This window comes from Heyndrickxia faecalis (genome assembly GCF_040267745.1).
Lineage (GTDB): Bacteria > Bacillota > Bacilli > Bacillales > Bacillaceae_C > Weizmannia > Weizmannia faecalis.
In genome coordinates this window covers 692,060-807,402 of sequence record NZ_CP158453.1, presented here as the reverse complement: position 1 = coordinate 807,402, position 115,343 = coordinate 692,060, and the positions used below count along the sequence as shown (strand labels likewise).

The following is a 115,343-nucleotide window of genomic DNA, read 5'->3' as shown; positions in this document are numbered from 1 at the left end:
GCATTCAGTTCACCGCCAAAAATGAGGATGATGCCGCTAATATAAAACCAAAGCATCATGATGATCATTCCGCCGAGGCTGCCGTATGTGGCATTATAATTTCCAAAATGGCTGACGTAAAACGATAAGGCGAGTGACGCCACAATCCAGCCGACTGTTGCAAAAATGGCTCCGGGGACAACCGTGAGGCAGCCAAATTTTTCGTTCGGCGCAAAAAAGTATAACAAGGAAAACACGATAAACAGCAGTACCGGCGTAAGCGCCCATCTTAAAATATTGATCAAATTTTTCAAATCATTCGGCAGCCCGAAGTAAGAAAACACATAATGGATGAGCTGCTGGCCGAACACAGGAATTAAAATAACGGCTATAAACACGATAATCATCCCGAGTGTCAGCATCACCGACATGAGCCGTTGCATGACAGGCGGGCGTGATTCCTCTACTTTATAAGCCCTGTTTAATGCTTTAATGACCGCGTTCATCCCGTTGGAAGCAGACCACAAAGTCGCGATCATCCCGAAAGAAAGCAGGCCGCCGTGCCGATTGGTCAGCACTTCTTTCAAGGTGGTTTCGATCAGCTTGAACGACTGGCTTGGCGCAAAATGCCTGACCATATTTAACACATCATCCGTTTTAATCGGCAAATAAGGAAGCAAGGTAAACAAAAAGATCAATAGCGGAAATAGAGATAAAAGAAAAAAGTAGGATAACTGTGCAGCCATCCCGGTAATATCGTTCCGTTTTGAGTTCTCTAACAAAGCCGCAATGGTTGAACGTTTTTTTTCTGCCTGGAGTGCAATTTTATCCAATTTTCATCACCCTCTGTCCGTCCGGTTTACCATTATATTTCCCTCTCCATTCCGTATGAAACGTTTCGGGTGAAACGTTTCGGGATCGGTAGTCATGCGGTATAATAAAACAAGAAAAACACGAAAAGGGTGAAAATGTTGGATCTCTCAGAAAAATCAGCGCAAAATATGGCTTATATGGTGCAGGCAATTACAGCGAAATTAAAAATGGTCAATACGGCGGCACTGCAGTCTTCCCAGTTTAGCATTGACCGTTATGACGATTTGTTTGACTTGTACGAAATGGTGATGAAAAAAAATACATTCAGCCCGAATGAAATGCAAGCTATTGTGGAAGAGCTCGGCAGCCTGAAAAAAGATTGATGCCGGTTGGTTTCAGAATGTAAAAAAGCTGGGAGCTTTATTGCCTCCCAGCTTTTTTAGGTTTCCGGCGCTGTGCAGCACTTTTAGCCGGAGCTTTAGTTTCAGTGAGCATTAATCGTCCTGATCGGTAATGATCACAATGCCGTCTTTTGTAATCGCAATGGTATGTTCATACTGTGCGGAAAGGGATCCGTCCATGGTTCGGGCTGTCCAGCCGTTGTCATCCATCTTCGTTTCATAGCTGCCGATATTCACCATCGGCTCGATCGTGATGACCATCCCTTCTTTGATGCGCGGCCCTTTATGCGGCAGCCCGTAGTGCGGCACTTCCGGTTTTTCGTGGATCGTCGGGCCGATGCCATGGCCGATAAAATTGCGGACAACCGAGAATCCCTGTGCTTCCACATACGTCTGAATGGCGTGGCCGATGTCGCCGATCCGGTTGCCCGGTTTGGCCTGTTCAATTCCTTTATAAAGCGCTTCTTTTGTAACATCAAGCAGTTTTTGCGTCTGTTCACTTACTTTTCCGACCGGATAACTCCAGGCGGAATCAGCCAGTGCGCCGTTCAGGTTGACGACCATATCAATCGTGACGATATCTCCTTCCTTTAACGGCGTTTTCCGCGGAAACCCATGGCAAATTTCATCATTGATGCTTGCACATGTCGCATACTGATAGCCTTGGTACCCCTTTTGTTCAGGGGTTGCCCCGTGCTCCCTTAAATAACGGTCAACAAATTCCTCAATTTCCCATGTTGTGATCCCCGGCTTGATCATTTTTGCAATTTTTTTATGCGTATCAGCAAGCAGTTTGCCTGCTTTTTTCATCATGTCAATTTCTCTTTGCGATTTCAGTGTAATCATCTTCTACTTCCTTTCGTTATGGCAACATTATTCTATGTAAAAGTTCATTTTCTGTTTCCCCGCTCCATTTATCATATCCCTAATTTGCATTGTGCGCAAAGTAAAAAAACTGCTGCCCGGAAAGAGGCAGCAGTTTTTTACATACAAGCTCATCCGTTCAGGAGTTTCAGCGATTCCCTGTTAAATGCAGGGATGTCATCCGGAGTACGGCTTGTGACAAGTTGGTTTTGGCATACGACAACTTCTTCATCGCGGAAGTTCGCACCGGCATATTCCATGTCAACACGGATCGATTTGTAACCTGTAGCAGACCGGCCTTCTAATGCTTTTGCTGTAATCAAAAGCTGCGGGCCGTGGCAGATTGCAAACACCGGTTTTTTCGAATCCATAAACTGTTTTACAAATTGGACAAAGCGATCGTCGGCGCGGAGCTGGTCCGGAGAAAAGCCACCCGGAATCAGAAGGGCATCAAAATCACCCACGCTGACATCATCGATGCCTTTGTCAATATGGATTTCGGTGCCGTGTTTCCCTTTTACCGTTTTTCCGGCTTCCATTTCAATATTGACAATTTCATGGCCGGCTTCCTTATATGCTTTCACCGGTTCGGTGTACTCTGAATCTTCCACTTCATTGGTGACAAGTACAGCGATCTTTTTAGCCAATCGAACCATCTCCTTTTCTAATCTTTGGGACGTTTATATTTTACCTCGTTTGTGCGGTTTCAAACAAACAGTTTGCTTCACGGAACGATGGGGCGATTGGAAATACGGATCCGGGCGCTCTTTTTGCCTGGTTTTACCGGTCGCTTCCTTCCTCATTTTTCGGGAGAATGAGTACTTCCACCCGCCGGTTTTTTGCCCGGCCATTCGGCGTATCATTCGATGCAATCGGATGGTATTCCCCATATCCTTTTGCCGAAAAATATTTCGGATTTAAATTTTTGTTTTCTAAAATGATCTTTAAAAAATTGGTTGCGCGCATCACGCTTAAGTCCCAGTTTGATTGAAAGACGGAGTTGTGGATCGGCACATTATCCGTATGGCCGCTCACGATAATGCTTCTTGGCGGGTCCATTACGAGCAAATTGGAAAGGGCTTTGGCTGTTTTGATATCTTCTTTCCGGACCTCCGCTTTTCCCGAATCAAACAGGACATTGTCTCGGATCGTAATCAAAAGCCCTTCGCCTGTCAAAGACGTTTCAAACTTTCCTTCCAATTTATTGTGCGCTATGTACGTGTTGATTTTTTGCTGGGTTTCTTTTAATTGGGCGTCCCCTTGCCCATTTGATGCATTTGTTGTGCTGTTGCTTTTTGAACCATTTGTTGTGCTGTCCCCATTCTTTTGTGCATCATTTTTCTTTTGCTCGATAAATTTTTCTGTGTCGGATGTGCCGTTATCATCTCCGGATGTCTGCTTCGTATAATCGAAAAAACTCGTCCCGCCAACAAACACCCCGTTTAAGACTTTAGAAAATCTTTGAAACTTCTGGGCATCGATGGAACTCATTGCAAACAGAACGATAAACAGTGCAAGAAGCAATGTCAAAAGGTCGGAATAAGGCAGGAGCCATGCCTCGCTGTTTTCCTCTTCTTCTTGTTTTTTCTTCCTCTTTTTACTCATTTGTTGCCACGCTGCCTTCTGTAATCTCTTCCATCAGTTGTATGCGTTCTTCATTTGGCAAATAAGACGCCAGTTTCTGTTCGATCACGCGCGGGGATTCTCCTGCCAGAATGGAGAGAATCCCTTCCAGCATCATTTCCTTGTTTTTTGCTTCGTTTTTGGACTTCCGTTTTAATTTATTGGCAAACGGATGCCACAATACGTAGCCGGTAAAAATTCCGAGCAGTGTGGCCACGAATGCGGCTGAAATGGCATGCCCGAGCACTTCTGTGTCCGACATATTTCCGAGGGCAGCGATCAGCCCCAATACAGCACCGAGCACCCCGAGTGTCGGGGCATACGTGCCTGCCTGTGAAAAAATGGCAGCCCCCATCTGATGCCTTTCTTCCATTGCTTCAATTTCTTCGCTCAGCACATCGCGGATATATTCGGCGCTCTGCCCGTCAATCGCAAGGCTCAGGCCGTTTTTCAAAAAAGCGTCATCGACTTCATCCAGCCTTGCTTCAAGCGCCAGCAGCCCTTCTCTCCGAGCAGTCTGGGCCCAGTCGGAAAAAAAGCGGATCATTTCTTCCGTGCTCATCAGTTTTTGTTCCGTAAAAATAATCTTCAACAGTTTCGGAACTTTTTTCAATTCACTCATTGGGAAACCGATAATGACGGTCGCAGCCGTTCCCGCCAGTATAATCAAAAGGGCAGCCGGGTTGACGAGGACAGCCGGGCTTACCCCTTTTAACACCATGCCGGTACCAATTGCCACAACACCCAGAATTACGCCGATAATTGATGATTTATCCATTTTTTTCACCTGAATATCATAATGTCTTCTTTCATTATATCGGATGGATGGCGGCAATTTATAGTAAAAAAAGCGGGAAAAATGATGCGGTTTTTAAACGCCCTTGTAAATGGGACAGCTGATTTCAGTTCCCTAGTCTTTAGTAAGCGATTACAATTCAACAGCACCCTGTACCATATCCAGGACGCCGCCCATTTTCTAACGGGCTGCCTGAAACGGAACCGCTTCACTTCCGGTCGTGTTCGCGGCGTCCCTTAATCAAACAGCTTTTTTTCAATTTTATCCTGATAATTTTTAAAAATGGCGCTGTTTGTTTTGATCCGTTTTTTGGAGAGCATTTGGTTATACGCCAGCAGTTTCTCGCTCAGTTTCTTTTGTAATCCTTCTTTTTCTATTTCATTTTCAGATTGTTTGATTAAATCTTCAATGGAAAGCAGTTCTTTCTTTAAATTGGCTTCTTCCGGGGAAAAACCGGCGTTCTGTAAAATCCGGTAAGCCATCCGCAAATCTTCCGGCACGCCGGAAAGCGGGTCTTTCGGAAGTGGCTTTCCGTACCCCGGCAGATTTTCAAATTGCCCTTCTTCATACGCTTTCCGGATTTTATCTTCCGTCATTCTGATGAAATCCACAGGTCGGCACCCCTTTCGCTTTTTTACTATTATACCGTATTCGGGTACATATTTCCTTTTGTTTAAGGGACGCTATAGGCAGGAAGGGGGAACGATGATGGGACGCGGAGAAATGTTCGACCATAAAAGAAAAGGCCATCCGGGTCGTTTTCCGAAAGACCAGATGACCGATGAAAAGCAGCACAAAGACAGCAACTATGACGAAGAGCAAATCATTCCGCACGAAGCGTTTAAAAACCGTATGCACAACCCATAATAACAGGCGCCGCAGCGTATGCGGCGCCTTTCGATTATGCCCGTCCTTCGAGGTATTCTTTTAACACCACCGCCTGGTTGTGCTTTTCGTCTTTTGCCGCGTAGAGCAATGTCACCGTTCCGGCCTTTCCCCATTCGATCAGCCGGTCCAGTTCCGTTCTGTCTTCCAGCCGGTCCAGCTCTTCCTTATAAAGTGTAGCAAATTCAGCAAAAAGCGCAGGATTATGGTTAAATTTTTTCCTGAGAGAACTCGTCGGCGCAACTGTCTTCATCCAGGCATCGAGTGCCGCTTTTTCTTTTGATATGCCGCGCGGCCAGAGCCGGTCGACTAGCACGCGTTTGCCGTCCTCGCCAGGTTCTTCATAAATTCGTTTTATCCGGTACATTCGGCAAGCCCCCTTTCAATGCCTTGCCCGGTCCTGTAACTTTCTTCATTGTATTCCCCGCTTTTTCTGGTATTATAGGGTTTGATACCTATTCTGGACAGATGAGGAAATATTTATGAGAATACGTGACTGGGATCAAAATTTAAAAGTCCGCCTGCTTGGGGAATCATTGATGAATATTACCTTTTGGATGTTTTTCCCCTTTCTGACCATTTATTTCACCGAGGCGTTCGGGGCCGGGCTTGCTGGTGTCCTGTTGATTGTCTCACAAGTTTTTTCCGTCATTGCCAATTTGCTCGGAGGATACTACGCCGACCGCTTCGGCAGAAGGAAAATGATGGTGGTGGCTTCAATCGGGCAGGGCGTGTCTTTTTTCATTTTCGGATTTGCCAACTCGCCATGGTTTCATTCCGCCGTGACAGCTTTTATTTGCTTTACGGCTGCCGGCGTTTTTAGTTCTTTTTATTATCCGGCAAGTCAGGCAATGATTGCCGATGTTGTGGATGAGAAAAACCGCAGCCATGTGTTTGCCGTTTTTTACACCTCCATGAATATCTCCGTCGTTATCGGCCCGGTAATTGGCGGGATATTTTTTGCGGATTATCGTTTTGAACTGCTTGTTTTTGCTGCTATTGCCTGTTTTCTGCTTGGCGTTTTGCTCGTCAAATATACGCGGGAAACAGCACCGGTTTGGGCAGGCGGGCAGCAACGCGTCCGTAAAAAATGGTACAGTACGCTGATGGAACAGGCAAAGAGCTACCAGGTGATTGTCAAAGATAAAATATTTATGTTGTTTATTTTGGCCGGAATCCTGATTTCCCAAACGTATATGCAGCTTGATTTAATTTTGCCGGTATTTACAAAGCAGGCCATTCCTGAAGCAGATTTGCTTCATCTGCTCCACTTTACCGGCGAGCAGCTGTACGGTTTTATTTTATCCGAAAACGGGCTGATTGTCGCGCTTTTTTCAGTAGCGGCGACGAAATGGGTGACGAGGTACCGGGAACGGAATGTGTTTGTCCTTTCCTCCCTCCTGTATGCCATTTCGATTTATTTGTTTGGTGTCTGGATTTCAAGCATCGGCTTTATTTTCTCGATTCTGTTGTTCTCGCTTGGCGAACTGATTGTGACGGGGATTCAGCAGGACTTTGTTTCGAAGCTTTCCCCTCCTGAGATGCGCGCGCAATATTTTGCCGCTGCCAGCTTGCGCAATACAATCGGGCGTACAATTGCCCCTGTTTCCATCCCGCTTGCCGGCTGGATCGGCTATAAAGGAACGTTTTCCATTCTGGCCGTGCTTGCGGTCATGAGCGCGGGGATGTATGTGCTGATGTTTCGCCAGTATGAAAAGAAACGCCTGTCTGCTTGAAAAAACGGGCACGATCCATGCACAATTTGCTAAAAAAGTCTGTCTGTTTAAACGGGCAGACTTTTTTTCATGAACAGCGGCATTTTGAACCATACTAGTTTTAGAAAAGTTTGCGGGCTTTTTCCCGGTGGTAAATAGACTCTAACACGATTGAACCCATCTTTTTTAAAGAAAGAAGTGGTGAGTATGCTGACTAAAGAACAACTGGCGCATTTCCGTTCCATTTTAACCGCGCAGCTGAAAGAATTTGAAGCGGAATTCGGGGAAAATGACCATTTCCAAACGGAAACGGCACACCCTTACGATTCCGTTGGGGAACTGTCCAGTTACGATAATCATCCCGCCGATACCGGTACCGAACTGTTCGAGCGGGAAAAAGATATTGCTTTAAATGACCACGCTGAATATGAAGTGGAAAAAATCAAAGCGGCCCTCAAAGCCATTGAGGACGGCACTTACGGAAGATGCAAAGAATGCGGCAAAGAGATCCCGCTTGAGCGGCTTGAAACGCTTCCTTCCACGCTGTACTGCAAAGAACACACCCCGGATCGGACCATTCCAAAGCACCGCCCGGTTGAAGAAGACGTGCTGAATCCGCCGTGGGGAAAATTCGTTTTTGATAATGGAAAAGATGAATCGGTCGCTTTTGACGCGGAAGACTCCTGGCAGGCTGTCGCAAAATGGGGCACATCCGAGTCCCCTTCCGATTTTGAAACCCCGCCGGACAGTTACAATGATATGTATACGGAATCAGATGACCATGACGGCTATGTGGAAGATTTTGAAAACTTTTCCGGCAATGACATCAACGGAAAAAACGTGGAAATCTATCCAAATGAGGAATACAAAGAATATGAAGAAGAATTGGATGAAACCCATACGATGACGCCGTTCGGGGATCTGCCCCGCAACGAAAAAGATCCTTATGTGGAAGACGAGAAAAAAAAGAAATAAGCAAGCAAAAATCAGGTTGAAGTGCCGGACCTGATTTTTCTTTTGAAAAAATTCCGGATGAAAGCCTTTTTTCTATACATTTTTGTTCGTATATGCCAACTGATTTTGCTATAATTTCTATATGGTAAAAGGAAATTTAGATCGCGTTTGACAGCGCCGACATAATGGAGTGAGACTTTTGGAAGACAGACCGAAAAGATACATGCGGGAAACCCGTACAGTAAGAACCAGTTATGTTTTTCCCCCGGACACAAACCATCTTGGCACACTGTTCGGAGGAAAACTGATGGCGTATATTGATGATACTGCATCGATCGCCGCGGCCAAATTGGCAAGATGCACCGTTGTCACGGCTTCGACTGACTCTGTTGATTTTATCGCACCGATCCGCGTCGGAAACGTCGTTACGGTAGAAGCCATGGTCAGCCGGACAGGGCGGACATCGATGGAAGTATTTGTAAAGGTCAGTGCGGAAGATTTGAAAACAGAAGAGACAAAAATTGCCGCCATTTCTTTTTTGACCTTTGTCGCACTGGATGAGGATGGAAAACCTACACCGGTGCCGGAAATCATCCCGGAAACCGATGAGGAACGATGGTTAAACCAAACAGCTATCCAGCGCGCCGAACAGCGGGTGCTGCGGAAACAACAAAGTGAAGAATTGGCGCGCTATTTGTCAAAAATGCCGCTGTGATTCTTGTTTAGAAAAAATTCCTTTTGAAACAAAAAGGAATTTTTTCCTGTCCTCCATTGTGAATAAAATTACAAAAAGATTAAATTTGGGGTGCCGGCTGAAGCTGTTTTTCGCATATTTTATGGACTTGCCGCGATCATATTTTTGTAACATAAGAGAATGGAAGAAAATGTAACCTTTCAGAACGAACAAAAAAAGCTATACTAAATGGGAGAGACTACAGTTAATCCGTGCGAAAAGACGATAAAGGTTAGGTGACATGCATGTTTTCAGGGAATGAAATTGGGATCGATCTAGGAACTGCAAATGTTTTAGTATATTCGAAAAAAGAAGGCGTTATTTTAGACGAGCCGTCCGTTGTGGCGATTGATCATTCGACAAGGCAGGTGCTCGCTTTCGGGCAGGAAGCCAAAGCGATGATCGGAAAAACACCTGAAAAAATTACTGTCATCCGCCCTTTAAAAGGCGGGGTGATCGCTGATTTCGATATGACAACAGAAATGCTAAAGCAAATTATGAAAAAAATCAATCAGCAAAGCGGCATCTCGATCCGCAAACCGAACGTCGTAGTATGTGTCCCGTCAGGCGCAACATCGGTTGAACGGCGGGCCATTGAAGATGTCGTCAAAAACAGCGGAGCAAAAACCGTCCATTTGATTGAAGAACCGGTTGCTGCCGCCATTGGTGCCGATCTTCCCGTAGACGAGCCGATCGCCAATGTGATTGTCGATATCGGCGGCGGCACTACGGAAGTCGCCATTATTTCCTTCGGCGGCGTCGTGACGTATAACACGATCCGCATCGGCGGCGATAAAATGGACGATGATATTATGCAGCATGTCAGAAAAACGTATAATCTGCTGATCGGCGAACGGACAGCGGAAAAAATTAAAATGGAGATCGGGCATGCCCTTGTCGACCATCCGGAACAAACGATGGATATTCGCGGGCGCGATCTCGTGGCAGGACTGCCGCGAACCATTACATTAAGTTCATTGGAAATTCAGGCTTCGCTCCGTGATTCCCTGCTCCAAATTTTGGAAACGGTCCGTGCCACGCTGGAAGACTGCCCGGCAGAGTTAAGCGGCGATATTGTGGACCGCGGGATTGTTTTAACAGGGGGAGGCGCCCTCCTTCAAGGCATGCAGGAGTGGCTGAGCAATGAAATTTCCGTGCCTGTCCATCTCGCGCCAAACCCGCTGCAATCTGTGGTAGTGGGCGCGGGCCGCTCCCTCCAGTTCATCCATAAAATGACTGCAGGGGCAGGAAAATAACCGGACACATTTAATTTTTAAAAGAAACGGCGTGCTTTTGCCTTTTGATTTGGCAAAAACACGCCGTTTTTTTCACCCTTTTGTGCTTTGTTCCAAGGCTTCCGGTTCTGGTTCCGCTGTTTGTTGCGGCTTAATCCCGGAAAGGCCTTCCAGCATTTCCCGGACATCAATGCCGCTTGATGCTTTCAACGTTTCCTGTAATGTCGACATCAAATCGGTTGCATAGCCGGTGATTTTATTCGCACCGCCGTTTGCACCGCTTCCGGTATCGACAACGGTGATTTGGTCAATATTGGAAAGCGGGCCTGCTACTTGTTTCGCATACTCAGGCAACACTTTCAAAATCATATCGAGCACAGCCGCCTGGCCGAATTGTTCGTATGCTTCCGCAATTTTTCGTTTTGTTTCCGCTTCGGCCAGCCCTTTGAGGCGGATGACTTCGGCTTCCGACTCCCCTTGGGCGCGCTGGGCATCGGCTTTAGCCGTCCCATCAATGCGGACGCGTTCCCCTTCTGCCTTCGCCATCGCTTCCACCCGGTATTTGTGGGCGTCGGCTTCCGCCATTTGTTTCGTTTTTTCTGCAACTGCAGCCTGTTCAACCGAATAACGATCTGCATCCGCTTTTTTCTTGACTTCGGAGTCGTATTGCCGTTCGCGCCGCAAAATTTCTTTTTCTTCGAGCTCGATTTGTTTTTGCCGCTCGATGATTTTGATTTCCATTTCCTGTGCGGTGACATCCTGTTTCGACCGGGCCGTTTCCAAATCGTACGCCTGGTCGGCTTTTGCCCTTGCGATGTCCTGTTCGCGGCGGAACTCGGCAATTTTCAACTGGTTGAACTTCTCCGCTTCCGCAATTTCAGTTGCCCGCTCCAGTTCTGCGCGTTTTGCTTCTTTTAATGCTTCCGCTTTCCGGATTCTCGTTTCTTTTTCGGCTTCTGCCGTGGCAATATCCGCATCGCGCTTGACCTGGGCAATCCGCGGTTTGCCAAGCGCATCAAGGTAGCCGTTTTTATCCTTCACTTCTTTAATCGTGAACGACACGATGATAAGCCCCATTTTTGCCAAATCCTGTGAGGCAACACGCTGGACTTCCTGTGAAAACTTATCACGGTTTTTATAAATTTCTTCAACCGTCATCGAACCGAGAATTGAGCGCAAATGGCCTTCCAAAACTTCCCGCGCTTCATTTTCGCGGTCTTCTTTTGATTTCCCGAGAAATTGTTCGGCAGCTGTGGCAATTTCACCGATCGACCCGCCGATTTTAATAATGGCAATTCCATCTGCCATCACCGGGACACCTTGTTCGGTGTAGACTTCCGGGGTGGTCACTTCCAGCTTGCTCGATAATAAGCTGAGCGGTTTTGCCTGCTGGAATACCGGGAACACAAATGTACCGCCGCCACGAATGATTTTAATTTTATTTCCAGCTTCGTCGACATGGACATTTTTACCGCCAAGAAAACTCCCTGTCACGATTAACGCTTCATCCGGCCCTGCAGTTCGGTATTTTGAAATAAAGACGCCGATAAGGGCAAGCACCAAAAATACAACAACACCGATGACAATCCAAATTCCGCTCGCAAACATGCGGATCCCTCCTTATAATTGTCTAAAATTTTCAATTTTCAATCGATAATTTTCGTAGGGCACGACATATAAAACGCCATTTTTCACTTCAATCACCAATACCTGCGTCCCTTCTTTAATTTCCTCGTCCTGTATGCTGGCTGCCGGCTTGGAGATGGTTCCTGTTTTGCTGTCAATCACCACTCCACCAAAACCGGCTTTCGGAATCGAAAGAATCGTTTTCCCAACCCTCCCTTTCAGCGAATCTTCCGTGTAAACAAGCGATTCTTCAGCCGAAGACAGCGGAACAAGTACAAACACATTGAGCAGAATATCAAGAATCACCGCGATCACGGCGGAAACGACCATAATCAGCACGTGGGAAAGCGGTGTCACTTTTTCCAAAATATACCCGCCTGCCGAGAAAAAAGTAAAAAATGCCAAAATCAAAGCTGGATGGATAAAATTGATGGCGTCTGCCATTCCTCCAAGCAAGTCATTGAACAAAAGGTAAAGCACCGTCAGGCATCCCGCAATGATCAGTACAGCCAAATACGCCGTCTCTATCGGCACGCCGAACACTTCCATATACATCACACCCCTTCCTTGATTGGGATTTTCTTTCAGATGACGCCGGCTATGATTGCTTACTCATCATTACGTTTAAAAATGGTTTAAGTTTCGTGAAAGAGGAAATTTTTTAAACTGTGGGCAGCAGCCGCGCACCAATCCGTTCAATGGTGATGTTTTACAGCGGGCAAAAATACGGTAAAAATTTTTCATTCATTTCATCAAGACCAGGCGGCAGGAAATGGAGTACCAACATTTTCCATTTGATAACGTTACAAAAAGCCTGCTTCCCCATGAGAGCAGGCTAACTTTTTACCTTAGCGCATTTTCCAGATCTTCCAACAAATCTTCGACGTCTTCAATGCCGACTGAGATGCGGATAAGCCCGTCTTCGATGCCAAGTTCGAGACGGCGTTCACGCGGAATGGATGCATGCGTCATAAGCGGCGGGAGTGAGATCAGGCTTTCCACCGCACCGAGGCTTTCCGCCAACGTAAAGTAACGCGTTTTTTTCAATATTTCAAGGGCTTTTTCCTGGGATGACACTGTAAAAGAGACCATGCCGCCGAATCCGCCGGCCTGGGAACTGTGCACTTTATGCCCGGGATGATGGATAAGCCCCGGGTAATATACCTTTTCAACGGCAGGATGTGCAGAAAGGAAATCAACAATTTGCTTTGTGTTGGATTCAATTTCTTCCATGCGTATGCCGAGTGTTTTAATACCGCGGATCAACAGCCAGCTGTCCTGCGGCCCGAGAATGCCGCCGGTTGAGTTTTGGATAAAATGTAAGTCTTCTGCAAGCGCTTCGTTTCGTACGACAACAAGGCCTGCGACCACATCACTGTGCCCGCCGAGATACTTCGTCGCGCTGTGCACGACGATATCCGCACCTAAAGTGAGCGGATTTTGCCAATACGGGGTGCTGAATGTGTTGTCCACGATAAATGTCAATCCGTTTTCACGGGCTACACCGGCAATGGCCCGCAAGTCTGTTATTTTTAATAGCGGGTTCGTCGGCGTTTCCACGTAGATGGCTTTTGTATTCGGGCGGATCGAGGCACGGACCGCATCCAGATCGCTCGTGTCCACAAAAGTGACGTCGATATGGAAACGGTTCATCACTTTTGTTAAAACGCGAAAAGTACCGCCGTATACATCATCGGTTGCCAAAATATGGTCGCCGGCCGAAAACAGCTGGATCACCGCTGTAATCGCGGCCATTCCGGATGCGAATGCAAAACCGTGTGTACCTTCTTCAATATCCGCAATCAGTTTTTCCAAAGCTTCACGCGTCGGATTGCCGGTGCGTGCGTATTCGTATTTAAAATGGCCGACGCCATCCTGCTTGAATGTGCTCGCATGATGGACGGGCACCGAAACTGCGCCTGTATATGGATCACGGCTAATGCCGGCATGAATGAATTTTGTTTTTTTACGCATGACAAACTCCTTCTCATCAAGAATAAATGCTGCGGCTGAGATACCGTTCGCTGCTGTCCGGAAAAATGGTGACAATATGCGTGCCCGGTTTTGCCTGCTTTGCTTCGCGCAGGCTCGCCTCCAAAGCAGCACCTGAGGAACTGCCGATCAAAAGGCCTTCAAGCCGGGCTGCTTCCGCAAGCCGTTTAAAAGCTGTATCGTCGGGAATCGTATGGATGGCATCAAAAAATGTACGGTCCATAAATGGCGGTAAAAATTCCATGCCGATCCCTTCCGTACGGTGGCTGCGCGGCTCGCCCCCGTTTAAAATCGAGCCTTCTGGTTCCACGATGGCTGCCTTCAAGCCCGGATTTTTCTCTTTTAAATAGCGGGCAGTCCCCATAAACGTGCCCCCGGAACCGGCACCTGCGACAAAAACATCGATATGGCCATCAAGTGCTTCCCAAATTTCAGGCCCAAGCGTCTTATAATACGTTTCCGGGTTGGACGGATTTTCAAACTGTCCCGGGAAATACGCATTTGGTGTTTCAGCGACTAGTTTTTTTGCTTTCGCAATTGCGCCTTCCATACCAAGTTCGGTCGGCGTGTTCACGACTTCAGCCCCGAGCGCCCGCATCAGCGTCTGTTTCTCCACGCTGAATTTTTCCGGCACAACAAAAACAGCATGCACGCCGTAACGAATCGCAGCAAGCGCAAGCCCGATGCCCGTGTTGCCGGCCGTCGGTTCTATGATCGTCCCACCGCGCTTCAGCTTACCTTCCCGAAACGCGCGCTCTACTAGATAAGCGCCGAGTCGGTCTTTTATGCTGCCGCCTGGGTTAAAGTATTCCAGCTTTGCAAACAGCCGGACGCCTTTTGGCAAATCAAATGCGGTTAATTCAACCAATGGCGTGTTGCCAATCAGTTCGTGTACGCTTTTCGCATACTTCATTTCACTCGTCTCCTGTTATCAGGCAAATACTTGCGTCCACTCATCGCGTTTTGCCAGCATTTTCCGGGCAATTTCCTTTGCGCCTTCCAAAGAATGGCTTGCCGCCCAGCCGCACTGTGTTTCATTGCAGGCCGGTACTTCTGTGGCATGCAATACATCGTTTAACGTTTTTTCAATGATGTCAAGCACCTCGCCATCATCATCCAAATTGATAACGGAAAAATAAAAACCGGTCTGGCAACCCATTGGGCTGATGTCGACAATTTTATCCGTGTAATTGCGGGCGAATTCCGCCATCATATGCTCGAGCGAGTGGAGCCCCGGCATATCCATATGTTCCTTGTTCGGCTGGCAGAAACGGATATCGTATTTGCGGATCACATCGCCGTGAATCCCTTCTTTTACTCCTGCAAGGCGAACATATGGCGCTTTGACTTTTGTATGGTCCAAATTAAAGCTTTCTACGTTCATTTTTTTCATCTCTGTCATGATGATCATGCTCCTTTCATTTTTGCATCCATTAGCCACACAAACCGGTTCATCTTCCGGAAAGAGACATCAAAACCATTTTCCTCAAAGATGGAAGATAAAGCGGGAATGGTGGTGTAATATTCCGTTTCAAGATCTTCCGCAAGCCGGCAGAATCCCCTTGCTTTGGCTTCCTTGATCATCTCCTGTTTTGCTTCTTCCGTCTCAAAAACCGTATCGGCGAACACGATTTTGCCGCCCGCCTTTAACCGGGTGTGGAAAAGGGATATGGCAGCCCTTTTTTCTTCGTCTGTTAAATGGTGGAACGCATACGTGCTGGCAAATGTATCCGCCTTTTCCTGCACATGAAAATTCAAAAAATCCCCGTCTATTATTTTAACATCCGGATGCTTTTTTTGAGCGATTTTTCGCATATTGGCAGAAGGTTCTATCCCGATTATTTTCAGCCCTTTCTCCAAAAGCTTGCCCGTCAAATTGCCTGTTCCCGGGCCGAATTCAACAACAAAACCGGTTGCCCGGTCTCTGACGGCATCCAAAATTTTATCGTATTGATAGAATACTTCTTCGTATTCGGCATCATTACCGGTAACGGTTTGATCATAGGAGCGGGACCATTCATCAAACAGCGCGTCAAACTCCCTTCCCAATCAAATCCCCCATTTCCCATAAAATAACTCTGAATTAAATGTAACACGCCCCTTGTTTTTTCGCAAACAAAAATGTGAAGGATTTATTCCCATTTTTAACGTGTATACTTTTATTTCCTGCCATTGTATTTTAAAATATGCTTAAAGGAGTGAGATGTGATGACATTGTTAGATGAAGTACTTGCATTTAACCAGGAATTTGTGGAGAAAAAAGCGTATGAGCCTTACCTGACTTCCAAATTCCCCGACAAACGGATGGTGATTTTCACATGTATGGACACAAGGATCATTGAATTGTTACATAAAGCAATGAATATTCAAAACGGAGACGCGAAAATCGTAAAAAATGCAGGCGCCATTTTAACGAGCCCGTTCGACAGCACGATGCGAAGCTTGCTTGTTGCCATTTATCAGCTGAAGGCGGATGAAGTGTTTGTGATCGGCCACTATGACTGTGGCATGACCGGGTTAAAAGGCGAAACCGTGCTCGAAAATATGAAAAAACGCGGGGTTGACGAAAATGCGATTGAAACACTCGTTCATGCGGGGATTGACCTCGACGAATGGCTGAGCGGTTTCGACAAGGTCGAAAGCAGCGTGAAAAAGAGTGTCGGCATCATTAAAAACCACCCGCTGATGGACAAAAAAGTGCCGGTCCATGGGCTTGTCATTGACCCGGAAACCGGGAAACTTGATCTGATCGTAAACGGCTACGAAAATTAATCCCGGGCGCCAAATCCATGGCGGAGACCTTGACGGGGTTTTCTTCATTTTTTAATCGAAACTTCATGAAATGATGATGTTGCTTTCATTGTTTTTTAGGGTAACCGGTTTACAATTAATCATGTAGCGAGGACAGCAGAGCAGTAAGCATGCTGGACAAATACCCACTGTTTTATCCCCTTTTTAAGCCGGCCTGTGTGCCGGTTTTTTTGTGAGCAGAAATTTAAGGGAATTTTAAAATGGCGTTAGGCTAATAAAATGAGCGTAAGTTTTTACATGAAGACCAAGGATCAGTTTGGTTTGCTGATGATGACGGTTTGCAGCGGAAACGGTGTAACCCACGTTTCGTTCATTTTATATAATAGGGTATATAAGCTGCTGAAAGACGGGGAGATTAGGGAAACAGGAGGAAGGTGTTTCAGACAAAAAACGGGTAAAGGCCGCTTGTACGGCTACTTTACCCGTAATCTTTCCCCCACACGGATGGTATAATCATCATCCAGATTATTCCATTTCTTTATTTCTTTGATGGTCGAACCGTATTCTTTGCTTAAAGCGTAAACGGTATCCCCCTTAACGACTTTATGATACGTTGCACCGCTTTTCTTTTTGAGCTCGAAAGCTTTTGCCAGCCCATTGACATGCCCCTGTGCCACTTCTTCAATCCAGCTGTTTTTCTTCATTTTTTTCGCATCACTTGCTGTGTCAATAAAGCCGTTTTCGGTAAGGAGCGCAGGCATGATCGATTCCCTGAGCACATGAAAATCGGCCGTTTTTCTGCCCCTGTCTTTTAAATCATTCAGCTTCACCACTTCCTGGTGGATGGTTTTCTGGTAGGTTGCCGTAGCAGAGCCTGATTTTGGATAAATATAGCTTTCAAAACCCGTTCCATTTCCTGAATTGATATGAATGGAAAGAAAAAAAGTGGCGCCCCAGCTGTTGGCGGCATCCGTCCGCTCTTCCAAAGAAACAAATTTGTCCGTCGTCCGCGACATTTTTACTGAAACATTTTGGTAATGGTTTGTTAAAATGTCCTGAATCTGTTTGGCAATCTCCAAAGTGATGTCTTTTTCTTCCAGCCCGTTTCCCTCAGCGCCCGGGTCTTTTCCACCATGTCCCGGATCAAGAAACAGTTTAAACAAATACTTCACCCCTTTTCAATCATGCTCAATTTCCACATATCTTTTTTAAAGTTAAATGGTTACTTTCCTGTCATGTTTTTTTGCACAAATGGAAACCATCCTTTTTGCCGGCAGCCGGAATGGCAAGCGGCCGGCAAAATTTTACCGGGCATCCGGCAAGTTGAGGCGACAGGGGCAGATTGCAAATACAGGTCAATCTTTGCAAGGAAAACGAAGAACCCGGCCCTTTTTCTCACGCAGAGAACCAAATCTCTATCCTATCGTATGTAAAGCATGTGCCATTTGTGACAGGTTGTCCGCCTGTTTTGGTCCGTAAGCGTTTTAAGGAAGAATTTGGATATTGGGAAATAGAATTGTTTCTTTAAGTGTTTTGGCAGTTGAAGCGGGAAGAACCATGTTTTTTCGGAAAAGCGTATGTGTAAAATATTTTACTCGAAGGATCAGGCGAGTGAAAAAAATGGGAAGGCACTCCATCATCTAAATGTACACTTTGAGATAAACATCTAGAGAGCGGTCTACAGGGGTATTGACACAAAACGACAGATTCACTATAATATTTAAGGTGACATCGAACGGATATTAGCAATTTACGGCTCCGTAGCTCAGTGGATAGAGCGTCGGTTTCCTAAACCGTGCGTCGGAGGTTCGAGTCCTCTCGGGGCCGCTAAACAGAAGCGCCCGCAAGCCTTTAATAATAAGGGGTTGCGGGCGTTTTGCATTTCTTCTGTGCAAAATCCGTGCAAAATTATTTTGTTTCTGCAAAAGTGAGTGCCTTAACATTTGTGGGTGTGGGAGAATTCTTTCGGCGAAAAAATCTTTAAAAAATCCCATTATTTCCGTTTCCTTCTTATTTGTCAGAGAATCAGCCCATTTTCACTAAAATTCCCGCCGACTGAGCTAAGCATGATCCGGATTCAGCGCCGTGATAAACATTTCGAAGAGAAATTGTGTGAAGAGAGCCAGCTGTATTGTGTAGAAAAAAGAGCAGGCCGAAACCTGCTCTTGCAGGCGTTCTTCTAAAAAAGATTTAACAAAAATAGGGGGGTATTTTTTGTTGTTAAACTTAAACACTTAATCGAAAACCTTTTTACGCCTGCATAACAAATTATAAGAAAATTGATTTATTTTGTCTAGATCTCCCATTTTTTTGGGAGACTTTTATTTTGTCAAATTTACAGCCCCCGTAAATTCGGGGGCTTTGAACTTTGCAGCAGACTCTAGGATGTAAAAGTATTTTACCCGGACTTCGATCATTTTACACACAATTTTTTACCTACGTAGGATTTGCTGTATAAGCAAAATCCCCAAATTTGGCATGGATGCTGACCGCTTTGGCAAAAATTTTTACAACAACTCCAGGGAAAAGCTAGCACTCGAAAACCGACTCAACGTATTAAGAAGACAAAATTACACATTTTCGCAAATGGATTCTTCTATACTTTGAGACAGGGCTTGCTGACAAATTGGGTACAAACTCAAAATCGGATTCGTTCAGCAAGCCCTCATGACTTCGCCTTTTAAAAAAAGTGCATAACGGAGGAAAATGGCGAGTTCAATGAATCAGCCCAAGCCGCATTGCTTTTACAGCGGCTTCCGTCCGGTTTCTAGCGTGAAGCCGCTTCATCAGGCTTGAGACATAATCCCGGACCGTATACTCGCTCAAATGCAGCATTTCCGCTGCTTCCGTCGTCGAGGCCCCGTCCGCCAAGAGCTGCAAAATATGGATTTCCCGGGCGGACAGCTGGACGAGTTCCGGCTGCTTTTCGTCCCACTGGTTCGCTTTTAAAAACTTGGCCAGCAGTTCACCTGCGCTCTGACCGAATTTCAACAGCGCCGTAAATGTGCTGCTGTCCACTTCAAAAAACTTCCCCGGCCCCTGGTCCAAAATGGCACCGCCAATTAACACCCCTTCTGACGGCACATAAATCGGGGCAACCACGACCGATTCCAGCTCAAACTCCTTCACATACTGCATCGGAAACTCTTCTGACGCTTTTGGGATATACAGCGGCTGGAAATGCTGTACCATATTTACCTGCTGCCCCTTCCCCAGCAATATTTTGGAAATGGAAGGGAAACGGTCGATCGTCTCCTTTATATTCCGGATTGCCGTATTGTTAAAATGGTAGCCGAACAGGCCGAATCCCGCGGCATCGCTCTGCGAATAACGGAACAGGGCACAGCGCTCAAACGGCAAATATTGTGCGTAACCAAAAGCGATGTTTTGGATCGCTTCATTTAAATCCTGGGAGCGCATAATCCATTCGTTAAATAAAATGACTGCATCTTTCCACTGGTCGCCCGCATATACTTTTCCGTTTCGTTCCTCCTCCATCTGCAACAAATGCATCGCATAGGTTAAAAACGGGATTGTGGCCGAAACATCCTGGTCGCTCATACAAAAAATCAACGTCTCGTTTTTCCACGGAACCGGAAACACATCCCGCCTTTCATCCGGTTTCCGGCGCGGCGTCCGCTTCAGCAGCGCTTCCGACAGCCAAAACCATGAAGGATCCGTCCGTTCAAACAGCCCGCTGTCAATCGCGTTCTCCTCCATCCCGATCACTTTCTTCAGCCGGTACCCCCCATCCACATGGCTGACCCTTGCAATCCACTCGATTCTGAGCTGCTCGGATTTGGTTAGCTGCTCACAAAATGAATCCATTTGAAAAGTTTCCTGTTTGGAAATGAGCAGCATTTCTTCGCAGATTTTCGAAAACAGGTACTGGACGGAAGGATGCAAATGAAAAGACCGGGTCGTGCTTTCTTTTATGGCTTTATGAACAGAGTTTTCAATCAGTGTTAAAATAAAGATGAGAACATGCGGTTCCGGCGGGCGGTGGAATTCCTTCACCCATTGCGACCGGATATCGTCAATCAGCGTCTCAACCGATTGCTGGCCGGAACGGAAAAAGGCGACAAAACAATTGAAAGCGAATTCAAAAGCATCCGCACTGCCTTTATGTGTTTCTCCCAAATACTGCAAAATTCCCGTACATTCCGCAATAATTTGCTGCTGGTGCGAGCGCAAAAGGTCCACTCCATGTTTCATGACCATGTCCATATGCGCATTTAACGACAGCGACACCTTTCTCCCTCCTTTGTCTAACCCCTTACCGGTCTTTTTTCCTATAATATTATCATAATCATGCCTGGTTGGCGCGCAAAAAAACATACCGGCTTTCCGACACGATATTTGTAGGCCATAAGCCATTGAATTCCCTACAATAATAGGAATATATTTTTTTGTCCAAAATGAATAAAATAAAGAAAAATGTAAGCGATATCATTTGGAAAGGAGGGGATTTTTCACCTAAATATTTTAGCGTACCATCTTTTTTAAATGATCAAGTTTTAAAGGGGAGGATTGTTACATGAACGAAGGGGCATTAGTCTTACAAGGACAAGGGAGAACTTCAAAAAAATGGTTTTTTACCGCTCTGCTTTCAGGCCTTATTTTTTTGGGGGGACTTTTAGCTGTACTCGGCATTAACGGGGTTGCCGTTGCAGCAACTGTCGGCGGCATTGGCAAATTCAATGTTTCATTCAAACAAATGCAAGGTACCGGGTTTAAATTATACGGGAGTTTATACGGGGATCCATCCAAAGGGGAGGACCATGTCAAACCGGTCTTTGTCAATGAAATTGATAAAGTGACGATCCAGGACTTGGTTATTTCAAAAGATGTTAAGATTCCGGTTCTTGGCGATTACCAGGTGAAAATTACGGCGGGCGACGGAAACACACCTGTACACCTTAATGGGCTGATTCAAAAAGCTGCGCTTGTCCAGGGGGATGCAGTCTTCACCAATATGAATATTTCGGAAAATTATGTCACTGCCGATGACCCTCAAGCTGCTTCAAAGGCTTTTACACAAGGGGCAGATACTTTAACAATCAAAAACGGCAGCCTGGATACACATTACCTATTCCAAAAAGTCGCAAATCTTCCGAACCTAAAAGTGCAGTTTGTCAAAAAATAGGCTTTTCTTCAAGGAGTGATCATAATGGGCAAGTTCCATATGTTCCGCATGAAATTTAGAAACTGGAGAAGAAGCCGGCCATTCTGGGGGGCAACGTTTACGTTGCTCTCCGGGATGATCATTTTATATGTGCCGGTCCAACTTCTTGAAATTGCAGCCGCGCCCGGAAGCATGGTGTCGATCGGCCTCATTTTCGGTGGCTTGATTTTTCTGATCGGCGGAATGGGTTATTTTTTCCCAAAATTTAATATGGTGTTCGGCATTTTGGCCATTTTTCTGTCTGTCCTTTCCATCATGGGGGCGATGGGCGGATTTTTCATTGGAACCCTGCTCGGTATAATCGGCGGGTCTTTATCTGTTTCATGGCGGGTAATCAGGCAGGAGGAAGTGCCGGCTGGTGTGGGCCCGATGGAAGAAATTGCCGCAGGGAGTGCAGAAGAAAGATAAAGACTATACACAGAAATGGTGAGGCAAGTGAAGAAAACAAAATCTTTCCTATTGACAGCCGCATTTATTGCATTTAATTTTTGCTTTTTTACAAACATTTCAGTGGCTGAATCCCCCGTAACAGACGGCTTCATCATTGAAGCAGACCGCGTGGAAGGCGCGATGCTTCCGCCCGGGATTACAGCAGGCGATACAGCGACAAAACAAAATCAGGTCATGCTCCGCCTGCAGTATGCGGATGTCACCATTTACGGCCTGAAAATCACAAAAGTGCTGCAAACGCCTGAGGGACCGGTGACGATCCATATGAATGCCCCCGGCCCGATTCAATTGAAAAATATGCGGGTCGATGCCACAAAGGTGAACTTTGGCGGCATTTACGTTCCGGAAAAAGCCAGACAGATCGGCATGAAAAACGTCCGCCTTGTTGCCCATCAACAGCTTGCTGACAATGCCGATCTGCCGGGTCTTAACCTATCGATGGAAACCGGCGCAGCCGATATTGACACTTCCGGTTCAGATGAGGAAACATTGCGAAAGCAGGCTGATCAGCTGACACAACTGCTGCAGGGCGGCACTCCTGAAAAAAACAAAGAAGAAAAAAACGACAAGTCTGATACGGCTGATAAAGCGAAGGATGGCACGCAGGATAAAGCGAAAACAGAAAAACAGGATACAGAAAAACATAACGATGCGAAAACGGATGGCAAGGTTACGGATCAAAATAAAAATAAGGAATCAGAAAACACAGATGATACAAAATTGGACAACACTGGCACAGAACCTGCTTCCGGTCAGGAAACGGAAAAGAATCGCACCACTACAAAGACTGCTCAGGATCAGAGCAGCACAGATCAAAATGTTCAACAAAAAGAAGGCAGCAGCGCCGAAAATTAGGGGCGCACTGCCTTCTTTCCCATTATTGGAATAATCCCCGGATCGCGTCAAAGATGTTTTGGAAAAAGTCTTTTACGCTTTGCCAAAAATCTTTGTCTCCGGCCGCTTTGTTGATCTTATCGCTCAGTTTGTCGGACAAGGAACTCAATTCGCTTTTGACCGAACCAAAATTGATGTTGAGCTTACGCATCTGGTCGAATAAATCATACAGCAGCTGGCGGTCGGAATCGCTCAAATTGATGTTTAAATCCTTCAATTTATCATCGACGATTTTTTCAATATCTTCTTTTGTTGCCGGATGCTGGTTTGCAATTTCCTGCTTAATTTCCGTAAGAAGCTGGGTCACTTGATCATTGCTTAACCCTTCCTTTTTCGCCAGATCCGTCGCGACACTCAGTTCCTGGCTGGCCACTTCCGTCCGGTCTGAATTAAGTTTATCCCCGGATTTATCCGAATTGTCGTAAGCTTTATAAATACCGACAAGCGCTGAATGTCCGGTTACTTTGAGCGGGGAAGCCACTTCTACTTCCGCATTTTTAATTCCGGCAGTGAGCAGCGCATTTTTATACATATCCGCCGTTACTTCTGTAATATTTTCCGGTGTTACAATATTCACCTGGATACCGCCGGAGTCCGTTCTTGTAATTTTTGCGGATGAATACATGTTCGAATTGCGGTTGCCATCAGGGATGTAATGGACAAGATCATCGCCGGTTACGGTAATCTCTTCGACATTGTTTGCATCGTCCACGCCAAGTTCCTTTTCCACCTCTGCTTTTTGCGAGGCAGAAAGAGCCGCGCCTGTCGCAACGATCGGTTTCCCGTATTTTTCATCGATCACTGTACTGTTATCGCCGGACGCTTTTGCCACACCGTTCATGGTGAACCCAAGCGCAATCATAGCGATGAACCAGATCCATCCCAATCTTTTTAGCATTCTTTTTTTCCCTCCCTTTTTGAAATGTTGCGGGCTTGCCGCGCTGCCATTTCAAAAGCCTACAAACCTGCTCATCATGATGCATCATTTCTATTATACACGATTGCACCTTCCGTTTTCCCTAAAAATATGATGAGAAAACCAGGGCCTAGTGTGGGGGAGGTGCAACAATTTTAACCATGTACGGAAAGTTTATTTAGAGCGTCCCTATGTTAAGATAGGCGGCTAAATTTACGGGATTCCTTCACTTAGAACGCCTATGTTAAGATAGACACGATTTTTCTCCAGCTTCCTTAACATAGAACGTCCCAACGTTAAGATAGACACAATTTTTCATGCCCTTCCTTCACTTAGAACGCATCTACTTTAAGATAGACGTTGATTTTCACGTGCTTCCTTTACTTAGAGCGCCTCTATGTGAAGATAGACATGATTTTTCTCCAGCTTCCTTAACATAGAGCGCCCCTATGTGAAGATAGACGCAATTTTTCATGCCCTTCCTTCACTTAAAACGCATCTACTTTAAGATAGATGCAGACTTTCACGTTCTTCCTTAACATAGAAAACCTCTACGTTAAGATATGCCCCGCCGTCCTCTTCCTTCACTTCAATGCCCATGCCGCAACAAAGGCGGCATGGGCAAATTAGTTTCGACTATATAAAGTAAACTTGGACCCCAGCACGTTTTTTTGCAGCTCGGCGGTCATCCGAACAATGTCCGGATCCGGTCTAACGATGGATTTTGCCTGTTGATTGTGGATGGCATATACCGGTTTCGCCTCCGATTGTGCCTGCGTCATCTCCCACTTCTCTCCCTTTTTTTCCAAAGTGAGACTGATCACGCCGAGATGACTCCCCCACTTGCCGGGCATTACTGCTGGCACGCCATTGATTGTCCCTTTCCGGATATCGACGCCGGGGACGCCGGCAAAAAATTCGCTTGGGAACACCCGATGCTGATGCCCAAACAGAATAGCATCGATCCCTTTTACCTCGCTTAATAAATAAACGGCATCGCCTGTATAAAACGGTTGTTTCGCAGCCGGATCCACACCACAATGGGCAAGCGCGATGATCAGGTCGGCTCCTTCCGCCTTCATTCGCGGGACAAACCAGGCAGCCGTATGCAGGATGTCCTTTGCTTTGACTTTGCCGCCAAGGCTCGGTTTTTCCCATTCAATGACTGAAGGCGTAACAAATCCGATGACCCCGATTTTCAGATGATGATGGTGCCCGCTCCGGTCTTCCACTTTTTTATCCAGAATCACATAGGGTTTGAAAAAATTTTGGTCATCTGTATCATTTTTTTCGAAATTATAGTATATATTGGCATTTACAAACGGAAACTTTGCTCCATTGATCGTCTGTTTCAAAAAATCAAGTCCGTAATGAAAATCATGATTGCCCACGGTCGCTGCGTCGTAATTTAAATGATTCATCACGCGGATAAACGGATGAATTTCCCCCTTTTTTAACGGTCGACGGGCAACATAAGCAGCCATTTCGTTCCCTTCAAGTAAGTCCCCATCATCAAACAGCATCGTATTTTTTGCCGTCTTCCTCTCCGCTGCAATGAGTGAAGCCGTAAGAGCAAGGCCATAAGTCTCCGCCTCAGTGCGAGCGGCATAATCATAATTCAGCATATAGCCGTGCAAATCCGATGTCTCCAGCAAACGCAAGTCGACAGTGGCCCGTTTCGATTGAAACCAAAAAGCCGCATCCGCATGTTCCGTCCGGGGAAAAAGAGCGAGGGACAGTACCGCTACCCACAGTAGCATTTTTTTGTCCATCTTTATCCCTCCAAAAAATCAATACATGCTGCTGTGAATAGTTTGTGCCCTAGGGCGCTCATTATTTCAGTCCGACCGGTAACAATCCTTGGAAAGAGAGGCACAATTTTTCCCGACAAAAATCTGTATCGCTCCAAAATCAAAGCCGATCAGGGTAAACATTGCTTCTGGCGACACATCAAGAAGGAGTTCAACTTATATGGATGAAGTTTTCACACCGAGTCCGAGCGCCAATTTGCATGATGACTCCAGTAGGCAACAGAGCTAGCATAATTTGATGGAAATGTAAAAAACTACCGACGTTCTTTACTCGCAAACAAAAAAGGCGCGCTGCCTCTATTCCGGCAGTGCACCTTTTTTAACTTCATCGCTCATCTTAAGATTCCGTTACATATTTGTGATCTTTGGAATCGTGCCCGCCGCCGCTGATTTCGGCAAGGTACGCTTCTGCTTTTTCTTTATCATATTTTCCTTCCCATTTTGACACAATAATGGTTGCAAGCGTATTGCCAACGACATTGCAGGCTGTTCTTGCCATATCCAGAATACGGTCAATGCCGGCAATAAATGCTAAGCCTTCAAGCGGAATCCCGACCGTCCCCAGCGTCGCTAAAAGCACAACGAATGAAACTCCTGGAACACCGGCGATGCCTTTTGACGTAACCATCAGCACAAGCACCAGCGAAATTTGCGCACCGATGGACATGTGAATCCCGTACATTTGCGCAATAAACAGCGCCGCCAGCGACTGGTACAAGGTCGAGCCGTCCAGGTTGAATGAGTACCCGGTCGGAATCACCAGTGTAGTGATCGATTTCGGGCAACCGAATTTTTCCATTTTCTCCATGAGCCTTGGCAGCACCGCTTCCGAGCTTGCAGTGGAATAAGCAAGGATCAATTCGTCTTTCAGGATTTTGAAGAGATTGAAAATATTTACACGGAAAAGCCAGGCAATCAGGCCAAGCACGACAACCACAAAGAAAATAATCGTGCCGTAAACCGTGAAAACAAGTTTGCTTAGCGGAATCAATGACTTGAGGCCGAATTGTGTAACGGTTACACCAATCAGGCCGAATACACCAATTGGAGCCACTTTCATGACCAAATTAGTGACATAAAACATTGCTTCACTGACACCCTGGAAAAAGCGGAGCACCGGTTTTCCTTTTTCCCCGATGGCTGCCACCCCAATCCCGAACATGACAGAGAAGAAAATGATTGGAAGCATATTCCCTTGTGAAAGGGATTCAAACAAGTTCGTCGGCACGATACTTAAAATCGTATCGACTATGCCATTGTGTTGCGTCTCTTTTGTTGTTTCCACATAGCTGCTGATCGATGTTTTTGCCAATGAGCCCATATCCACCCCTGTCCCCGGATGAAACAAGTTTCCGGCCAGCAGTCCTACTACAATCGCGATGGTCGTGACAATTTCAAAATAAATCAATGCTTTCAGGCCAAGCTTTCCAACCTGTTTCATATCGCCTGCGCCGGCAACACCGACAATCAAGCTTGAAACGACAATCGGAATCACAATCATTTTAATCAAGCGCAAAAAGAAGTCGCCAAACGGCTGGAGAATATGGGCCACGGTGTCATTGCCGTGGAAAATGCCGCCAATCGCAATACCTAGTATCAGGCCGATAAAAATCTGCCAGGCTAAGCTCACTCTTTTCATGAAGTTTCCCTCCCAGATGCCAATATTTTTCAAAAAGCGCAGTACGCAAGCTGCATACCGGATTGTTTGTAAAACTCAAATCGCAAGTCCTGCCAGTTTCCGGCTTTACCCCGAAAACCAAATTTGTGGATTAAAAAAACCACGAAAGAGAGAAATTCCTTCGCAGCATTTTTGCTTAAAAGGCGTGTCCAAAAAACACACACAGTTCTCTCCAGACGCTTACGAGGTTAGCTGACGGATTAGGGAATAAAGAGTTTCCCTACCTTTCAATGAAAGGTTTCACCCCTGGTGCATAGAACACCTGTTGGTTCCCCCGTTTACATAAACATGTAATTGAGCGATGATATGAAGTTTTTAAAAAATAAAAAAACAACTCATCCTTCTTCAATGTTTTAGCGTCCTTTGCCATTATATAATATTTTAATATAATATAGCAAATAAATTTTTTATAGGGAGGGCTCGGGCGCGATCGCGTTGCATATCCGACAATTCGGTATGGGTAAAACTTTACTGGAAGAGGCGAATGAGTGAAAAAAAGGGCAGGCACTCTATTACCGAAATGTACACAGCTAAATGAACATCTAGAGAGTGTTCTTCTCATGGATTATGAAAGGAGTCTTATTGACCGGAAATAGCATTCCACTCCTCAATTTGTTAAAATAGAGCCAGTTGATACTTTGTGAAAAGAGGTACATTATGACACTTTTTTATTTTGTGCGCCATGGCCAGACAGAATGGAACGCCGACCGGAACAGATATTGCGGTAGAAGCGATATCGGTTTGTCGCAGACGGGCGTGCGGCAGGCGGAACTGGCGGCAGGCGTTTTAAAGGACATTCCTTTTGATGTTGTTTATGCATCCACATTGGGCCGTGCTGTCCATACGGCGGAAATACTTGTTAAGGGGCGGAATTTGAAAATCCATCAAGATCCACGTCTTGTCGAAACGGACTTCGGTGCCTGGGAAGGAGAACGCCAGGAAGATTTTACCGTAAAATATGCGGATAATTGGGAGGCCTGGCTAAAAGATCCGGGTGCGACACATGCGGGTTATACGGGGGAAACGGCCGTCCAGGTCTATAACCGTGTCCGTGCCTGTATCGATGAGCTGGTGGAGAAACATCCGGAAGAAACCGTTCTTGTTGTTGCCCACAGCATGGCAATCCGCTTTTTCGTCGCCGGAACCCTTGAAGTCCCGTTTAAAAATTACCGGATGATCCCACAAGACAATACTGGAATTACGATTTATAAAGAGATCCCGGAAAACGCCGGATTTCTGGCCATTAATCTTAATACGCACTTATCTTCCATAAAAAGTTGAGAGTTGCACCTATGCTGTAGAACCCTGCCCATGCCGGTTGAACAATGGAACCGCATGGGCAGAGGCTATATTGGGGCTGGGGCATTTTGAACGTAAGCTACAATGCTTTTTTATAATTGATTTCCTCTAAACCTGGGATAAGGTTGGTGGACATGGACGTCATGTAAAGGAAAACAGGGAATGTCGATTTTATAAAGGCATGGAACTGTCCTGCCTGCTTGAGGGGTTGCGAACTGTGGACTTGGTAAAGAGACTGACCGCTTGTCCGGACTTATCTTTGCCCGCATAAGTCAGTTCAACGTATAGAGAAGTTAGCATTCCTCTTTCCGATAGAGGCATTCTTTTATATATTGAGGCAAAGCCAGAATGGAATTCGTTCAGCAACCCTTTTGCGTGCCAGTATGGGACTAGAATCGTTAACGGTGTTATGGAAGGGTGGATAAATAGACCCGTCATTTTAATGAAAGCGTTTACAATTTAAAAAGGGGTTAAATCAGCATCGTTTTCATGCTAAACTGGAAGGGAGACTGTAAAAAAAGAGCCTGGAGACCATATTACTCTTACTTTGAATTTGGGAACAGTAAGTAAGAATCATGAGAAAATAGGGGGGTATTTTTTGCTGAAGCATCTATTTTCTTTGTGTCTCCGGCTCTTTGTCAACTTTTTGTACAGATGCTCTTCAACAAAATAATTTCTATACACTTATATTATACACAATTATTTTGGAAGTCAACCATCTTTTTTGATTTTTTTTAAGGAGCAGTAGCAATGGCCGATCACGGGAATGAAAACATGGAAAACGTTAAAGAAATATTCGCAGCCCGATTGAAAAAAGTGCGGACAGCTCAAGGCTACAGCCAGCCTGAACTTGCGAAAAAAGTCGGGGTAAGCGACCGGAACATTTCGAACTACGAAACTGGATACAGTTTTCCTTCTATTAAGGTGTTATACCGTATTTCGCAAGTGTTAAAAGTTTCAATTGATTATCTTTTGGGCCTTACCAACCATGCCGGTCTGAAGACAAATGAAGCGGTCAGTAATCCGGAAAAGAAACTGCTTGAAACGTTGAGCCATGAGCCGGATTTATACCAAATGATGCTGAAAGATCCTGAGAAAATGGCAAACCGGATTTATCAGACTTGGAATTTGATCAGGGAACTGGACGACGAGGATGACAGAAATACATAATCGGGGGGCGGCTGAATACGAAAAAGCCCAGGACTCTGAAAGAATTCCAGGAACGAAAAAACAAGGGGGATTTTAGACCGAAAGTTGTTTGGAAGTGCGGCGAAATCGAAATTAATCAGTTTTATGGGTGCTTTCTTCTGTTTGGATTTTGTTGAATGAATCGAATACAAGCCAAGTAAGGTTTGCTCAGCAAATCTTACTTGGGACTTACTAATAAACAAGGGTAGAGGCTTGACAAGGATTCGGTCAGCTTGGCCAACTTTAATGTAAAGGTTTCATCAAAAATGCAGGGAAAAATTTGCACGCTAAAGCTAATTCAACTTGTAGAGAAGACAGCACTCAAGCATTTCTTCTATAATATCGAGACAGCACTTGTTGACAAATCGGTTACAAGTTAAAATCTGATTCGTTGAGCATGTTCTAATCGGGGATTACTAAATTCATCGGAAATTTCGGATATGGTAAGGGGTTTTCCTCTTGTTCCGATACTTTCCAGCTTTACGAATTACGATACTTCTTGGTTTTTCTCAGAAACCAGCATGATCATAAATGACTTGTCTCGCTATCACGGTCAATTTTCCCAAGCGTATAAATACGACAAATTAGAAAAGAACTTGACATTTAAGACCTTTAACCTGATTTATGTACTTAATTCCATAAACCAATAAAGGTTGGGAAAAAAATAAACAATTCACTAGTACCAGCGACTCTAGATTTCGGTGTTTCAAATTTTAGTAATTAATATGTCTCCGTAAAACTATCCTATAAAAAATAAACAAAATATTGCCAGTTTGTTGTCTGCCGCAAAAAGTAGTTCTCCATGTAATGGATACTCAGGCTGGATTTTTAAAACTTAAACCTGAATCCGTGACGAAATTTTCACTTAACGTTAACCCATTCGCATGAAATCTAGTATAATAAGCATATCCATTAAATTTAACTCATTCCACATTCAGGTGATCTAATGAAAAAGTTAGTGATAGAAGCCACGAAAGAACGAATTGTTGCCCAAAGCGGTTTAGCGATAGTAGGGAATTTACTAAATCTAACGAATTTAGCTTCCAGGTTAAATGCCTATCGACTCCCTGATATTTCCAGAAATCCCGTCTGTTCCAATGCTGATGTAGCCAAATCCTATATTGGCCTGCTTTGCCAAGGAAAAAGTGATTATGACAATATTGAAACCTTCCGCGAAGATGCCTTTTTTGCACTGGCTTTGGATATCCAAAGGGTTCCTTCCAGCCCGACTTTAAGGCAGCGATTGGACCATGCTGCCTTGACGGAAAAATGGAAAGCGATCTTGCATGAAGAATCGCTGAATCTGATCCGCAATACAAATGCGGAAATTAGCCCAGTTTACTCCAAAGACAAGCCGTATATCCCGGTTGATCTGGATGTCTCCCCTTTTGATAACTCCAAAACAAAAAAAGAAGGAGTGGAAAGAACCTATAAAGGCTGCGACGGTTATGCACCTATGTTCGGTTACATTGGGCAGGAAGGCTACTGCCTGCATGTTGAGATGCGAAAGGGAAATGACCACTGCCAAAAAGGTACGCCGAATTTTATCAAGGAAACCATCCAATCTGCCAGGAGATTAACGGATCAGCCATTGCTTTTCAGGCTTGATTCCGGAAATGACAGCCGGGATAATCTCATCATTTTCTTGGAAGAACATGCAAGCTTTGTTATCAAACGCAATCCTCGTAAGGAAAAAGCAGAAGACTGGCTTCATATTGCCCAAAAATATGGGATCTGCTGTGAAGAACGGGAAGGAAAGAAGGTTTACCTTGGATCCATCCCCGAAACCATTCAATTAAAAGACCAGATACGAACCATCCGAAAAGTCTTTAAAGTGATCGAAAGAACCATCTCAAGAGACGGCCAGATTTTTTTGATTCCCGAATATGAATTTGAAACCTACTGGACAGATCTTGAAGTGCCGCCTCATGTGGTGATCTCTCTCTATCATGACCATGGCACATGCGAACAGTTTCACAGTGAAATTAAATCAGAACTGGATCTGGAACGGTTGCCATCGGGCAAATATGAAACAAATGGCCTTGTGCTCCATTTTGGTGTATTTGCGTATAATTTACTTCGTTTGATCGGACAAGAAAGTTTGAAAAAACAAGATGCACCATTGAAAAAGAAAGCAACACGAAGAAGAATCCGAACTGTCATCCAGAATATGATTACACTGGCTTCAAAGCTTGTTTACCAAGGTCGGCAATGGAAATTAAAAGTGACGGCGACCAACAAATGGTTGCCGACTTTTGCTCGCTTATACGATGCCTTTTACTAGACAACCAGGGTAATAAGCGATAAGAAGAAAAGCCGAAACAAACCAGAAAACTTGCAAAAAAAATGGAAATTTGCAGGTTTATTTTTCGTGCCTAAAATAAATGAAATAGGAAAAAATTTACCTACCAAAGTTACAAAAATATATTTTATGAATAATCAGTTACATCTAGAAATCCACACTTGGGAAAACTACCTATTACCGATGTTTGTTAGATTTTCGTCACGGATTCAGGTTAAATTCATTTTCTACAACACCAATACATTCTATGTTATTGTTCATACATGTTGCTCCCTGCATAGGGGCGTGGACATTTAAATACATCCTATGTTAAAATTCAACACATGCTATCACCCGGTGATGGATCAGGCAGAGCCATTTAAATAAGATTCAGTCAGCTTCAAGTTCAAATTCGGTTATTAAAATACAAAAAAGTGTGTATAAAAATTTTAAAAAAAGAACCCTGAGCTTCCGCGCTCTTCATGATAAGAATTGGAGTTACTACTGCTTCGCTGGTATCCTGAGGGTGTGCTCAAATAAGTCTTAGCCCATACTTGCGCTTTCCTTCAATGGCATTACATTCAGAGGCATCCTGCCTTGCCACGCGTTCTAAGGTTTTGTCTTCCGTTTTGGATGGACGTCCTAACCTAGGCCCACTCAGACGAATGCCAAGAGATTTACAGTATGCTAGGTTGTCACGGTTTCGGTAGATTTTATCTGCTAAAATCGCTTCTGGATAAAATCCGCCGAACCGGTTGTAGTCGTTCTCAATAGATTCTCTAAGGGTGATCCCTTCATTGTCATTTTCCCAGTCGAGTTGCTCAATCAAAGCATAGACACCTACAACTGATGGCGACTTTTGAACCGAATTCCACGTTCGCTTTTGCCTTGCCACGCACAATTGGACGGACATGCGGCTGGGAAATGCCCACAATCCTGTGGTCAATCCGATGTGTTTTCTTTTTGTACATTTCTGCCTGTTGGCGGTAAAGTTCCCCCATGAATCACGAGGAGTTGTCGGTATTCATCTTTACTCAAAAGAGACAGAGAGTTTTGGGTAATGAGATTTCCAGTGATCTCCAGATTCCGTTTCATATATCCAAGTTGTTTGCCGACAGCTTTCCGGATTTTCCGGGCACCAGCTTTGCGTTGCTTAGCGACATAAAGATAGTCCTTACAGGCCCCTTTTTCTGTAGGTCCGTGGATTTTGTAACTTTCCTTTGTGTGGTTCATGTAGCACATCAATGACATGTTCTAACTTCTCACGAGCTTCGTTCAACAGTCCAAGGTCTATAGGGTAAGCAATATCAGCCGGTGCACAGGTTGCGTCCAGAATGAGCTTTCCTTTGTTCTTCGTTTTAGGAGAAGCCGATCCAGTTGAATTCTCTTCCGAAGCAGGACCGGAAGGTTGATGATCACCACTACTATGATCGTCATCATCATGGTGATCATCATCGTTGTCATTTTCCTTAGATGCTTCTTCCGATTGGCGTTCTTGTTCTTCCAGAACAATCCATTCATTCAGTTCATTGATGATGTTTGCACCCAAACGTTTTCTAAAACGAGTCATCAGAGAATGATCGAATGGGGCTTTTTCCTGGAATTCAGGCAACCCGATAAAATACTGAAGATACGGGTTTTCCGTGATCTGTTCGACTGTTTCCCGGTCAGATAGCCCAAGCCGTTCTTTGATATAGAGAGCCCCAAGAGCAACTCTGACAGAATAAGCCTTTTCGCCTTTGAATTTTTTCTTGAAGGACTTGGCATACTTTTCTTCAGCCTTCCACCAAGGGATTAATTCAGCAAGACGGACCCAGCGATTTTCTTTATTTAATTTTCCACCGAATGGTAGAAAAAAATCTTCTACAAAAGTTAATTGATGTTCGGTCTTTTTGTACATCGTAACGGCCTCCAAGTGCAAGGTTTTTTACACGTTTCCTATAAAATCCTTACATTTTATATTCGACAAAAGTAGCCAAAATCCTTGCTAAATCTGGAATTTTTGTTTATTCAGCAAGCCTTAAATACATCCAAGGTTAAAGTTCAACCACTTTGGGATCTGCAATATAGCGTTGCCAGTCTGCGATTTAAATACATCCAAGGTTAAAGTTCAACATGAATTGTTTCATTAATATTACTGTTTCCATCTTCATTTAAATACATCCAATGTTAAAGTTCAACGATTGCCGTTTAGATAAACGACCGGCGCAGCAGAATTTAAATACATCCAATGTTAAAGTTCAACTTGGAAGTGGAAACTGATGGATAGTGTTAAATATATATATTTAAATACATCCAATGTTAAAGTTCAACAGGAATCGCTGAACTACTTTGGTTTAAACCAGACTAATTTAAATACATCCAATGTTAAAGTTCAACCGCCACGCGGGGCGCAGAGACGCTTGCGGAATACCATTTAAATACATCCAATGTTAAAGTTCAACGTTCACCGTATGGGTTAGGGTAACCCCCTAATCCACCTATTTAAATACATCCAATGTTAAAGTTCAACATTCCACTTTCTACACTGATAAAACTTTCATTACCTATTTAAATACATCCAATGTTAAAGTTCAACGCTAATTAAAGTAACTACGCCAGGGACGGGATTCGGATTTAAATACATCCAATGTTAAAGTTCAACTCTTAATCTGACACAGAAAAAACGCGTTTATATTTAATTTAAATACATCCAATGTTAAAGTTCAACCAAAATGCAGGAAATGCAGAAAATGCAGAGATTGCAATTTAAATACATCCAATGTTAAAGTTCAACGGCGATGGAATGCCTCGAAAGAAATATTTCAAAACATTTAAATACATCCAATGTTAAAGTTCAACTTCGCGTTGTTTGACCCGTTTGAAGAATCTTATCACATTTAAATACATCCAATGTTAAAGTTCAACACGGTATGGATTGAGGACATTCTCCAATGTGGCGAAATTTAAATACATCCAATGTTAAAGTTCAACCCCAGGCGGGTAACAGCGGATCATTCTTATTGCAATTTAAATACATCCAATGTTAAAGTTCAACCTAAGGGTTGGTATGGTCACGAGTCTCGTTGTCTTTATTTAAATACATCCAATGTTAAAGTTCAACTTTTGAACTAATTTCCAACATGAAATTTGACACCGATTTAAATACATCCAATGTTAAAGTTCAACACGTGACCTGCTCTTTTTTATTTTACCGGTGTTAAGTATTTAAATACATCCAATGTTAAAGTTCAACTATGATTGGGCACTTAGCAAAAATGGAAGGATTACATAAATTTAAATACATCCAATGTTAAAGTTCAACTACCGTTTTTATCACTATTTATTTTAACTTCTAACGATTTAAATACATCCAATGTTAAAGTTCAACGTTCCAAACGCTAGAAACATTAGACTTTACGCTATATTTAAATACATCCAATGTTAAAGTTCAACTTTTAAAAAATGGTTCAATCTCCAAACCTATCACATATTTAAATACATCCAATGTTAAAGTTCAACCCACGTTCCGACCGTTTTATAATCTGTTTGTATTCTATTTAAATACATCCAATGTTAAAGTTCAACGTGCCGTAAGGGCGACAATAATCCGCCATTGTGCAAATTTAAATACATCCAATGTTAAAGTTCAACACCACTACCCACAAAGCCCGTGTAAATCTGTATCAATTTAAATACATCCAATGTTAAAGTTCAACCGGGCTTATACTTGCCGCCGGAGGTGCCGCGGTGTAATTTAAATACATCCAATGTTAAAGTTCAACCGACTTTAATCTTAGATCCGTCTGCGGTTTTAGCTATTTAAATACATCCAATGTTAAAGTTCAACGACAAGCAATCAACTTAATGAGATAAGTGCATATAAATTTAAATACATCCAATGTTAAAGTTCAACTCTCCAAATTTTGATTTTTTATTAATGTATAACGCTATTTAAATACATCCAATGTTAAAGTTCAACTTTCATCTTTTGATGATGTTTCTTCATTTTCATCTTTATTTAAATACATCCAATGTTAAAGTTCAACAACTCGTCCTTGTACCGTTCATTAGATGCCACCTTTATTTAAATACATCCAATGTTAAAGTTCAACGCTGATTTCAGGTTTATCTAACTATATGCTTGGCTTATTTAAATACATCCAATGTTAAAGTTCAACGATATAATCTATATGGGCATCATAATTTAACAGCTATTTAAATACATCCAATGTTAAAGTTCAACTAACCTTTACTTATATACACATAAAAACTACAGAATATTTAAATACATCCAATGTTAAAGTTCAACGCTATCGAAAAGTACCGCATGTTTTTGTTGTCCATATTTAAATACATCCAATGTTAAAGTTCAACATTTCTTTCAATACATTGTTTGCACCTCTAACTGTATTTAAATACATCCAATGTTAAAGTTCAACGTACATATCTTCTTCATCTTGAGTTGCAGTATCATATTTAAATACATCCAATGTTAAAGTTCAACAGAAAATAGCTCAATATAATCAAAAAGTTGATGAGTATTTAAATACATCCAATGTTAAAGTTCAACCCCAGTATTTTCAACACTTACTGCAAGTATACCTCAGCTAGAGACTTTGGTACAAGTGGATTGTTTGTTTTTTCCCAACCGTTATCGTTTTTTTGATATGTCCATCCAAATTCCCTCAGAAGCCTTTTATACCAAGTGATCGCCAGTTGTGCCGTATTTATTCGGTTGGGAAAAAGTGAGTCATAAAAATATCGATTCTCCATCTCCCGGGTTTTTGCCGATTGTTTCTTCATCAAAGTAGAACTCACTTAAAAACTTAACAATAGAAATGAAGTCTTCATCTTTATGAATTACTTTATTAAGCTCTTTTTTAAGAGAAATTAGCTGTGATGGTGTAATAGCACCGCGAAAAACAGATTTTTGATGATGATATAAATATTTTTTACAAATTTTAAAAACCTTTTGTACTCTTCTTTCGTTTATATCATAAAATAAAAATACATAGTTAAAATTAAGCGACTTTTTTGCCCCCACTATACCATCTCCTTTGCATTAAAAGGGATAAAGGGTTGATCCTCCAAAATATATTTAATTAATTTATAGGCATCCAACCGTATTGCTGTCTCTAATGTTACTTTTCTTTTAAGGCGCGGATGAAGAATTACACTCGATAACCTTTCTTCCAATGCTTCAATAAACACTTTTCTTCCGGCTTCATTTAATAACGCATAGTTCAAATCTTTGTCAAAATGCTTCCCGACCTGTAACTTCCGGTTATTTACAGTTTCAAAAATTGTTTTAAAAACAATAATTGGCTTAAACACCTCACATAAATCAAGTGACAAAGAAAATCTGCTCTCCCCAGGTTCATGCAAATAACTGATGGTTTGGTTTAAATGCGTACGGTATATCTGTGACAATGTTTTACTATATAAAATAGTATTTCCAAAAGAAATTAAGGCATTTATCGGATTATCCGGAGGCCTTCGTACACGCTTATTCATTACAAAACTTTCAGGTAAAAACAGGTGAAAAGTACCATAAAAATTCCGCCAAATTTCTCCTTCAATAAATAATATTTGTTTGATTGAAATTTCTTTTTTTAGTAGCTTTGGTACTTCTTTTTTAAGCCAATCAAGGTAAGGCTTCAAATCCGTTTTTCCATGCTTATAATAATGATACAAAACATAATGGATATTTTTCGCTATCCCGTTTACAATTGACTTAGCAACATCCAATCTTTTCGTCTCAAATAACTTTGCCTGCATTACTGTTAATTTCCCACTTACGAGCTGCTCTTTCGGATAAAAAGTGCCGGCATACTGTTGATAATAATTAAAAAAATGAACAATGACACCAGCGTTAGATAAAAAATGAAATAGTTTGCTATTCAAAGATATTTCATTTAAACAATAGATTTCTCTTACACTTTCAATAGGAATATAGGTATGGCCCCGTTCATTTTTAAAAACAAGTGAGTTATCTTTCTTTTTAAGCTCTCCCATGCTAAGTAAATATTTTGTAGATTTTCTCATTTCCCCCTCGTCTCCTTAAAGCAGATTTGCTTACAAATCAGATTTTAACTTGTCCGTCATTCGTTTCAAATAGCAGAATAATTGACTCTCTTCTATACACTGAAGGAAACAGATTTTGAAAGAAAGATTTCCTTCGCTTCCTAAAAATAGCTGTAAATGCCCACTTATAATTCCGCAAGATTTAGGACAATTATTTAGGGCTTGCTGAACGAATCCGATTTTGAGTTTGTCTGCAAACTCTGTCTCAAAATATAGCAGAATTTTTTTGCGAAAATTGTTGATTTTATCTTCTCCATACGACGAATTGACTTTCGAGTGCAAGCTTTTCACTGGATATGTTGTAAAATCCTAGTATTTAAATGGTGCCAAAGCTGACAGCAACCTTTCTAAATCCAGGCATTTTACTTATTCAGCAAGCCCTACTTATTGAACAAGTCTACACATAACAGTACTCAAAATATGCACATTTCTTGCACTTTTTGTCATTGAGGGGAGCTATTGGATATTCTTGCTCGAGATACGTATTCATATCCTTTAAAATTTTTTCTAGTTGTGTCTCCATCTCTTCATTCAGTTCAACATAAATCACTTTGTGGTTTTGTTTATTTTTTTCTTCAAAAGTAATCTTCCCTTGCTTCTCAATCCCCTTATCTTTTAATACTTTAAGATAATAGAGAACCTGCCATCTCACTGCTTCCACATCTGCATCGGATTTCTTCATTTCCACGAGATACTTATCTGTAATCTTATCCACTTTAATATTCTCGATCAGCACTTCGGTATTTCTTTTTTCCTGAAGTTTAAGTTCATGAAGTACTTTTCCGATACGGACGTTCTCACTGTTGTCCTCCATGTTCACCCTGTTTGCAAATAACCAGCACTGACGTTTGCAATGGAAATAATAGTTGACCATTGTTCCCGTAATATTCATATGAAAATATCCTCACTCGTCTTTTGATATTTTTGCGGGTTAAACCGCTGCATGTGTGTAAAAGGATCAATTTCCATATACAATTCCCCTTTTTCAACAAAATAAAGATTGCCAAGTTGGTCGTCATTTATAACAGGTTCACCAAAAATATTAAATGTAAAGTAATCCATGATTTGCCGCAGTTCGGATAATTTTACTTGGCGTTCAGCATAGTCCAGTTGACTGTCTTTTAAAACACTTTTGTATTGGTTCCATATTTCTCTTCCGTCTACTTTCTCCTGATTATCAAGCTCCAGCAAATATGCAATAAATAATGTATTGGTCTGTTGTTCGATAAGTTTCATTTGATCTGCTACCCCGCCAAAATTTAGGCTTTGAACCATATAGAGAAAATGTTCGATGTTATGATTATTCCTTTCCTGGCTTGTTTCTATCAATCTGCGAAAGACATTTTGATAAAAGCGATGAAAATCTTTATTGATCAAGTCATTTTGATATTCACGATCCCGCAAATCTTTTTCAAGACGGTAGTCATTACTGTTTTTCAATTTTTTTGAGACATCATCCAATAAAAAGAAGTAGGCATGGCAATCCTCCCTCAGGCAGGATCTGTTGATTCTTCCGAGCAGCTGCTCATCACTATCCAATGTTGAAATGTTTTTAAACCCGATATCCATATCAATATCCACCCCGGCCTCTACTACCTGGGTCGCAATTAAAATCACATCCTGTAATTGAAATACTCCTTCTTCTTTTTTATTTATCGCTTCAATTACTTTTTTTCTGTAATAGCTATGGTCGTCCCCGGTCAACAGTATGACAGGCCGCTTCTTTTCATATTTTTCAAGAATCCGGCGATGAAATTCACGGGCGGACCGTTTTGTTACAAATTCAAAAAGGATTCGTTTCGGCCCTTTTTCAATAATCAGTTGGTCGAGGAACTCTTCCAATTCATCTAAATCCATCGTTCCTTTCTCTAAAAGTTCGAAATGAACGTGAACCCGGTCCTTAAAAATGGGATTTTCATAATATTTTCTGGCATTTGGCAAAAGTTCAGTTGCTACTTCTTTTCCATGCAGGAGCAACCGGTCTAGCTTTGGCAAAGTGGCTGACATAATAATGATTTTCATATTTAACAGTTCACTTAAAGACTCCAGGAAATGAATAATTTCTATCCACCGATCATTCCGGTAAGACTGAATTTCATCTAAAATGACAACACTATTACAAAGATGGACAAATGGCAAATTGGATTCACGCCCCTGTCCGAAAAGATAATTAAAAAAATTAACATGGGAAGTGACCGTGATCGGATACTGCAACATCTGCCGCATAAGCACTTCTTCTTTTAAATCTATTGGTTTTTCTCCATGATTCCGCTTGTCTTCTTTTGTAATAATGGGTGTTACTGAATTTACCACTTTTATGGGGACTTTTGTCTGAAAGTCGTCCGGAAAAACCTGGTCTAAACTGGCCTTTGTCTGCTCTACTAAAGTATTAAACGGAAATACATAAATTATTTTATTCAGCGACTGACCACTTTCCAGTAACCTTAAAGCAAGGTTAATTGACATATTTGTTTTCCCGCTGCCGGTCGGGCTCTCAAGATAGAAAATATTTTTATCCAGTCGATTAAGCAGTTGTGTTTCAGCTTCCAAAAAAATTTGGGACCTGAGCGAATTGATGGGGATATTATCAAAGCTGGAAGGATCTTGTTGAAAGCGCCGAATACCTTTTAATACTTCCGTATCTTCATATGTTTTTCTTAAGTCCTTAATGTGATGCTCTGTCAAAAAACGAAAGCCGGGTTTCTGGCCTCCGACATTATACGTATAAGTTGCATAAAAGTCGCATACTACAAGTGCAGAGTAAAACAATTTCATTAAGATATAGAATGAAAAAGGTTCGTGGCTGTCCTGTTCTCTTTGGTAGTCCTCTACACCAGTAAGATCAAATTCGGCAAATTTTTTTGCCTCCCGATAAAATTGAATATAGTACGGATGTCGTTGGACACGGCTGCAAAGTTCCTCCAGTGCATCAAAATATTTATCATCGCTTACATTTTCTAGATAAGTATGGTGTCTTGATATCAAATAGGTAAAGCAATACAATACATGTGCCATAAAGGCTTGGTAATTTCTTGGAACCTTTTCTTCTATTTCTGAATAAAAAATATCTAAAAACAGTAACGAAGAAAGCAACGAATGTTTTGAATCCATTTCTTTTTTTTGAATATCAACTTGCTCATTTTTCATTTTCTTACTTTGAAATGCCGGATTAATTTTTCCAAGGTCATGCAGATAAATTCCTTGATAAAACCATTCCGTGACCAAAGATTGCAGTGTTTCTGGCAAAGACTCACCTTTAAAACGCAAAGCATTAATACACCTCTCTACAGCCTCCTTCAATCCGTTTTCTTCTTCCAACAAATGCACAAAATCCATCACCAGCTTGGAATGCTCTTCCAATGTTTCAGGTTTTGCTCCTCCAATATGGGCCAATATTGGAGGAGCAGCATCTATATATTCTCTAATACGACGCAATGCCGCTCCCCTCCTCGATTAAAAGAAAAATAAATTTTTTTCTTCGGCACAATAAATTACATTGCTATTTTGTATCTTATTTACAACTTGATTTGTAAAAAACATTTGTTCAAAAACATAACTATTTAATATATCATCCATTTTAATAGGCAAAAACTCCTGATATAGATAAGGCTCCGTTCTGCTTCTTCCAAGGTCTACCCCCTTAGAACAAAATAAAGAATCGATACATGAACCCGGTGCCCATGCGTTTTCCAGTTCAACTTCACGTACTTTAGTAATAGAAGCCGGATGATCATTTTTTCCCAAATAAGGTAGATATACTGATTGATGGGATTTTAAGCGGTTAAAAAGTTCCATGCAAATCTCAGTTCCGTCATCCAGCAAATAAACAGTCCAATGTGGATTTTCTAGCCATTGTTCCTTTATAATAAGGTTCTGCCCCTGTTCAAAACTGGCATATCCAACACTATTATTAAAAACCTGGATTTTTTTAGAGAAATAACCCCGGTCTCCATGTGGTACTATGCTTACTTTTAAATCCTTCAGTTTTTCATAAAACTCAGGATACCGGTTTGCCTCATTATCGCCATTCGCTTTTATATCACGGCTTTGTGCTTCATAACCTTTAAGCCCGAGAATCGCCCCAAGCATTCCTAGAAGAGCGATCTTGTGAATGTGGCTGTAAGTAAAATAAATATTGGCATTCACGTCGGGTTTTTTAAAAAAGGCAGTTCTCCCCCTCAATTCAAATGCGAGCGCTCTCAATATTCCCACATCCTTTACAACTGCTCAAAGGTATAGATGTTTTTTTCTGCAAATAAATTTGTTTCTTTTTTCACAGCAATTCTTACAGGATTATAAAATACTTCAATCAATTCTATGTCGTCACCAAATTGGGAGAGAAATTGTTCTAAGGCCACCAAATTATAAATGATTTGGCTGCCTTCCTTCCAAACTTCCACATAACTGTCCAACTGCGGCAAAAACAGTTCACTACCCTCACGGCAAGTCACAAAAAGGGCCAGTTCGTTTTCACAGCCTGCTTTACTGTTTGTGTTTAACGCTGTCGCACCGCGCAGAAGTCCTTCCTTTAATTTTTCGTATGCTTCGATAGTATAGCCCTCAAATCCATCGAGAAGGGAAATATACTCATCATAATGATTATAATTTACGCTAAACGGATAGACGTAATGGGCTTCATTACTGACAATTTTTTTACCGAGAGAAGAGGCATCCGCATCAGACTTATTCGCGTTACGGAAAGGTGATAAAATATCCTGAATTTCCACATTTGTGTCTTCGTATTTATTTAGGCCCTGTCCAATCTGAACCGCACCGGTCAGACCAATATTTTGTTTTTTAACGGCGAAAGTAGCTCCGAAATTCATTACATCAACAGCGGAAAAAAGATTTTTCAGCACTTCTTTAGAAGGTGTTTTGTCAGTCAACTCAGTTTGGAATACTTCCTGATACCGCTCTGTCAAATCTTTTGGCTGCAGTTTTGCTTTGTCCCCACCTTTATCCTGAACAATATAAGATTTATAATAAAGCACCTTGTCACCTTGATTCACCCAGTACCGTTTAATACTATATTTCAGTGCCTTGTCACTGCCAAACACAATTCCTGTACTGGTTGTCTTGGGCCGACCTGTAAAATCTGCATTCCAGTTCGACATATATGCGCCAATTCCGGCAATCCCATAAATTCTTTTATTTAGCTTCGCCATCTTGTTTGTCCCCCTCTTTTTTATTTGATTGCAGTAGCAAATTTTTCCCAATTAAGCCCGCGAACAAATAGTCCTTGTTCGTCTCGTCTATCCTTTCTCTAGAAGTTAAATAGCCAAGCACCATAGACATTGCATTTTTAACAGTCATATAATTAAATTTAATTGCATGGCTGTATGTTTCAAATAAATCTCTTAAATGTCGTTTTAATTGATTGGCATATTTTATCTGCATGATCGGTTCCGCCATCCCGAAGTTTTTGTCTTTCGCCTCGGATTGGAAAAGCAAATAATACCCCAGTTGCCCGGCAAGAAAATAAAATTCCGGATCACTTTCGCATTCTACAAATGTTTCTTTATCTTTTAGTTTTATACTTAATTTTTCATATAATGCTTTTGTAGTTTCAGCCAAAATGCTCCCCTCCTCATATCCTATGAATTTCATTAAAGCTGTCCGCAACAAAAAGGCTTCGGCCGTTTTTTTGAAATTAAGCCCTTTACTCGTTTTGCATATTTGTATTTCTATAAGCTGCCGTGAAAACTTTTTTATAAACGGCTTGATTGTTTGATTTGTTCCTTTAAAGATAAAGTCATACAATGCTTGCCTTGCCATGACATAAATCGTCTGCATTTCCCCCGGAAATTCATTTTCTTTTACTTTCGGGATGTCCGAATTAAAAAATCCGTATTTTAAATAATTATTAAAAAACAACTCATTGATCTGGTGGTACAATTGTCCTGTTGATTGAATTGGGTCATAATATTTAACATATTTTTGGGCGTTATCTTTTTCTTCAATTTGCAAAAAGTTTTCAATTTCAATTAACAGTTTTTCCCTGTTTTTAAATGGCACTTGTTCAAAATATTCAATGCTTCCATTTTTATCCAAGCGCATATGAATGCTTCCAGGATCTCGCCGAAGCCACCTCTCCCTGTCAATTGCAAAAGGATTACTGCCCGGCAGTATATATTCTTTAAATTTCCCTTGTTGCTCCAACCATTTAGAAAGATCTTTAATCACAAGTGCCTCCTCGACTGTCACACGGGTCGGCACCTTTGCTTTCATCGATTTTAGTTCTAAAAAAGGTTTTTTTGCATTCATATTCACGTCATACGCTGGCAAACCCAAGATTTTCCCGTGATTAAGCTGATTATAATCATTTACATTAAAGATTCTTGGAAGTACATATATTTGGTATTCTTTCCGATAAATATCCTCATCAGCATCAAAAAAAATTTTGATATAGTTATCAATCTTATTTTCACGGATAATCTCTTGAATGATTAATAAAAATTGATCGAAATATTGTCTCCAAAAGTCTTGGACTTTCTGGTAAAGTTGTTTACGAGTTTCGGAGTGCAGATATTCAACTAATTTACCGTATTCCTTTTTAAAAAAACCCTGTCTCTCCGCTAATTCAACAGATTTCTTATTTTTACTTTTTGATTGCAGCGGATACAAATCAAATAGTTTTTCCCCTGCTTTAGGTAAATAATCTGTATAAAACTTTTCCAAATGCGGGTATATTTCCGAAACCGGAAATTTTGCTTCCTTGTCCATAATAATATTTGACTTTACAAACAAGGTTAAGCCATTGGTATTATGAAACTTTTTTTGGTTATCCACAGCTTTATTGGTGCTATCATACAGCAGAGAGCTGTAATAATCCCTAATCTTAAACCACTTTACAATATCTTTTTTTGCGGCTCCAACTTCTTCTTTCTTTCGAATGATAACATATTCAAGATTTGCAAGATTTTCTTCCAGCGTCCGATCTAAAAAAAGGCGAAAATAGGCTCCTTCTTTTAGATCATAGTTGTCCAAAATTAGGCCTGGGTGCTCATTTAACTCCTCAAAAAATTTGGGTACAAGATCTTTTAGCATTATTCTCCCCCTTTCCATAACCTTCTCACGATTGAAAATGTTAGATTGCTATGATTATTGCTTCAGCTATGGAAGCAAAGCAGGCTAACCCATCAGTTTCTGAAGTCAATCGGATAATTCATGGCAAAAAGCACGCCTTGTCTCGTCGTTGTCCTCAGTTTAATTTTAAAAAATTCGCAAAGCAAAACGAAGTACCGAGAGAACTTCCTTTCTCTAGCAAACCTGCCCCCAAAACAGTAAAAGCCAGTTTTTGAGATGCCTCATCCGAATTAACAAAAATCCTTGCTTTATGTCCAAGCAATCGGATGTTTTTATAAGTCATCGCAATCGGTTTACGGTTTGTAATTTCCACCCTTTGTACAAACTGGGAGCAATTGAGCTCTTCTTTGTAAAACGTTTTATATTTTTTTTCTGCATTCATATGCATTCTTTCCATTAATAATCCAATACTGTGTTGATTTGGCATCCATGGTTTGTTGTCAATCGTGGCAATAAATGGTGTAATCGTAACCAATTCTGTTATCGGCTTATATGCCACTCGTTTCTTTTCTGTCGCAAGCACTTGGAACGTTTCGCTGCTAACTTCCTTCATGCAAGAAATCAGCGAAGTAATCATTTTTTCATCCAATGAGCGGATACGGAAAACATAGACCTTTCCCGCTTTATATAATTTTGACTGCGTTTCAACAGGATAAAGGCCTGAAAAGACATATAGTTTCGGCCTTCTCTCTTCATGAAATTTCTTTAATCCTTCTTCTAAAAGCATGCTTTGATTGATAAATTTCCCAAGTGTTTCTTGCAATTCAACAGCACGAATATTCCTTTTTAGTAGCGTAGTAACAATGTATTCAGTATAATTCATTTTCTCACCACCTTTCCAATTTTCGATTAACTATAATGGTATTTTAAACCACTTCAAAAAAATTGTAAAGGGGTTATTTAATAAAAAATATACTTGATAAATGTATGTGAATAATTGACATTTACTTTCATGCCGCTATCCAGTAGAATAATGTTATCGTCTTGAACCATAACCTTTTATGTATTTAAACAGTATTTTTTTTATTAACTAACAATATTGTTGAACTTTAACACTTTGTGTATGGAAGCCGCTCGCAACAACAGGTAGCCTAAAAAATTGCATTTCATTCCAAGAATGGTTCTCCCTCATCCCAAAACCCCCCGCAGCCAAATAACTGCGGGGGTTTTTCTTACATATCGGTCGCCACCAGGCTGGGAAAGTTCCAACCAGGTAATTCTCTTTTATACACCCGGCCATCCCACGGGGAAGGAAAAGTCTCGCAATCGGGAGGCCTGAAGCATCCTTGCTATCCTTGCTGAAAGTCCCGAAGTTTTAATTCTCGGCTAGCTGCTTGGATTTTCAGAAATGCCGATCTTTGAGGGTTCAAAGTCTCCTTACATACCGGTCCCCACCAGGCCGTAAATGCAAATGCCACAGCATTTCCTTTACATGCCTAGCAGTTCTTTAATTTCCTCTTCATTCAGGCTGTTCAGCATGGTTTCGCCCGGCTGGATGACTTGTTCGATCAGTTCTTTCTTTTTCTGCTGGAGTTCGTATATTTTTTCCTCGATGGTGCCGCGGGCGATCAGGCGGATGACCTGGACAACGTTTTTCTGGCCGATGCGGTGGGCGCGGCCGGCTGCCTGTTCTTCAACAGCCGGGTTCCACCACAAATCATACAGCACAACAGTATCGGCGCCGGTCAGGTTCAAGCCGGTACCACCGGCCTTGAGCGAAATCAAAAAGACATTTTTCTCGCCGCTGTTAAACCGGTCTGCCATTTCGACCCGCTCCCGTGACGGCGTCTGGCCATCAAGATAAAAAGAATCGATGCCCTCGTCAGAAAGCCGCGTCCGGATCATCTGGAGCATGCTGGAAAACTGTGAAAAAATCAGCAGCCGCTTCCCGTTTTCAATCGCCGTATGCGCCAATTCAACGAGCTGCTCAAGTTTCCCGGAGTCGCCCTGGTAATTTTCCACAAACAGCGACGGATGGCAGCACAATTGGCGCAGACGGGTAAGCCCCGCCAGAATCTTAATCCGGTTCCGGTTAAAATCCCCTTCAGCCAGCGTTTGGGCTGTTTCATGCCGGATTCTGTCCAAATACGCCAGATAAAGCTCTTTTTGCGGTTTCGTCAGCTCGGACAAATGATTGGTTTCAATTTTATCCGGCAGCTCCTTCAATACATCTTTTTTGACGCGTCGCAAAATGAACGGCCGCACCATCCGCGAAATTTTTTCCTGCTCCATTTTCCGGAATTCAGGCAGCGGCGGGAAAAAGCCCGGGAGAACCGCCTGAAAAATCGACCATAGTTCATCAATGGAATTTTCAATCGGCGTGCCGCTTAACGCAAATCTTCTCCCCGCCTGCACATTCCGGACGGCGGCGGCTGTTTTTGTCGCATAGTTTTTAATCGCCTGGGCCTCATCCAAAATCAAAGTATCGAATTCAATCTTTTCGTACTCCTCGATATCCTGGCGCAGCGTCGGGTACGAGGTGATCAACACATCCGGCAGCTCGCCCGCTTCAAAAAAGGCTTTCCGCTCGGAAGGCGTGCCGGCAATAACCATCGACGAGAGCCCCGGTGCAAATTTTTCAATCTCGCTTTTCCAATTGTAAATAAGGGATGCCGGCGCCACAACCAAAAACGGCTTGATATCCGGATTCGCTTCTTTTTCTGATAACATGTAAGAGATGCTCTGCAATGTTTTCCCGAGCCCCATGTCATCAGCCAGAATCCCGCCAAGACGGTAAAAGGCGAGCGACTTGAACCATTGAAACCCGGTCACCTGATAATCACGCATCTTTGCCTCAAGCCCTTTTGGCAGTTCGAAATCCGTATCTTCCGGATTTTTCAGCTGCTGGACGAGCTTCCGGAACGCTTTGCCGAATTTAACAGCATATTTATCACGCGTCTTCATCAGCTCTTCCACCTGGAGCCCGCGGTAAACCGGAACTTTCAGGCGGGTGTCTTCAAGCTCTTTCTTCGAGACATGCAGTTCGCCAAGGAGCTGCCCGATATGTTCGAATTCATCGCTTTCGAGGGAGACAAAAGCCCCGTCCGGCAGCCGGTAATACCGTTTTTTCTCGATCACGGACCGGAGCACATTGCGGATCTCTTCTTCATCAATGCCGTCCATGTCGAAATTGACTTCCAGAAAATTTCCGCTCGTATCCATATCCACCGATGTAAGCGGCGTGTAGTGGCTCGTCTGGAAATACGATTTGATGGCGCCTGCAATATACACTTCCGCTTCCTCTTCAAGCTGCGGAAGAATAGTAAAAATAAATTCGTACAACGCTTCTTCATCGTTTTCCAAATACAGCTGTTTGCCGTTGTATTTGAGCGGCGACTGTTCGATCATCGTCATGATTTTCTGCTCTTTTTCCACATCACGCAGCAAAATCTTATCATCATCCGGCGTTTCTTCGTCCATAAACGGATCAATGACACGGGAGCCGTAATGATGTTCAATCCGCAGCGTAATCTTTTCGTCTTCGTTGTCCATAAAAATTTTCGTTTGTAGTTTTGGCTGGACGATTTTCCCTTTAATGTCTTTTGTCAGCTTTACTTTTCCGATCCGCTTCAGGCCTGGCAACACATTGGAAAGGAACGGGCTCATCTGCTCTTGCTGGATCTCTACTTCATCGCCACTTTTCTTGTAAAAATCTTCAAGTGCCGTTAAAAGAGCAAGCTGGTCCGTGGACAGCTCATAAAAACCCCCTTTGTAAAATGCAAGCCCGTATTGTTCAAATAAAAGCAGGTCCCTTAAGCTCTTCAGCTGCAGTAAAAAGCCCGGGCCACCCTGGCTGTTGCCGTCAAGCCGGAAAGAAAGCGGTAGTTCTTCTTCCTGATGCAAGACAATCGAATCTGCCGCGTAACGTTCATATTTGAATTTGCATTTGCGGTTTGCCAGTTTCTTTATAAGTGGCCTTGCGATAAACGGCGGAATGACCAGTTCCCGCTCCAATGCAAATCTGTACCAACGATCCATGGAAGCCTCGTACAATTGCTGGGTGGACAGCATATAAAGCAGCATCTCCACAATTTCCTTATCTTCTTCTTCGAACGCATGTTCATCCGGATCATAAATGAAGTTTTTTGTAAATGCATGCGGGTTCCCGCGGCTGACATTGCCGAGGAAATCTTTTATGTCGCGGACCACATATGTCCGGCCGGGCCCGATTTTAATTTCAATGGTTAAAAAGTGGTCAGAGCCAAAGCCGGAAACGTTCGTAGCTTTTAAAAAATATTCAAGACGGAGTGGCTTTCTCGCGGCATTGTGTTTTGTTTCCATCATGCTTTGTTGAAGGCCGGAAAAAATATTCATCAATTGTAAAGTTTTCATATGCTGGTGCGTCTCCGAAACATCGCCAATATTCGGTTCTGCCACCTCTTCCTCCCCATTTGCAATCGCAAGCATGGCCGCTACTTCATGCTTGCACTCGCCGTATTGTTCATGTGCCGGGCATGTACATACGTTTGAAAATTCCCCGAATTCCTCGTCATAGTAAATAGTGACGTAATAGGTTTTGGACCCTTTTACGATTGCCGTCCAGGTGGAGTCTTTATCAAAAATCAATTTTTTGACCCGGCCCTGCATATAATAACTCATTCCCCGATGGAAAATAGCAGGGGAATACATCATCTCGACATCTTCTTCGAAAAGCAAATAATCAACCAATTCAGATCATCCTGTTCGTATTTTCTCCTAGGTCTATTATACAATATATAGGTGCACAAATACATTTTTCGTCCGAGTTGAATCGTTTGTAGATCGGGTTGAACTATTTTAATATAAAAAAGATACGACATCAATAAGGAGGAGTCCCCATGGTAAAAACATTATCGCCGCGGGAAGCGCAATATGATATCGATCCAGTCTATTTGGAAAGATGGTCACCGCGTTCTTTTTTGGAAAAAGAAGTACCGGAAGAGGTGCTTTTGAGCCTGTTTGAAGCAGCACGCTGGGCGCCGTCCGCTTATAACCATCAGCCTTGGCGCTTTATTCTTGCACGTACAAAGGAAGACAGGGAAAAAGTTCTGTCGTTTCTCGGGGAATACAACCGGATGTGGTGCAAGAACGTCCCCGTTTTTGCGCTTATTCTCTCGAAAACAGAAAATGAAACCGGCCCGATCCGTTCGCATGCTTTTGATGCAGGGGCCGCGTGGGGATACCTCTCCCTTGAAGCCGTCAGAAAAGGGCTCGCTACGCATCCGATGACAGGCTTTGATTTTGAAAAAGCACGTGAAGTATTGAACATCCCGGCTGATTATGCAATTGATGCCCTTATTGCCATCGGATACCGGGGTGAAAAAGAGGCGCTGCCTCCTTCCCTGCAGGAAAGAGAGACGCCTTCTGCACGCAGGCCTGTGAAAGAATCGGTTTTCGAAGGAAGTTTTGGAAATCCGGTAAAATAAGGAACCGGAGCATGATCAAAACGGCAACGGACCTTGGGTAAGCGGTTTGCGAATGGAAAGGGAAGGAAACGAATCAAAGCGGTAAGCTTGGCTTGCCGCTTTTTTAATGTTTTGTTCACAAATGTGAAATATATCACAAATTCTTGACAACTGTCCGGAATCCATTGTAATTCCGTTGCAAACGCTGTATTCTAAAAATGTAAGATATGTGAAGAATTTCACATGTTATCATCATTTATCCTAAGGGAGATGTTAAAAATGAAATGGTATCATGATTCCAAAGTCAGCATTATCTGGGCAATCATCCGTATTTGGCTCGGCATTCAATGGCTTGAAGCAGGTTTGCATAAATTGACGGGAGGGTTTGATGCTGCTGGATTTTTAAAGGGGGCACTGGCAAAAACGGCTGGCGAAAATGCCGAAGTTCAAGGCTGGTACGCAGCGTTCCTCACCCATTTTGCCATACCGAATGTCCATGTTTTTAATGTGCTGATCCCTTATGGGGAAGTACTAGTTGGCCTCGGCCTGATCATCGGGCTGGCAACCATCCCGGCTTTAATTGCAGGCGCGTTTATGAACCTGAACTTTATGCTTGCCGGCACAACGAGCACCAACCCGGTCCTTTACACCGTCGCCATCATTCTGCTGTTTACAGGCAGTGCATCTTACTACTGGGGACTTGACCGTATCGCCATCCCGGCAATAAAAAATTATTTCCAAAACCGGGCCCATAAACCACGTCCTGCCCATTAACCGGTTCATATTAAAGCAAACCTTTTGCGGGTTTGCTTTTTCATTTTGGCTTTAAACTGTTTAATTCCGCATGCAAGGGGAAAAGTACAAACATACGAAAAAAGAAGGGATGTGGTGGATCATGAAAAAATCGATGGCCATGACAGCAGTCGCTTTAGGTGCTGCCTACTTGTTGCGGAATAAAAGATCACGCAGCAAACTGATGAACCAACTGTCAAATTTTGCAGGCGCGAAAAAATAAAAAATCCCGGCCTCCCAAAAACGGGAGCCGGGGTTTTTTATGCAGCCGGTTCACATTCCTGACCGGGACTTTTATACTCGTGTCTCCACCGGTCTAAAACATACAACGTTTACATCTGCCAAAGGCGGTTAAAATTTCCAAAACCAGGTGAAATTCTCGTCTCCCGCCGGCTTAAAATATCCCGCGTTTACATCTACAAAGCTGGTTCGAGTTTCCAAACAAATAATTTTATGATCATTTCACCGCGGTAAAATTTCCGGACCGTGTTTTTTATACTCATGTCTCCACAGGTCTAAAACATCTGGCGCTTTCAACTGGAAAAGACAGGTAAAATTTCTAATCAAATTATTTTGATGGCCATTTTACCCGGGTGAATTCTCGTCTCCAGCCGGCGCATACATTTGTCAAAATCGATTACAATTTCCAAACAAATATTTTTATGATTATTTCACCGCGGCCCCGGCTTAAATAACCGGCGTTTACATTTGGCGAAAACGGTTAAAATTTCTAAACAAATATTTTTCCGCCCGAAACTTCCGGGCCAGCCGGCTTCAAATTTCTAAGCAGCGGGGTTGTCTTGATAGATTTTTCTAGCCCATCTATTTGTTTCGTCAAGCTTATCAATCCAAACCGGCACGCGTCCAAACCAGGCCATTATTTACATTTTTTTCAAAAGCGGTGTTTGTTTCAAAGCGGACAAGTCTTTTGCCCCGATTCCGAACATTGCAATCTTCAGCTCAAGCTCTGTTTGTTCATAAGTAGAAAGCAGTGCATCCACTGAATGGACGGCATCATGCAACAGCTTTCTTCCAAATCCCGCCAAGTCAGCTCCGAGGGCGATAGCTTTGGCGGCATCCACTCCGTTTTTCAAGCCGCCGCTTGCGACCAAAGTACCTTGAAGGCCAAGGTTGCGGGCTTGGGTGATGCACGCCGCCGTCGGGTTTCCCCAGCCGGAAAATGCCTCTGCTGCCGCTTTTTTCAACGGATCGGACGTTAAATATTTTTCCACCTGGCTCCATGATGTCCCGCCTGAGCCGGCAACATCGACAAAAGAAACGCCAACGGAATAAAGCTTTTCGGCGAGGCGGCCGTTGATGCCCCACCCGACTTCCTTGCAGCCGACCGGCACTTCTAGGCGGCTGCAAAGGTCTTCAATTTTCACAAGCAGATCTTTAAAATTCGTATTGCCGCCTTTTTGAAAGACTTCCTGTAAGGAGTTGAAATGCAGGATTAAAGCATCCGCCCCGGTCAGTTCCACGATCCGGCGGCACTCGTCAATTCCGTAGCCATAATTCAACTGGACGGCACCGAGGTTGGCCAAAACCGGAATATGCGGCGCGACATCCCGCACTTGAAACGTATACGCCTGTTCCGGGCTTTCTAACGCAGCCCGTGTTGACCCTAACGCAAACGCCCAGCCTCTTTTCTCCGCCGCCTGCGCCAGGTTCCGGTTAATGGTGCGGGCCTGAGCAGTGCCACCGGTCATGGAGCTGATCAAAAACGGGGCTTTCAACGGCTTACCGAGAAAAGTCGTTTCCGTCGAGATTTCTTCAAAATCTAGTTCAGGCAGCGCCTGATGCTCAAAACGATATTTTTCAAAGCCGGTTGTGGTGTCTTTCCCGGCAACATTTTCCTCAAGCACAACGCGGATATGTTCCGCTTTCCGCTTTGATATAGATGATTCTTCCATTTTTCACTTCACCTTTCGTATGAGAGCCATATCTTCCTGTATCGGTTTACATTCCTTATAGAAGCCGCTTCTGCTGCTTACCCAGCATTTTCATTAAGCTTTTTATGACCTCATCGCCTCTGCGAATTTTTTTGTAATCAGCTGCGGCCTTGTAATGGCTGAACCCACCACAACTGCAAACGCCCCGAATTCGAGCGCTTTTTTCGCTTCAGCCGGCGTATCAATATGCCCTTCTGCAAAAACGGGAATCGTTAAAGCGTCCACAAGCTTCTTGAGCAACGCAAAATCGGGCTCTCCCTGTTTCGGAGAATAGGAGGTGTAGCCGGAAAGCGTCGTGGAAACGCAATCCGCACCGAGCCTTGCTGCCTGCAATCCTTCTTCCTCTGTGGAAATATCGGCCATCACCGGGAGACCGGCTTCATGGATATATCCGATTAAACCGGAAAGCGTTTCGCCGCCCGGGCGTTTCCGGCCGGTCGCGTCAAGCGCGATCATATCCGGTTTTACGGCAAGCAGTTCGTCAATTTCTTTTTTTGTTGGAGTAATATACACTTCCGAACCTTCATAATCCCTTTTGACAATGCCGATAACAGGCAGCCCTGTTTCCGCTTTGATGGCCCGGATATCTTCAGCGCTGTTTGCCCGAATGCCGGCCGCTCCGCCTTCTTTTGCTGCAAGCGCCATTTTCGACATGATGAACGGACTGTGCAAAGGTTCATCCTCCAGCGCCTGGCATGACACAATCAGCTTTCCTTTTACCTTGTCAAACATTCCAAATCCTCCAATATCCGTTTAGTCCTCGTCTTTGATGTCCGGATCTTCCGGAAGCGGTTCATTCAGCCATTCTTCCACAAGTTGCCTGTATTTTTCGAGCTGTTGCAAATAGATATCAAACTGATCCCGGTTAATCAAATACTGTTCTCCATCATGCACGGCGCGTATGCGTCTTTGCAAGATCAATTTTTCAATCACCGGTTCCGGCAAAGACAGATATTCCGCTGTTTCCTGAATGGTTAAATACATTGCAGGCACCCCGATTCATCTTTTTTTGAAATACGGAAAATACAACGAGGCTTTCAATCCCGGATCATGTTCACTATACAAAATGACGCCGGGTTAACAATAGAAGCGGCCAGATTACGCCATTTTATACCAGCCCGTGTGCGGAAAAAGCGGTACAAAGGTCAGTCCTGAAAGGATCCCGGATGCCGCAACCGTTCCGGCACAGGCTTCTAAGATGATTATATCATGCATGGAGTTGATGTTCTTCCATCCAATACACTTCCCGGATATTGATTTGCCTGCGGAGTTTGCGGGCCGTCTCCCTTGAAATTTTCCCCCGTTCAAACAGCGCCTGTACAGCGTTTCGTTCGGCCTGAAAAGCCTTTTCCTGCAGCTCCCTTTCCATCTGGGTATACTTCAGGGATGCCTCCATATTTTTCGGCCTGCTCAAAATTCTGATAAACTTCCGGTATTCGCTAATGACTAGAAACGAAATTTCCCTGTTTTCCTCTGTCATCCCAGATTTAATGGCCCGGATCGCCGCTTCCGCCATTTCAATTTTAATTTGTCTGATTTTCGCATAGCGGTTAATCCGCTGTTTGCGGCGTTTTTCCTTATTCGGGTAAAAGAGGAAAAGAAACCTGGGGGCGCCTTTCCGGAAAAGGGTCCATAAATTCAAAAACCTGAACTTCATTTTATCGGTAACGGCAATTTCCATCCGGTGAATATATTCAAGGAACAAAAAAGCCATCTCTTGGTCAATGCGTTTTGATTTCATCAAAGCATTAATATATTCTGTTTCCGCCTCCAATGCCTTCATCCTGGTCTCCGTTTCAATCCGTTTGAATTCAAGTGAATCTATTTCACTTTCTTCCGCTTTCAATTGATGCAGCATATTTTGATAGTTGTCAATCACAGCCGCTGCCGCTTCCCGGTTCTCGTCATTCACTTCCTCACGCACAGACTGGATTGCCGCTTCCCCGATAAAGATTGAAGCATTTTTTTCCGCTTTCCGTTCTGAACGGTCCGCCTCATTTCCTTCCCGCCTCGCCAAAAGCGGCAGGAACACACTTGCGATCACAAGCGTCAGCAGGATGACACCGGCCGCAATAAAAATCAGCAAAGAACGTTCTGGAAAAGGCGCTCCGCTTGCAATGGTGTACGGAATAGAGAATGCGCCGGCCAGCGTGACCGCCCCCCGGACGCCAGATATCGTTGTAATCGCCGTATGCTTTAGGGAAGGCTTTGCAAGGCGCTGTTTTTTTGATTTCCATCCGGCCCACCACACGGCGTACACCCAGAGAAACCGGAGCAGCAAAAGGGCGGCCGTGACCACAATGATATACAAAATCACCGTGCCGTTATTAAAAGCCGAGCTTGTCCAAATTTCGCCGAGTACAGCCGGCATTTGCTGGCCCAAAAGGACGAAGACAAGGCCGTTTAAAATATAGGCTAAAACCGTCCACGTGCTGCGCGAAACGATCTGGTAGGAAAAATTCGGCGACTGTTCCCGTTCACGCTCAACAGCATGGACCATTCCGCCGGCGACAACCGCCAAAATGCCGGATAAATGAAAATGTTCCGCAGTAAGGTAAATGAAAAACGGAGTTAAAATTTGGATGAGCATATGGACCGTGACATCTTCCATCCCGAGGCGGCGAATCAGCACCCTGAAGCGGATAATGAAAAATGCCAGCAATGCCCCGCCTAAAAAGCCGCCGATCGAGATGAGCAAAAAACTGCCACTGGCTTCAGCAAGCGAAAACGACCCGGTGACCGCTGCCGCAATCGCAAATTTAAATGCAACAAGGCTGGATGCATCATTTAACAGCCCTTCTCCCTGCAGCAGGTTCATGATCACGCGCGAAATTTTTACCCGCTCCGAGATGGCGCTGACCGCTACAACATCGGTCGGGGATAGAATGGCGGCCAGGGCAAATGCGGCCGCAAGCGGGAGTGAGGGAATCATCAAATGGGTGATATACCCAACCGCAAACACCGTGACAAAAACAAGCCCGAGCGCAAGCAGCAAAATCGGATTTCGCAGTCTCCACATCGCTTCGCGGGATACATTTCTTCCATCATGAAACAATAGTGGCGCGATAAATAACACGAAAAACAATTCCGGTTCAAGCGGGACATGCGCCCCAACCGGCACGGCTGCAAACGCAAGGCCGAGGGCAATCTGAATAAGCGGCACCGGAATAAATGGGATAAAATGATTTAAAATGTCGGAGATGCCAACAAGTAAAAGTAAGATCAATAAAATCAGAAACATGTTCATATGGAATATTTTCCCCTTATTCTCTTTGTCTTATGTCTATTAAATCCACTAATACAACTATACCCAAATATCCGTAAAAAGCATGTAAAAAAACGAGCTGTACCGAAATTTTTTGGCGAAGATGGCAATATCTTGATGATTTTATGTTAACGCGGACCGGCCGATGCTTCAATCTTTTACCTGCTGAATCGGAAAATAATAAACACCGTGCGAACTGTTTTCGCAACGGAAGTCAGCACCAGTACAAGCGATTTGGCCGGACCTGTTAAAAAATGTCAGAAATTAAAAAAAGACCGGTCAGAAATACCGGTCTTTTTTCGCTTTCCAATTAACTTTATATCCAAAATATCTTTCACTGCATTAACCGTTTTTCTGTGCAACAGGCCGTTTCCACATCCCGAGAATCAGGCCGGAAACAATGGCACCAATAATAATGGAGACAAGGAACAAGATTGCATGGTTGGCAAGGAATACAACGAAAATCCCGCCGTGCGGAGCCGGTATGTTAATATGCCAGAATTGCGTCAGCCCGCCGGCTATCGCCGAACCAACAATGCTTGAACCAAGGACACGGAGCGGATCGGATGCCGCAAACGGGATCGCCCCTTCTGTAATAAAGGACAGCCCGAGCACATAGTTTGTAATGCCTGCTTCTTTTTCCTGATCCGTAAATTTATTTCTGAAGAACGTGGTGGCAAGCGCAATCGCAAGCGGTGGAACCATCCCACCGGCCATTACAGCAGCCATCATCAGGCCGTTCGTGTTGCCGCTCGAAGTAAATACCCCGATCGCAAACGTGTAAGCCGCTTTGTTGAACGGGCCGCCCATATCGATGGCCATCATGCCGCCCAGAACGATACCAAGCAGGACAGCATTGCCCGTGCCAAGGTTATTCAAACCACCGATTAGACCGGTGTTGATCCATTTGAAAATCGGGTCAAAAATATAGTACATCAATCCGCCGGTAATCAGGAGGCCTAAAACCGGGAAAATCAAAATCGGCTTTAATCCATTCAGCGCCTGTGGCAGCCCTGCAAATACTTTTTTCAAAAAGACGATAATATACCCAGCAAGGAAACCAGCTGCGAGACCACCGAGGAAACCGGCATTCGAGCTAGACGCAAGATAGCCGCCGACCATACCAGGCATGAGTGCTGGGCGGTCACCAATGCTCGATGCGATAAACCCGGCAAGAATCGCAATCAAGAAGTGGAATGCCCCTGTATCGCCGCCTGCAATCGCACTCAGCATTTTAAAAATCGTGTTATGTTCACCAGCTGTTCTTTCAATCAGGAACGAAATCGCAAGCAAAATCCCGCCGCCAACAACGAATGGCAGCATGTGCGAAATCCCGTTCATCAAATCTTTGTAAATGGTTCCCCATACCGACTTTTTCTCTGCCGGCTCATCGTCATTGCTGCGGTCCGTGCTGTCTGCATGGTAAACAGGCGCATGCTGTTCCAGTACCCGGTTGATCAAATCTTCCGGCTTGCGGATGGCATCGCTGACAGGCGTTTGCAGCACGCGTTTGCCGTTAAAGCGCGCCATTTCAACTTTCTTATCGGCTGCGACAATGACCCCGACAGCACGGTTGATTTCATCTTTTGTCAGTTCGTGCTTAACACCTTCCGAGCCGTTTGTTTCCACCCGGATCGGAATGCCCATTTCTTCCGCTTTTTTCTTCAACGAATCTTCTGCCATATACGTATGGGCGATCCCGGTCGGACAGGCGGTAACAGCAACGATCAATTTGTCATCCGAACCATTGCCGGCACCCGTTTCCGCTGCTTCTTTTCCTTCTTTTTCCGCTTGTTTTTCATCGAACAGCCTCGCCACTTCAGCCGGCGTTTCGGCCTGTTTTAATTGCTGTACAAACTCCTGGTCAATCAAAAGCCTCGACAATGCTGCCAATGTTTGCAAATGCGTATCCGCTGCGTCTTCAGGCGCTGCAATCATGAAGAATAAATAGGATGGCTGGCCGTCCAGCGCCTCGTAATCGACGCCTTTTTTGCTGCGCCCGAATACGACTGTCGCTTTATTGACCGCTTTTGTTTTTGCGTGCGGCATGGCGATTCCGTCGCCGATTCCTGTACTCGACTCCTGCTCGCGTTTTAAAATCATTTCTTTAAAAAGAACCGGGTCATTGATGCGGCCGCTTTTTGACAGGCTTGCAATCAATTCGTCAATTGCTTCTTCTTTTTTCGTCGCCTGCATATCCATAACCATGGTCTCCTGGACCAATAAATCGGTTATTTTCATTTTATTTCACTCCTTTTTCCAGTACAGAAAAACAATACCTCTTATCATGACATCCAAACCGGATGCCTGAGACAGCCATTTGTTATTTTGTTTCAACTGCGGGCTTTTATCATGGCGGAGGAAAAACTTTTTTATGCGCCGCTTTGCTCACATACCACCTTCGTTTTACTTAAAATGGAAGATTTTAAGGAATCCGGTAATTCATCCGTGATAATAGAAGCCTCCGAAATGTCAAACATTTTGCAAAAAGCTACTTCCTGAAATTTGCTACTGTCTGCAAGCACATAACACTGTTCGGAAAGTTCTTTTGCCCGCCGCTTGATCAATGCTTCTTCCGGGTCCGGCGTGGTAAAGCCCATTTCAGGGTCAACGCCGTTTGCCCCAAGAAACGCTTTGTCAAACCGGAAGCTGTTTAATGTCTGCATGGCAACGCTACCGATCACCGCCCTTGTCGTCCGTTTCATCATCCCGCCAAGAAGGTAAGATTTAATTTTTTTCTCGACAAGTGCTTCCACATGCGGGAGCCCGTTCGTGACAACGATTACATTATTCCCCTCTATATAAGGGATCATTTCAAGCGTGGTCGTTCCGGCGTCCAGGTAAATGCAGTCATTGTCATTGATCATTTTTGCCGCTAATTGGGCGATGATTCTTTTCTGTTGAACGTTTTTGAGCGTTTTCGTTTCCATATCCGGTTCTTCACTTCTGCGTTGCAAAAGCGATGCGCCGCCGTGGATGCGCCTGAGCAAATTCATTGCTTCCAGGTCCTGGAGATCGCGCCTGACCGTCGATTCTGAAGCATTAAGCAGGTTAACCAGCTCCTGCACTTTTACGATATGTTTTTCTTGCAAATGCCGCAAAATGATTTGATAGCGTTCTTCTGCTAACATCCTTCATTCCTCCGTCTGATGATATTTTATCACATAGTTATTCATAATCAACCGTTTTCAATCAAAAAATATCATTTTTCTTCAAAACACATCATATTTCTGTCACATTTTGTCGATACAGCTCTATTTTACTTGTTATTCCCCGAAAATTGAACGTTTTTGAAAAAGTATGGATGATAGGATGAAAAGGTTTTCTTATCTGCAAAAATAAGTTATGATGGAATTGTGCTTGTTATATTTTTCACAAAAAGAGGAGGCATTTTTATGACGAAAATCATTACCTCTCCAAGCAAGTTTATACAAGGCCCCGATGAATTGTCCAGGCTTTCGGCGTATACGGAAAGGCTTGGCAAAAAAGCATTTATTATTGCGGATGATTTTGTCACCGGCCTTGTCGGCAAAACGGTTGAAGAAAGCTATGCCGGCAAAGAAACGGGGTATCAAATGGCATTATTCGGTGGCGAGTGTTCTAAACCGGAAATCGAACGGCTTTGTGAAATGAGCAAATCCGAGGAAGCCGATGTCGTTGTCGGAATCGGCGGCGGAAAAACATTGGATACCGCAAAAGCAGTCGGGTATTACAATAACATTCCGGTGATTGTCGCGCCGACCATCGCTTCCACCGATGCCCCGACAAGCGCCCTGTCTGTTATTTACAAAGAGAACGGCGAGTTTGAAGAATACTTGATGCTGCCGCTGAACCCGACTTTTGTCATTATGGATACGAAAGTGATTGCCTCTGCCCCTGCCCGCCTGCTCGTTTCCGGCATGGGAGATGCGCTTGCGACGTATTTTGAAGCGCGCGCCACTAAGCGGGCAAATAAAACGACGATGGCAGGCGGGCGTGTTACGGAAGCGGCGATCGCGCTTGCAAAACTTTGTTATGACACGCAAATTTTGGAAGGTTTAAAAGCAAAACTGGCAGCGGAAAAACATCTTGTTACGGAAGCAGTGGAAAAAATCATTGAAGCGAATACTTATCTGAGCGGAATCGGTTTTGAAAGCGGCGGCCTTGCTGCGGCACATGCGATCCATAATGGGCTTACCGTGCTCGAAGAAACCCATCATATGTACCACGGCGAAAAAGTGGCATTCGGTACCCTCGCCCAGCTGATTTTGGAAGATGCGCCGAAAGCGGAAATTGAAGAGGTGGTCTCCTTCTGCCTGAGTGTCGGACTTCCCGTCACGCTCGGGGATTTGGGCGTGAAAGAACTGAATGAGGAAAAGCTCCGAAAAGTGGCTGAACTTTCCTGTGCGGAAGGCGAAACGATTTATAACATGCCGTTTGAAGTCACCCCTGACCTTGTGTATGCAGCAATCGTCACTGCTGATTCCGTAGGGCGGTATTATAAGGAAAAATGGGCATGATGGCAAAAAGGCTGCTCCCGGTTCCGGGACAGCCCTTTTTTGGAATTTCACTGTAATCCAGTTGTACAGATTTTTTCTTCCAGCTCGTCTTTTTCAGCTGCTGATAACAGGTTTTCAGCCATTGGAAACAGGACGTTTTCTTCTTTGAAAAAATGGCTTGTGAGCAGCTCATACATTTGAACGATATAGGAAGCAAGCATTTCGGCCTGGCCTTCATCCATGATTTTTGTGCCATTCAAGAAAATCTCAATATATTTTTCTGCTTCATCATGCTCGTATTCCATCACGGCGATCGGCCCGTTTTCGCGTCCAATGTAGCGGGCCATCATGGTAAACAGCACATTTTCTTCCCGTTCGGCATGGTGTTTCAGCTGTGCGGAAAAGGATTCAGTCCCTTTCCGCAGCGCGCCAAGGGCTTCTCTTTTATTTTTGAGTTCACCGTTTATTATCTGACCTGCCGTTTCATACAATGCGCGTTTTCGTTCATTCAAGTGCCCATGCTCATTTTTCAACTGGTTGAGGCCTGCGCACAATGCAACATCAGTCCCGCCGCTAATCATGGCACAATGTGGCATTTCCATGTTAATTCCCTCTTTCTTTGCCATTTCCTTTATTTTAAACAAGATGGCGTAAAAATGGCGTGATGCAGATCATAGTTTGCAAATTTGTCTTATTTGGCAGAATCCGTTCAAGGCGGTCCAAATAGAGAGAATTGAATTATCTACCATATGAAAGTACACTCAATATAGAGAAGAAAAAATGGGATAAGGCCGAATACTGTTGTGAACTACCCACCACTTATCAACCTTACGGTTTGATTGAAGTGGGGGCTTCTCGACTTATCGTTGCTTTTACTAGCCAACGAAAACTGACCGAGCTAACCCTCTTGTTCCAAGAGTTTTGTTACTTATGATAACGCTAATAAGCGTAATCCCTCATTTTTGATATTGATTGCTGAATTGTGATCGCGATCTAATACAAAGCCGCAAGAACATTTATATACACGTTCAGATAATGGCATTTCTTTTTCCTTGCCGCAACATGAACACTTCTTAGTGGAGGGAAACCACTTATCAATTTTCACAAGTTGTTTCCCTTGTTCTTTTAGCTTATACGCTAAGAAAGTAGTGAACATCCCCCAGCCGTTATCATGAACGCTTTTCCCAAAGTGAAGGGCTTGAGACATCCCTTTCATGTTCAAGTCCTCAATCACGACAGCATCAAAGTTAGAAGCTAATTCTTTTGACTTATGATGAAGAAAATTCATGCGTTGGTTCGCCACTTTCTCATGTAACTTAGCCACTACTAGTCGTTGCTTGTTCCAACGTGCAGAACCTTTCTTTCTTCGAGAAAGAATTCGTTGTGCTTTTGCTAATTTATCTAAGGCTTGCCGATAGTAACGTGGGTAATTGGCTTTCTTACCCTGTTCACTCTCGACATATAGACCATCCATAGCAAAATCCAAACCAACAACTTTCTGTATTTTAACTGGACGAATATCTTTCTCATATTCTGTCAAAATTGAAATGTAGTATTTGCCTGTCTTTGTTTTAGAAATAGTGCAAGATTTGATTTTATAATCAGCAGGTATCTCTCTATGCTGTTTCATTTTTATTGGCTTTTTGATTTTTGGCAGTTTGATATGACCATTTTCTAGCTTAATATTTCCGTTGACCATATTAGTTGTATAGGATTGTTTTGCTTTACGATTTTTGAACTTTGGAAAATCCGCATTTCCTTCAAAGAAATTCTTATAAGCAGTCTGTAAGTTCATTTGTGCATTGCCAAAGCTAAAGAATCCACTTCTTTTAGGAATGGAAATTCACTTTTATATTTTGCAGGAGTCGGAAACTTTTGCTTTTTAAGCGATTCTTTATCATCCTTGAACTTTTCATACGTTTCTTTGCGTTCAGCTAACATCTTATTGTAGACAAAGCGAACACAACCAAATGTCTTAGCTAATAATGCGGATTGTTCTTTGTTTGGTAACAAACGAAACTTGAAAGCTTTGTTTTGCTTGGCCATATCAATTCACCTCACTTTGTGTGGAAAAATTTCGTATGTGTAAAATTTTACTCGCAGGGGCAGATGAGTGGAAAAAAATAGGAAGACACTCTATCATCTAAATGTACACCATGAAATGAACATCTAGAGAGAGGTCTTCCCATGGATATTATATCAATAATTGCTGGATTATTAAAGGATACAAAGAGTCTTATTGAATTTGAAGAACAGGTTAAAATTCTGATGCAAAAAGTTTTTACACAATGAGTTGGGGACGTATTTGAGAAGTTAGATCAAACGATTAGACTGAAGAAACAGGCGGAAGGCTGGCAGTACTGCCGGAGTGATTACAGGAGCGTTCAGTTTCTATTTGGAAGTGTGAATTTTAAACGCTCATTCATGCATGACAAGAGAGGGGGTTCGCATTACCCTCTGGATGAATGCTTGGGGCTGGTACCACATCAGAGATACAGCCCGTTAGTGGAATTGAAGGTGGCAGAGCTGGCAAGCGAGAACACCTATCGGAAGGTAGCTGATGTTTTAAAAGAATGGACAGCAGTGAGCCTTAGTCACACAACTGTAGGGAAAATGGTGAAACGCGTAGGAAAAACACAGGCGGAAGCTGACAGGGCACTTGTAGAAGAGTTGGAAGTAGCTGCCTCACTGCCTGGCGGGAAGAAGGTAGACTATCTGTTTTCCGAGGCAGATGGTGTATTTGTCCGGGGACTGAAAAAGAAACAGAGTATGGAAGTCCACCACGCCATTCTCTATGAGGGATGGGAAGCCAATGGCAAAAGGGTCTCCCTGCGTCAGCCAACAGTTATCATGACGACGGAAGCAATCCAGACATTTTGGGATGAAGTGCAAGCCAAAGCTGCCAACACCTACTCTCTTGAAAAAGCGCATGTCATTACAAACAGCGATGGAGGTGCAGGGTATACAGCTGAACGGTTTCAAACAGCATTCTCACAGTCGGAATTTCCGGTGCTCAACCAGCTGGATACCTACCATGTTGCACAAGCCATCGTAAGGACATTCGGGGGCGGAAAGAGCGAGATCAAAGAGCAAATTAGAAAAGCGATTAGAACGCATGACCTAGACCAATTCACATTGTATTTGGATACGCATGAAAGCACATTGACGGATGAAAAGAGCCTTAAGAAAGTCAAGGAGTTTCGTTCGTACATCCTAAAAAACTGGGACCGCATTTTTGACTGGAGGGACAAGGTAGAGAACGTACCGGAAGGTGCGAGAGGCCTGGGGGCAATGGAATCAAATCAAAGGCATATCTCATTCAGAATGAAGAAAAGGGGGATGCATTGGAGTAAAGCTGGCGCCGAAGCCATGGTAAAGGTGAAACAGGGCATGCTTAATGGGACATTGCAGGAAACCTATCTGAAACACCGTTCAAGAAGCGCGAGAAAGCAACGGAGCTTGCAACAATCCATCAGGATGTCTCAACTATTCAAGCAGCCTGTACGCCCGTCAATCGGCGTAAAGCACGGATCAGTTTCCCTGCATTCAAGCCGTTCATCGGCAATGGGGCATTTAAGCAAAATATTAGAGCTTTCGTTTTAAGCCTGGTATGTGGGGGACTGATCGTTGATGCGCGCGAAATTTACGAGACTCCTGCGGGAAAAGCGGGCCAGGAGAGACCCCGCAGCGAGGTACGAGCGAGGAGGCTCGCCGGCCGCCCGCGGAAAGCGAGTGAATTTCGCGCGCATCAACACACCCGTTATCAATCCATACGAAAGTGTACAAAAAGAGTGTCTTGGAATCCCGATATTTAAACCTTATCGAGAAAAACTTGACACATACAAAATTTCGTACATATTGATTATATCGTAAAAAATCCGTACAATCAATATGAGGTGATAATCATGAGAGAAGAGAAAGAACGTGTAGAAATTCATATGCCTAAGACGATATTAGAAAAATTGGAGCAATATCAAAAAGAAAATGGGATTCCAACTAGAACAGCCGCAATCTTAGAATTGTTGAGAAAAGGATTGGAAAAATAACTTTGGCTAAAGCCAACCGAAATTCATCTCCCACCTACTCATTGGTGCGATTCGCACCTTTACATTCCTTGAGGATGGGAGACTTCTTTCGGAAAGCCGTTAAAAAAGACAGCCTGCCTGTAAGATGCATCACGAAAAGCCAAAAGCCGAACCGTTAAAACTATTTTAGAATGGGGCTAATCCAATTGAAGAAAAAGAAGCAGGAAAAGGGACAGGAAGATTTTGGAAGTGTGATGTTTTACTGTAAACGTTGCAACAAGACTTTCGATATGGAATGGGAAACGATTTGGGATATGCAGGAGTTGACGCACGGCTATGTCGGGTATCATTTGTATGACACCTATATTTGTTGCCCGGATTGTGGTGAACTCGCTGAAGCACTGGAGCAGCCCGGCCCGAATCCATTTTAAAGAAAGGTGCCTGCCTCCGCCGGCGGGCACCTTTCTTTTTTACGACAACACCAGCTTCTCAATTGCATATGCGACGCCGTGTTCGTTGTTCGTGCGCGTTTCGAAATCGGCAATCGCCTTAACTTTCGGGACAGCATTGCCCATCGCCACCCCGCAGCCGGCATATTCAATCATAGTCAGGTCATTTTCATTATCACCGATACAAACCACTTCCTCGCGGTGAATGCCGAGATGGCCGGCAAGGAGTTTCACAGCATTGCCTTTGCTCGCATCTTTATGCAAAATTTCATAATAAAACGGCATGCTTCTGACCATCGTGTACTTCTCCTGCACCCAGTCCGGAATCGCTTCAATCGTCCGGCTCAGCTTCTCCGGCTCGTCAATAAACATCACTTTCGGAATCACCATATCCCGCGGCAGCTCTTCTAACGTCCGGTAATGCACCGGCATCTGCGTCAAATAAGATTCCACAACCGTATAAGGACTGAGATCCCGGTTCGGCGTATACAAATGTTCCGGGTCAAAAAAATGCATCGGCGTTTTCAGTTCGAGGCTGAGCCCGTACAGCCGCACCAAATCGCCGTAACCAATCGACCGTTCCGCGACAACCCCGTTCGTATGCGTATTTTGCACGAGCGCGCCGTTATAGGCAATGACATAATCATCTTCTTCATTCAGCAATAAATCTTCAAGAAAGCGGCGGACGCCCCCGATCGGCCGCCCCGTGCACAGCACGATTTTGACGCCTTTCTTTTTCGCTTTATGTAAAGCTTCCCGGACTTCCGGAGTGACTTCATGCTGGTCGTTTAAAAGCGTTCCGTCCATATCAATGGCAATCAATTTATACATATTTTTCTGCTCCTTGGTGATGAAAAAATTTCATATGGTTTTATCATAATACACTCAGCCGGTAAAATCCATTTATGTAAAATCATTTACAAATCATGCATCGCCCAAACTTATTTTTTTAATAAATGCCGGATGGAAAAAACGGGATGGTACAAAAGCATCCACGGGCCGGAAAAACGCATGACCGCCCTGATTTTTTCACGGTAATCTTTCCGGTAGCAATGGACCTTGCAGTTGGAACACGCGCTTTTTTCCTCGCCAAACCGGCAATAGGAAAGCCTTTTTAAGCAATAGTTTTGTAAATCGAGGCATTCTTCGCAAAGCGTCTTGCGGTGGTGTTTTTTCCGGCAGTAAATGGCAATCATTTGTGACACGGTTTCCTTTTCTTTTTGGATGACCGGCCCGTTGTTTAATTCCCTTTTTGGCATGGCGATCGACCTCCTGTTTTCACCATACCACAGCCACAGAAAAGCAATTTTAACGATTTTTCTACAATGCACACAAAAATGCCGTAAAGAACAAAAGCCTTTACGGCATTTCTATGTCCCTTTTAAAAAACGGTAAAAAATGGGAGCCACCTTCTGTGAACTACCCTCCACTTATCAACCTTACGGTTTGATTGAAGTGGGGGCTTCTCGACTTATCGTTGCTTTTACTAGCCAACGAAAACTGACCGAGCTAACCCTCTTGTTCCAAGAGTTTTGTTACTTATGATAACGCTAATAAGCGTAATCCCTCATTTTTGATATTGATTGCTGAATTGTGATCGCGATCTAATACAAAGCCGCAAGAACATTTATATACACGTTCAGATAATGGCATTTCTTTTTCCTTGCCGCAACATGAACACTTCTTAGTGGAGGGAAACCACTTATCAATTTTCACAAGTTGTTTCCCTTGTTCTTTTAGCTTATACGCTAAGAAAGTAGTGAACATCCCCCAGCCGTTATCATGAACGCTTTTCCCAAAGTGAAGGGCTTGAGACATCCCTTTCATGTTCAAGTCCTCAATCACGACAGCATCAAAGTTAGAAGCTAATTCTTTTGACTTATGATGAAGAAAATTCATGCGTTGGTTCGCCACTTTCTCATGTAATTTAGCCACTACTAGTCGTTGCTTGTTCCAACGTGCAGAACCTTTCTTTCTTCGAGAAAGAATTCGTTGTGCTTTTGCTAATTTATCTAAGGCTTGCCGATAGTAACGTGGGTAATTGGCTTTCTTACCCTGTTCACTCTCGACATATAGACCATCCATAGCAAAATCCAAACCAACAACTTTCTGTATGTTAACTGGACGAATATCTTTCTCATATTCTGTCAAAATTGAAATGTAGTATTTGCCTGTCTTTGTTTTAGAAATAGTGCAAGATTTGATTTTATAATCAGCAGGTATCTCTCTATGCTGTTTCATTTTTATTGGCTTTTTGATTTTTGGCAGTTTGATATGACCATTTTCTAGCTTAATATTTCCGTTGACCATATTAGTTGTATAGGATTGTTTTGCTTTACGATTTTTGAACTTTGGAAAATCCGCATTTCCTTCAAAGAAATTCTTATAAGCAGTCTGTAAGTTCATTTGTGCATTTGCCAAAGCTAAAGAATCCACTTCTTTTAGGAATGGAAATTCACTTTTATATTTTGCAGGAGTCGGAAACTTTTGCTTTTTAAGCGATTCTTTATCATCCTTGAACTTTTCATACGTTTCTTTGCGTTCAGCTAACATCTTATTGTAGACAAAGCGAACACAACCAAATGTCTTAGCTAATAATGCGGATTGTTCTTTGTTTGGTAACAAACGAAACTTGAAAGCTTTGTTTTGCTTGGCCATATCCATTCACCTCACTTTGTGCGGAAAAATTTCGTATATATTGATTATATCGTAAAAAATCCGTACAATCAATATGAGGTGATAATCATGAGAGAAGAGAAAGAACGTGTAGAAATTCGTATGCCTAAGACGATATTAGAAAAATTGGAGCAATATCAAAAAGAAAATTGGATTCCAACTAGAACAGGCGCAATCTTAGAATTGTTGAGAAAAGGATTGGAAAAATAACTTTGGCTAAAGCCAACCGAAATTCATCTCCCACCTACTCATTGGTGCGATTCGCACCTTCACATTCCTTGAGGATGGGAGACTTCTTTCGGAAAGCCGTTAAAAAAGATTATTCCCGGTTCCCTGATTTCATTTTTACCCGCATTACCCAGTCATCGAGGCCGATTGTCTGGGCCGGCGGGACTTCCATGCTTTCGACTTGATCCATATTGGCAACGGAGACAGAGGAGTAAAGATTTTCTGTTTTGGCATCTGTCAATTGAAAGGAAAATTCCATGAGCGGAGTTCCGGCGGTAATGTGATCGCCTTCTTTGACCATGATCACAAATTCTTCGCTTTCCATAGCGGCTTCTTCTGTATTGAGGCGGATTGTAATTTCAAGCCCCTGGTCTGTCAATATACTGATGGCGTTGTTTTCCGGAGAAATGTGCGTAATTCTTCCTGCTGCGGGCGAATGCACCCTTCCTTCAAGCGGTTGGATGGCAATGCCTTTACCCGGCTTGCCTGTATCTTTGCACGGAATCATATTGCCGGCTATCGGGGAAACAAGTGTAACCACTTTTGAATTTTTTCTTTTCAGCCAGTTGAACATCTCACAACACCTCCTTTAGTCAGTAAAATCTGTATTTTTCACTTCTATTATACACCTATTTTGAAACACTGTCTTGTTTGGCGTCAGGAAACTTCACATCTTTTTGGAAAAACTTCTTATTCTATTATATGTATGGACAAACGAAAAGGGCCCGCGCCGGACCCTTTTCGAAAAATTTTTACCGGTCCATGCCGCTGTGATGCAAGTGCTGCGGCTGGTTGCTCCGGTTAAAGGTTGATTTTCTTCTGCGTGCAAAGTAACGCTCCTTCCGCGCATGGAAACTTTGCTCAATTTCTTCAAGCGACCGACCCTTCGTTTCCGGGACGAATTTTTTTACAAACAGGATGGAGAAGATGCCAAGCCCGGTAAAAATGAAGAATGTTGCCGACAGTCCGATTGCATGGAACAATACCGGGAACAACAGGCCGACAAGGAAATTCGTTATAAACAGGCAGAAAACCGAGATCCCCATCGCAAGCCCCCGTAAATGGATCGGATAAATTTCCGACTGCATGAGCCATGTCACAGGAGATACGCCGCCCTGCTGGAAAGCGAGAAACATGACGGTCAAGCCCAAAACGAGAAATGGCAATGCCGCACTGTTTTTTAACGTGATCGAAAAAATCCCGATCAAAAGGAGCGCAGTGCTTGTCCCTGCAAGCCCGGTAATCAGCATTTTTCTTCTGCCGGCCCTGTCCAAAAGTGCAATGCCTGTAAGGGTGGCGAGAACGGAAATCAAACCGTTGGCAATATTTCCGATCAGTGCTGCGCCTGTCGAAAATCCGGATTTCTTTAAAATTTCCGTCCCATAATACATAATGGAGTTCACGCCGGTCAGCTGCTGGATCATCGCGATGCCGACACCGATGACAATGATGCGGCGGACAAATGGAAGTTTTAAATCTTTCAAGGTTGCCTTTTTCATTTTGGCATCTTTTTCGACTGTCTGGCGAATCTCATTCAATTCCATTTGTGCCCGTTTTTCTTCGCGTATTCTCCGCAACACATCGAGGGCTTTCCCAAATTTGCCTTTTGCGGCGAGCCAGCGCGGGCTTTCCGGCACAATCAGCATCCCGAGCCATAAAATGACAGCCGGCAATGTTGCGATTGCCAACATATATCTCCAAATGTTTCCGGCTTCCCCGAACGTATTGGCCAGTATCGCGTTAAACGTATAGGCAAATAGTTGGCCGGAGACAATCATCAGTTGATTTTGTGTAACGATACGCCCGCGGTGTTCGGCAGGCGACAATTCTGCCAAAAAAGCCGGGACTGTGACAGCTGTCGCGCCAACTGCAAGGCCCAAGATCATCCGGAAGGTAACCATGGCGGCCACATTCGGCGCCATCGAACAGCCAAGCGTGGCGATGACGAAAATAAAAGCGACGCTTAAGATCGTTTTCCGGCGCCCTTTCCGGTCAGAAAGCCTCCCCCCGAACACGGCACCGAATGCTGCCCCTAAAAGCAAGGTGCTTGTGACAAGCCCTTGCGTAAACGGCGTTAAACCAAGCTGGTCGTCCCTTGACATGAATGGCAGCGCCCCGTTGACAACGCCAGTATCATAGCCGTATAGTAAACCGCCAAACGTAGAGATAATTGTAATCAGACGTAGAAAAGTTTTTTTGGAAAATGATTTTTTTCTTGTTCCCGCTTCCTCGGGACGGACTGAAACACGCCTGCCCCCGTCTCCCTCATCTTTTCCTCTCATTACGCTCATTCCTTTCCTATCATGTATTCTTCGTATGTTGTTAAAATATTTTTTCAGCATATAATTGCTGTACCCTATACCTACCCTGTTTGTTCGTTTTTTTAAACGTAAAAAGCCCGCCCCGCTTTGGATAAAATCCAAAATACGGGCGGGCTCGCTATTATGCCGTTCTGTTCGCTTTTTTGATCTGTTTGCTGCGGAGCTGGCCGCATGCCGCATCGATATCCGTGCCGTGTTCCTGGCGCACAACGCAGTTGATGCCATTTTTTTTGAGCGTATCGTAAAATGTCATAATCGATTCTTTTTCGCTTCTTTGATAACCGTGCTCATTAACAGGGTTGTACGGAATGAGATTGACATAGGCAAGATGACGCTTGTCCTGCAGCAGTTTTGCAAGCTGCAGCGCTTCTTCCTTATGGTCGTTGACATCTTTCAGCAAAATATATTCGAACGTGATTCTGCGATTTGTTTTTTCTAAATAATAATCGATGGCAGGCATCAGTTTTTCAAGTGGGTACGCGCGGTTAATTTTCATGATGCGCGACCGGAGTTCATTATTCGGCGCATGCAGGGAAATGGCCAAATTCACCTGTAGGTCAAGATCAGCGAACGCATAAATTTTCGGTGCAAGGCCGCTTGTGGAAACGGTGATATGGCGCGCACCGATCGCCAGTCCCTTTGGCGCATTGATAATTTTAAGGAAGTTCACCACATTCTCAAAGTTATCGAACGGTTCTCCGATCCCCATGACAACAACATGGCTGACCCGTTCGCCCTTTCCGGCTTCATCAAAATGTTTTTGAACGTACATAATCTGCTCGACAATTTCCCCGCTTTCAAGATCGCGGTTTTTGCGGAGCAGGCCGCTCGCACAGAAGGAACAGCCGATATTGCAGCCAACCTGGGTCGTCACGCAAACCGACAAACCATAATGCTGGCGCATCAAAACCGTTTCAATTAAATTGCCGTCCTTCAGCTGGAACAAAAATTTTACCGTGCCGTCCTTTGATTCCTGTTTCACCACTTGTTTTAACGTGTGAATATGGAAATGTTCTTCGAGTAACGCAAGGCAGTCTTTATTGACATTCGTCATCTCTGCAAAGCTTTTCACTCTTTTTTGGTACAACCATTCCCACACTTGTTGGGCGCGGAATTTTTTCTGTCCGTGTTCAAGCATCCAGCCGGTCAATTGATCTATCGTCAATCCAAAAATGGATTTCTTTTCCATTCTACCCCTCTTTTCTGGCGTTTTTCGCATAATTCCTATTGTAATCGAATTTGCCGCCGATTTCCACAGGCAGATGTTGCAAAATGGGCCGCAGCGAAAGCAGGAATTCCGGCGGCAGGGAACGAATATAGTTTAGGTAACTACATTTTTTCAGGGAGAGACAGACATGGGCACAAAAACATTATTCCTGCCATACCGATGGACCGTTGTCATTCACGAATCATACCATTTGTACACAAATCAGGAAGACCAGTATGCCTTTGCCGTGCTGGATGGCGAACTGGATACGGTGGTTGCTTTCTCTGTTCGTGATGCATCCGTTCAGGTGTCAAACTGCGGATACGATGTGAATTTGGACATCAACGTGGAGACGCGCTTAATCACAATCGGGCACGAACCGGAAAGAGAATAGCTTTTTTAGGGTGCTTTTAAAAATTTGAAAGCGCTAATGTATGAAAAAGGGGCAGCCCGCTATATTGTTAGCAGCATGCAAAGTGTTTCGGTTTCGCCCGTTTCCCGGCTATTCTCACCAAGAAGCCGCATGGCGAGAAAAACTTGCATGGAAACGCCCGGCCTATCGAGCGGGCAAAAATCCGCACGCATCCAGACAAACGAGCGTAAAAATGCCGCAGGAGTGTTGGATTTTCCCATCCGTCCATAAAAATTCAAAGAATCCGCACGCCATCAACGGGCCGTGCGGATTTTACCAAAGCTCTTTTTTTCTGTTTTGCTCTTCTTCCAAAAAGTGGATAAAGTGGAGAAAAATATTCGTCGGTTCCTTTCCAATCAGTGCCGCATAGCGTTTTTTCACCGGGTCCGGGACAATACTGCTTTTTTCAATCCGTTTTTTCATATAGGAAAAACTGAGCTTCGTAATTTCTTTTCTCAAAACGCGCGCTTCCTGCGACAGCGCCATGCCGAACGCCCCAGCAACCGCACAGAAAAGGAGGAGCGGAATCGAGCGGTCCTCCGCCGGCATCACGAGAAGCAACAAAAACAAATTGAGCGCTGCTACAAAGATCAGCGGTTTGGACCAAAATGCATACTGGTTGGCCTTTTTCAGTTTCGGGGCGATCATTTCCCCTAATTTCTCCATTTCAAACCGGACAAATCCCGGCATTTCGTTCAAATTAATGATCAAATGGATCCCTTCCCATCCGTTTCATTTAAGGCCGCTTTTAAAAAATCTTCAGGGATTCGAAGCTTTTCAGTATCTACAATCAGTTGGTGCACGCTGTTTTCACTGTTTCGTTTTTTGACTTCCTTCATTTCTTTTTGGATATTCTCCATTTTTACATCGAGTTGTGCTGCCTGCAGTGCTGCTTCTTTCAGTTCTTCCTTCAAATGTTGCGGCACATCCTCATCGTATTTATAGTATATTTTATGCTCCAGGCTTGCCCAAAAGTCCATGGCGATTGTCCGGATCTGAATCTCAACATACACTTCTTCCGACCTGTCCGACATGAAAACCGGAATTTTGATGATCATATGGAGGCTTTGGTAGCCGTTCGGTTTCGGATTTTGAATGTAATCCTTGCACTCAATTAACTTTACATCTTTTTGTTGCTGGATCATTTTGCTGATCTCATATATGTCTGAAATAAACGAACATGTAATCCGAATGCCGGCAATATCGCGGATGTTTTCACGGATTGAATCAAGCGATAACGCACAGCCTTTCCGGTACGCTTTATTCAGAATACTTTCCGGTGACTTTAGGCGTGATTTTACATGCTCAATCGGATTATAGTCATGGACGTACTGAAATTCTTCTTTTAAAATATCAATTTTTGTCATCACTTCATGGAGCGCGAATTTATACGACATCATAAACCGCGTCAACTCTGTTTTGACTTCTTTCATCTGCTCAAAATCTATCGGGATGGCAACTTCCATTTTTGTCTCTCCTTCAAATTTGCAATGCAAATCCGTTACCCCCATCTTAAATGCAGGAGGGGGTTTTGTCAAAGAATCGCATTGCCCGCCTTATGTATATCAGGAGGGATCATGGCGGTTTTATTCGCTGTTTACCCGCTATCCAAAAGATGAATCAAAAAACGATAAATTTTCCTTAAAATGCGTTTGTTTTTTTGCAATATTTGTAATATCATAATCTTGTAAAAGGACCATAATGACAGATCGGTTACATCTATATCATCAACTAATAAAAAGGAAGCGTTAAAATGACAAATGCAAATGTATACTCTTCTCTACCGGGGCCGCTTTCGAAAGAACTGCTGGAAAGAAGGGAAAAAGCTGTTCCCCGCGGTGTCAGCAACGGCATTCCGGCTTTTGCAAAAGAAGCAAAAGGCGCGCTTGTTACAGATGTGGACGGCAATACGTATATTGATTTTGCCGGCGCAATCGGCACGCTGAATGTCGGGCATAACCACCCGAAAGTTGTCGCAGCTGTCAAAGAACAGCTTGAACGTTTTATCCATACCGGCTTTAACGTCATGATGTATGAACCTTATATTGAACTGGCTGAAAAATTGGCAGCGCTCGCTCCGGGGAATGCGGAGAAAAAGGTCATCCTTTTAAACAGCGGGGCAGAAGCCGTCGAAAATGCCGTTAAAATTGCCCGCAAATATACGAAGCGGCCGGCCATTATCAGCTTTACCCGCGGCTTTCACGGCAGAACGTTAATGACGATGTCGATGACAAGCAAAGTGAAGCCGTATAAATACGAATTCGGCCCGTTCGCTTCTGAAGTTTATAAGGCGCCTTACCCTTATGCTTACCGGAAACCCGGCAATTTGACCGATGAAGAATATGAAGACTATATGATCCAAGAGTTCCGGAATTTCTTTCAAAACGATGTTGCCGCTGAAACGGTTGCGGCTGTGGTCATGGAACCAGTACAGGGAGAAGGCGGATTCATTGTGCCAGGCAAAAAATTTGTAAAAGCGGTTTATGACTTCTGCCAGGAAAACGGCATTTTGTTCGTATCGGACGAAATACAGGCAGGATTCAGTCGGACCGGGCGCTATTTTGCCATTGAGCATTTTGATGTTGTGCCGGATTTGATGACCATTTCGAAATCTCTTGCAGCAGGCGTCCCGTTAAGCGGGGTAATCGGACGGAGCGACATAATGGATGCGGCAAATCCGGGTGAACTTGGCGGGACTTATGCCGGAAGCCCGCTTGGATGCGCAGCCGCCCTTGCCGTACTGGACATCATTGAATCTGAAAAATTAAACGAACGGGCGGAAAAAATCGGGAGACATGTGCTTGATACGTTCCGCAGCTGGCAGAAGGAGTTTACCTTTATCGGGGATGTGCGCGGACTTGGCGCCATGTGTGCATTTGAAGTCGTAAAAGACAAAACGACAAAAGAACCGGATAAAGCATTGACAAAGCGGATTGTGAAAGAAGCCAACAAGCGGGGGCTGCTTCTTTTGGATGCCGGGATTTTCGGCAATGTCATCCGCATTCTGATGCCCATTGTCATTACAGACGACCAGCTGCAGGAAGGCCTGGATATTTTAAAACAGTCCATTGCCGCTGCCGCAAGCGTAGAGGAAGAAGTAACTTTATTATGACATTGAAAGTGGCGCCCGGTTTTTTCGTAAATCTCTGACATCCATACAGCGTGGGCGTGCAAAATAGACTTTAAAATGGGAGACAAGTGGCCGGTTTTTCGTGAATCTCTGACATGCATACAGTGCGAGGTTCGTTTTTTTCTTGATGGCCATTTTTTAGAACAGGCTTTTAAGGCATCCGTTTTTTCGTGAAAACTTGATGAAGGCTGCCCCACGTTTCATGGCCATTGGGGCAGCCGCCTAGTTCCTATGTTTTTCCACAAAAAAGCAATGCCCGGACCGTTCATACCGGCCCGGGCTATTTTTTATTTTACCTTTAATGGTTCCAGCTGTTTTAAAATTTCTTCCAGTTCTGCATCTGCCTGGATCAGCGCGGCAGCTGTATAGGCACTTTCGACAAAGGCGGTGTCCATCAGTCGGATGTACTTATCCGACATTTCCATTGCCATTTCCAAATTCATTTTGGCGCTGCCGAGGTCATAAAAAGCAAACAGATCATCCGCTTTATTTTCAGCTATGGCGGCATTAATTTTGTCAAAGCTCGTGCCAACACCGCCGTCATCGGTCCCGCCCGCATACGTAATGGAAACGTCTTTGGCCGCTTCCTTTAACAATGTGGCAAGGCCGGCTGCGATTTCAGGTATATGAGAAACAATAACAATACCGACTGGTTTTTTACTCATCCAGAATCCCGCCTTCCAACAAAGCTTCAAACAAATAGCTGCTCGACACCGCTCCTGGATCAAGATGGCCGATGGAACGCTCGCCAAGATAAGATGCGCGCCCTTTTGTCGCTTTCATCTCTTTTGTCGCCTCCACGGCAGATTGAATGGTTTCTTTTGTCAGCGATCCGGACGCGAGTGCTTCACAGGCTGGCATCCAGACATCGACCATCGTTTTCTCACCTTTTTCCGCTTTCCCGCGTTTTTGGATGCCTTCAAGCCCGGCTTTTACAATTGCCGCAACATCTTGTTCATTTTCCCCTGCCTGTTTTGCCATCGCAATCAGCGCCGATCCATACAGCGGCCCCGAGGCACCCCCGACTTTTCCAAGCAACGCCATCGCCGCTGTTTTCAGGACGTCCTGGACCGTAGCAAAACCGCCAGCTGCTAGTTTTTCTTCCATAGCCGCCACACCGCGCGCCATGTTCGAACCGTGGTCGCCATCACCGATCGCACTGTCCAGTTCGCTCAAATAGGCTTTGTTTTCATTGATTTTTTCTGCAAAACGATGCAGCCAGTCTGTTGCTGTTTCTGCTGTTAACATGTTTCCTCCTCCTTTACACCCATGCCGGGACGGACACCGGCCGTTTTAAAAATTTAAGCCACGCCTCATCTTCCAGTTTTACAAGCGTGAGGGAAAGGCCGGCCATATCAATGGACGTCATCAAATTGCCCACTTTTCTAAACGGAACGGTAAGGCCTTCCCGGTCAAGCAGGGCATGCACATCCTTGGTAAAAATATACTGTTCCATCAGCGGCGTAGCCCCAAGCCCGTTGACAAGGAGCGCAAACCGGTCCCCTTCTTTCCAGTTGAACGCATTTTTCAGCCGGGTAACGAGTTCTTCCGCGATCGCTTTTGACGACTTGATTTTTTCCCGCCGGTAACCCGGTTCCCCGTGAATGCCGACACCGTATTCCATTTCATCTTCTTGAAGGACAAAACCCGGCTTTCCGACTTCTGGAACCGTTGCCGGCGAAATCGCGACGCCGATTGTCTTCACATTGGGTACAAGCCGTTCAGCCAACGCCTTGATTTCCTGAAGCGTCTGCCCTTCTGCTGCTGCCGCGCCCAGAATTTTATGGACAAGGACGGTGCCGGCAACACCGCGCTTTCCTGCTGTATACGTGCTATCTTCTACCGCGATGTCATCGTCAACCACGATCTTATCCACCTGAATATCTTCCATTTCAGCTAATTCCTGGGCCATGTCAAAATTCATGACATCCCCTGTATAATTTTTCACAATCATGAACACACCGGCTCCCTGGTCGGCTTTTTTAATCGCTTCAAAAATCTGGTCCGGCGTCGGCGAGGTAAACACTTCACCGCAAACCGCCGCAGACAGCATCCCTTCCCCGACAAAACCGGCGTGGCTCGGTTCATGCCCGCTGCCGCCGCCGCTAATGAGCGCTACTTTTCCTTCATCCCGGAAAGTACGATAAATGACGCCTGTCCCTTCCAATCGTTCTACTGTTCCTTCATGGGCGTACACAAATCCATCCAGCATCTCATCGACAACTTTTCCAGGGTCGTTTATAATTTTCTTCATGGCGTATCCCTCCGCATCCTTATGTTCTTTTTTTGCCCGGCACAACACCTTCTAAAACACCACTTTTATTATACCGCTTCCATCGTGAAAAAAAATCATTTTTCATGCCATGCCAGCAATCACGGATGTCAATTGTTTCAATCATATCTGAGATTGTTTTCGATCACTTTTTTATATAGGGCTTGTTGAACGAATCCAATGCTGAGTTTGTACCCAATTTGTCAGTAAGCTCTAGAAGAAGCCATTTTTGAAAATGCGTGATTCTGTCTTTTCTATACGTTGATTCAGCTTTTCCCTGGATTTTTTATAAAACCCTTGTATTAAATTTTTGCCAAAGCTGTCAGCATCCTTGCCAAATTTAGGAATTTTGCTTATTTAGCAAGCCCTATATATAAGCTGAACTAAACATTATTACTTCTTTATGTGTTGCCAAAAGCAATGTCTATCCTGATCGTAATTGATTTTGGCACGAAAAACTTAAGTTCATTTTATATGCTTTTTAGTACTTTTATGCATATGTGCACACACGCGGTAAAGTATTAAAAATTTTTGTTGACTATAATCTGAATGTTTTATATAATCATACGCAAACAGACAAGCATCGGCGCTTATCCGGCAGCGTCAGCAGCGAGGTCAAAACAAAATGGGGGCTTCCAATAATGAAAGATTTCTTTAGCAAACTGTTAAACGGAATGAGCATAGGCATTGTCGTTTCTCTGATCCCAAACGCCTTACTCGGGGAGATATTGAAACTGATTATCCCGCATGCGCCTTATTTGCAGCATGTTGTGGATGCAACCGTTATCATCATGAGCATGCTCCCTGTATTGATTGGCGTTATGGTCGGCATTACCTTTCAATTGACACCGATCCAAATTGCAAGTGTCGGCATTGCCGCAATGGTTGGGAGCGGCGCGATCCAGAAAACGGCTGCCGGCGCATTTGCTTTAAACGGGATCGGGATTGTCATCAATACAGGGATTACAGCGGCATTGGCGGTTTTATTCGTCAAGTGGGTCGGAACAAGGTTAAAGGCTTATTCCATCCTCCTGGTCCCGACATTGAGTATTTTAATACCGGGCATGATCGGACTTGCAATTTTGCCATTTATTAAAGCGGCTACCGGGCTGGTCGGCGTCGGGGTGGCACATGTGACAAGCATGCAGCCTGTCGTAATGGGCGCCATTATTGCCGTCATTTTTTGCCTGATTATTTTATCGCCGATTTCAACAGTCGGCGTAGCAACCGTTATTATGCTTTCAGGTGTCAGTTCAGGGGCGGCAAATCTTGGCATTTGTGCCGCCGGGGTCGGGCTTGCCATCGCCAGCTATAAAGCCAACTCGCTCGGTACCGCCCTTGCCCATGTACTTGGCTCGCCGAAAATTCAGATGCGAAACTTCTTTATGAAACCGAAAATTGCTTTCCCGATGCTCATCACTGCTGCCGTTCTCGGTGCGCTTGCCGGCGTCTTTCATATTCAGGGCACGCCTTACAGTGCAGGATTCGGGTTGTCGGGCTTAGTCGGCCCGCTCAATTTCATGCATCTTGCTGAAGGCGGCTGGACTGCGAAAAATATTGCCATTATGCTGAGCACTTTCTTTGTGCTGCCGTTTATCTTAAATGTCGGATTCATTTATGTTTTTTCAAAAAAATTAAAGATGATCAAATCAGAAGACTATCAGCTTAATTTCGAATAGCAAAAAACACTGCAGCCCTCCGGATCAGGGTTGCAGTGTTTTTTTCATCGGACGGAAATTCCGGAACTTCGGAGGATCGGCCGGCGCGATATAGCAGCATGAGAGAGTTACGTTTGTGCAAAATGAAATCGAACGCCTTCACTAGCTTCTGCTCCCCGGCATCATAAAGGCGGATATATAAATAATGGAGAAGGGTAAAATGTTCTTCCGCCCCTCGCATGAACATACTCGAAGTTCAATTTGGGTATACCAAAACGAAAATAGGTTAATTTAGCCTTAATCCAAATATTTTTTGGCAGACCATCGTGGCCATGCTGGACAACAAGCACCTTTCATGCCGGCCGTTATTTTCTGTGCTATATTTGAACATACAATGGACTCACCAAAGACAGGAGTGTAAAAGAATGAACACAGTCATTGAAACGATTCTCAATCACCGGTCGATCCGCCATTATGAAGACCGACCGCTATCTGATGAACAAATCCGCCTGATTGTGGAATCCGCGCAGGCAGCCGCCACTTCTCATTTTGTCCAGGCCTATACGATTCTCGGCATTCAGGATCCCGGGCGGAAGCAAAAGCTAGCAGAACTGACCGGGAACCGACATGTCGGAACATGCGGCCATCTGCTCATTTTCTGTGCCGATCTCCATAAACATGAACTTGCGGCACAAATGGAAGGCGTAGAGGCGCAAGATACACTTGAGACAACGGAAAAATTTATGGTCGCGCTTATCGACACGGCACTGGCCGCGCAAAATGCCGCGCTCGCTGCGGAATCGATGGGGCTTGGCATTTGTTATGTCGGAGGCTTGCGCAACCGGCTGCCGGAAGTGGCCGAACTTTTGAAAATTCCGCAATATGTCCTTCCGCTATTTGCGATGACAATTGGCTATCCGGCCGATCCGTCTGCGAAAAAACCACGCATGGCGGCTGAGCACGTTTATTTCGAAGATGAATACCCGGCTGATGAACGTCTTTTGCGCGATCTGAAGGAATACAATGAAACGGTTTCGCAATATTATACAAAACGCACAAACGGAAAAAGGAACGATACCTGGACAGGCCAAATGGCACAATTTTTTAAAGAACCGTCGCGCGTTTTTATGAAGGAATTTGTAGAACGACAAGGGTTTGATAAAAAGTAAGCTGAATAGGGGATCCGTCCGCGCATTTTCCTCTTCTTTCGGCCCATCGCGGAGCACAAGTTAAATAGAACGACATGTTCAAATATGGATATTCAGCGCTTCGGCAACCATCCCGGGACACATATTAAACAGAACGGCGAGATACTACGATGAGTGGTGTCCCGCCGTTTTTTGCATTTTGCTTTGGTGTGAAATGAGGGTGGATCTGTCATCCGGCGATTCCATTTTTTTGTATATCAATATTCCTTTTTTTCTGCTAAAATAGAATAAATGCTTTAGCACTGAAAAGCGTTTATCTAAAACAGAAAAGTGAGATTGATAGAAATGGAGAAAAACAAACATCATTTGCAAAAAGGCTTATCACCAAGGCATGTCCAGTTCATCGCATTGGCCGGGATGATCGGAACCGGCATTTTTAAAGGCAGCTCCGATACCGTCAGCCTTGCCGGCCCGAGTGTTGCCGTTTCTTACCTGATCGGCGGCGCACTTTTATTCATTGTCATGTCAGCACTTGGGGAAATGGCGCTCGTCCACCCCGGCTTAAACGTCCAAAATCTGATCCACAAAGCATTCGGCAGCCGGGTTTCTTTCATTATTGGCTGGCTGTACTGGATCAACTGGGTCATTGTTACAGTTGTGGAACTGCTTGCAGCCGGGAGCTTCCTGCAATTCTGGGTTCCCCAAGCGCCATTGTGGCTACTCAGTTTGCTCTGTGCTGCTTTCGTGGTCGGCATCAATTTAATTGAAGTGAAGTACTACGGCGAATTTGAATTTTGGATTGCCGGCATTAAAATTATCACGTTGATCGTTTTTATCCTGCTTGGTGCTCTGATTTTATTCGGTTTATTCCCCGGGACATCTTCCACGGTGTCTAACTATACCGCGCACGGCGGTTTTTTCCCGAACGGGCTTCACGGTACGTTCAGCGCTTTTCTGATCGTTATGTTTTCATACGGCGGCGCGGAACTAATCGGCGTTACCGTTTCGGAAACGAAAGACAGCGAAAAAGTGCTGCCGCGTGTCATTAAACAGACCGTTGTCCGTGTCATGCTTTTTTATATTTTGCCAATCCTGATCATTTGCGGCATTATCCCATGGAACCAGGTTTCTTCCGTGGAAAGCCCGTTTGTGCAGGTATTCAGCCGCACCGGGATCCCTGCTGCCGCCCATGTGATGAATTTTGTGCTCTTAACGGCCGTTCTTTCTGCCGCCAATTCCGGTATTTATGCCACTTCGCGCACACTGTTTAACATGGCGCAGTCCGGAGAAGCGCCGCGCGCCTTTTTAAAAATTTCCCGGAAAGGCGTCCCGCTCACCAGTATTTTGCTGACCTCGCTGTTTATTTTAGCCGGCGTGATTCTGGCCTATCTTACGCCGGATGAGGTCATCAGCTATTTGATGACCATCCCGGGATTTACCGTCGTCCTTGTCTGGATCGCCATCTGTGCAGCCGAACTGCGGCTCCGGAAGTCGTATGCAAAATTGCCTTCCTTCCGTGTAAAAGGGTATCCTTTCATGGTCTGGATTGCGCTGCTTGCACTCTCGGGCATTTTCCTGTCCTTTTTGCTGGGCGGCGGCAATCCGATTGGAACAAGCGTCTGCCTCGCTATTTTAATCGTGCTGGTCGTCCTGTCACTGAGAATCAAAGGAAAGGAATAGGCTCCAGCAGGCTGTGTTGATAAAACCGGTTCACTTGGGCAGGGAAAGGACAGAAATCAACTGTGCGATAAGCGGGCACAAACAAGCGGGGTTGATTAAACCGTTTTCTGGGCGGGAAGGGGGCAGGCACGGGTGTGCAGCTCGTACAAACTGCCAGAATGGGACGGCCTGCTAACCCGTTTGGACTCTTTTTCGTTTTGTGAAGCAAATGAAAGCGGCCATGATGCCCCGCCTGATCCTGATGACCTGCTTTTTAAAACCAATCCAGCGTAAAGAAAAAAACTCCCGACAGAGCGTGATCTGATGGGAAGTTTTTTTCTTTATCCCCCCATTCGTATAAATCCGATAAAAAAACTTGAAATAATTATATTGACTTCCATTTATTTTCTGATAAAATTTTAAACAACAACATAACTTATCAAGAGCGACGGAGGGATCTGGCCCTATGAAGTCCGGCAACCTGCAGCGAGCAGCAAGGTGCCAATTCCAGCAAAATGGGTACCATTTTGGAAGATAAGCGCTTATCCTTTACTCGCTGTCTTTCCGTAAAAATGGCGGAAAGATTTTTTATTTCTGCAAGGCCGGCCGTTTGAACCAGGATAGGCCCTGATGCGTATAATTCCTCTACATCAGGATGAATCAAATTTATGGATGAAGAAAGCGGGGAACATGAACATGCAAAAATTAATTGTCTTAGCACTTGTCGGCCTTGCCGCGCAATTGGTGGATGGATCTCTTGGAATGGGTTACGGGGTGACTTCAACCTCACTTTTGCTAGCTTTCGGGATTGCGCCGGCTGTCGCGTCAGCTTCTGTGCATTTGGCGGAAGTTTTTACAACGGCGGCTTCCGGAGTTTCACATATGAAATTTGGGAATGTCGATAAAGGGATCATTTGGAAACTGGTTGTACCTGGAGCTGTCGGCGCCTTTCTCGGGGCAACCGTGCTTAGCCATCTTCCTGCAAGCACATTAAAACCGTACATTTCTATTTTTCTGATCGCCCTTGGCCTCTATATTCTTACCCGGTTTCTGTTCAATACGCGCGGGGCGTCGAAAGTCAAAAAGCAAACCAGGTCAAACATATTTTTTATCCCACTTGGCTTTGTCGCAGGATTTTTTGATGCAACGGGGGGCGGCGGCTGGGGCCCTATCGCCACACCGGCTTTGCTGTCCAGAAATGACATCGAACCGCGGAAAGTGATCGGCTCGGTGGATACTAGTGAATTTGCTGTATCCTTGGCATCAAGCATCGGTTTCCTCTTATCCCTCGGCGCTATGCAAATTAACTGGATTTGGACGATCGCCCTCATGCTTGGCGGCCTGATCGCCGCGCCGATTGCAGCCTATCTGGTTAAAATCCTGCCGGCTCATTTGCTGGCTGTCATTGTCAGCGGCATGATTGTGTTCAGCAACGTGCAAACTTTATTAAAAATGGCGGGCGCCGGTAGCGGCTGGTACGGCGTTACCTATACAGCCATTGCGGCAATATGGGCCATCCTCATTTTCTATACAATCAGAAGACACAAACGGGCAGTTGCCAGCGCCAGCGTAAGCGTCACAGAATAAGGAATGTTTTCGGGCAAGGGATCCATTGCCCGGATTGTTTTTACCCAAACAAATTTTGGCAAAGAATGAACATAGACGCTTCTATTTGAAGGAACAGTGCCTTTTTTGCTCGCTTCCTTAATGTAGAGGCGCTCTATGTTAAGAAACAACGTCTTTTTACCGCGCTTCCTTTACGTAGACGACCTCTATGTTAAGAAACAACATCTTTTTACCGAACTTTCTTAACGTAGACGGCCTCTATGTTAAGGAACAATGTCTTTTTACCTCGCTTCCTTAATGTAGACGCACTCTATGTTAAGAAACAACGTCTTTTTTGCTTGCTTCCTTTACGTAGACGGGCTCTATGTTAAGAAACAGCACCTTTTTCGCTCGCTTCCTTTACGTAGACGGGCTCTATGTTAAGGAACAACGCCTTTTGACCTCGCTTCCTCAACATAGACGGCCTCTATGTTAAGGAACAACACCTTTTTTGCTCGATTCCTTAACATAACCGGCCATGTCGCTACCACACAGCACCAGCAAAAATTATCCATCATAACTTTTTTCGAGATAGCACGCCTAAGTGAAGGCAGCCGCAACTCTTTTAGTGACAAACAAAAAGCGTTCTGCATGAAGATCGATCAGAAATTTTTTGCGGATCCAAACATAGCTTAGCCCCTGCCACATATATATCATTTAAATAGAGGCAAAAAACATGGCTTAACCCGCGCCCCGTCCGGTTTGCAACCCCTGTTTATGCCGCTGTCCGCCATGCCCGCTATCCCTCCCCCGTCGGCGAAGTGTTTTATGTTTAAAATGTAAAACCTGTTTTGCTATAATTATATTTACTGGTATTTTCCATTTTTTGAACGGAAAGAACGGTGTGTCTATGAAAACATTGATTTCGTCGCTGCAGTGGATGGCATTTATGATCGCCGGGTCGATCGCGGCCCCGATTGCGATTGCGGATGCTTTCCATTTCAGTGCGGGTGAGACTGCCCTGTTTGTGCAGCGGACGCTTTTTGTGCTCGGGATCGGCGGACTTTTGCAAGGCATTTTCGGCCACAGAATGCCGATCAATGAAGGGCCGGCCGGGCTGTGGTGGAGCGTGTTTGCCATTTATGCAGGGCTTGTCGGCAGCTTGTACAGTTCAAGCACTGAATCTCTGCAATATTTGGCAGGCGCACTGATTGTAACCGGCATCTTTTTCTTTCTACTCGCTTTTACCGGCTTTGTGGACCAATTAAATAAACTGTTTACGCCGGTAGTAACATTTATCTATTTGCTGCTTTTGGTGCTGCAGTTGAGCGGCTCTTTTATGAAAGGGATGCTCGGCATTACGGGTGCCCATCAGGAAGTCCGGCCGCTTGTTGCCGTTTTGAGCCTTGTCACCGTATTGCTTACATTCTATTTTGGCCATGTAAAGAAACCGTGGGTCAAGCAATATTCGATCATGCTCGGCTTGATTTGTGGCTGGATTTTGTTCGCGCTTTTCGGTGAAGCACCGGCTATTACATTTGGGGAAAGCTGGTTCTCTCTTCCCGCTGTGTTTGATTTTGGAAAACCGCGTTTTGATTCCGGTGCCGTCACAACCGGTGTATTCATCGGGCTTTTGTTAACTGCGAATATGATTACGTCTGTGCGCGTCATGGGAAATGTGACGGGAGTCCGCCAAGAGCGGGTGCGGAGCAGTCTGTTCATATCCGGCATCAACCAGCTGCTTGCCGGCATCTTTTCCGCTGTCGGTGCGGTTCCGATTGCAGCAGCGGCAGGCTATGTTGCACAAACCGGTATAAAAGTGCTGAAACCATTTTTGTATGGTGCTTGTTTCGTTTCCATCATTGCTCTGCTGCCACCGCTCGTGCATATCATGTCTGCGATTCCCGCGCCGGTTGGTTATGCCGTTACCTTTGTGGTCTTCACACAATTGGTTGGCCTTGCCTTAAATGATCTTGAAAAAAGCCCGGACAAAGAGATTGCCCACACAACAGCAGGCATCTCCTTCCTGGTCGGAATCGGGGCGATGTTTTTGCCGGCTCATGCGACCGAACATTTGCCAATGATGATCGCTACTTTTTTAAACAACGGCTTAATCCTTGGATCTGTGGTCGGCATTTTGACAGAACAGCTGCTGATTTGGAGGAAAAAAAGAAATACGCAGGAAAACAGCATCCGCGAGCAGTAAATCTCGGGAATGCTGCCAAACAGCAAGGAGGCTCTGCTCCCATTCGCACGGGGCACCAACCGGATGGCACCTTTGTTGCAGTCATCCAAATGGCCTGGGGCGTTCCAATTCAATAAAAAGGGGCACAGGACTTGATCGCCGAATCCCTTGCCTCCGTACAACGTGAGCCTGTTGCGGCGGTCAGGGATATAAAAAATGCCGGGAAATTCCCGGCATTTTTTATATCCGCTTCCGTTTTTCCACACACGATTACAGATCGGCTTCCTCGAGCAGCCCTTTTTCGATGCAGGTGAGGGCAGACAGTTTTATCGTCCGTTTTTCAAACCGGATGGCAAGGGTGTCACCATCAATATCAACAATTTCACCATGACCAAACACACGGTGCTGGATTTTTTTACCGGCCACAAAAGCGGATGCGTCCTTAATGGCATTCGGGTTCTGCGGGATGGAGACCGTCTTTTTGCCGATCCGGACAACTTCTAGGTCTGGTTTCGTTTTTTCCGCCTTTTCAACATTGTTGACAATTCCCTTCACCGCTGCCACAAACGGTGAGTCCATTGCCCGGCTTCCGTTGCGTTTTTCATAGCTGACCATTTCCAGTGACTTTTTCGCGCGCGTCATTGCCACATAAAAAAGACGGACCGATTCTTCCATCAGTAAATCATCTTCTTTTTCATCGTTACCCGGAATGATCCCATCAACCAAGTCAATCATATACACCTTTTCAAACTCCAAACCTTTTGAACTGTGGAACGTCGAAAGCGTCACAGCATGCCGGCCTTTGTTCCCTTTCGCCGTTTTTAAAATGTGCGCCAAGTGCTTCAGCCTTGCAGCAAACTCTTCCATTGTCACAAGCGTGTCCGCAATGTCTTCGAGCGTATTTAAAACGCCAATCAAATACTCTTTCCGGAATCCGAATTTCTTGCACATGTTTTCGAGGGCTTTTTCATAGCCGAGCCTGTCGCGGATGACTTGAATCGCATCCAGCGGCGGCATGCCCCGCATTTCCCGGAGCGTCTCCTTTACTTTACGTACTTTTTGGACCTGGTAATCCTTCAAATTTGCATAACGCACCAAATTGTCAAAAACAGACTGGTTATTATGGATCCCCTTTACCGCTTCCATCTGTTGTTTCGTAATATAACCGTCCAATTTCGAATGGACCTGCGCGAGGATATCCGCCCGTTTATCGGTAAACGTGAGCCGCATCACATTCAAAATATCCTGGACAACCCAGTGAGAAAAAAAGCGATTGTCGGTATCTTTGAGATAAAACGGAATCCCTTCCCGGTCAAATTCGTTGATCAGGGCAATCGAAGACATATTGTTCCGGTACAGCACGGCAATTTCTGAAAAATTTTCGGAAACGACAATGTTCTGGGCCAAATATTTTGCCTGGTATTTATAATCCGGGAGACGCACAAACCGGATCGGCCCGGCAGGCGGGTTTTCCGTGAACATGTTTTTGTCATAGCGGTGCTTGTTGCGCTTGATAAACTGGTTGGCAGCCGTAACAACCTCTTGAGATGACCGGTAATTTTGTTCCATAAATAGGGCTTGCTGAACGAATCAGATTCTGTCAGATACAAGCCAAATTACGGTTATTAAAATATAAAATAGTGTTGTGCAAAAATTTCAAAAAAAGAACCCTGAGCTTCCGCTCCAGATTCATTATAAGGAATTGAAGGGCTACTACTGTTTCACTGGTCTCCTGAAGGCGTGCTCGAATAAGGCCTAGCCCATACTTGCGCTTGCCTTCGCCAAATTTGCTTTCAACGGCATTACGTTCGGAGGCATCCTGCCTTGCCACGCGTTCTAAGGTTTTGTCTTCCGTTTTGGATGGGCGTCCCAACCTTGGCCCACTCAGACGAATGCCAAGAGATTTACAGTATGCTAGGTTGTCACGGTTTCGGTAGATTTTATCTGCTAAAATCGCTTCTGGATAAAATCCGAACCGGTTGTAGTAGTTCTCAATAGATTCTCTAAGGGTGATCCCTTCATTGTAATTTTCCCAGTCGAGTTGCTCAATCAAGGCATAGCCATCTACAACGCTAATGGCGACTTTTGAGCCGAATTCCACGTTCGCTTTTGCCTTGCCACGCACAATTGGACGGACATGCGGCTGGGAAATGCTCACAATCCGGTGGTCAATCCGATGTGTTTTCTTTTTGTACATTTCTGCCTGTTGGCGGTAAAGTTCATGAATCACGAGGAGTTGTCGGTATTCATCTTTGCTCAAAAGAGACAGGGAGCTTTGGGAAATGAGATTTCCAATGATCTCCAGATTCCGTTTCACATATCCAAGTTGTTTGCCGACAGCTTTCCGGATTTTCCGGGCTCCAGCTTTGCGTTGCTTAGCGACAGAAAGATAGTCCCTGCGGGCTCTTTTTCTGTAGGTCCGTGGCTTTGGTAATTTTCCTTTGTGCGGTTCATGCAGTACATCAATGATATGTTCCAGTTTCTCACGGGCTTCGTTCAAAAGCCCCAGATCAGTAGGGTAAGCAATATCAGCCGGTGCACAGGTTGCGTCCAGAATGAGCTTTCCTTTGTTCTTCGTTTTAGGAGAAGCCGATCCAGTTGAATTCTCTTCCGAAGCAGGACCGGAAGGTTGATGATCACCACTACTATGATCGTCATCATCATGGTGATCATCATCGTTGTCATTTTCCTTAGATGCTTCTTCCGATTGGCGTTCTTGTTCTTCCAGAACAATCCATTCATTCAGTTCATTGATGATGTTTGCACCCAAACGTTTTCTAAAACGAGTCATCAGAGAATGATCGAATGGGGCTTTTTCCTGGAATTCAGGCAACCCGATAAAATACTGAAGATACGGGTTTTCCGTGATCTGTTCGACTGTTTCCCGGTCAGATAGCCCAAGCCGTTCTTTGATATAGAGAGCCCCAAGAGCAACTCTGACAGAATAAGCCTTTTCACCTTTGAACTTTTTCTTGAAGGACTTGGCATACTTTTCTTCAGCCTTCCACCAAGGGATTAATTCAGCAAGACGGACCCAGCGATTTTCTTTATTTAATTTTCCACCGAATGGTAGAAAAAAATCTTCTACAAAAGTTAATTGATGTTCAGTCTTTTTGTACATCGTAACGGCCTCCAAGTGCAAGGTTTTTTACACGTTTCCTATAAAATCCTTACACTTTATATTCGACAAAAGTGGCCAAAATCCTTGTCAAATCTGGAATTTTTGTTTATTCAGCAAGCCCTAAATAAAATTTTCGCATCCGGATACACTTTTTTAAAATTCAGCAAGTAGGACGGCTCCGCACCCCGCCAGCTGTATATCGACTGGTCATCATCGGCGACAACGCACAAATTGCGATGCCGCCGCACAAGCTTTTCAACAATGGCATGCTGTACCATGGACGTATCCTGGCTCTCATCCGTCAGCACATAGTCATAACGCCCCTGATACATACGGAGAAGATCCGGATCACGCCTTAATATTTCATTCGCATATATCAGCATATCATCAAAATCAAGAAGCAGCTGTCCGGTGCCCTGCTTTTTAAACGTCTCATACTCCTTTAAAATCCGGGCAGCTTCCGGCACACTCGTCGCAACCTTCCCCCATTTTGTAGGCGGGATCATCTTGTTTTTGATGTAGCTGATATACGTCTGCAGTTCCTCCAGCTGGTCTTCCGTGATCTTCTCTCCATGAATGGCCTTGTACACATTCCGCAAGATTTTTTTCTTATGGTACGGTCCTGCCTCGCCTTCAATCAGCAAGAAAGGGACATTGGTCCGTCTGAAAAATACGCGGACGAGTTCAAAGGCAAGACTGTGGATCGTTGAAAAATCAACGGGTGGAAGATTCGGAAAAAGCTTTCGGAACCGGTCTTTCATGTCAGCGGCAGCGGCCCGGCTGAACGTAATGGCTTTAATCCGTGCAGGCGCCACCCCTTTTTCTTCAATTAAATAACCGATCCGCATGATAATTGTCGTCGTTTTTCCGGAGCCAGGAGAAGCCAAAAGCAAAAGCGGACCTTCCGTTTGCTTTACGGCCTCTTGCTGCACTGCATTCAGCACAATTCCGGACTTCTCTTTTTTACGGGTAAAAAAGTCTTGGTTCGTGTTCATTGCCATTGCTCCGTTCCAAATGCTTTGATTTAATAGTAGCATATTGAGTGGAGTGTTGGCATAAAATCTACCTATTCAGTTTTGACAACGGTCTCCTATGTATAAAAATTTTCTCGATCGCATTGGAAGCCTGCCTTCAACATCTCACAATCGAGAAAAACTTGACACATCTCTCGTCATAAAAAGTTTTGCCTATGACGGCGTTTTCGAATATCCTCCCCTTTTTTCATTTTCTATAAAAGAAAAATTTCTGCATGCATGCCGAAATTCCTTTTAAAAAAATCAGAAGGGAAAGGTTTTGGATTTCCAAGTAAACATGCCGGCTGTACTGGAAATCAAGGTACCCGCTCCGCCTACGCGGTGTACCGATGATGGCCACGCTTGCCATCCCCGCTGATTTTAGCGTACCACCGATTTGTTAAATTATGATGAAGAGGGATTAAAGAATTTACAAAGATGCGGAAAGAACGGGGATATGTATCCCGTGCCCCGAAAAAAGGGGAGCGGGGAAGGCTTACCAGCTGGATTTCTTTACGCCCGGAATCTCGCCTTTATACGCAAGTTCCCGGAAACAGATGCGGCAAAGTTTGAATTTCCGGTATACCGAATGAGGACGCCCGCACCGCTCGCAGCGTGTGTAAGCCTGAACTTTAAATTTCGGCTCACGTTTTTGTTTGACAATCATAGATTTCTTTGCCATGACGTTCGCCTCCTTTCTATGTGCTAACAGTTTATTTTACTATAAATTCAATAGAAAAGATAGTGGTATATTTTGGCAGATTCTTTCTAAATCATTTTACAAATAACATACCTATTGTTGGCTAATACCGTTTTTTGGAATTATAATTTGACCCGATTGTTTTCCTGGTTTCGGGAGCCGTGTTTATCGCAATAACATCCTCACTTATTCAGAATACAGATGCTCACCGCAAAAAAAGCAGGCCCAACTAAGCCTACTCTACTTTAAAACTCATGAAATTTTTTTTGCCTTAGATTTCGCCCAATTTCTAAACCAAATAATGAAAGAGAGAATCAATAATAATATACCAAAAATCAAAAAAAATCTTGGAATCAATAATATTTGACTAATCAGCGAGTTTCCGAGCTCTACAGTTGAATAACCATCAACAAGATGAACCAAAAACATCATACATAGTCCTGTAAACGCCATCACAAATCCATATTGAAAAATTCGATACATGAACCTCAACTCCCCGTTTTTTAAAAATTCGGTTTATTTTTTGGATATTTTTATCTATTGTAATCATAAATTCCATTTTTAACAATCCTCCCATGGAATAGGAAAGACGGCTTTACGCAAAAAAGGTTTGATGATTGCCTGAATCCCGCGTGTACCGGCTGCATCCCCAGTGCCCGGCTTTGCAGTGGGTGGTTTGATTTTGGAAAAACAATAAGCATGTCAGAATGCTTGATCTGCGACGAATTCTTTTCAGTTCCAGCCCGCATTGAAAAAAAGCAAACGAAAACCGGGCGGAATTTTGCCCGGTTCGTTTACAACGGCTTATTTTCCTAAAACATCGTGGTCGACCCAGCGTTTGCCGTCGATTTCACTGATGAGGTTGACAGCCACTTTAGCGCCGTCGCCTGCTGTGATAATGGTGTGCATGGAGACGCCGGCAACCGTGCCGCATGCCCATACATTCGGGACATTCGTTTTTCCTTGCGCATCCACTGCAAAAACGGTTTTTACGCGTGGTTCTGTTGCCGGTTTGGTTTTGACGCCAAGGGCTTCCCCGAGGCTTGCAATCATGCCGGTTGCAAGAATAACGTATTTGCTTTCGTACGACCCTTGTTCTGTTTTAATGGTAAAACCATTTTCCGTTTTTTCAATTGATTCGACTTTTTCGTCGACCAGTTCGGCCCCGAATTGCGCTGCCTGTTTTTTACCGGTTTCGACCAGGTCTGGTCCGGTTATTTCTGTTACGCCGTAGTGATTTTTCAGCAAAGCCCGCTTGGTAGCGCTCGTGCCACCATCAAAAAGCACTGTGCTTTTCCCGGCTTTGGCCGTAAAAATGGCGGCACTTGCCCCGGCCGGACCAGCTCCAATAATGGCAATTTCATACATCGTACATTCCTCCTTACTATTTTAAGTATAGACCGGCAGATGGGGAAGTTCAAAATATACACTTTGGAAGGCACAGAAATGTAAGGCCTTATTTTCTAAGCGTTTCTTTGGACAAATCAAAGTAGCACTCAAAAGAAACCGAGGATGGAATTTGATCGGTAAACAATGAATTAAAGTTCAGGTCTTAATACAAAAGATAGCATTAACAAATTCACACAAATATTCATCAAATGATCAACATCAATATGATCATTTCCTTCACAAAAAGCTTTAAGCACATCACAAGGCACATTGGCATACTTACCTAATGTTTCATAGGAAAGATTATAATCTCCTATCAAATTAGCCTCTATTATCGCTCTCACTCTCTCTTTTGAGTCTATAAAAGAGAATCCTGTACTTAAAAACGGTAAACAATAATGGATTCTTTTTAACTCCCCTTCATCAAAGTAGCATGGCTTTCCAGAGAGAATTTTTGTAGTTTTCTCATCGGAAATCCCAAATAGTGTAGCTAACTGCTGATCTTTTAACTGAAATTTATTTTTAATATTTAGGAATTGATTTTTAAATATTCATGGCTTCCATCTGAATAAACATTGGAAGTTGTATCGTGAACAAAATCAGACATTTTTTCCGACTCCTTTAAAACATTATATAATATTCACAATAAAACGAAAAGGAAAATAGAATTTGGAATCGGATTACCGGTTTTTCTCATTTTCTCATTTCATCATAAATGCAGTTCCATCCATTCATCCACTTCCTGGAAACCGAATTTTTCATACAACGGCTTGCCCATTTCAGAAGCGCCAAGCCAGATGTTGGAGATGCCGGCCTTTTTCACCTCATCAACCAGTTTTCCCATCAATTCTTTCGCGATCCCCTGGCCGCGGTATTCTTCTTTTGTATACACATTTGTAATGTAGGCTTTCTTCCCGCTTTTATTCACATAGCTCGGCGGGAATTCGTAAAAAATGACGGCCCCGCAAGCAACGATTTCTCCTTCGTCTTCCGCAAGCCATTGGACCATGGAGCCTTCTTTTAATTTCTTTTGAAAAAACTTTTCCAAATCGGCATCAATGTCCGTCTTTGGTTCGATGCCCTGGGCAACCTGCTGCTGCTTTCTAAGCTCTATTAAATGATGAAGATCATCAAGATGGGCTTTCCGGAATTCCATAGCTGCGCCTCCTCGTTGGCATTTGATAATAAATTCATACCCCGTTTTAAGGAAGAAAAGCGCACCATTTGGTTTCTTTCCGTTGCAATTTTCGGAGCCGCATCGAAAAGCAGCTGCGTGCCTGCAGCTGCTTTTTGGGTCAAACCGGGTATACCGGGTGCTTTGGTTTTGAAAAGTCTTCCTTCTTCCCGCTGTACATTTCAAGCCGGCGTTCGAGTTCTTCCCGCAGTTCGTTGCCCGGTACGACGGCGTCCACAACCAGTTCGGAAGCAAGCCGGTAAATGTCAATGTCTTTCACGTACTCCGCCCGTTTTTCCGCGAAAAATGCCGGCCGTTCTTCTTCCGGGAGTGCGGCGATTTTATTGGCGTATACGGCATTGACCGCGGCTTCCGGGCCCATGACCGCAATCGATGCAGACGGAAGCGCAATGCAGCAGTCCGGTTCAAACGCCGGGCCCGCCATTGCGTATAAGCCGGCACCGTACGCTTTCCGGACAATGACGGACAGTTTCGGAACGGTTGCTTCGCTCATCGCAAAAATCATTTTGGCCCCGTGGCGGATAATGCCGGCCCGCTCCACCTGCGTCCCGATCATGAAACCGGGCACATCCGCGAGAAACAAAAGCGGAATATGGAACGCATCACAAAGATGGATAAATTTTGCCGCTTTATCGGCGCTGTCGTGGAAAAGCACGCCGCCTTTCACCCGCGGCTGATTTGCTATCATTCCGACAGGCCGGCCGCCAATCCGTGCGAGGCATGTAATCAGTTCGGGCGCAAACTTCTTTTTAATCTCGCAGATTGAATCTTCATCCACAATCCGCTCGATCAGCTGGTACATGTCAAACGGGGCATTTTCATTTTTCGGGATCAGTTCCTCAATCGTTTTTTCAAACGCAGCCGGCGCTTTTGCTTCTGTTCTTGCCGGCTTTTCGGAAAAATTGTCCGGAAAATAGGTTAAGTATTTTTGCACATAACGGATTGCTTCTTCTTCCGTTTTCACTAGCACATCGCCGCAACCCGAAACGGTGCAGTGCATTTTTGCGCCGCCCATCTGCTCGAGCGTCACTTTTTCACCGATCACCATCTCGGCCATCCGCGGCGAGCCTAAGTACATGGACGCATTGCCCTCGACCATTACGACAATATCGCAAAATGCAGGAATATACGCCCCGCCGGCAGCAGACGGCCCGAACAAGAGGCAAATTTGCGGCACTTTCCCGGACAAATGCACCTCGTTGTAAAAAATCCGCCCCGCCCCTCTTCTGCCCGGAAACATCTCGATCTGATCGGTAATCCGCGCCCCAGCGGAATCGACGAGATACAAAATCGGGCAGTTGAGTTTCGCGGCTGTCTCCTGGATGCGGATGATTTTTTCGACCGTCCGCCAGCCCCATGAACCGGCTTTTACGGTCGAATCGTTGGCCATAACGCAAACGGTACGGCCGCCAATTTTTCCGAGCCCGGTGATAACTCCGTCTGCCGGCAGGTCCCCCGCAAGGGCATTGGCAAACAGCCCGTCTTCAGCCTTGAGCCCGTCATCCAGCAGCATTTGCAGGCGTTCGCGGACAAACCATTTGCCCTGTTCGCGGTTTTTTTGGTGGTATTTTTCCTTTCCACCCTTTAAAATTTCTGCTTTTTTGCTTTCGTAGTCCATTGCATTACCTCCCTTTATACACCGGGGCGCGCTTTTCCGCGAATGCCCGCAAGCCCTCGAGCCTGTCTTCGGTCGGAATGAGCGCGTTGTAGGCGAGTTCTTCGATTTTCAGCCCTGCTGAAAGGCCGGTTTCTGTCCCGTGGTCAATGGCCGTTTTTGCCTGCCTGAGTGCAATGGGGCCGTTTTTTTTCATTTCCCCCGCCAGTTCAAACGCTTTTTCCATTACCGCTGCGCGCGGCACAGCGTATTCGAGCAGGCCGGTTGCCGCTGCTTCTTCAGCAGTCAGCCTCCGCGCCGTGTAGATCAGTTCTTTCGCTTTGCCAATCCCGATCAGCCTTGGCAGCCGCTGTGTGCCGCCCGCCCCTGGGATAATGGCAAGCGACGTTTCGGTAAGCCCGTATTTTGCTTCGCAGGCCCCAATGCGGATATCACAGGCCAGTGCCAGCTCCAGCCCGCCGCCGAATGCCGACCCGTTTAGCGCCGCAATCACCGGCTGGGGCAGCGCGGCCGTTTCATTCACAACCGCACCGATCTTCCGTACGGCCTGCAGCACCTCTTCCTCGTTCATGCCTTTCCGCTCTTTTAAATCCGCTCCGGCGCAAAACACTTTTTCCCCGGCGCCGGTCAGGATCACAACGCGCGTACCCCGGTCTTTCTTTATTTCCGATAAAACTTCATGCATATCCGAAAGCATTTCTTTTGATAATGCGTTTGCCGCTTCCGGCCGGTTTAGCGTCATCACGGCGATGCCATCTTGTTTTTCCAATAAAACCGTTCCTGTCATGTTCTTTTTCCCCTCCTGCCTGTTTGCCTGCAAGCGCCCTTCCGATCGGCTTTGCAATCTGTTTTGCGGTTCCGGGCTGTTCTGGATCACCACGCCAGTACCTTTTGCTTTTTCCGGCAAAACGGTCCCGTTATGCTCCTCCTGCCATCCTGTAAATTTCCATCTGGTGGCTTGCAAGCGGCCTTCCGATCGTTTTTTCAATCTGCTGTGCGGCCTGGATGATGCGGCCAAGATCAACGCCGGTCTCAATGCCCATCTGCGCGAATAGGTACAGCAAATCTTCCGTGGCGACATTACCGGCTGCCCCTTTCGCATACGGGCAGCCGCCCAGGCCACCTGCTGCGCTGTCAAAAACAGTAATCCCCATTTCGAGCGACTTGACAACATTCGCAAGTGCCGTCCCTCTTGTATCGTGGAAATGCATCGCCAGTTGCCTTGCATGAAAATCCTTCAGCAGTTCGCCGAGCAACCGCTCAACATCCGTCGGCACGCCGGCACCGATCGTATCCCCGAGAGAAATTTCATCCACGCCCATCGCAAACAAGCGGCTGGCCACATCTTTTACTTGCTTTGGGGAAACCGGTCCGTCATACGGGCAGGCAATCACCGTCGAAATATATCCCCTTACCGATTTCCCGGCGCTTTTCGCTTCCTTTACCACTTTTTCCAAGACCGGATAGGTTTCCGCGATCGTTTTATTAATGTTGTGGAGGTTATGGCCTTCGCTTGCCGACATAAAAACGCTTACTTCATCCACGCCTGCATTTAAGGCCCGTTCAAGCCCCCTCACGTTCGGGACAAGCGCGGCATAGGTCACGCCCGGCTTCCGTCTGATTTTTTCCAGCACCGCTCCGGTATCGGCAAGCTGCGGTATCCATTCCGGCCGGACGAATGATCCTGCTTCGATGTACGTCAGACCCGTATCTGACAATGCATTGAGCCATGCAACTTTTTCTTCTGTCGCCACAACCGCCTTTTCATTTTGCAGCCCGTCGCGCGGTCCGACTTCTTTCACGGTCACTTTTTCAGGCAGCTTCACATCCCCGCCTCCTTCAGCAAATTGCGCTACTCCAGTTCCACCAGCACATCGGATTCGTTGACAAATTCGCCTTCCTGGACATGGATTTTTACCACTGTGCCGTCTTCCTCGGCAGCAATCGGGATTTCCATTTTCATGGATTCAAGGACGACCACATCATCGCCTTCCTTCACCTGGTCGCCTTCCTTTACGAGCACTTTCCAAACACTTCCTGCCATACTTGCTGTAATTTCCATCTGCTTTTCCTCCTGTTTAAAAAGTCACTGACAATTGGAACATGGTTGGGTTCTTTTTGTATGTTCTCCCGGGTGCTCCCCGCCTTTCACCTTTGAACCCGACGGATCCCTTCCTCCATCTGGTCATCTTACTCCCAGAGCTCTGCTTGGTTTAAATCTTTGTGTCCCTATTAAAAATAGATGACGGCGGGATCGTCTTCCTGCCTCCTTTAACCGGTGGCAGGCCCTACTTTCTTTCGGATTCTCCCCCTTTTCGAATCCGCCTACTTGCGGGACTCCGCTTGTTTTAAAAAGTCATTGACAAAATGCGTGGTAGTATATCCTTTTAAAAATTGTTCGTGGCTGACGGTGTCAATCAGCATTGAAATATTCGTTTTAATCCCTTCCACTTGATAGTTTAAAAGTGCATCCCTGATCCTTTTGCAAGCTTCTTCGCGCGAGCTGCCCCAGGCAATCAGTTTTGCAATCATCGGGTCGTAAAAAGGAGTCACTTCAGAACCTGCTTCCACGGCCGTCTCATTGCGGATGCCTTCACCTTCCGGCAGTCGGAAAGCCGTAATTTTACCCGGCGATGGCAGAAATGTCTTCGGATCTTCGGCATAAATCCGCACTTCAATCGCGTGGCCGTTTCGCTTGAGCGTCTCCCTCGTGATCGTGAGGCGTTCGCCTGAAGCGACTTTCAACTGCTCTTCCACAATGTCCAGCCCGGTAATTTCTTCCGTCACCGGATGTTCCACTTGCAATCTTGTATTCATCTCAAGAAAATAGAAATGCTGGTCCCGGTCCACGATCATTTCTATCGTGCCGGCATTTATATAGCCGATAGATGTTGCTGCTTTCACTGCCGCATCCAGCATCTTTTGCCGGGTCGCTTCGCTGATAAAAGGCGATGGCGCTTCTTCGACAACTTTCTGGTGGCGGCGCTGGATCGAACATTCCCTCTCCATAAGCGGCACAACGTTTCCATATTGGTCTGCCAGAATCTGGATTTCTACATGATGCGGTTCTTCAATATATTTTTCAATGAACATCGCGCCGTCCCCGAAAAACATTTCCGCCCGTTTTTTGTTGCCGGCAAACGCTTTGCGCAGCTCTTTTTCGCTTTGGACCACCTGCATCCCGATTCCGCCGCCGCCTGCCGAAGCCTTCAGCATTGCGGGATAACCGATTTTTTCAGCCGCCCGGACCGCCGCTTCTTCATCTTCAAGCGGATCATCCACGCCTTCAATCACCGGCACGCCTGCTGCTTTCATCGTGCGGCGCGCTTCAATTTTGCTGCCCATCGCAGCAATGATTGCAGGAGAAGGCCCGATAAAAATGATCCCCGCCTCAATGCATTTCCGGGCAAAAGGCGCATTCTCGGACAAAAGCCCGTAACCCGGATGGACCGCTTCCGCCCCGCTTTCTTTGGCCGCCCGGATGATCGCATCGGCATTTAAATAGCTTTGATTGACAGGCGGTTTGCCGATGCAATATGCTTCATCCGCCTCGCGGACAAAAAGGGCCCCCGCATCCGCCTCGGAATACACCGCTACGGACTTAATACCGAGCTTTTTACACGTACGGATTACCCGCCGCGCAATCTCTCCCCTGTTGGCAATCAGAATTTTTTTGAACAAATGGCAACGCTCCTTTCCATTCGAATGCAAACTTGTGCGACGCAAGTCTTCCAATCTTCTATCCTAGCAGCCAAGCTTTCTGGCAATAACAAGCCGCTGGATTTCGGATGTGCCTTCGCCGATTTCCATCAGTTTGATGTCGCGAAGATGACGCTCCACGTCGTACTCGCGCATATAACCGGACCCGCCGTGGATCTGGATCGCCTGGTTGCAGACGCGGAATCCCATCTCCGACGCAAACAGTTTTGCATAAGCGGCTTCTTTGCTGAACGGTTTTCCTTGATCTTTCAGCCATGCCGCTTTGTACACGGCATTTCGGGCAAGATCGATTTCCATCGCCATATCGGCAAGTTTGAACTGGATCGCCTGGAATTTTGAAATCGCTTGGCCGAACTGCATCCGTTCTTTCGCATATCGAAGTGCTTTTTCGAATGCAGCTTGGGCAATCCCGACCGATAATGCGGCGATGGAGATGCGTCCACCGTCCAGCGTGTACAAAAACTGGCTGAATCCTTTCTTTTCGTCGCCAAGCAAGTTTTCACGCGGGACACGGACGTTTTCGAGCACGATCTGGCACGTGTTGGATCCGCGAACGCCCATTTTTTCATACGGGCTTGTAATCGTCACGCCCGGTGCATCGGTCGGCACGATGATGGCGGAAATGATGTTACGACCGTTTTCTCTTTTGCCGGTTACAGCTGTCACGATCACTTGGCGGGCGTATTCGGCGTTTGTAATCCAGCATTTCTCGCCGCTTATCACCCATTCATCGCCGTCAAGTACCGCTTTTGTCCTTGTTCCGCCGGCGTCTGATCCGGCGTTCGGTTCCGTAAGCCCGAATGCGCCGAGCGCTTCGCCTTTTGCCATCGGAACGAGCCACTCCTGCTTTTGTTCTTCGGTGCCGAAATAGTAGATCGGGCTTGCACCAAGGCTTGTGTTTGCTGCATAGCTGAGCCCTGTTCCCCCGCATGCCTTGCCGATTTCCTCGACCGCGATGCAATAAGAGATGGTATCCCCACCTGCTCCGCCGTATTTTTCCGGAAACGGGATGCCTAAAAGGCCGAGATTGCCGAGCTTTTGAAACGTCTCCATCCGCATTTTCCCGGTTTCGTCTACTTCTCTTGCATACGGTTCGATCTCCTTCTCAGCAAAGTCCCGAACCATCTCCTGCAGCATAATCTGTTCTTTAGACAATTCGAAATCCATAGGCTTCCTCCTTTTGCGGCGCAGGATAATCCGGTGCGCCGGTTTTTTTGCATTCTTGCTGACTTTTCAGGTGCAGCCGCCGGGATTGCGAAAAAATCAACCGCCGCATACTCCTTTTTCCAGTTCGCTTCCGATTCCCTGTAAAACGCTGCAAGGGACCGGCGGGCAAACAGTAACGCCCTTCTTTTTACTGGCGGCCCGGCCGGTTTCCTGTCAAAAATGTGGAGGGCAAACCTTCCTTTTTAAGGCATTGTTTATCTTTCCGCCCCGCGGCTGGCCACCAGCTGTTCAATGCGCGCAATGGTTGCGGGATCCTCGAGGCCGGTCATATCCCCTGTAGCCGCACCGTTTACGACAATTTCCTTTAACAAGCGGCGCATGATTTTCCCGCTCACTGTTTTGGGCAACGTGTCCGTAAACAAAATCGCTTTCGGCACGGCAATTTTCCCGATTTGATCGACAATCCGGGCCTTGATCGCTTCTTTCAGTTCTTCACTTTCCTCCGTCCCGTCGCTCAAACGCACAAAGCAGACCGGCACCTCGCCCTTGATTTCATCCGGCACGCCAATGACAGCGGTTTCAGATACACCCGGGGTTTCGAGCACCGCACTTTCCATTTCCATCGTGCTCAGCCTGTGCCCTGCAACATTGAACGCATCATCCGAACGGCCGGTGACCCATACGTAGCCGTCCTCATCAATCATCGCCAGGTCGCTTGCATAGTAGCAGCCGTCCACCTGGCTGAAATACGAGCCGAGATAACGTTCCGGCTCTTTCCAAAGCGTGCGGCACAGCATCGGAAACGGCTTTTGAATGACAAGGTTTCCGAGCGTCCCCCGCGGCACCGGATTTCCTTCCTGATCGACGACATCGATTACAGCGCCTAAAAACGGCCTGCCCGCAGAACCCGGTTTCATCGGGGTCAGCCAGGCGGCACCGGCAAGCGGCGATCCGGCTGTTTCCGTCTGCCCCCATGTGTTATTCACGCAAATCTTTTTTCTCCCGAGCACTTCATATGTCCACTGCCATGTTTCCGCATCAAACGGCTCGCCGACAAGGGAGACGACATCCAGGCACGACAAATCATATTTTTCAAGCGGATGCTCCCCCATGCTTTTCAACATCCTCAGTGCGGTCGGAGCTGTAAACAATTTGTTCACCCGGTACTTTTCAATGATCCGGTAAAACCGGTCTTTTTCCGGATAATCAATCGCCCCTTCGTAAAAGACGGTTGTGACACCGTTTGAAAGCGCGCCGGCAATGCCCCAAATATGCATCGTAAGCCAGCCGATATCCGCCGAGCACCAGAGCACATCGTCATCGCGATGGTCCATATGGTACTTTGCGTAAATGTAATTTTGTACGACAAACGCTATGCCGGAATGGACAACGCCTTTTGGTTTCCCGGTCGTGCCGCTTGTGTAGAACACAATGCCGTACTCATTTGCTTCCAGCCGCTCCGGCTCACAATGGATGCTTGCCTTCCTTGTTTCTTCATGCCACCAATAGTCGCGTCCCGCCTGCATATTAACATCCGTCCTGAGCCGGTCCACCACGACGACCGCTTTGACAGACGGAATGTCCGGCACAACCCGGTCGACTTTTTCCTTGAGAAAAATCTTTTTCCCTCTCCGTTCGGTTGCATCGGCCGTCACGATGACTTTCGGTTCAAAATTCACAAGCCGGTCTTTCAGCGATTTTTCCGAGTATCCGGAAAAAATGGTATTGTAAATCGCGCCAATCCGGAAGCACGCAAGCACGGCGATTGCCGCTTCCGCTAAGTTTGGCAGGAAAATCGCCACGCAGTCGCCTTTTTTTACGCCGAACCCGCGCAGCACATTGCTGAACCGGTTTACTTCTGCAAGCAGCATATGATAAGTGAAAAACTTCGAATCGCCGTTTTCCCCTTCCCATATGAGCGCCGTCCGATTGCCGGCGCCGTTTTCGACATGGCGGTCAAGCAGGTTCACACACGGGTTGCTCACCCCGCCTTCAAAAAAGCGGAACCCGGGGAGGCTGCCTGCCATTGTTTCCTTCCACGGTTCATACCAGGTGAGCTTATTGGCAACGCGCCCCCAAAATACTGCCGGATCCGTTTGCGACAGGCGCAGCAGTTCCTCGAATGCTTCACTTGAACCGATTTCGGTTGAACGGATTTTATCATCACTTGGATAAACGAGTTTGCTTTTGGCAATGCCGCTTTGTTCCATGGACATGCTCCTTTCCGGTGATCGGTCGGAAAAATGAATTTAATTTTTTTAAAAATCTTTTTTATATCTTCATCCCGCGCCAAACTGTTCGCGAAGTTTGAACTTCTGCACTTTTCCGGAAGGCGTGCGCGGAATTTCTTTCACGAAAATGACCTTGCGCGGTTTTTTATAGCTTGCAAGATGGCGTTTGCAAAATTCGGCCACTTCTTTTTCTGTCAGCCGCGCGCCATCTTTTTTTACAATAATGGCGCAAACCGTTTCCATGTACTTCGGATCGGGGATACCGATCACAGTGACTTCTTTTACCGCTTCGTGGCGGTAAAGCACATCTTCTATTTCAGCAGGATAAATATTTTCTCCGCCGCTCCGGATCATATCTTTCTTCCTGCCGGCAATGGTTAAAAACCCTTCCGAATCAAAAAAGCCAAGATCCCCTGTTTTGCACCAGCCATCCGCAAACGTCTCCATGGTCGCCTCCGGTTTTTTCCAATACCCTTCTGAAACAGCAGGGCTCTTAATGAGAATTTCGCCCACTTCTCCTGCAGGAAGCGGGTTTCCGGCATCATCTGCAATTTGAATCGCAGTCAAAGGCATCGGTTTTCCGACTGTACTGCCTTTTCCTGCGGCATCCTGCGGGTCGAGTGAAGCGGCAATCGGCTGCCCTTCTGTCAAACCGTACACCTGGACGACGCCAATGTGCGGAAAATGCGCCCGGATGCTCTCCAAAGCCCACGGCATGAGCGGATCTCCGCCGGTGTAAATCGTCTTCAGCGCTTCCAGCCGGTACTTCGCCAAATCCGGCAAATGCAGCATGTCATAAATCATAAAAGGAAATAAAAAACAGCATGCTACCTTTTCCTTTTCCATGACAAACAGGACTCGCTGAATCTCGAAGTCTTTACTTTTTGTAATGATGACGGTTCCGCCCCGCATGAGAACCGGCAAAGCAATGTCTTCCATTGCGCCGACATGGTAGAGCGGCCCCGTTGTCATGGCCGTTTCCCGGGCTTGAAACCCCCATTTCAAAGCTTGAATGGCTGAAAACCAGAATGTCGTATTATGCGTCCAAATTGCACCTTTTGGCCTTCCCGTCGTCCCGGACGTATACATCAGCATCACCGGGTCATTTAAGTGGATGGACGGCACCAAGGGGTCTTCCTGCTCCCCTTCCCCGAGCACAGAAAACGGCTGCGCCCATCCCGGAACGGCTGATGCTTCCTCCTGAAGACAGATCAATTGTTCAACCGGCACCTCGTGCTGAATCGGCTCAATCCGCCCGGCAAGGCCTGCGTGAAAACATAATATTTTTGTGCCGGAGTCGTTTAAAGAATAGACCAGTTCGGGGCTTGACAAGCGGAAATTCAAACGGACTGCAATTGCCCCGATTTTCGCCGCCGCAAAATAAAGGCCGAAATACTCAAGGCAGTTGTAGAGCAGAATGCCGACCCGGTCTCCTTTCCGGACGCCAAGCTGGGTAAGCTTGTTTGCATAAGCATTGGAAATCGCGTGCAATTCCTTGAAAGTCCATGCTCTTCCGGTTTCTTCCTGCACTGCAGTTTTTCCGGAAACAGCTGGATCCGGATCTTCTGCAATGTTCTTGATCATCCAGCCAACGTGCAACCATGTTCCCCCTTTCCAACACTTTGATGCCCTATAAAAAGCAAGAAGTATGCCAGCTTGAAAGAGGCGAAAAACAGCATGTGCGTGTTGGAAAAGGCGGCCGGGTTTCCCGTTTTCCGTAACGTTCTTTACCAATCTATGATGCAAACAGCGGCTTTATGGCAGAAAAACAGATTCGGAATTTCAGAAGGCCAATCCGGATTTCCGGATGATTAAAAAATAGTGCTCCTGCAAGTGGATGTTCGGGCTTGATGTCAAAACTTAAGTTCATTTTACATAGGGCTTGCTGAACGAATCCGATTCTGAGTTTGTGCCCCATTTGTCTGCAAGCTCTGTCTCAAAATATAGAAGAATCCTTTTGCGAAAGGGGGGGATTTGATCTTCTCCATACGTTGAATCGGCTTTCGAGTGCAAGCATTTCCCTGGATTTGTTTAAATGGTTGCCAAAGCTGTCAGCATCCTTTCCAAATCCAGAAATTTCGCTTATTCAGCAAGCTCTATATAGAAGCAATATCAATCCTAATCGTTTGGCGTGAAAAACTTTGTTCATTTTACCTCAATACGAAGCTTTTTCATTTTGTCGTAAAGCGTGGAGTGGCCAATCCCGAGGGCTTTTGCCGCCTGTTTTTTATCAAAACAGGCAGCCCGCAGCGCTTCCTCAATCATTTGTTTTTCCGCTGCCTCCATCCTTTCTTTCAAACTGCTTTCTTTTTTTCTGTTTAAGTGTTCACGGATTCCGTCAGGCAGGTCCTCTAACCCGATCCTGTCCGAAGAGGCCATGTAGACCGCTGCATGAACGGCATTTTCCAGTTCGCGGATGTTTCCCGGCCAATTGTACCTTTCGAGTGCAGAAAGAGCCTCAGGGCTGAAGCCGGTGACCCTTTTACCGAGGCCGGATGATGCTTTTTTTAAGAAATGCCGTGCCAAGAGCGGGATATCTTCCGCCCTGGTGCGGAGCGGGGGAATATCCAGCTGGATGGCATTGATGCGATAGTACAAGTCTTTTCTGAAACGGTTTTGTTCGACCAGTTCTTTAAGCGGTTGGTTTGTTGCCGCGATGATACGGACATCGATCGGTTTTGGATGGACCGCGCCAACCGGTTCGATTTCTTTTTCCTGCAGCACGCGCAATAGTTTTACCTGCATCATCACTGGCATGTCGCCGATCTCATCGAGAAAAATCGTCCCCCCTTCCGCCGCCTGGAACTTGCCGGGCTTGCCGCCTTTTTTCGCACCGGTGAACGATCCTTCTTCATATCCGAACAGCTCGGATTCCATGAGATGTTCGGGAATCGCACCGCAGTTGATTTTAATAAACGGACCATTGCTCCGGTCGCTAGAGCTGTGAATGCTGTGGGCAACCAGCTCCTTTCCGGTTCCGCTCTCTCCGGTAATCAATACAGTGATATCCCCGCGCGCCACCTTTTTGATTTTTTCTTTCAATAGCGCCATTTGCCCGGAGCCGCCGATCAGATCGCCCAGCATATATTTCACGCCGGCTGCACGGGGCTGCTTCTCAAGCAAAAACCGGCTTTGCGACAACATATGCCGGATATGGGTGTTCAGCTTTTTCCAATCATACAGATCCCTGAAAATGATAATCCCTACAGCGCCAAGTATCTTTCCATCTTCAATAATCGGAATCCGGTTTGCAATGACATACTCGCCTCTTAAAAATTGCAGCTGGGCAAGTTCTGCTTTTCCCGTTTTCACCACAAGATGCATTCTCGTATTTTCAATTGCATGGGTCACGTGTTCGCCAATCACTTCGTTTCGTTCCACTTTCAAAAAATCGCAAAAATTGCGGCTCATGTAACGGATGTATCCTTCTTGGTCCACGATCAATGTGCCAGAATATGTTTTTTCAAACACGATGTCCAACAACCTGGTGTTGAGAAATTTTTCACTGATCATGCCATTCCCCTTTTCCATGCTGAAGTTACGGACTTGATTTTTGAAAGCGTTTACATATTTCATTGTACCTTTCCTGGCGTTTTCAATCAACCGTCTTTGCATGGACGGCAGGGGAGGTCGTTCCACATGCAGAGCTTTGCATTTCATTTTGTCTTTTTGGCAGTACTTCTAATATGTAGGCATTTTACGCGGAGTCCCTCTTTTTTGATGGATTTTAAAGTACAGCACGTATGAAATAAATCTGTTTAATAGTTTCTAAGAGACCATTCGTTGTGCCGAAATTTGCGCACAAAAGCTCCGCCATTTTCTTTCATGGTTGAGAGGATAAAAGACAAATGAACAACTTCCTTGCAGTGAATTCTCCTTCATCACGGTTATGAAAGACAAATCATAAGCGAACCGCCGCTTTCAAATACTTTTTGCTACCCAGGAGACAAACCTTTAAATGTCCTTCGAGTACCCCACTCGAACGGCATATGATTTCCCAAATGAATGTATGGCGTGGCCCTGCCGGCAATGTATAGTGACTTTTGGCATGCCATCAAAAAACAGTTCGCATGTGCGGGCGCCTCTTATATACTTCCCAATTAAAAAAGCCGCCCCGCCGTTTGGCAGAGCAGGCGCCTGATCATTTTTTCTCCTCGAAAACTTTCCGGATCCGTTCAATTGCCCATTCCAGCTCTTCTTCCGTTATGACAAGCGGCGGGGCAAAGCGGATGACATTTTCATGCGTTTCTTTGCAAAGCAGCCCTTCCTCTTTCAATGCTTCGCAATAGGAGCGCGCCGGTTCCGTGAGCTCCACGCCGATGAAAAGGCCGCGGCCGCGGATTTCCTTAATCGACGGGTGCTTGATTTCACGCAGTTTCTCCAGGAGCACCTGTCCAAGCCGGAGCGAGCGTTCCACCAGTTTTTCTTCTTCAATCACCTCAAGGCTTGCGATCGATACCGCGCATGCAAGCGGATTGCCGCCGAACGTCGAGCCGTGCGACCCCGGGTTGAATACACCCAGTATTTCTTTATTTGCAGCTACACAGGAAATCGGCATGACACCGCCGCCAAGCGCTTTCCCAAGAATGAACACATCCGGGGTAACACCCTCCCAGTCAACCGCAAACAACTTGCCGGTCCGGCCTAACCCGGTTTGCACCTCGTCTGCCATGAAAAGCACCCGGGACGCGCGGCAAATATCCGCTGCTTCTTTTAAAAACCCGGCCGGCGGAATGTTGATGCCAGCTTCCCCCTGGATCGGCTCAACAAGGAACGCTGCCGTATTCGGAGTGATGGCTTCCCGCAGCGCTTCCGCATCCCCGTACGAAATGTGCTTGATGCCCTCAATCATCGGCCCGAAGCCGCGTTTATATTCTTCTTCCGATGAGAGCGACACCGCAAGCAACGTACGGCCATGGAAATTTCCGGTACAGGCAATGATTTCCGCTTTATTGTCCGGCACGCCTTTCACATCATATGCCCAGCGCCGTGCAGCTTTGACCGCCGTTTCCACCGCTTCCGCCCCGGTGTTCATCGGCAGCACCATATCCTTTTTCGTCAGTTGGCACACTTTTTCGTACCATTCGCCAAGTTTGTCGTTATAAAACGCGCGTGATGTGAGCGTCACACGGTCCGCCTGGTCTTTTAATGCCTGAATGATCTTCGGGTGGCGGTGCCCCTGGTTCAGTGCCGAATAAGCGCTCAGCATATCCATATAGCGGCGGCCGTCCGGATCCTTCACCCACACCCCTTCCGCTTCCGAAATGACAACCGGAAGCGGCGCATAATTATGCGCACCGAACTGTTCCGTTTTTTCAATTACTTGTTTCACTTGCTCTTTTACTTGTGCCATTTTGTTTCTCCCTTCTTTTCAATGTCCCTATCCATTCATATGCAAAAAGAATGCCATCATGAAAAAAAGGCCTTCGTGCGGTTTTTTCAGTGAAAATGCAAAAAATTTTTGCATAAAGCCGCAAAATATTTTAAAATTTTTATCATCGAAGGGGGTGGACGCAACATGGAAGAAACAAAAGATGTACTCCTCGCGTTGTACGAAACAATAATGAATCTCGTCGATGCCGGCATTCATGCAGTGGACGAAGAAGGGCGCACGATGATTTACAATCAAAAAATGCGGGATATTGAGGGGATGGACAGCCGTGAAGTACTGTATAAAAAGTTGGAAGATGTTTTCCGCTTTCGCAGCAGTGAAGAAAGCACCTTGTTAAAGGCGCTCAAAACCGGAGAAGAAAGCCATCTTGTCAAACAGACGTACTTTAATAATAAAGGCCGCGAAATTACTTCCGTCAACCATACGTATCCGTTTTATTATAAAGGAAAATTGGCGGGCGCTGTTGAAATTGCGGAGGACATTACGAAAATTGAGCGCCTCATCCGCCGAAACCACGAGCCCCATACCGGATATACATTTCACCATATTATCGGGAAAAGCAAGGCGATTTCCGAAGTCATTGAATTTTCAAGGCGCGCCGCCCGCACTTCCTCCTATGTGCTGATTATCGGTGAAACCGGGACGGGAAAAGAGTTGTTCGCGCAAAGCATCCATTATGAAAGCGAAAGAAGCCGGGGACCGTTCATCGCGCAAAACTGCGCTGCGCTTCCCGACAATCTCATTGAAAGTATCTTATTTGGCACGAAGAAAGGGGCATTTACAGGTGCTGTTGACCGCGCAGGGCTATTCGAACAGGCGGACGGCGGCACGCTTCTGCTCGACGAAATCAATGCGTTGAACATTCATTTGCAGGCAAAGCTTTTGCGCGTGCTGCAAGAGAAAAAAGTGAAACGGATCGGGGGCACGCAGGAAAAGCCGGTGGATGTGCGCGTGATCGCCACCATGAACGAAACGCCTTACGAAGCGATTGCAAATCACCGGCTGCGCAAAGATTTGTATTACCGGCTTGGTGTCGTGACGCTGTTTATCCCGCCGTTACGGGACCGGCTGGAAGATTTGCCCCTTCTCACCGGCCATTTTATTCAAAAATACAATCCCCTTTTTCAAATGAATGTCAGGGGGATCACACCGGAAGTGCTCACTTTCTTCCGGTCGTACCGCTGGCCTGGCAATATACGCGAGCTGGAGCATATGATTGAGGCAGCGATGAATGTCATGCTCGATGAAGACATGATTGAACTCCGCCATCTGCCCATGCAGTACCGGCAGTCCGGCCACTTCAATTCGCCGGCGGAAAAATCACCGCTTTTAAAAGACCGGCTGCTTGAATATGAAAAACAATGCATTTTAGAGGCACTTGAGGCAAACGGGTCGAATATATCAAAAGCAGCAGAACAGCTCGGGTTAAGCCGGCAAAGCCTCCAGTACCGGATGAAACGGCTCGGGATTTGACGTTTGTAATACGCAGCCGGCTTCAAAGATCACCTCTAGCCAGGCAGTTAGAAAAAAAGGCAGGGGACTCAACAAACAGCCCCTGCCATGATTACGCTTATTTCACTTGTTCCTGCAGCACTTCTTTTAATAACTCGATCGCACTTTCTTCGTCCGGGTCATTCGTTCCAAGCTCGCCGCGGAAGGCTTTGGAGAGGATGGATTGTTTTAATGTTTCTAGTTCATACTTAGTTTCGATTATCCTATAGGCAATATCATCTCTTGTGAAAATTTCATCCAAAATATCTACTATTGCGTTCTGTTCTTCTTTGGGTGGTAATGGAAATGGGTAGTTTACTAAAAATTCTTTCGGTACCCTCTGTTGTCCGACAGCCCCTGTCATCTCCCCTTTGGCTTCTAATCTGAATTTCTTGGAACGGACTAAGTAGTGGAGATATCGCTCGTTGATATATTCGTTTGTTCTTAAAACATGAAATTCAGTTGATCCGAAGCCAAATCCATTTTTAAGATTTTTTGCAATAGCCGATTTTCCATTTTCCATACACGGTGTTATTTTGGCAAACAGCACATCATTTTCTAAAAAGAACGTATAGCCTTTCTTTACCTTTGCATATTCCTTTTCTTCTGGTGACTCAATTTTTCCGGTTTTATCGCTTACGGCAGGCATTGGAACAAATGTACAAATTTGCTGGTCAGAAATTTCTTCAAGTTTCTTTTTGGGAGGATTTACTTGGACCACCTCTCCCAACCTCACCATTTTCCATGTGTCAGGAATATTTAATTTTTGCTCTACATTAGAAGAAACATTTTTGGGCTTCGTGAAGCGGATGATCTTATTGTATAAAACCTCAGCACTTTCAATTTCCGGGTGCTGCTCTCTCCACTTCCTCGTCAGCTCCCCCTGAAACGCCTTATCCAAAATAGCCGCCCTACGCAGTTCAAACGTTTCCTTCGCTTCCTCAATCAACCGCTTTGCTTCGTCAATTTTACTTAAAAGTTGCTTGATTTTATTTACAATTCTTTTTTGCTCTTTTAACGGAGGAAGTAAATGAGGAAAATCTTTTATTATTGTTTGTGAAATATTTGGTTGAGCACCACCCTTTCCCAAATCAATAAGTGTTTTTCTTTGATAGAAGAAATAGTAGAACATAAAATCTTTATCCATTAAGAAGTGCGGAACTCCTACTGCACAAGCTTGATTAGTTGCTGCATCAATGCCCAAGATTCCCAGTTTACCAATAGTCGCACCATACATAGCAATAGCGACAGAATCCTTTGGAAAGAGCTTAGCACTAGATTTTTTCAACGCTTCTTCTGAAATTGGCATGCCAAAAATTTGCGTCGTGTGAAGCGCCGGTGTCGCAGTCAGCCCTAAACAGGCTGCATCAAAATAGTCAAGAACGCGCCGGTACTGGCTGACATAATCATTTTGATCCCTGAACAAAAGCTCTTCTTCGGACATTTCCCTGTCGCTTGTATAGCCGCGGTGCGCTTCATCTACAATGATAAAATCGTACTGCCCGACGCTCGGAATCTTTTCTTCATTGCTGTAGAAAAGCCGGCGCACCATTCCCTGCACCGTTGCAATATGCACCTTTGTTGCCACTTCCGGTGAAATGTCCCCGATCGACTTCACATCATAAATATCAGAGAATGAATAACCTTCAATCTTGGTATCTTTCAGGGCATCTTCCGTTTGTTTCCCGAGTGAGTTGCGGTCGACAAGAAAAAGAATGCGTCTGCATTTTTTCGATTTAATGAGCCGGTACATGAGCGCAATCGCGGTACGGGTTTTCCCGGTCCCTGTTGCCATGGCGATCAGCATTCTTCTTTGTCCGGCTTTGAGCGCTTCTTCGGCAGCCAGCACCGCCTTTTCCTGATACGGGCGCAATCCGAATATCGAGATGCTTTCTTCTTCGAGCCGCTGATTGGCATCCTCATCATCCTGGCCCAGTAACATTAGCAAATCATCGGGAGAGTGACAGCCTTCAAGCGGGCGGGCATGTTCAAGCGGCTTACGGGAATCCCAAAACCAAATGCCCGATTCCTCTTGAAGCTGCCTGAGAAAAGGCCGGCCATTGGTTGCGTATAGGAAAGGCACCTTATATTCATTTCGCGTTTGCAAAATCTCTTCATTTTCAATTTGGCGCACTTGCCTTGCATACGCTTTTGTCTGGCTTTCCAGCGCGCTTGGAATCGTTCTTTTCTTCGCCTTTGCTTCAATGAGCCCGACCAATTTCAAACCGATAAATAAAGCATAGTCCGCGCTGCCGCTGCCCACTTTCCATTCCGCAATGGCCATATTCCGGTTCTTTTCAGGCACTGTACCATGTGTATAATGATTCAACAACGTTGTATCTGCTTCCCAGCCGACCGCACGCAACTTCTCATCAATAATGGCACGTGTTTCCGCTTCCGTCAGCTCATGGCGGCGCATAAAGGTTACAGCTCTCTTTTTCCGTTCCGTTTTCTCTTCCGCATTTTCTTTAGAAGCTTTTGCTCTAATAGATTCTAACTCGTCTTCAAGCTTTTTCAGCTTCTCTTCGTATTCCTGCTGGAGCTGTTCCGTATCGACTTTCTTCTGCTCTTTCGGCTCTATGTATTCCGGCGCTTGAAAATCCCATTCTCCGTATACTTCCATAAACCAAATGGACAGGCGAAAAGCGAGCCGCAGCAGTGCTTTTGCTTCCTCTGTTGTAAATTTCAGGGCTTCGTGCATGGCCTGGTTGCCCTTGCGACGCAGCGTTTCAAAAATATCCATCAGCTCCGGCTCAATCAAACCTTCTCTGCGCAGCGTATGGATACGATCCACTTGGGATGTTCCGTATGCTTCCTTGATATTTTCGGCTGCCAGTACGAACTTGGTCAACGTCTCGGCAAACAACCTAAGCTTCATAATCGTTGTATGTGGATCCTGATAAACATTTTTCTCAGCCGTTTCACCTAAATTTGCAAGAACATCCCATTTCCCTTTAAAAAATGAAAAGTTACTTTTCACTTTTATCACCGTTTTCTTTTTACTTTGCTTTTATTATACAACAAAATATTCATACGTTGGGTGTGCGGGAAAATGCTGTCATTGGATTGAAAACTGGTGGCTGAACAATCTCCCGCTTTATTTTTGCATAAAAAAGAGGTATTTTGGTTTCAACTGTGCCTAACGCTCGGTGTGCAACATGTCCCTGCATTTACAAACGCATGGCATTTTTATTCGCACCCCGGCAGGAATCGGGCCACCGGGGTCTCCTGCTCGCCACCTCTGAGTGCCTGGGAGACGCCACATATTCTCCTGTTCGCCACGTCTATGTGTGCCCCCCCCTTGACGTTATTTTACGCCCACATGCAAATTGATTTTGCATCCTGAAGGGTGGGAAGGCGCCTCCATTTGCGGCATGTAAAGCAGCATCAACAAAAGCGTTCGCGCACATGCAAAAAATTTTTGCGTATGCAGTGTTTGCTTCACGAAAAATGGTTTCTCACCCTTTGGCATGAAAATTGCAAATAGTCCTGATATGATAATATATGCAGATGCATTTTGTAAGCGCTCTTACGAAACGAACGAAGGGGGAAAAGAAAAATGGAATTGGAAAAACAGCAGGACATCCATCTTCCAAAGCAGCAGGGCAGAACACTCCGAAAAGGACTAAAAGCACGCCATTTAACTATGATTTCAATCGGGGGCGCCATCGGAACCGGCTTGTTTCTCGGGAGCGGCGCGGCGATCCATTCGGCGGGACCGGGCGGAGCACTTGTGGCATACGCACTCGTTGGCGCAATGGTGTATTTTGTCATGACAAGCCTCGGGGAAATGTCCGCCTACATGCCGACAAGCGGCGCATTCAGCACATACGGGACAAAATTCGTCGACCCTGCTTTCGGATTTGCACTCGGTTGGACTTACTGGTTCAACTGGGCGATGACGATTGCCGCCGAACTGACTGCTTCAATTATGATCATGAAATTCTGGTTTCCGCACAGCCCGTCACTGTTATGGAGCATGTCCTTTTTTGTACTTATTTTTCTACTTAATTATTTGACTGTCAGAGGTTACGGCGAAGGGGAATACTGGTTTTCTTTCATCAAAGTGGCGGCGATTATTCTTTTTATCGTTGTCGGCTTATTGATGGTTTTTGGCCTTCTTGGCGGGGAAGCAACCGGCGTAAAAAATTTTACAACAGGGAATGCACCGTTTCCGGGCGGGTTTCTCGGCACTTTTCTCGTCTTTATTGCGGCCGGTTTTTCGTTCCAGGGGACGGAAATTGTCGGGGTTGCCGCCGGGGAAAGCGAAAATCCGGCGAAAAATGTGCCGAAAGCGATTAAAAATGTTTTCTGGAGAATTCTATTATTCTATGTGCTTGCCATCCTTGTCATTGGGCTCCTGGTCCCGTATACAAACAGCAGTCTGAAAAGCGAGAATGTTCTCGTCAGCCCGTTCACGCTTGTCTTTAAAAAAGCCGGCCTTTCCTTTGCGGCTTCGATGATGAATGCCGTGATCCTGGCCGCCGTTCTGTCAGCCGGCAATTCCAGCCTGTACGCATCCACGCGCATGCTTTACGCAATGGCAAAAGAAGGACAGGCCCCGCGCATTTTTTCAAAGCTTGACAGACGCGGCGTCCCGGTACCGGCCATGATTTTAACTGCAGTTGTCGGCATGCTTGCGTTTTTCACTTCCATTTTCGGGGACGGTGTCGTGTATATTTGGCTTATGAATTCGATCGGTATCACCGGCTTTATTTTCTGGCTTGGCATCTGCGTTAGCCATTACCGGTTCCGCAAAGCTTTTCTCGCGCAAGGGCACTCGCTCGATGAACTTCCTTACAGAGCGAAATGGTATCCGTTCGGACCGATTTTTGCCATTGCCGTTTGCCTGATTGTGACACTCGCCCAGGACTACCAGGCATTCCTCGCCCCGCATATCAACTGGGGAAATGTCATTGCGGCCTATCTCGGCATTCCATTCTTTCTCGTATTGTGGTTCGGGTATAAAATCGCAAGAAAAACAAAAATCGTGCCGCTTGATGCACACGATTTCCATGCGATTGCAGAACCCAATGAATAAACCGGGATCTAAAGTGCCCGGGATTAGCAGCTCCGGATGAACATACTTTTATAAAAAAGGGAAAGACTTGCACTTGAAACGCACCGTATATGAAGAAAGGACGTCATTTTTTCATGCTTCCTTCACATAGACGCGCTCTATGTTAAGGAACAACGCATTTTTTTCTCGGTTCCTTAACGTAGACGCACTCTATATTAAGGAAGACCTTCATTTTTCCACGCTTCCTTCACATAGACGCGCTCTATGTGAAGGAACAACACTTTTTTTGCGCGTTTCCTTAACGTAGACGCACTCTACGCTAAGGAACATCGATTTTTTTGCGCGTTTCCTTAACGTAGACGCCTTCTATGTGAAGGAAGACCTTCATTTTTCCACGCTTCCTTAACGTAGACGCGCTCTATGTGAAGAAAGGCCTTCGTTTTTCCGTGCTTTCTTAACGTAGACGCACTCTATGTTAAGGAAGGCCTTCGTTTTTCCGTGCTTTCTTAACGTAGACGCACCCTATATGAAGAAAGAACGTCATTTTTCTATGATTCCTTAACATAGACAGTCTCTATGTTAAGGAACAACGCATTTTTTTCCCGGTTCCTTAACGTAGACGCACTCTATGTGAAGAAAGGCCTTCATTTTTCCACGCTTCCTTAACATAGACGCGCTCTATGTGAAGAAAGGCCTTCGTTTTTCCGTGCTTTCTTAACGTAGACGCGCTCTATGTGAAGGAAGACCGTCAATTTTCCACGCTTCCTTAACCTAGACGGACTCTATGTAAAGGAAGAGCCTCGTTTTATCGTGCTTCCTTAACGTAGACGCCTTCTATGTGAAGGAAGGCCTTCATTTTTCCATGCTTCCTTAACGTAGACGCGCTCTATGTGAAGAAAGGCCTTCGTTTTTCCGTGCTTTCTTAACGTAGACGCACTCTATGTTAAGGAAGGCCTTCATTTTTCTACGCTTCCTTAACATAGACACGCTCTATGTTAAGAAAGGCCTTCGTTTTTTCGTGCTTTCTTAACGTAGACGCGCCCCATGTGAAGGAAGACCTTCAATTTTCCTCGCTTCCTTAACATAGAGCTAGCTGAATAACCAAAATTCCCAGATTTGGAAAAATTTAATGCAAGGTGCAAGGGTTTTAGAAAAATCCAAAGAAAAGCTTGCGCTTGAAAGCTGATTCAATGTATAGAGAAGAAAGAATCGCATTTTCAAAGATGGATTCTTCTATATTTTAAGACAGAGCTTGCTGACAAATTGGGTACAAACTCAGAAT

General features: G+C 45.1%; 89 protein-coding genes, 1 tRNA gene, 5 pseudogenes, 1 CRISPR repeat array and 2 riboswitches (1 of these 98 cut by a window edge). Of the genes and pseudogenes, 30 read left to right on the top strand and 65 right to left on the bottom strand.

Annotated elements, in window-relative coordinates:
* Positions 1-812 carry the 5' portion of a YihY/virulence factor BrkB family protein gene (locus ABR335_RS03695; protein ID WP_061577439.1) on the bottom strand. Its footprint begins 31 nt before the window's first position, so the window shows 812 of its 843 coding nt (coding positions 1-812); its start codon is at positions 810-812; its stop codon lies beyond the left edge, outside the window.
* Between the two features lie 138 nt (positions 813-950).
* Between ABR335_RS03695 and ABR335_RS03690 the strand changes: the two genes are divergently transcribed.
* Positions 951-1,175 (top strand): DUF1128 domain-containing protein, encoded by a 225-nt coding sequence (locus ABR335_RS03690; RefSeq protein WP_035183725.1) that lies wholly within the window; start codon positions 951-953, stop codon positions 1,173-1,175.
* 111 nt (positions 1,176-1,286) lie between these two features.
* Here the strand turns inward: ABR335_RS03690 and map are convergent, their stop codons facing one another.
* The 5 genes from map to ABR335_RS03665 form a co-directional block, all read right to left on the bottom strand.
* Entirely contained in the window at positions 1,287-2,039 is a 753-nt protein-coding gene (map, locus tag ABR335_RS03685; RefSeq protein ID WP_014097236.1) for a type I methionyl aminopeptidase, read from the bottom strand.
* A gap of 149 nt (positions 2,040-2,188) precedes the next feature.
* Positions 2,189-2,704 carry a type 1 glutamine amidotransferase domain-containing protein gene (locus ABR335_RS03680; protein WP_014097235.1) on the bottom strand — a complete coding sequence of 172 codons (516 nt, stop codon included), beginning with the start codon at positions 2,702-2,704 and terminating at the stop codon, positions 2,189-2,191.
* A 133-nt stretch (positions 2,705-2,837) separates the two neighbouring features.
* Entirely contained in the window at positions 2,838-3,662 is an 825-nt protein-coding gene (gene motB, locus ABR335_RS03675; RefSeq protein ID WP_168985551.1) for a flagellar motor protein MotB, read from the bottom strand.
* Positions 3,655-4,458 (bottom strand): flagellar motor stator protein MotA, encoded by an 804-nt coding sequence (gene motA / locus ABR335_RS03670; protein ID WP_017551469.1) that lies wholly within the window; start codon positions 4,456-4,458, stop codon positions 3,655-3,657. Before motA ends, motB begins: the two co-directional genes overlap by 8 nt.
* Positions 4,459-4,712: 254 nt before the next feature.
* Entirely contained in the window at positions 4,713-5,087 is a 375-nt protein-coding gene (locus ABR335_RS03665) for a DUF1992 domain-containing protein (protein ID WP_035188867.1), read from the bottom strand.
* A 97-nt stretch (positions 5,088-5,184) separates the two neighbouring features.
* On the opposite strand from ABR335_RS03665, the gene ABR335_RS03660 reads away from it, so the two are divergent.
* The gene (locus tag ABR335_RS03660) at positions 5,185-5,343 is read left to right on the top strand and encodes a hypothetical protein (protein WP_185740937.1); all 159 of its coding nucleotides are present in this window, start codon (positions 5,185-5,187) and stop codon (positions 5,341-5,343) included.
* A 34-nt stretch (positions 5,344-5,377) separates the two neighbouring features.
* On the opposite strand, the gene ABR335_RS03655 is transcribed toward ABR335_RS03660, so the two are convergent.
* Positions 5,378-5,728, bottom strand: a complete 351-nt coding sequence (locus ABR335_RS03655) for a DUF488 domain-containing protein (RefSeq protein ID WP_035188869.1) — start codon at positions 5,726-5,728, stop codon at positions 5,378-5,380.
* Positions 5,729-5,843: 115 nt separating this feature from the next.
* On the opposite strand from ABR335_RS03655, the gene ABR335_RS03650 reads away from it, so the two are divergent.
* The 4 genes from ABR335_RS03650 (at position 5,844) to mreBH (ending at position 10,019) form a co-directional block, all read left to right on the top strand.
* The gene (locus ABR335_RS03650; RefSeq protein WP_061565725.1) at positions 5,844-7,097 is read left to right on the top strand and encodes an MDR family MFS transporter; all 1,254 of its coding nucleotides are present in this window, start codon (positions 5,844-5,846) and stop codon (positions 7,095-7,097) included.
* Between the two features lie 186 nt (positions 7,098-7,283).
* A complete protein-coding gene (locus ABR335_RS03645; protein WP_168985554.1) occupies positions 7,284-8,051 on the top strand; it encodes a TraR/DksA C4-type zinc finger protein in 768 nt (255 codons plus the stop codon).
* Between the two features lie 178 nt (positions 8,052-8,229).
* Positions 8,230-8,745 carry an acyl-CoA thioesterase gene (locus ABR335_RS03640; protein WP_258921116.1) on the top strand — a complete coding sequence of 172 codons (516 nt, stop codon included), beginning with the start codon at positions 8,230-8,232 and terminating at the stop codon, positions 8,743-8,745.
* Between the two features lie 263 nt (positions 8,746-9,008).
* Positions 9,009-10,019: a rod-share determining protein MreBH gene (mreBH, locus tag ABR335_RS03635; RefSeq protein ID WP_026684487.1), complete on the top strand. Its 1,011-nt coding sequence runs from the start codon at positions 9,009-9,011 to the stop codon at positions 10,017-10,019.
* A gap of 72 nt (positions 10,020-10,091) precedes the next feature.
* Here mreBH and ABR335_RS03630 read toward each other — a convergent pair whose 3' ends face one another.
* From ABR335_RS03630 to ABR335_RS03605, 6 genes are all read right to left on the bottom strand, one after another.
* Positions 10,092-11,606 (bottom strand): flotillin family protein, encoded by a 1,515-nt coding sequence (locus tag ABR335_RS03630; RefSeq protein WP_035183710.1) that lies wholly within the window; start codon positions 11,604-11,606, stop codon positions 10,092-10,094.
* Positions 11,607-11,618: 12 nt separating this feature from the next.
* Complete coding sequence (locus ABR335_RS03625; protein WP_350346584.1) at positions 11,619-12,179, bottom strand: hypothetical protein; 561 nt, start codon at positions 12,177-12,179, stop codon at positions 11,619-11,621.
* Positions 12,180-12,467: 288 nt separating this feature from the next.
* A complete protein-coding gene (locus tag ABR335_RS03620; protein WP_061087109.1) occupies positions 12,468-13,598 on the bottom strand; it encodes a bifunctional cystathionine gamma-lyase/homocysteine desulfhydrase in 1,131 nt (376 codons plus the stop codon).
* A gap of 16 nt (positions 13,599-13,614) precedes the next feature.
* Positions 13,615-14,529, bottom strand: coding sequence for a PLP-dependent cysteine synthase family protein (locus tag ABR335_RS03615; protein ID WP_035183701.1), 915 nt, complete (start codon positions 14,527-14,529; stop codon positions 13,615-13,617).
* A gap of 18 nt (positions 14,530-14,547) precedes the next feature.
* Positions 14,548-15,018, bottom strand: a complete 471-nt coding sequence (locus tag ABR335_RS03610; protein WP_014097222.1) for an S-ribosylhomocysteine lyase — start codon at positions 15,016-15,018, stop codon at positions 14,548-14,550.
* Positions 15,019-15,023: 5 nt separating this feature from the next.
* The gene (locus tag ABR335_RS03605) at positions 15,024-15,665 is read right to left on the bottom strand and encodes a class I SAM-dependent DNA methyltransferase (RefSeq protein ID WP_014097221.1); all 642 of its coding nucleotides are present in this window, start codon (positions 15,663-15,665) and stop codon (positions 15,024-15,026) included.
* A 159-nt stretch (positions 15,666-15,824) separates the two neighbouring features.
* Here ABR335_RS03605 and ABR335_RS03600 point away from each other — a divergent pair, with 159 nt between their 5' ends.
* Positions 15,825-16,388: a beta-class carbonic anhydrase gene (locus tag ABR335_RS03600; RefSeq protein ID WP_014097220.1), complete on the top strand. Its 564-nt coding sequence runs from the start codon at positions 15,825-15,827 to the stop codon at positions 16,386-16,388.
* 452 nt (positions 16,389-16,840) lie between these two features.
* On the opposite strand, the gene ABR335_RS03595 is transcribed toward ABR335_RS03600, so the two are convergent.
* Entirely contained in the window at positions 16,841-17,530 is a 690-nt protein-coding gene (locus ABR335_RS03595; protein ID WP_017551462.1) for an N-acetylmuramoyl-L-alanine amidase, read from the bottom strand.
* 591 nt (positions 17,531-18,121) lie between these two features.
* Between ABR335_RS03595 and ABR335_RS03590 the strand changes: the two genes are divergently transcribed.
* A tRNA-Arg gene (locus ABR335_RS03590) sits at positions 18,122-18,194 on the top strand.
* Between the two features lie 888 nt (positions 18,195-19,082).
* Here the strand turns inward: ABR335_RS03590 and ABR335_RS03585 are convergent.
* Positions 19,083-20,618, bottom strand: a complete 1,536-nt coding sequence (locus ABR335_RS03585; RefSeq protein WP_110134170.1) for a response regulator transcription factor — start codon at positions 20,616-20,618, stop codon at positions 19,083-19,085.
* A 286-nt stretch (positions 20,619-20,904) separates the two neighbouring features.
* Between ABR335_RS03585 and ABR335_RS03580 the strand changes: the two genes are divergently transcribed.
* The 3 genes from ABR335_RS03580 to ABR335_RS03570 are packed head-to-tail and all read left to right on the top strand — an operon-like array spanning position 20,905 to position 22,857.
* Positions 20,905-21,513: a DUF6230 family protein gene (locus tag ABR335_RS03580; protein WP_014097216.1), complete on the top strand. Its 609-nt coding sequence runs from the start codon at positions 20,905-20,907 to the stop codon at positions 21,511-21,513.
* Positions 21,514-21,537: 24 nt separating this feature from the next.
* Entirely contained in the window at positions 21,538-21,960 is a 423-nt protein-coding gene (locus ABR335_RS03575) for a DUF6114 domain-containing protein (RefSeq protein WP_017551460.1), read from the top strand.
* 27 nt (positions 21,961-21,987) lie between these two features.
* Positions 21,988-22,857: a hypothetical protein gene (locus ABR335_RS03570; RefSeq protein ID WP_235430807.1), complete on the top strand. Its 870-nt coding sequence runs from the start codon at positions 21,988-21,990 to the stop codon at positions 22,855-22,857.
* Positions 22,858-22,879: 22 nt separating this feature from the next.
* Here the strand turns inward: ABR335_RS03570 and ABR335_RS03565 are convergent, their stop codons facing one another.
* From ABR335_RS03565 to ABR335_RS03555, 3 genes are all read right to left on the bottom strand, one after another.
* A complete protein-coding gene (locus ABR335_RS03565; protein WP_017551458.1) occupies positions 22,880-23,794 on the bottom strand; it encodes a DUF1002 domain-containing protein in 915 nt (304 codons plus the stop codon).
* 644 nt (positions 23,795-24,438) lie between these two features.
* Positions 24,439-25,584: a metallophosphoesterase gene (locus ABR335_RS03560; RefSeq protein WP_026684954.1), complete on the bottom strand. Its 1,146-nt coding sequence runs from the start codon at positions 25,582-25,584 to the stop codon at positions 24,439-24,441.
* A gap of 376 nt (positions 25,585-25,960) precedes the next feature.
* Complete coding sequence (locus ABR335_RS03555; RefSeq protein WP_026684953.1) at positions 25,961-27,262, bottom strand: cation:dicarboxylate symporter family transporter; 1,302 nt, start codon at positions 27,260-27,262, stop codon at positions 25,961-25,963.
* 202 nt (positions 27,263-27,464) lie between these two features.
* Positions 27,465-27,612, bottom strand: a riboswitch (cyclic di-AMP (ydaO/yuaA leader).
* 346 nt (positions 27,613-27,958) lie between these two features.
* On the opposite strand from ABR335_RS03555, the gene ABR335_RS03550 reads away from it, so the two are divergent.
* The 3 genes from ABR335_RS03550 (at position 27,959) to ABR335_RS03540 (ending at position 32,072) form a co-directional block, all read left to right on the top strand.
* On the top strand, positions 27,959-28,582 hold the full coding sequence (locus ABR335_RS03550) for a histidine phosphatase family protein (RefSeq protein WP_251460488.1): 624 nt from the start codon (positions 27,959-27,961) through the stop codon (positions 28,580-28,582).
* A 768-nt stretch (positions 28,583-29,350) separates the two neighbouring features.
* The gene (locus ABR335_RS03545) at positions 29,351-29,770 is read left to right on the top strand and encodes a helix-turn-helix domain-containing protein (RefSeq protein ID WP_035183676.1); all 420 of its coding nucleotides are present in this window, start codon (positions 29,351-29,353) and stop codon (positions 29,768-29,770) included.
* Positions 29,771-30,734: 964 nt separating this feature from the next.
* Entirely contained in the window at positions 30,735-32,072 is a 1,338-nt protein-coding gene (locus ABR335_RS03540) for an IS1380 family transposase (RefSeq protein ID WP_110133754.1), read from the top strand.
* Between the two features lie 403 nt (positions 32,073-32,475).
* On the opposite strand, the pseudogene ABR335_RS03535 reads toward ABR335_RS03540, so the two are convergent.
* From ABR335_RS03535 to ABR335_RS03490, 10 genes and pseudogenes are all read right to left on the bottom strand, one after another.
* A pseudogene (locus ABR335_RS03535) lies at positions 32,476-33,969 on the bottom strand (IS5 family transposase).
* Between the two features lie 118 nt (positions 33,970-34,087).
* A CRISPR array of direct repeats spans positions 34,088-36,621; the repeat unit is 30 nt; unit sequence ATTTAAATACATCCAATGTTAAAGTTCAAC.
* Positions 36,622-36,801: 180 nt separating this feature from the next.
* Complete coding sequence (gene cas2, locus ABR335_RS03530; protein ID WP_017554269.1) at positions 36,802-37,095, bottom strand: CRISPR-associated endonuclease Cas2; 294 nt, start codon at positions 37,093-37,095, stop codon at positions 36,802-36,804.
* The gene (cas1b, locus tag ABR335_RS03525; protein ID WP_013860395.1) at positions 37,095-38,096 is read right to left on the bottom strand and encodes a type I-B CRISPR-associated endonuclease Cas1b; all 1,002 of its coding nucleotides are present in this window, start codon (positions 38,094-38,096) and stop codon (positions 37,095-37,097) included. Before cas1b ends, cas2 begins: the two co-directional genes overlap by 1 nt.
* 436 nt (positions 38,097-38,532) lie before the next feature.
* Positions 38,533-39,027: a CRISPR-associated protein Cas4 gene (gene cas4, locus ABR335_RS03520; RefSeq protein ID WP_017554267.1), complete on the bottom strand. Its 495-nt coding sequence runs from the start codon at positions 39,025-39,027 to the stop codon at positions 38,533-38,535.
* On the bottom strand, positions 39,024-41,570 hold the full coding sequence (gene cas3, locus ABR335_RS03515; RefSeq protein WP_350346583.1) for a CRISPR-associated helicase Cas3': 2,547 nt from the start codon (positions 41,568-41,570) through the stop codon (positions 39,024-39,026). Before cas3 ends, cas4 begins: the two co-directional genes overlap by 4 nt.
* Before the next feature lie 18 nt (positions 41,571-41,588).
* A complete protein-coding gene (cas5b, locus tag ABR335_RS03510) occupies positions 41,589-42,347 on the bottom strand; it encodes a type I-B CRISPR-associated protein Cas5b (protein ID WP_235801673.1) in 759 nt (252 codons plus the stop codon).
* Between the two features lie 5 nt (positions 42,348-42,352).
* Entirely contained in the window at positions 42,353-43,300 is a 948-nt protein-coding gene (locus ABR335_RS03505) for a type I CRISPR-associated protein Cas7 (RefSeq protein ID WP_013860399.1), read from the bottom strand.
* Complete coding sequence (locus ABR335_RS03500) at positions 43,284-45,182, bottom strand: hypothetical protein (protein ID WP_251460231.1); 1,899 nt, start codon at positions 45,180-45,182, stop codon at positions 43,284-43,286. The genes ABR335_RS03505 and ABR335_RS03500 overlap by 17 nt, the downstream gene beginning before the upstream one ends.
* 154 nt (positions 45,183-45,336) lie before the next feature.
* On the bottom strand, positions 45,337-46,044 hold the full coding sequence (locus ABR335_RS03495; protein WP_251460233.1) for a CRISPR-associated protein Cas6: 708 nt from the start codon (positions 46,042-46,044) through the stop codon (positions 45,337-45,339).
* Between the two features lie 605 nt (positions 46,045-46,649).
* Entirely contained in the window at positions 46,650-49,889 is a 3,240-nt protein-coding gene (locus ABR335_RS03490) for a DEAD/DEAH box helicase (protein WP_251460235.1), read from the bottom strand.
* A gap of 149 nt (positions 49,890-50,038) precedes the next feature.
* Between ABR335_RS03490 and ABR335_RS03485 the strand changes: the two genes are divergently transcribed.
* Together ABR335_RS03485 and ABR335_RS03480 are read left to right on the top strand one after the other, a co-directional pair.
* A complete protein-coding gene (locus ABR335_RS03485; RefSeq protein WP_061086396.1) occupies positions 50,039-50,626 on the top strand; it encodes a nitroreductase family protein in 588 nt (195 codons plus the stop codon).
* Positions 50,627-50,884: 258 nt separating this feature from the next.
* Positions 50,885-51,379 (top strand): DoxX family protein, encoded by a 495-nt coding sequence (locus ABR335_RS03480; RefSeq protein WP_026684585.1) that lies wholly within the window; start codon positions 50,885-50,887, stop codon positions 51,377-51,379.
* A gap of 899 nt (positions 51,380-52,278) precedes the next feature.
* Here the strand turns inward: ABR335_RS03480 and fni are convergent.
* From fni to ABR335_RS03450, 6 genes are all read right to left on the bottom strand, one after another.
* A complete protein-coding gene (gene fni / locus ABR335_RS03475; protein ID WP_017552104.1) occupies positions 52,279-53,310 on the bottom strand; it encodes a type 2 isopentenyl-diphosphate Delta-isomerase in 1,032 nt (343 codons plus the stop codon).
* A 102-nt stretch (positions 53,311-53,412) separates the two neighbouring features.
* A complete protein-coding gene (locus ABR335_RS03470; protein WP_026684584.1) occupies positions 53,413-54,081 on the bottom strand; it encodes an N-acetylmannosamine-6-phosphate 2-epimerase in 669 nt (222 codons plus the stop codon).
* A gap of 21 nt (positions 54,082-54,102) precedes the next feature.
* The gene (locus ABR335_RS03465) at positions 54,103-54,333 is read right to left on the bottom strand and encodes an excisionase family DNA-binding protein (protein ID WP_013860408.1); all 231 of its coding nucleotides are present in this window, start codon (positions 54,331-54,333) and stop codon (positions 54,103-54,105) included.
* A gap of 223 nt (positions 54,334-54,556) precedes the next feature.
* Positions 54,557-56,596, bottom strand: a complete 2,040-nt coding sequence (locus tag ABR335_RS03460; protein WP_350346582.1) for a Na+/H+ antiporter — start codon at positions 56,594-56,596, stop codon at positions 54,557-54,559.
* Between the two features lie 360 nt (positions 56,597-56,956).
* Positions 56,957-58,855, bottom strand: a complete 1,899-nt coding sequence (locus ABR335_RS03455) for a PTS fructose transporter subunit IIABC (protein WP_035183655.1) — start codon at positions 58,853-58,855, stop codon at positions 56,957-56,959.
* 131 nt (positions 58,856-58,986) lie between these two features.
* Positions 58,987-59,745 (bottom strand): DeoR/GlpR family DNA-binding transcription regulator, encoded by a 759-nt coding sequence (locus tag ABR335_RS03450; protein ID WP_350346581.1) that lies wholly within the window; start codon positions 59,743-59,745, stop codon positions 58,987-58,989.
* A gap of 264 nt (positions 59,746-60,009) precedes the next feature.
* Here ABR335_RS03450 and ABR335_RS03445 point away from each other — a divergent pair, with 264 nt between their 5' ends.
* Positions 60,010-61,113: a glycerol dehydrogenase gene (locus ABR335_RS03445; protein ID WP_017552109.1), complete on the top strand. Its 1,104-nt coding sequence runs from the start codon at positions 60,010-60,012 to the stop codon at positions 61,111-61,113.
* Between the two features lie 47 nt (positions 61,114-61,160).
* On the opposite strand, the gene ABR335_RS03440 is transcribed toward ABR335_RS03445, so the two are convergent.
* On the bottom strand, positions 61,161-61,694 hold the full coding sequence (locus ABR335_RS03440) for a hemerythrin domain-containing protein (RefSeq protein WP_350346580.1): 534 nt from the start codon (positions 61,692-61,694) through the stop codon (positions 61,161-61,163).
* Between the two features lie 326 nt (positions 61,695-62,020).
* Positions 62,021-63,138: pseudogene (locus ABR335_RS03435) on the bottom strand (RNA-guided endonuclease InsQ/TnpB family protein).
* A gap of 141 nt (positions 63,139-63,279) precedes the next feature.
* On the opposite strand from ABR335_RS03435, the pseudogene ABR335_RS03430 reads away from it, so the two are divergent.
* The 3 genes and pseudogenes from ABR335_RS03430 to ABR335_RS03420 all read left to right on the top strand — a co-directional run bounded on the left by ABR335_RS03430 (position 63,280) and on the right by ABR335_RS03420 (position 65,548).
* A pseudogene (locus ABR335_RS03430) lies at positions 63,280-64,695 on the top strand (ISLre2 family transposase).
* 302 nt (positions 64,696-64,997) lie between these two features.
* Positions 64,998-65,138 carry a ribbon-helix-helix protein, CopG family gene (locus tag ABR335_RS03425; RefSeq protein WP_013860635.1) on the top strand — a complete coding sequence of 47 codons (141 nt, stop codon included), beginning with the start codon at positions 64,998-65,000 and terminating at the stop codon, positions 65,136-65,138.
* Between the two features lie 185 nt (positions 65,139-65,323).
* Positions 65,324-65,548, top strand: coding sequence for a hypothetical protein (locus tag ABR335_RS03420; RefSeq protein ID WP_350346579.1), 225 nt, complete (start codon positions 65,324-65,326; stop codon positions 65,546-65,548).
* Positions 65,549-65,587: 39 nt separating this feature from the next.
* Here ABR335_RS03420 and yidA read toward each other — a convergent pair whose 3' ends face one another.
* The 3 genes from yidA to ABR335_RS03405 all read right to left on the bottom strand — a co-directional run bounded on the left by yidA (position 65,588) and on the right by ABR335_RS03405 (position 68,224).
* Positions 65,588-66,397 (bottom strand): sugar-phosphatase, encoded by an 810-nt coding sequence (yidA, locus tag ABR335_RS03415; RefSeq protein ID WP_350346578.1) that lies wholly within the window; start codon positions 66,395-66,397, stop codon positions 65,588-65,590.
* Between the two features lie 110 nt (positions 66,398-66,507).
* A complete protein-coding gene (locus ABR335_RS03410; RefSeq protein ID WP_013860417.1) occupies positions 66,508-66,825 on the bottom strand; it encodes a nitrous oxide-stimulated promoter family protein in 318 nt (105 codons plus the stop codon).
* A 280-nt stretch (positions 66,826-67,105) separates the two neighbouring features.
* Complete coding sequence (locus ABR335_RS03405) at positions 67,106-68,224, bottom strand: RNA-guided endonuclease InsQ/TnpB family protein (protein ID WP_071452344.1); 1,119 nt, start codon at positions 68,222-68,224, stop codon at positions 67,106-67,108.
* Between the two features lie 87 nt (positions 68,225-68,311).
* Here ABR335_RS03405 and ABR335_RS03400 point away from each other — a divergent pair, with 87 nt between their 5' ends.
* A complete protein-coding gene (locus tag ABR335_RS03400) occupies positions 68,312-68,452 on the top strand; it encodes a hypothetical protein (protein WP_276210552.1) in 141 nt (46 codons plus the stop codon).
* Between the two features lie 109 nt (positions 68,453-68,561).
* On the opposite strand, the gene ABR335_RS03395 is transcribed toward ABR335_RS03400, so the two are convergent.
* The 3 genes from ABR335_RS03395 to rlmN all read right to left on the bottom strand — a co-directional run bounded on the left by ABR335_RS03395 (position 68,562) and on the right by rlmN (position 71,980).
* Positions 68,562-69,044, bottom strand: coding sequence for a PTS glucose transporter subunit IIA (locus ABR335_RS03395; RefSeq protein WP_013860418.1), 483 nt, complete (start codon positions 69,042-69,044; stop codon positions 68,562-68,564).
* A gap of 178 nt (positions 69,045-69,222) precedes the next feature.
* Positions 69,223-70,752, bottom strand: coding sequence for a sugar porter family MFS transporter (locus ABR335_RS03390; RefSeq protein WP_251460507.1), 1,530 nt, complete (start codon positions 70,750-70,752; stop codon positions 69,223-69,225).
* A gap of 160 nt (positions 70,753-70,912) precedes the next feature.
* On the bottom strand, positions 70,913-71,980 hold the full coding sequence (gene rlmN / locus ABR335_RS03385; protein WP_014097179.1) for a 23S rRNA (adenine(2503)-C(2))-methyltransferase RlmN: 1,068 nt from the start codon (positions 71,978-71,980) through the stop codon (positions 70,913-70,915).
* 166 nt (positions 71,981-72,146) lie between these two features.
* Between rlmN and ABR335_RS03380 the strand changes: the two genes are divergently transcribed.
* Positions 72,147-72,392: a hypothetical protein gene (locus tag ABR335_RS03380; protein WP_014097178.1), complete on the top strand. Its 246-nt coding sequence runs from the start codon at positions 72,147-72,149 to the stop codon at positions 72,390-72,392.
* 291 nt (positions 72,393-72,683) lie between these two features.
* Here ABR335_RS03380 and ABR335_RS03375 read toward each other — a convergent pair whose 3' ends face one another.
* Positions 72,684-73,121, bottom strand: a complete 438-nt coding sequence (locus tag ABR335_RS03375) for a YwnF family protein (RefSeq protein WP_251460510.1) — start codon at positions 73,119-73,121, stop codon at positions 72,684-72,686.
* Positions 73,118-73,876: a GTP pyrophosphokinase gene (locus ABR335_RS03370; protein WP_014097176.1), complete on the bottom strand. Its 759-nt coding sequence runs from the start codon at positions 73,874-73,876 to the stop codon at positions 73,118-73,120. Before ABR335_RS03370 ends, ABR335_RS03375 begins: the two co-directional genes overlap by 4 nt.
* 287 nt (positions 73,877-74,163) lie before the next feature.
* Here ABR335_RS03370 and gabT point away from each other — a divergent pair, with 287 nt between their 5' ends.
* Entirely contained in the window at positions 74,164-75,522 is a 1,359-nt protein-coding gene (gabT, locus tag ABR335_RS03365) for a 4-aminobutyrate--2-oxoglutarate transaminase (RefSeq protein ID WP_251460513.1), read from the top strand.
* A 305-nt stretch (positions 75,523-75,827) separates the two neighbouring features.
* Here gabT and dhaM read toward each other — a convergent pair whose 3' ends face one another.
* The 3 genes from dhaM to dhaK are packed head-to-tail and all read right to left on the bottom strand — an operon-like array spanning position 75,828 to position 77,794.
* Positions 75,828-76,205 carry a dihydroxyacetone kinase phosphoryl donor subunit DhaM gene (gene dhaM, locus ABR335_RS03360; RefSeq protein WP_017553523.1) on the bottom strand — a complete coding sequence of 126 codons (378 nt, stop codon included), beginning with the start codon at positions 76,203-76,205 and terminating at the stop codon, positions 75,828-75,830.
* Entirely contained in the window at positions 76,198-76,788 is a 591-nt protein-coding gene (gene dhaL / locus ABR335_RS03355) for a dihydroxyacetone kinase subunit DhaL (protein WP_017551247.1), read from the bottom strand. The genes dhaM and dhaL overlap by 8 nt, the downstream gene beginning before the upstream one ends.
* 13 nt (positions 76,789-76,801) lie before the next feature.
* A complete protein-coding gene (gene dhaK, locus ABR335_RS03350) occupies positions 76,802-77,794 on the bottom strand; it encodes a dihydroxyacetone kinase subunit DhaK (protein WP_026104600.1) in 993 nt (330 codons plus the stop codon).
* Positions 77,795-78,453: 659 nt separating this feature from the next.
* On the opposite strand from dhaK, the gene ABR335_RS03345 reads away from it, so the two are divergent.
* From ABR335_RS03345 to ABR335_RS03325, 5 genes are all read left to right on the top strand, one after another.
* A complete protein-coding gene (locus ABR335_RS03345) occupies positions 78,454-79,491 on the top strand; it encodes a PTS transporter subunit IIC (protein WP_014097169.1) in 1,038 nt (345 codons plus the stop codon).
* A 404-nt stretch (positions 79,492-79,895) separates the two neighbouring features.
* Positions 79,896-80,639, top strand: a complete 744-nt coding sequence (nfsA, locus tag ABR335_RS03340; protein ID WP_350346577.1) for an oxygen-insensitive NADPH nitroreductase — start codon at positions 79,896-79,898, stop codon at positions 80,637-80,639.
* A 324-nt stretch (positions 80,640-80,963) separates the two neighbouring features.
* Complete coding sequence (locus tag ABR335_RS03335; protein ID WP_035183636.1) at positions 80,964-82,298, top strand: amino acid permease; 1,335 nt, start codon at positions 80,964-80,966, stop codon at positions 82,296-82,298.
* Positions 82,299-82,710: 412 nt separating this feature from the next.
* A riboswitch (SAM riboswitch) is annotated at positions 82,711-82,818 on the top strand.
* Positions 82,819-82,907: 89 nt separating this feature from the next.
* Entirely contained in the window at positions 82,908-83,864 is a 957-nt protein-coding gene (locus tag ABR335_RS03330; RefSeq protein WP_251460444.1) for a sulfite exporter TauE/SafE family protein, read from the top strand.
* Positions 83,865-84,732: 868 nt separating this feature from the next.
* Positions 84,733-86,028 (top strand): purine/pyrimidine permease, encoded by a 1,296-nt coding sequence (locus ABR335_RS03325; protein WP_035183633.1) that lies wholly within the window; start codon positions 84,733-84,735, stop codon positions 86,026-86,028.
* Positions 86,029-86,277: 249 nt separating this feature from the next.
* On the opposite strand, the pseudogene ABR335_RS03320 reads toward ABR335_RS03325, so the two are convergent.
* The 17 genes and pseudogenes from ABR335_RS03320 to ABR335_RS03240 all read right to left on the bottom strand — a co-directional run.
* Positions 86,278-87,582: pseudogene (locus ABR335_RS03320) on the bottom strand (3'-5' exonuclease); the annotation flags it as partial.
* 25 nt (positions 87,583-87,607) lie between these two features.
* Positions 87,608-89,128, bottom strand: coding sequence for an IS5-like element ISBco3 family transposase (locus ABR335_RS03315; protein WP_350346576.1), 1,521 nt, complete (start codon positions 89,126-89,128; stop codon positions 87,608-87,610).
* A gap of 122 nt (positions 89,129-89,250) precedes the next feature.
* A pseudogene (locus ABR335_RS03310) lies at positions 89,251-90,123 on the bottom strand (ATP-dependent helicase); the annotation flags it as partial.
* A 514-nt stretch (positions 90,124-90,637) separates the two neighbouring features.
* Positions 90,638-90,823, bottom strand: a complete 186-nt coding sequence (locus ABR335_RS03305; RefSeq protein ID WP_013860453.1) for a type Z 30S ribosomal protein S14 — start codon at positions 90,821-90,823, stop codon at positions 90,638-90,640.
* 822 nt (positions 90,824-91,645) lie between these two features.
* Positions 91,646-92,209: an FAD-dependent oxidoreductase gene (locus ABR335_RS03300; protein ID WP_035188636.1), complete on the bottom strand. Its 564-nt coding sequence runs from the start codon at positions 92,207-92,209 to the stop codon at positions 91,646-91,648.
* 170 nt (positions 92,210-92,379) lie between these two features.
* Positions 92,380-92,781, bottom strand: a complete 402-nt coding sequence (locus ABR335_RS03295; RefSeq protein WP_350346718.1) for an HTH domain-containing protein — start codon at positions 92,779-92,781, stop codon at positions 92,380-92,382.
* Positions 92,782-92,939: 158 nt separating this feature from the next.
* Complete coding sequence (locus ABR335_RS03290) at positions 92,940-93,386, bottom strand: GNAT family N-acetyltransferase (RefSeq protein ID WP_013860456.1); 447 nt, start codon at positions 93,384-93,386, stop codon at positions 92,940-92,942.
* A 139-nt stretch (positions 93,387-93,525) separates the two neighbouring features.
* Positions 93,526-95,043 carry an acyl-CoA carboxylase subunit beta gene (locus ABR335_RS03285; protein WP_328220244.1) on the bottom strand — a complete coding sequence of 506 codons (1,518 nt, stop codon included), beginning with the start codon at positions 95,041-95,043 and terminating at the stop codon, positions 93,526-93,528.
* 4 nt (positions 95,044-95,047) lie between these two features.
* Entirely contained in the window at positions 95,048-95,827 is a 780-nt protein-coding gene (locus ABR335_RS03280) for an enoyl-CoA hydratase (RefSeq protein ID WP_350346717.1), read from the bottom strand.
* A gap of 130 nt (positions 95,828-95,957) precedes the next feature.
* Complete coding sequence (locus tag ABR335_RS03275) at positions 95,958-96,866, bottom strand: hydroxymethylglutaryl-CoA lyase (RefSeq protein WP_017551843.1); 909 nt, start codon at positions 96,864-96,866, stop codon at positions 95,958-95,960.
* A gap of 26 nt (positions 96,867-96,892) precedes the next feature.
* The gene (locus ABR335_RS03270; protein ID WP_017551842.1) at positions 96,893-97,102 is read right to left on the bottom strand and encodes an acetyl-CoA carboxylase biotin carboxyl carrier protein subunit; all 210 of its coding nucleotides are present in this window, start codon (positions 97,100-97,102) and stop codon (positions 96,893-96,895) included.
* A 263-nt stretch (positions 97,103-97,365) separates the two neighbouring features.
* Positions 97,366-98,721, bottom strand: coding sequence for an acetyl-CoA carboxylase biotin carboxylase subunit (locus ABR335_RS03265; RefSeq protein ID WP_035188629.1), 1,356 nt, complete (start codon positions 98,719-98,721; stop codon positions 97,366-97,368).
* A gap of 63 nt (positions 98,722-98,784) precedes the next feature.
* Entirely contained in the window at positions 98,785-99,927 is a 1,143-nt protein-coding gene (locus ABR335_RS03260; RefSeq protein ID WP_061086964.1) for an acyl-CoA dehydrogenase family protein, read from the bottom strand.
* 254 nt (positions 99,928-100,181) lie between these two features.
* Positions 100,182-102,137, bottom strand: coding sequence for an acetate--CoA ligase (locus ABR335_RS03255; protein WP_350346575.1), 1,956 nt, complete (start codon positions 102,135-102,137; stop codon positions 100,182-100,184).
* A gap of 69 nt (positions 102,138-102,206) precedes the next feature.
* Positions 102,207-103,757, bottom strand: a complete 1,551-nt coding sequence (locus ABR335_RS03250; protein WP_350346574.1) for a class I adenylate-forming enzyme family protein — start codon at positions 103,755-103,757, stop codon at positions 102,207-102,209.
* 546 nt (positions 103,758-104,303) lie between these two features.
* Complete coding sequence (locus tag ABR335_RS03245; protein WP_350346573.1) at positions 104,304-105,671, bottom strand: sigma-54 interaction domain-containing protein; 1,368 nt, start codon at positions 105,669-105,671, stop codon at positions 104,304-104,306.
* A 628-nt stretch (positions 105,672-106,299) separates the two neighbouring features.
* Entirely contained in the window at positions 106,300-107,511 is a 1,212-nt protein-coding gene (locus ABR335_RS03240; protein ID WP_350346572.1) for an ornithine--oxo-acid transaminase, read from the bottom strand.
* A 165-nt stretch (positions 107,512-107,676) separates the two neighbouring features.
* Between ABR335_RS03240 and ABR335_RS03235 the strand changes: the two genes are divergently transcribed.
* Complete coding sequence (locus ABR335_RS03235; protein WP_029142669.1) at positions 107,677-109,023, top strand: sigma-54 interaction domain-containing protein; 1,347 nt, start codon at positions 107,677-107,679, stop codon at positions 109,021-109,023.
* A gap of 97 nt (positions 109,024-109,120) precedes the next feature.
* Here the strand turns inward: ABR335_RS03235 and ABR335_RS03230 are convergent, their stop codons facing one another.
* Positions 109,121-112,021: a DEAD/DEAH box helicase family protein gene (locus ABR335_RS03230; protein ID WP_350346571.1), complete on the bottom strand. Its 2,901-nt coding sequence runs from the start codon at positions 112,019-112,021 to the stop codon at positions 109,121-109,123.
* Positions 112,022-112,600: 579 nt separating this feature from the next.
* Here ABR335_RS03230 and ABR335_RS03225 point away from each other — a divergent pair.
* Complete coding sequence (locus ABR335_RS03225; RefSeq protein WP_350346570.1) at positions 112,601-114,082, top strand: amino acid permease; 1,482 nt, start codon at positions 112,601-112,603, stop codon at positions 114,080-114,082.
* The last annotated feature ends 1,261 nt before the right edge of the window (positions 114,083-115,343 follow it).

Bases quoted from the DNA above. Each gene is read 5' to 3' on its own strand.
- map (WP_014097236.1), bottom strand. From the start codon at position 2,039: ATGATTACACTGAAATCGCAAAGAGAAATTGACATGATGAAAAAAGCA.
- motB (WP_168985551.1), bottom strand. From the start codon at position 3,662: ATGAGTAAAAAGAGGAAGAAAAAACAAGAAGAAGAGGAAAACAGCGAG.
- motA (WP_017551469.1), bottom strand. From the start codon at position 4,458: ATGGATAAATCATCAATTATCGGCGTAATTCTGGGTGTTGTGGCAATT.
- ABR335_RS03660 (WP_185740937.1), top strand. From the start codon at position 5,185: ATGGGACGCGGAGAAATGTTCGACCATAAAAGAAAAGGCCATCCGGGT.
- ABR335_RS03655 (WP_035188869.1), bottom strand. From the start codon at position 5,728: ATGTACCGGATAAAACGAATTTATGAAGAACCTGGCGAGGACGGCAAA.
- ABR335_RS03650 (WP_061565725.1), top strand. From the start codon at position 5,844: ATGAGAATACGTGACTGGGATCAAAATTTAAAAGTCCGCCTGCTTGGG.
- ABR335_RS03645 (WP_168985554.1), top strand. From the start codon at position 7,284: ATGCTGACTAAAGAACAACTGGCGCATTTCCGTTCCATTTTAACCGCG.
- mreBH (WP_026684487.1), top strand. From the start codon at position 9,009: ATGTTTTCAGGGAATGAAATTGGGATCGATCTAGGAACTGCAAATGTT.
- ABR335_RS03630 (WP_035183710.1), bottom strand. From the start codon at position 11,606: ATGTTTGCGAGCGGAATTTGGATTGTCATCGGTGTTGTTGTATTTTTG.
- ABR335_RS03625 (WP_350346584.1), bottom strand. From the start codon at position 12,179: ATGTATATGGAAGTGTTCGGCGTGCCGATAGAGACGGCGTATTTGGCT.
- ABR335_RS03620 (WP_061087109.1), bottom strand. From the start codon at position 13,598: ATGCGTAAAAAAACAAAATTCATTCATGCCGGCATTAGCCGTGATCCA.
- ABR335_RS03615 (WP_035183701.1), bottom strand. From the start codon at position 14,529: ATGAAGTATGCGAAAAGCGTACACGAACTGATTGGCAACACGCCATTG.
- ABR335_RS03610 (WP_014097222.1), bottom strand. From the start codon at position 15,018: ATGACAGAGATGAAAAAAATGAACGTAGAAAGCTTTAATTTGGACCAT.
- ABR335_RS03600 (WP_014097220.1), top strand. From the start codon at position 15,825: ATGACATTGTTAGATGAAGTACTTGCATTTAACCAGGAATTTGTGGAG.
- ABR335_RS03580 (WP_014097216.1), top strand. From the start codon at position 20,905: ATGAACGAAGGGGCATTAGTCTTACAAGGACAAGGGAGAACTTCAAAA.
- ABR335_RS03575 (WP_017551460.1), top strand. From the start codon at position 21,538: ATGGGCAAGTTCCATATGTTCCGCATGAAATTTAGAAACTGGAGAAGA.
- ABR335_RS03565 (WP_017551458.1), bottom strand. From the start codon at position 23,794: ATGCTAAAAAGATTGGGATGGATCTGGTTCATCGCTATGATTGCGCTT.
- ABR335_RS03560 (WP_026684954.1), bottom strand. From the start codon at position 25,584: ATGGACAAAAAAATGCTACTGTGGGTAGCGGTACTGTCCCTCGCTCTT.
- ABR335_RS03555 (WP_026684953.1), bottom strand. From the start codon at position 27,262: ATGAAAAGAGTGAGCTTAGCCTGGCAGATTTTTATCGGCCTGATACTA.
- ABR335_RS03550 (WP_251460488.1), top strand. From the start codon at position 27,959: ATGACACTTTTTTATTTTGTGCGCCATGGCCAGACAGAATGGAACGCC.
- ABR335_RS03545 (WP_035183676.1), top strand. From the start codon at position 29,351: ATGGCCGATCACGGGAATGAAAACATGGAAAACGTTAAAGAAATATTC.
- ABR335_RS03540 (WP_110133754.1), top strand. From the start codon at position 30,735: ATGAAAAAGTTAGTGATAGAAGCCACGAAAGAACGAATTGTTGCCCAA.
- cas1b (WP_013860395.1), bottom strand. From the start codon at position 38,096: ATGAGAAAATCTACAAAATATTTACTTAGCATGGGAGAGCTTAAAAAG.
- cas4 (WP_017554267.1), bottom strand. From the start codon at position 39,027: ATGAATATTACGGGAACAATGGTCAACTATTATTTCCATTGCAAACGT.
- ABR335_RS03505 (WP_013860399.1), bottom strand. From the start codon at position 43,300: ATGGCGAAGCTAAATAAAAGAATTTATGGGATTGCCGGAATTGGCGCA.
- ABR335_RS03500 (WP_251460231.1), bottom strand. From the start codon at position 45,182: ATGCTAAAAGATCTTGTACCCAAATTTTTTGAGGAGTTAAATGAGCAC.
- ABR335_RS03495 (WP_251460233.1), bottom strand. From the start codon at position 46,044: ATGAATTATACTGAATACATTGTTACTACGCTACTAAAAAGGAATATT.
- ABR335_RS03485 (WP_061086396.1), top strand. From the start codon at position 50,039: ATGGTAAAAACATTATCGCCGCGGGAAGCGCAATATGATATCGATCCA.
- ABR335_RS03480 (WP_026684585.1), top strand. From the start codon at position 50,885: ATGAAATGGTATCATGATTCCAAAGTCAGCATTATCTGGGCAATCATC.
- fni (WP_017552104.1), bottom strand. From the start codon at position 53,310: ATGGAAGAATCATCTATATCAAAGCGGAAAGCGGAACATATCCGCGTT.
- ABR335_RS03470 (WP_026684584.1), bottom strand. From the start codon at position 54,081: ATGTTTGACAAGGTAAAAGGAAAGCTGATTGTGTCATGCCAGGCGCTG.
- ABR335_RS03465 (WP_013860408.1), bottom strand. From the start codon at position 54,333: ATGTATTTAACCATTCAGGAAACAGCGGAATATCTGTCTTTGCCGGAA.
- ABR335_RS03460 (WP_350346582.1), bottom strand. From the start codon at position 56,596: ATGAACATGTTTCTGATTTTATTGATCTTACTTTTACTTGTTGGCATC.
- ABR335_RS03455 (WP_035183655.1), bottom strand. From the start codon at position 58,855: ATGAAAATAACCGATTTATTGGTCCAGGAGACCATGGTTATGGATATG.
- ABR335_RS03450 (WP_350346581.1), bottom strand. From the start codon at position 59,745: ATGTTAGCAGAAGAACGCTATCAAATCATTTTGCGGCATTTGCAAGAA.
- ABR335_RS03445 (WP_017552109.1), top strand. From the start codon at position 60,010: ATGACGAAAATCATTACCTCTCCAAGCAAGTTTATACAAGGCCCCGAT.
- ABR335_RS03440 (WP_350346580.1), bottom strand. From the start codon at position 61,694: ATGGAAATGCCACATTGTGCCATGATTAGCGGCGGGACTGATGTTGCA.
- ABR335_RS03425 (WP_013860635.1), top strand. From the start codon at position 64,998: ATGAGAGAAGAGAAAGAACGTGTAGAAATTCATATGCCTAAGACGATA.
- yidA (WP_350346578.1), bottom strand. From the start codon at position 66,397: ATGTATAAATTGATTGCCATTGATATGGACGGAACGCTTTTAAACGAC.
- ABR335_RS03410 (WP_013860417.1), bottom strand. From the start codon at position 66,825: ATGCCAAAAAGGGAATTAAACAACGGGCCGGTCATCCAAAAAGAAAAG.
- ABR335_RS03405 (WP_071452344.1), bottom strand. From the start codon at position 68,224: ATGGCCAAGCAAAACAAAGCTTTCAAGTTTCGTTTGTTACCAAACAAA.
- ABR335_RS03400 (WP_276210552.1), top strand. From the start codon at position 68,312: ATGAGAGAAGAGAAAGAACGTGTAGAAATTCGTATGCCTAAGACGATA.
- ABR335_RS03395 (WP_013860418.1), bottom strand. From the start codon at position 69,044: ATGTTCAACTGGCTGAAAAGAAAAAATTCAAAAGTGGTTACACTTGTT.
- ABR335_RS03390 (WP_251460507.1), bottom strand. From the start codon at position 70,752: ATGAGAGGAAAAGATGAGGGAGACGGGGGCAGGCGTGTTTCAGTCCGT.
- rlmN (WP_014097179.1), bottom strand. From the start codon at position 71,980: ATGGAAAAGAAATCCATTTTTGGATTGACGATAGATCAATTGACCGGC.
- ABR335_RS03380 (WP_014097178.1), top strand. From the start codon at position 72,147: ATGGGCACAAAAACATTATTCCTGCCATACCGATGGACCGTTGTCATT.
- ABR335_RS03370 (WP_014097176.1), bottom strand. From the start codon at position 73,876: ATGGAAGTTGCCATCCCGATAGATTTTGAGCAGATGAAAGAAGTCAAA.
- gabT (WP_251460513.1), top strand. From the start codon at position 74,164: ATGACAAATGCAAATGTATACTCTTCTCTACCGGGGCCGCTTTCGAAA.
- dhaM (WP_017553523.1), bottom strand. From the start codon at position 76,205: ATGAGTAAAAAACCAGTCGGTATTGTTATTGTTTCTCATATACCTGAA.
- dhaL (WP_017551247.1), bottom strand. From the start codon at position 76,788: ATGTTAACAGCAGAAACAGCAACAGACTGGCTGCATCGTTTTGCAGAA.
- dhaK (WP_026104600.1), bottom strand. From the start codon at position 77,794: ATGAAGAAAATTATAAACGACCCTGGAAAAGTTGTCGATGAGATGCTG.
- ABR335_RS03345 (WP_014097169.1), top strand. From the start codon at position 78,454: ATGAAAGATTTCTTTAGCAAACTGTTAAACGGAATGAGCATAGGCATT.
- nfsA (WP_350346577.1), top strand. From the start codon at position 79,896: ATGAACACAGTCATTGAAACGATTCTCAATCACCGGTCGATCCGCCAT.
- ABR335_RS03335 (WP_035183636.1), top strand. From the start codon at position 80,964: ATGGAGAAAAACAAACATCATTTGCAAAAAGGCTTATCACCAAGGCAT.
- ABR335_RS03330 (WP_251460444.1), top strand. From the start codon at position 82,908: ATGCGTATAATTCCTCTACATCAGGATGAATCAAATTTATGGATGAAG.
- ABR335_RS03325 (WP_035183633.1), top strand. From the start codon at position 84,733: ATGAAAACATTGATTTCGTCGCTGCAGTGGATGGCATTTATGATCGCC.
- ABR335_RS03315 (WP_350346576.1), bottom strand. From the start codon at position 89,128: ATGTACAAAAAGACTGAACATCAATTAACTTTTGTAGAAGATTTTTTT.
- ABR335_RS03305 (WP_013860453.1), bottom strand. From the start codon at position 90,823: ATGGCAAAGAAATCTATGATTGTCAAACAAAAACGTGAGCCGAAATTT.
- ABR335_RS03300 (WP_035188636.1), bottom strand. From the start codon at position 92,209: ATGTATGAAATTGCCATTATTGGAGCTGGTCCGGCCGGGGCAAGTGCC.
- ABR335_RS03290 (WP_013860456.1), bottom strand. From the start codon at position 93,386: ATGGAATTCCGGAAAGCCCATCTTGATGATCTTCATCATTTAATAGAG.
- ABR335_RS03285 (WP_328220244.1), bottom strand. From the start codon at position 95,043: ATGGACTACGAAAGCAAAAAAGCAGAAATTTTAAAGGGTGGAAAGGAA.
- ABR335_RS03280 (WP_350346717.1), bottom strand. From the start codon at position 95,827: ATGACAGGAACGGTTTTATTGGAAAAACAAGATGGCATCGCCGTGATG.
- ABR335_RS03270 (WP_017551842.1), bottom strand. From the start codon at position 97,102: ATGGAAATTACAGCAAGTATGGCAGGAAGTGTTTGGAAAGTGCTCGTA.
- ABR335_RS03260 (WP_061086964.1), bottom strand. From the start codon at position 99,927: ATGGATTTCGAATTGTCTAAAGAACAGATTATGCTGCAGGAGATGGTT.
- ABR335_RS03255 (WP_350346575.1), bottom strand. From the start codon at position 102,137: ATGGAACAAAGCGGCATTGCCAAAAGCAAACTCGTTTATCCAAGTGAT.
- ABR335_RS03245 (WP_350346573.1), bottom strand. From the start codon at position 105,671: ATGATCAGTGAAAAATTTCTCAACACCAGGTTGTTGGACATCGTGTTT.
- ABR335_RS03240 (WP_350346572.1), bottom strand. From the start codon at position 107,511: ATGGCACAAGTAAAAGAGCAAGTGAAACAAGTAATTGAAAAAACGGAA.
- ABR335_RS03235 (WP_029142669.1), top strand. From the start codon at position 107,677: ATGGAAGAAACAAAAGATGTACTCCTCGCGTTGTACGAAACAATAATG.
- ABR335_RS03225 (WP_350346570.1), top strand. From the start codon at position 112,601: ATGGAATTGGAAAAACAGCAGGACATCCATCTTCCAAAGCAGCAGGGC.